The 111,622-nt window shown below is 71.1% G+C and carries 106 protein-coding genes (2 of these 106 cut by a window edge); 35 read left to right on the top strand and 71 right to left on the bottom strand.

The window, feature by feature from the left end:
• From ACFVWW_RS22450 to ACFVWW_RS22440, 3 genes are all read right to left on the bottom strand, one after another.
• A protein-coding gene (locus ACFVWW_RS22450) for a GNAT family N-acetyltransferase (protein ID WP_384185527.1) crosses the window boundary here: on the bottom strand, positions 1-207 show its 5' end (the start). Its footprint begins 297 nt before the window's first position; the window shows 207 of its 504 coding nt (coding positions 1-207); the start codon lies at positions 205-207; the stop codon falls past the left edge of the window.
• A 36-nt stretch (positions 208-243) separates the two neighbouring features.
• Positions 244-846 (bottom strand): sigma-70 family RNA polymerase sigma factor, encoded by a 603-nt coding sequence (locus ACFVWW_RS22445; protein WP_386878757.1) that lies wholly within the window; start codon positions 844-846, stop codon positions 244-246.
• Positions 847-920: 74 nt separating this feature from the next.
• Positions 921-2,075, bottom strand: a complete 1,155-nt coding sequence (locus tag ACFVWW_RS22440; RefSeq protein ID WP_386878756.1) for a glycerophosphodiester phosphodiesterase — start codon at positions 2,073-2,075, stop codon at positions 921-923.
• Positions 2,076-2,255: 180 nt separating this feature from the next.
• Between ACFVWW_RS22440 and ACFVWW_RS22435 the strand changes: the two genes are divergently transcribed.
• Positions 2,256-2,972, top strand: a complete 717-nt coding sequence (locus ACFVWW_RS22435) for a lysophospholipid acyltransferase family protein (protein WP_384185600.1) — start codon at positions 2,256-2,258, stop codon at positions 2,970-2,972.
• 153 nt (positions 2,973-3,125) lie between these two features.
• On the opposite strand, the gene ACFVWW_RS22430 is transcribed toward ACFVWW_RS22435, so the two are convergent.
• Together ACFVWW_RS22430 and ACFVWW_RS22425 are read right to left on the bottom strand one after the other, a co-directional pair.
• On the bottom strand, positions 3,126-4,667 hold the full coding sequence (locus tag ACFVWW_RS22430; protein ID WP_384185519.1) for an MFS transporter: 1,542 nt from the start codon (positions 4,665-4,667) through the stop codon (positions 3,126-3,128).
• A complete protein-coding gene (locus tag ACFVWW_RS22425; protein WP_384185517.1) occupies positions 4,664-5,212 on the bottom strand; it encodes a TetR/AcrR family transcriptional regulator in 549 nt (182 codons plus the stop codon). Before ACFVWW_RS22425 ends, ACFVWW_RS22430 begins: the two co-directional genes overlap by 4 nt.
• A 128-nt stretch (positions 5,213-5,340) precedes the next feature.
• Between ACFVWW_RS22425 and ACFVWW_RS22420 the strand changes: the two genes are divergently transcribed.
• Entirely contained in the window at positions 5,341-5,850 is a 510-nt protein-coding gene (locus tag ACFVWW_RS22420; protein WP_384185514.1) for an HAD domain-containing protein, read from the top strand.
• A gap of 19 nt (positions 5,851-5,869) precedes the next feature.
• On the opposite strand, the gene argH is transcribed toward ACFVWW_RS22420, so the two are convergent.
• The 3 genes from argH to ACFVWW_RS22405 all read right to left on the bottom strand — a co-directional run bounded on the left by argH (position 5,870) and on the right by ACFVWW_RS22405 (position 9,125).
• Complete coding sequence (gene argH / locus ACFVWW_RS22415; protein ID WP_384330119.1) at positions 5,870-7,297, bottom strand: argininosuccinate lyase; 1,428 nt, start codon at positions 7,295-7,297, stop codon at positions 5,870-5,872.
• 134 nt (positions 7,298-7,431) lie between these two features.
• Positions 7,432-8,625, bottom strand: coding sequence for an argininosuccinate synthase (locus ACFVWW_RS22410; RefSeq protein WP_384185508.1), 1,194 nt, complete (start codon positions 8,623-8,625; stop codon positions 7,432-7,434).
• Between the two features lie 62 nt (positions 8,626-8,687).
• On the bottom strand, positions 8,688-9,125 hold the full coding sequence (locus ACFVWW_RS22405; RefSeq protein ID WP_384330116.1) for a DUF488 domain-containing protein: 438 nt from the start codon (positions 9,123-9,125) through the stop codon (positions 8,688-8,690).
• Positions 9,126-9,208: 83 nt separating this feature from the next.
• Between ACFVWW_RS22405 and ACFVWW_RS22400 the strand changes: the two genes are divergently transcribed.
• Positions 9,209-9,811, top strand: coding sequence for a pyridoxamine 5'-phosphate oxidase family protein (locus ACFVWW_RS22400; RefSeq protein WP_384185503.1), 603 nt, complete (start codon positions 9,209-9,211; stop codon positions 9,809-9,811).
• 14 nt (positions 9,812-9,825) lie between these two features.
• Here ACFVWW_RS22400 and ACFVWW_RS22395 read toward each other — a convergent pair whose 3' ends face one another.
• The 6 genes from ACFVWW_RS22395 to ACFVWW_RS22370 all read right to left on the bottom strand — a co-directional run bounded on the left by ACFVWW_RS22395 (position 9,826) and on the right by ACFVWW_RS22370 (position 15,565).
• Positions 9,826-10,362 carry an arginine repressor gene (locus tag ACFVWW_RS22395; RefSeq protein ID WP_384185500.1) on the bottom strand — a complete coding sequence of 179 codons (537 nt, stop codon included), beginning with the start codon at positions 10,360-10,362 and terminating at the stop codon, positions 9,826-9,828.
• Between the two features lie 7 nt (positions 10,363-10,369).
• Positions 10,370-11,527: an acetylornithine transaminase gene (locus ACFVWW_RS22390; protein ID WP_386878833.1), complete on the bottom strand. Its 1,158-nt coding sequence runs from the start codon at positions 11,525-11,527 to the stop codon at positions 10,370-10,372.
• Positions 11,528-11,565: 38 nt separating this feature from the next.
• Positions 11,566-12,519: an acetylglutamate kinase gene (gene argB / locus ACFVWW_RS22385; RefSeq protein ID WP_386878755.1), complete on the bottom strand. Its 954-nt coding sequence runs from the start codon at positions 12,517-12,519 to the stop codon at positions 11,566-11,568.
• Positions 12,516-13,685 (bottom strand): bifunctional glutamate N-acetyltransferase/amino-acid acetyltransferase ArgJ, encoded by a 1,170-nt coding sequence (argJ, locus tag ACFVWW_RS22380; protein WP_386878754.1) that lies wholly within the window; start codon positions 13,683-13,685, stop codon positions 12,516-12,518. The genes argB and argJ overlap by 4 nt, the downstream gene beginning before the upstream one ends.
• Positions 13,682-14,710: an N-acetyl-gamma-glutamyl-phosphate reductase gene (gene argC, locus ACFVWW_RS22375; protein WP_386878753.1), complete on the bottom strand. Its 1,029-nt coding sequence runs from the start codon at positions 14,708-14,710 to the stop codon at positions 13,682-13,684. Before argC ends, argJ begins: the two co-directional genes overlap by 4 nt.
• A 363-nt stretch (positions 14,711-15,073) precedes the next feature.
• Positions 15,074-15,565 (bottom strand): hypothetical protein, encoded by a 492-nt coding sequence (locus ACFVWW_RS22370; RefSeq protein ID WP_386878752.1) that lies wholly within the window; start codon positions 15,563-15,565, stop codon positions 15,074-15,076.
• Positions 15,566-15,705: 140 nt separating this feature from the next.
• On the opposite strand from ACFVWW_RS22370, the gene ACFVWW_RS22365 reads away from it, so the two are divergent.
• The 3 genes from ACFVWW_RS22365 (at position 15,706) to ACFVWW_RS22355 (ending at position 17,781) form a co-directional block, all read left to right on the top strand.
• Positions 15,706-15,963: a hypothetical protein gene (locus ACFVWW_RS22365; protein ID WP_384185481.1), complete on the top strand. Its 258-nt coding sequence runs from the start codon at positions 15,706-15,708 to the stop codon at positions 15,961-15,963.
• Between the two features lie 229 nt (positions 15,964-16,192).
• Positions 16,193-16,576: a hypothetical protein gene (locus tag ACFVWW_RS22360; RefSeq protein ID WP_386878751.1), complete on the top strand. Its 384-nt coding sequence runs from the start codon at positions 16,193-16,195 to the stop codon at positions 16,574-16,576.
• Between the two features lie 107 nt (positions 16,577-16,683).
• The gene (locus tag ACFVWW_RS22355) at positions 16,684-17,781 is read left to right on the top strand and encodes a barstar family protein (RefSeq protein WP_386878750.1); all 1,098 of its coding nucleotides are present in this window, start codon (positions 16,684-16,686) and stop codon (positions 17,779-17,781) included.
• A 22-nt stretch (positions 17,782-17,803) separates the two neighbouring features.
• On the opposite strand, the gene ACFVWW_RS22350 is transcribed toward ACFVWW_RS22355, so the two are convergent.
• The 3 genes from ACFVWW_RS22350 to ACFVWW_RS22340 all read right to left on the bottom strand — a co-directional run bounded on the left by ACFVWW_RS22350 (position 17,804) and on the right by ACFVWW_RS22340 (position 20,212).
• Positions 17,804-18,343: an ATP-binding protein gene (locus tag ACFVWW_RS22350; protein WP_384330094.1), complete on the bottom strand. Its 540-nt coding sequence runs from the start codon at positions 18,341-18,343 to the stop codon at positions 17,804-17,806.
• A 362-nt stretch (positions 18,344-18,705) separates the two neighbouring features.
• Positions 18,706-19,503: a hypothetical protein gene (locus ACFVWW_RS22345; RefSeq protein WP_386878749.1), complete on the bottom strand. Its 798-nt coding sequence runs from the start codon at positions 19,501-19,503 to the stop codon at positions 18,706-18,708.
• A gap of 82 nt (positions 19,504-19,585) precedes the next feature.
• Complete coding sequence (locus ACFVWW_RS22340) at positions 19,586-20,212, bottom strand: TetR/AcrR family transcriptional regulator (protein WP_386878748.1); 627 nt, start codon at positions 20,210-20,212, stop codon at positions 19,586-19,588.
• A gap of 119 nt (positions 20,213-20,331) precedes the next feature.
• Here ACFVWW_RS22340 and ACFVWW_RS22335 point away from each other — a divergent pair, with 119 nt between their 5' ends.
• The 3 genes from ACFVWW_RS22335 to ACFVWW_RS22325 all read left to right on the top strand — a co-directional run bounded on the left by ACFVWW_RS22335 (position 20,332) and on the right by ACFVWW_RS22325 (position 25,115).
• A complete protein-coding gene (locus ACFVWW_RS22335; RefSeq protein ID WP_386878747.1) occupies positions 20,332-21,354 on the top strand; it encodes a hypothetical protein in 1,023 nt (340 codons plus the stop codon).
• A 198-nt stretch (positions 21,355-21,552) separates the two neighbouring features.
• The gene (locus tag ACFVWW_RS22330; protein WP_386878746.1) at positions 21,553-23,169 is read left to right on the top strand and encodes an SMI1/KNR4 family protein; all 1,617 of its coding nucleotides are present in this window, start codon (positions 21,553-21,555) and stop codon (positions 23,167-23,169) included.
• A 122-nt stretch (positions 23,170-23,291) separates the two neighbouring features.
• Entirely contained in the window at positions 23,292-25,115 is a 1,824-nt protein-coding gene (locus ACFVWW_RS22325; protein WP_386878745.1) for a hypothetical protein, read from the top strand.
• Between the two features lie 47 nt (positions 25,116-25,162).
• Here ACFVWW_RS22325 and ACFVWW_RS22320 read toward each other — a convergent pair whose 3' ends face one another.
• On the bottom strand, positions 25,163-25,774 hold the full coding sequence (locus ACFVWW_RS22320; RefSeq protein WP_386878744.1) for a TetR/AcrR family transcriptional regulator: 612 nt from the start codon (positions 25,772-25,774) through the stop codon (positions 25,163-25,165).
• Between the two features lie 89 nt (positions 25,775-25,863).
• Here ACFVWW_RS22320 and ACFVWW_RS22315 point away from each other — a divergent pair, with 89 nt between their 5' ends.
• The 3 genes from ACFVWW_RS22315 (at position 25,864) to ACFVWW_RS22305 (ending at position 29,396) form a co-directional block, all read left to right on the top strand.
• A complete protein-coding gene (locus ACFVWW_RS22315) occupies positions 25,864-26,664 on the top strand; it encodes an SDR family NAD(P)-dependent oxidoreductase (RefSeq protein ID WP_386878743.1) in 801 nt (266 codons plus the stop codon).
• Positions 26,665-27,073: 409 nt separating this feature from the next.
• On the top strand, positions 27,074-27,937 hold the full coding sequence (locus ACFVWW_RS22310; RefSeq protein WP_386878742.1) for a class I SAM-dependent methyltransferase: 864 nt from the start codon (positions 27,074-27,076) through the stop codon (positions 27,935-27,937).
• A gap of 199 nt (positions 27,938-28,136) precedes the next feature.
• Positions 28,137-29,396 (top strand): serine hydrolase domain-containing protein, encoded by a 1,260-nt coding sequence (locus ACFVWW_RS22305; RefSeq protein WP_386878741.1) that lies wholly within the window; start codon positions 28,137-28,139, stop codon positions 29,394-29,396.
• A 27-nt stretch (positions 29,397-29,423) separates the two neighbouring features.
• Here the strand turns inward: ACFVWW_RS22305 and ACFVWW_RS22300 are convergent, their stop codons facing one another.
• Genes ACFVWW_RS22300 through ACFVWW_RS22285 form a run of 4 tightly spaced genes read right to left on the bottom strand, consistent with a single transcriptional unit; the run spans position 29,424 to position 33,603 of the window.
• Positions 29,424-30,095 carry a response regulator gene (locus ACFVWW_RS22300; protein WP_384330067.1) on the bottom strand — a complete coding sequence of 224 codons (672 nt, stop codon included), beginning with the start codon at positions 30,093-30,095 and terminating at the stop codon, positions 29,424-29,426.
• Positions 30,092-31,468: a sensor histidine kinase gene (locus ACFVWW_RS22295; protein ID WP_386878740.1), complete on the bottom strand. Its 1,377-nt coding sequence runs from the start codon at positions 31,466-31,468 to the stop codon at positions 30,092-30,094. The genes ACFVWW_RS22300 and ACFVWW_RS22295 overlap by 4 nt, the downstream gene beginning before the upstream one ends.
• A gap of 10 nt (positions 31,469-31,478) precedes the next feature.
• On the bottom strand, positions 31,479-32,642 hold the full coding sequence (locus ACFVWW_RS22290) for an acyltransferase (RefSeq protein ID WP_384330061.1): 1,164 nt from the start codon (positions 32,640-32,642) through the stop codon (positions 31,479-31,481).
• On the bottom strand, positions 32,635-33,603 hold the full coding sequence (locus ACFVWW_RS22285; RefSeq protein ID WP_386878739.1) for an alpha/beta hydrolase: 969 nt from the start codon (positions 33,601-33,603) through the stop codon (positions 32,635-32,637). The genes ACFVWW_RS22290 and ACFVWW_RS22285 overlap by 8 nt, the downstream gene beginning before the upstream one ends.
• A 293-nt stretch (positions 33,604-33,896) precedes the next feature.
• On the opposite strand from ACFVWW_RS22285, the gene ACFVWW_RS22280 reads away from it, so the two are divergent.
• From ACFVWW_RS22280 to ACFVWW_RS22270, 3 genes are all read left to right on the top strand, one after another.
• A complete protein-coding gene (locus ACFVWW_RS22280; RefSeq protein ID WP_384185441.1) occupies positions 33,897-34,088 on the top strand; it encodes a DUF1059 domain-containing protein in 192 nt (63 codons plus the stop codon).
• Positions 34,089-34,193: 105 nt separating this feature from the next.
• Positions 34,194-36,080 (top strand): DNA helicase RecQ, encoded by a 1,887-nt coding sequence (recQ, locus tag ACFVWW_RS22275; RefSeq protein ID WP_386878738.1) that lies wholly within the window; start codon positions 34,194-34,196, stop codon positions 36,078-36,080.
• 80 nt (positions 36,081-36,160) lie between these two features.
• Positions 36,161-37,060 (top strand): hypothetical protein, encoded by a 900-nt coding sequence (locus ACFVWW_RS22270; protein WP_386878737.1) that lies wholly within the window; start codon positions 36,161-36,163, stop codon positions 37,058-37,060.
• Positions 37,061-37,085: 25 nt separating this feature from the next.
• On the opposite strand, the gene ACFVWW_RS22265 is transcribed toward ACFVWW_RS22270, so the two are convergent.
• On the bottom strand, positions 37,086-37,661 hold the full coding sequence (locus ACFVWW_RS22265) for a histidine phosphatase family protein (RefSeq protein ID WP_386878736.1): 576 nt from the start codon (positions 37,659-37,661) through the stop codon (positions 37,086-37,088).
• Between the two features lie 110 nt (positions 37,662-37,771).
• Entirely contained in the window at positions 37,772-39,208 is a 1,437-nt protein-coding gene (locus ACFVWW_RS22260) for a PLP-dependent aminotransferase family protein (RefSeq protein WP_386878735.1), read from the bottom strand.
• Between ACFVWW_RS22260 and ACFVWW_RS22255 the strand changes: the two genes are divergently transcribed.
• Positions 39,207-40,112: a DMT family transporter gene (locus tag ACFVWW_RS22255; protein WP_384330049.1), complete on the top strand. Its 906-nt coding sequence runs from the start codon at positions 39,207-39,209 to the stop codon at positions 40,110-40,112. The two genes, ACFVWW_RS22260 and ACFVWW_RS22255, sit on opposite strands and share 2 nt — an antisense overlap.
• Positions 40,113-40,140: 28 nt before the next feature.
• On the opposite strand, the gene ACFVWW_RS22250 is transcribed toward ACFVWW_RS22255, so the two are convergent.
• Entirely contained in the window at positions 40,141-41,382 is a 1,242-nt protein-coding gene (locus ACFVWW_RS22250; protein ID WP_386878734.1) for a glycoside hydrolase family 10 protein, read from the bottom strand.
• A 213-nt stretch (positions 41,383-41,595) separates the two neighbouring features.
• Between ACFVWW_RS22250 and ACFVWW_RS22245 the strand changes: the two genes are divergently transcribed.
• Positions 41,596-42,456, top strand: coding sequence for a 3-hydroxybutyryl-CoA dehydrogenase (locus ACFVWW_RS22245; RefSeq protein WP_384185594.1), 861 nt, complete (start codon positions 41,596-41,598; stop codon positions 42,454-42,456).
• A 59-nt stretch (positions 42,457-42,515) separates the two neighbouring features.
• Here the strand turns inward: ACFVWW_RS22245 and ACFVWW_RS22240 are convergent, their stop codons facing one another.
• The 10 genes from ACFVWW_RS22240 to infC form a co-directional block, all read right to left on the bottom strand.
• Entirely contained in the window at positions 42,516-43,058 is a 543-nt protein-coding gene (locus ACFVWW_RS22240; RefSeq protein WP_384185423.1) for an NUDIX hydrolase, read from the bottom strand.
• 63 nt (positions 43,059-43,121) lie between these two features.
• Positions 43,122-44,462 (bottom strand): transcriptional regulator, encoded by a 1,341-nt coding sequence (locus tag ACFVWW_RS22235; protein ID WP_386878733.1) that lies wholly within the window; start codon positions 44,460-44,462, stop codon positions 43,122-43,124.
• A 282-nt stretch (positions 44,463-44,744) separates the two neighbouring features.
• Positions 44,745-45,761, bottom strand: coding sequence for a PP2C family protein-serine/threonine phosphatase (locus ACFVWW_RS22230; RefSeq protein WP_386878832.1), 1,017 nt, complete (start codon positions 45,759-45,761; stop codon positions 44,745-44,747).
• A gap of 264 nt (positions 45,762-46,025) precedes the next feature.
• On the bottom strand, positions 46,026-48,554 hold the full coding sequence (gene pheT, locus ACFVWW_RS22225; protein WP_386878732.1) for a phenylalanine--tRNA ligase subunit beta: 2,529 nt from the start codon (positions 48,552-48,554) through the stop codon (positions 46,026-46,028).
• Complete coding sequence (pheS, locus tag ACFVWW_RS22220) at positions 48,554-49,681, bottom strand: phenylalanine--tRNA ligase subunit alpha (RefSeq protein WP_384185414.1); 1,128 nt, start codon at positions 49,679-49,681, stop codon at positions 48,554-48,556. Before pheS ends, pheT begins: the two co-directional genes overlap by 1 nt.
• Positions 49,682-49,824: 143 nt before the next feature.
• Positions 49,825-50,937, bottom strand: coding sequence for an ATP-binding protein (locus ACFVWW_RS22215; protein ID WP_384185411.1), 1,113 nt, complete (start codon positions 50,935-50,937; stop codon positions 49,825-49,827).
• Positions 50,938-51,020: 83 nt separating this feature from the next.
• Positions 51,021-51,860, bottom strand: coding sequence for a TrmH family RNA methyltransferase (locus ACFVWW_RS22210; protein ID WP_384185408.1), 840 nt, complete (start codon positions 51,858-51,860; stop codon positions 51,021-51,023).
• A 171-nt stretch (positions 51,861-52,031) separates the two neighbouring features.
• Positions 52,032-52,418: a 50S ribosomal protein L20 gene (gene rplT / locus ACFVWW_RS22205; protein WP_114626556.1), complete on the bottom strand. Its 387-nt coding sequence runs from the start codon at positions 52,416-52,418 to the stop codon at positions 52,032-52,034.
• A gap of 104 nt (positions 52,419-52,522) precedes the next feature.
• Positions 52,523-52,717, bottom strand: a complete 195-nt coding sequence (gene rpmI, locus ACFVWW_RS22200) for a 50S ribosomal protein L35 (protein ID WP_046504486.1) — start codon at positions 52,715-52,717, stop codon at positions 52,523-52,525.
• A gap of 124 nt (positions 52,718-52,841) precedes the next feature.
• Entirely contained in the window at positions 52,842-53,528 is a 687-nt protein-coding gene (gene infC / locus ACFVWW_RS22195; RefSeq protein WP_384185404.1) for a translation initiation factor IF-3, read from the bottom strand.
• 351 nt (positions 53,529-53,879) lie between these two features.
• Here infC and ACFVWW_RS22190 point away from each other — a divergent pair, with 351 nt between their 5' ends.
• Positions 53,880-54,242, top strand: a complete 363-nt coding sequence (locus tag ACFVWW_RS22190; protein WP_384185402.1) for a DUF1844 domain-containing protein — start codon at positions 53,880-53,882, stop codon at positions 54,240-54,242.
• 42 nt (positions 54,243-54,284) lie between these two features.
• Here ACFVWW_RS22190 and ACFVWW_RS22185 read toward each other — a convergent pair whose 3' ends face one another.
• A complete protein-coding gene (locus ACFVWW_RS22185; protein WP_386878731.1) occupies positions 54,285-55,016 on the bottom strand; it encodes an SseB family protein in 732 nt (243 codons plus the stop codon).
• 92 nt (positions 55,017-55,108) lie between these two features.
• On the opposite strand from ACFVWW_RS22185, the gene ACFVWW_RS22180 reads away from it, so the two are divergent.
• The gene (locus ACFVWW_RS22180; RefSeq protein WP_386878730.1) at positions 55,109-55,744 is read left to right on the top strand and encodes a serine hydrolase; all 636 of its coding nucleotides are present in this window, start codon (positions 55,109-55,111) and stop codon (positions 55,742-55,744) included.
• On the opposite strand, the gene mycP is transcribed toward ACFVWW_RS22180, so the two are convergent.
• Both mycP and ACFVWW_RS22170 read right to left on the bottom strand, forming a co-directional pair.
• Complete coding sequence (mycP, locus tag ACFVWW_RS22175; RefSeq protein WP_386878729.1) at positions 55,719-56,951, bottom strand: type VII secretion-associated serine protease mycosin; 1,233 nt, start codon at positions 56,949-56,951, stop codon at positions 55,719-55,721. The two genes, ACFVWW_RS22180 and mycP, sit on opposite strands and share 26 nt — an antisense overlap.
• A 14-nt stretch (positions 56,952-56,965) precedes the next feature.
• The gene (locus ACFVWW_RS22170; protein ID WP_386878728.1) at positions 56,966-57,775 is read right to left on the bottom strand and encodes a hypothetical protein; all 810 of its coding nucleotides are present in this window, start codon (positions 57,773-57,775) and stop codon (positions 56,966-56,968) included.
• A 676-nt stretch (positions 57,776-58,451) separates the two neighbouring features.
• Between ACFVWW_RS22170 and ACFVWW_RS22165 the strand changes: the two genes are divergently transcribed.
• Positions 58,452-59,654 (top strand): amino acid deaminase/aldolase, encoded by a 1,203-nt coding sequence (locus ACFVWW_RS22165; RefSeq protein ID WP_384185388.1) that lies wholly within the window; start codon positions 58,452-58,454, stop codon positions 59,652-59,654.
• 33 nt (positions 59,655-59,687) lie between these two features.
• On the opposite strand, the gene ACFVWW_RS22160 is transcribed toward ACFVWW_RS22165, so the two are convergent.
• Genes ACFVWW_RS22160 through ACFVWW_RS22145 form a run of 4 tightly spaced genes read right to left on the bottom strand, consistent with a single transcriptional unit; the run spans position 59,688 to position 64,132 of the window.
• Positions 59,688-60,551 (bottom strand): DUF2510 domain-containing protein, encoded by an 864-nt coding sequence (locus tag ACFVWW_RS22160; protein WP_386878727.1) that lies wholly within the window; start codon positions 60,549-60,551, stop codon positions 59,688-59,690.
• Between the two features lie 30 nt (positions 60,552-60,581).
• Positions 60,582-61,376, bottom strand: a complete 795-nt coding sequence (locus tag ACFVWW_RS22155; protein ID WP_384185384.1) for a 3-oxoacyl-ACP reductase — start codon at positions 61,374-61,376, stop codon at positions 60,582-60,584.
• A 6-nt stretch (positions 61,377-61,382) separates the two neighbouring features.
• Positions 61,383-62,759: an aldehyde dehydrogenase family protein gene (locus tag ACFVWW_RS22150; protein ID WP_384185382.1), complete on the bottom strand. Its 1,377-nt coding sequence runs from the start codon at positions 62,757-62,759 to the stop codon at positions 61,383-61,385.
• An 8-nt stretch (positions 62,760-62,767) separates the two neighbouring features.
• Positions 62,768-64,132: a glutamine synthetase family protein gene (locus tag ACFVWW_RS22145; protein WP_386878726.1), complete on the bottom strand. Its 1,365-nt coding sequence runs from the start codon at positions 64,130-64,132 to the stop codon at positions 62,768-62,770.
• A 78-nt stretch (positions 64,133-64,210) separates the two neighbouring features.
• Between ACFVWW_RS22145 and ACFVWW_RS22140 the strand changes: the two genes are divergently transcribed.
• The 3 genes from ACFVWW_RS22140 to ACFVWW_RS22130 all read left to right on the top strand — a co-directional run bounded on the left by ACFVWW_RS22140 (position 64,211) and on the right by ACFVWW_RS22130 (position 67,307).
• Positions 64,211-64,948 (top strand): FadR/GntR family transcriptional regulator, encoded by a 738-nt coding sequence (locus ACFVWW_RS22140; protein ID WP_384330021.1) that lies wholly within the window; start codon positions 64,211-64,213, stop codon positions 64,946-64,948.
• 140 nt (positions 64,949-65,088) lie between these two features.
• Complete coding sequence (gene eat / locus ACFVWW_RS22135; protein ID WP_384185374.1) at positions 65,089-66,558, top strand: ethanolamine permease; 1,470 nt, start codon at positions 65,089-65,091, stop codon at positions 66,556-66,558.
• Between the two features lie 41 nt (positions 66,559-66,599).
• Entirely contained in the window at positions 66,600-67,307 is a 708-nt protein-coding gene (locus ACFVWW_RS22130) for a gamma-glutamyl-gamma-aminobutyrate hydrolase family protein (protein ID WP_386878725.1), read from the top strand.
• Positions 67,308-67,394: 87 nt separating this feature from the next.
• Here the strand turns inward: ACFVWW_RS22130 and ACFVWW_RS22125 are convergent, their stop codons facing one another.
• Positions 67,395-68,327: a LysR family transcriptional regulator gene (locus ACFVWW_RS22125; protein WP_386878724.1), complete on the bottom strand. Its 933-nt coding sequence runs from the start codon at positions 68,325-68,327 to the stop codon at positions 67,395-67,397.
• 70 nt (positions 68,328-68,397) lie between these two features.
• Between ACFVWW_RS22125 and ACFVWW_RS22120 the strand changes: the two genes are divergently transcribed.
• A complete protein-coding gene (locus ACFVWW_RS22120; RefSeq protein WP_386878723.1) occupies positions 68,398-69,561 on the top strand; it encodes a TDT family transporter in 1,164 nt (387 codons plus the stop codon).
• Between the two features lie 47 nt (positions 69,562-69,608).
• On the opposite strand, the gene ACFVWW_RS22115 is transcribed toward ACFVWW_RS22120, so the two are convergent.
• The 3 genes from ACFVWW_RS22115 to ACFVWW_RS22105 form a co-directional block, all read right to left on the bottom strand.
• Positions 69,609-70,157: a helix-turn-helix domain-containing protein gene (locus ACFVWW_RS22115; protein WP_384185364.1), complete on the bottom strand. Its 549-nt coding sequence runs from the start codon at positions 70,155-70,157 to the stop codon at positions 69,609-69,611.
• A gap of 225 nt (positions 70,158-70,382) precedes the next feature.
• Positions 70,383-73,010 (bottom strand): ABC transporter permease/substrate binding protein, encoded by a 2,628-nt coding sequence (locus ACFVWW_RS22110; protein WP_386878722.1) that lies wholly within the window; start codon positions 73,008-73,010, stop codon positions 70,383-70,385.
• On the bottom strand, positions 73,003-74,139 hold the full coding sequence (locus tag ACFVWW_RS22105) for a glycine betaine/L-proline ABC transporter ATP-binding protein (RefSeq protein WP_384185358.1): 1,137 nt from the start codon (positions 74,137-74,139) through the stop codon (positions 73,003-73,005). Before ACFVWW_RS22105 ends, ACFVWW_RS22110 begins: the two co-directional genes overlap by 8 nt.
• A gap of 282 nt (positions 74,140-74,421) precedes the next feature.
• On the opposite strand from ACFVWW_RS22105, the gene ACFVWW_RS22100 reads away from it, so the two are divergent.
• The 5 genes from ACFVWW_RS22100 (at position 74,422) to ACFVWW_RS22080 (ending at position 79,175) form a co-directional block, all read left to right on the top strand.
• Complete coding sequence (locus ACFVWW_RS22100) at positions 74,422-75,327, top strand: 5'-3' exonuclease H3TH domain-containing protein (protein WP_384185589.1); 906 nt, start codon at positions 74,422-74,424, stop codon at positions 75,325-75,327.
• A 50-nt stretch (positions 75,328-75,377) separates the two neighbouring features.
• Positions 75,378-76,220, top strand: a complete 843-nt coding sequence (locus ACFVWW_RS22095; protein WP_384330009.1) for a siderophore-interacting protein — start codon at positions 75,378-75,380, stop codon at positions 76,218-76,220.
• Positions 76,221-76,451: 231 nt separating this feature from the next.
• A complete protein-coding gene (locus ACFVWW_RS22090) occupies positions 76,452-77,036 on the top strand; it encodes a sigma-70 family RNA polymerase sigma factor (protein WP_386878721.1) in 585 nt (194 codons plus the stop codon).
• Entirely contained in the window at positions 77,033-77,788 is a 756-nt protein-coding gene (locus tag ACFVWW_RS22085; protein WP_386878720.1) for an anti-sigma factor domain-containing protein, read from the top strand. Before ACFVWW_RS22090 ends, ACFVWW_RS22085 begins: the two co-directional genes overlap by 4 nt.
• Before the next feature lie 10 nt (positions 77,789-77,798).
• Entirely contained in the window at positions 77,799-79,175 is a 1,377-nt protein-coding gene (locus ACFVWW_RS22080) for a cryptochrome/photolyase family protein (protein ID WP_386878719.1), read from the top strand.
• Positions 79,176-79,197: 22 nt separating this feature from the next.
• Here the strand turns inward: ACFVWW_RS22080 and ACFVWW_RS22075 are convergent, their stop codons facing one another.
• From ACFVWW_RS22075 to ACFVWW_RS22060, 4 genes are all read right to left on the bottom strand, one after another.
• Positions 79,198-80,001, bottom strand: coding sequence for a DUF1295 domain-containing protein (locus tag ACFVWW_RS22075; protein ID WP_386878831.1), 804 nt, complete (start codon positions 79,999-80,001; stop codon positions 79,198-79,200).
• A gap of 14 nt (positions 80,002-80,015) precedes the next feature.
• Positions 80,016-81,242 carry a class I SAM-dependent methyltransferase gene (locus ACFVWW_RS22070; protein WP_386878830.1) on the bottom strand — a complete coding sequence of 409 codons (1,227 nt, stop codon included), beginning with the start codon at positions 81,240-81,242 and terminating at the stop codon, positions 80,016-80,018.
• A gap of 80 nt (positions 81,243-81,322) precedes the next feature.
• Positions 81,323-82,051, bottom strand: a complete 729-nt coding sequence (locus ACFVWW_RS22065) for a DUF1365 domain-containing protein (protein ID WP_386878829.1) — start codon at positions 82,049-82,051, stop codon at positions 81,323-81,325.
• Positions 82,052-82,092: 41 nt separating this feature from the next.
• Entirely contained in the window at positions 82,093-83,367 is a 1,275-nt protein-coding gene (locus ACFVWW_RS22060) for an NAD(P)/FAD-dependent oxidoreductase (protein WP_386878718.1), read from the bottom strand.
• Positions 83,368-83,593: 226 nt separating this feature from the next.
• On the opposite strand from ACFVWW_RS22060, the gene ACFVWW_RS22055 reads away from it, so the two are divergent.
• Both ACFVWW_RS22055 and ACFVWW_RS22050 read left to right on the top strand, forming a co-directional pair.
• Positions 83,594-85,141, top strand: a complete 1,548-nt coding sequence (locus ACFVWW_RS22055; RefSeq protein ID WP_389679954.1) for a molybdopterin-dependent oxidoreductase — start codon at positions 83,594-83,596, stop codon at positions 85,139-85,141.
• Between the two features lie 110 nt (positions 85,142-85,251).
• The gene (locus tag ACFVWW_RS22050) at positions 85,252-85,899 is read left to right on the top strand and encodes a fasciclin domain-containing protein (RefSeq protein WP_386878716.1); all 648 of its coding nucleotides are present in this window, start codon (positions 85,252-85,254) and stop codon (positions 85,897-85,899) included.
• 63 nt (positions 85,900-85,962) lie between these two features.
• Here the strand turns inward: ACFVWW_RS22050 and ACFVWW_RS22045 are convergent, their stop codons facing one another.
• The 12 genes from ACFVWW_RS22045 to ACFVWW_RS21990 all read right to left on the bottom strand — a co-directional run bounded on the left by ACFVWW_RS22045 (position 85,963) and on the right by ACFVWW_RS21990 (position 97,983).
• Positions 85,963-88,791 (bottom strand): DEAD/DEAH box helicase, encoded by a 2,829-nt coding sequence (locus ACFVWW_RS22045; protein ID WP_384337260.1) that lies wholly within the window; start codon positions 88,789-88,791, stop codon positions 85,963-85,965.
• Between the two features lie 45 nt (positions 88,792-88,836).
• The gene (locus tag ACFVWW_RS22040; RefSeq protein WP_386878715.1) at positions 88,837-89,733 is read right to left on the bottom strand and encodes a diacylglycerol kinase; all 897 of its coding nucleotides are present in this window, start codon (positions 89,731-89,733) and stop codon (positions 88,837-88,839) included.
• A gap of 18 nt (positions 89,734-89,751) precedes the next feature.
• The gene (gene tatC, locus ACFVWW_RS22035) at positions 89,752-90,702 is read right to left on the bottom strand and encodes a twin-arginine translocase subunit TatC (protein WP_384190534.1); all 951 of its coding nucleotides are present in this window, start codon (positions 90,700-90,702) and stop codon (positions 89,752-89,754) included.
• 43 nt (positions 90,703-90,745) lie between these two features.
• The gene (gene tatA, locus ACFVWW_RS22030) at positions 90,746-91,039 is read right to left on the bottom strand and encodes a Sec-independent protein translocase subunit TatA (RefSeq protein WP_384190536.1); all 294 of its coding nucleotides are present in this window, start codon (positions 91,037-91,039) and stop codon (positions 90,746-90,748) included.
• Positions 91,040-91,274: 235 nt separating this feature from the next.
• Complete coding sequence (locus ACFVWW_RS22025; protein ID WP_384190539.1) at positions 91,275-91,472, bottom strand: hypothetical protein; 198 nt, start codon at positions 91,470-91,472, stop codon at positions 91,275-91,277.
• A gap of 36 nt (positions 91,473-91,508) precedes the next feature.
• Positions 91,509-91,769, bottom strand: coding sequence for a hypothetical protein (locus tag ACFVWW_RS22020; RefSeq protein ID WP_384190541.1), 261 nt, complete (start codon positions 91,767-91,769; stop codon positions 91,509-91,511).
• A 75-nt stretch (positions 91,770-91,844) separates the two neighbouring features.
• Positions 91,845-92,795, bottom strand: coding sequence for a helix-turn-helix transcriptional regulator (locus tag ACFVWW_RS22015; RefSeq protein WP_384337256.1), 951 nt, complete (start codon positions 92,793-92,795; stop codon positions 91,845-91,847).
• Positions 92,796-92,812: 17 nt separating this feature from the next.
• Complete coding sequence (locus tag ACFVWW_RS22010; RefSeq protein WP_384190547.1) at positions 92,813-93,769, bottom strand: helix-turn-helix transcriptional regulator; 957 nt, start codon at positions 93,767-93,769, stop codon at positions 92,813-92,815.
• 120 nt (positions 93,770-93,889) lie between these two features.
• On the bottom strand, positions 93,890-94,264 hold the full coding sequence (locus ACFVWW_RS22005) for an FKBP-type peptidyl-prolyl cis-trans isomerase (RefSeq protein WP_384190550.1): 375 nt from the start codon (positions 94,262-94,264) through the stop codon (positions 93,890-93,892).
• A 43-nt stretch (positions 94,265-94,307) separates the two neighbouring features.
• Positions 94,308-95,243, bottom strand: coding sequence for an FKBP-type peptidyl-prolyl cis-trans isomerase (locus ACFVWW_RS22000; protein ID WP_384190552.1), 936 nt, complete (start codon positions 95,241-95,243; stop codon positions 94,308-94,310).
• A gap of 109 nt (positions 95,244-95,352) precedes the next feature.
• Positions 95,353-96,714, bottom strand: a complete 1,362-nt coding sequence (gene pafA / locus ACFVWW_RS21995) for a Pup--protein ligase (protein WP_384190554.1) — start codon at positions 96,712-96,714, stop codon at positions 95,353-95,355.
• Positions 96,715-96,723: 9 nt separating this feature from the next.
• Positions 96,724-97,983: an MFS transporter gene (locus ACFVWW_RS21990; RefSeq protein ID WP_386878714.1), complete on the bottom strand. Its 1,260-nt coding sequence runs from the start codon at positions 97,981-97,983 to the stop codon at positions 96,724-96,726.
• A gap of 141 nt (positions 97,984-98,124) precedes the next feature.
• Here ACFVWW_RS21990 and ACFVWW_RS21985 point away from each other — a divergent pair, with 141 nt between their 5' ends.
• The gene (locus ACFVWW_RS21985) at positions 98,125-99,159 is read left to right on the top strand and encodes a LacI family DNA-binding transcriptional regulator (protein WP_384190559.1); all 1,035 of its coding nucleotides are present in this window, start codon (positions 98,125-98,127) and stop codon (positions 99,157-99,159) included.
• A 255-nt stretch (positions 99,160-99,414) separates the two neighbouring features.
• Here the strand turns inward: ACFVWW_RS21985 and prcA are convergent, their stop codons facing one another.
• The 5 genes from prcA to arc all read right to left on the bottom strand — a co-directional run bounded on the left by prcA (position 99,415) and on the right by arc (position 105,087).
• A complete protein-coding gene (prcA, locus tag ACFVWW_RS21980; protein ID WP_384190562.1) occupies positions 99,415-100,179 on the bottom strand; it encodes a proteasome subunit alpha in 765 nt (254 codons plus the stop codon).
• Positions 100,180-100,231: 52 nt separating this feature from the next.
• A complete protein-coding gene (prcB, locus tag ACFVWW_RS21975; protein ID WP_384190565.1) occupies positions 100,232-101,077 on the bottom strand; it encodes a proteasome subunit beta in 846 nt (281 codons plus the stop codon).
• 144 nt (positions 101,078-101,221) lie between these two features.
• Positions 101,222-101,440 (bottom strand): ubiquitin-like protein Pup, encoded by a 219-nt coding sequence (locus tag ACFVWW_RS21970; protein WP_030782898.1) that lies wholly within the window; start codon positions 101,438-101,440, stop codon positions 101,222-101,224.
• 134 nt (positions 101,441-101,574) lie between these two features.
• Positions 101,575-103,086, bottom strand: a complete 1,512-nt coding sequence (dop, locus tag ACFVWW_RS21965; RefSeq protein ID WP_384190568.1) for a depupylase/deamidase Dop — start codon at positions 103,084-103,086, stop codon at positions 101,575-101,577.
• Positions 103,087-103,320: 234 nt separating this feature from the next.
• Complete coding sequence (gene arc / locus ACFVWW_RS21960) at positions 103,321-105,087, bottom strand: proteasome ATPase (RefSeq protein ID WP_384190571.1); 1,767 nt, start codon at positions 105,085-105,087, stop codon at positions 103,321-103,323.
• A gap of 253 nt (positions 105,088-105,340) precedes the next feature.
• Here arc and ACFVWW_RS21955 point away from each other — a divergent pair, with 253 nt between their 5' ends.
• The gene (locus tag ACFVWW_RS21955) at positions 105,341-105,661 is read left to right on the top strand and encodes a ferredoxin (protein ID WP_384190574.1); all 321 of its coding nucleotides are present in this window, start codon (positions 105,341-105,343) and stop codon (positions 105,659-105,661) included.
• Between the two features lie 34 nt (positions 105,662-105,695).
• Here ACFVWW_RS21955 and ACFVWW_RS21950 read toward each other — a convergent pair whose 3' ends face one another.
• The 3 genes from ACFVWW_RS21950 to ACFVWW_RS21940 all read right to left on the bottom strand — a co-directional run bounded on the left by ACFVWW_RS21950 (position 105,696) and on the right by ACFVWW_RS21940 (position 109,063).
• On the bottom strand, positions 105,696-106,283 hold the full coding sequence (locus ACFVWW_RS21950) for a hypothetical protein (protein ID WP_384190577.1): 588 nt from the start codon (positions 106,281-106,283) through the stop codon (positions 105,696-105,698).
• Positions 106,284-106,470: 187 nt separating this feature from the next.
• On the bottom strand, positions 106,471-107,367 hold the full coding sequence (locus ACFVWW_RS21945) for a tRNA (adenine-N1)-methyltransferase (RefSeq protein WP_384190580.1): 897 nt from the start codon (positions 107,365-107,367) through the stop codon (positions 106,471-106,473).
• A gap of 454 nt (positions 107,368-107,821) precedes the next feature.
• The gene (locus ACFVWW_RS21940; RefSeq protein WP_384337250.1) at positions 107,822-109,063 is read right to left on the bottom strand and encodes a site-2 protease family protein; all 1,242 of its coding nucleotides are present in this window, start codon (positions 109,061-109,063) and stop codon (positions 107,822-107,824) included.
• Positions 109,064-109,127: 64 nt separating this feature from the next.
• Between ACFVWW_RS21940 and ACFVWW_RS21935 the strand changes: the two genes are divergently transcribed.
• Both ACFVWW_RS21935 and ACFVWW_RS21930 read left to right on the top strand, forming a co-directional pair.
• On the top strand, positions 109,128-110,018 hold the full coding sequence (locus ACFVWW_RS21935; RefSeq protein ID WP_386879022.1) for a RecB family exonuclease: 891 nt from the start codon (positions 109,128-109,130) through the stop codon (positions 110,016-110,018).
• A 91-nt stretch (positions 110,019-110,109) separates the two neighbouring features.
• Complete coding sequence (locus ACFVWW_RS21930) at positions 110,110-110,781, top strand: response regulator (protein ID WP_384190588.1); 672 nt, start codon at positions 110,110-110,112, stop codon at positions 110,779-110,781.
• 83 nt (positions 110,782-110,864) lie between these two features.
• Here the strand turns inward: ACFVWW_RS21930 and ACFVWW_RS21925 are convergent, their stop codons facing one another.
• A protein-coding gene (locus ACFVWW_RS21925) for an ABC transporter substrate-binding protein (protein WP_384190591.1) crosses the window boundary here: on the bottom strand, positions 110,865-111,622 show its end. Its footprint extends 850 nt past the window's final position; the window shows 758 of its 1,608 coding nt (coding positions 851-1,608); the start codon falls outside the window, past its right edge; it ends in the stop codon at positions 110,865-110,867.

The raw sequence follows: 111,622 nt of genomic DNA, 5'->3' as shown, positions 1-111,622 counted from the left end.
CGAGGCCACCACTTCGTCGCCGAGGCGCGCCACCAGGCCGTGGCCATGGTCGAGTTCGGCCCGCAGGTCGTCGAGGGTCTGGGTGAGGGGCTCGATGGTGTAGTCGCCGTAGAGCTCGGCCTCGTTCTGGTAACACAGGTACTGCAGCTTCAGGATGTGCTCCGCGTCCTGCGCACTCGCCGCTGAGATGGTCACGCTCATGCCCATGTGTGCATGCCTCCCGCTCACCTGCTCGCCAATGGTCTACCGCTCCTTTCCCCCGAGTTCTGGAGCGGCAACCTCCGCTGCGAGCATTCTGCGCAGGTATCCCAGGCATCTGGCACGCAATGGTCCCAAACTGCCCTGTGACATACCCAACTCCCCCGCGATCTCGCGATAGGTGGGGTCCTTCGGCGACAGCATCGCGGTGAGCACCCGGGGGCAGCGGCCGGGCGTGCGGCGGACCGCCGCGCGGAGCGTGCGCCGCCGTTCGGCGCGCAGCGCGGCTCGTTCGGGGTCGGCCCCGGGGCCGGACTCCGGGCCCGCGGCGGGCTCGTCGCGGTACGGGTGTTCACGGGCGGCGGTGCGCCGGGCGCGGCGCGCTTGGGCCCGGACGACGCCCCGCACCCAGCGCGCGGCGTCGTCCGGCGGCCCCTCGCCGTCCATGCGCTCCAACAGCCTTAGCCATACGGCCTGTTCGAGGTCGCCCGGCTCCGCCCCGGCCGCCGGCGCCTCCGCGGCCGCCTCCGCGCGCACGAGCGGGAGCAGCGCCTGTACGAGATCCTCCCGGCCGGGGCGAGCGCGCCGCGGTGCCGGGGCGGACGGGCGCGGTGCGCGGCGGGACGGGGTGGCTTCGGCGAGGGTCATGTCCGGCGGGACGTTCCGGCGGCGACGGCCGGTTGCTCCCCGGCCGGGCAGTCACCCGACCGGGGCACCCGTCGTCAGCGGCTGACGAAGTCGGCTCGCGCCAGCAGACCCGTGTCCGGGTTGTCGGTGAAGATCCCGTCGATGCCCTGCTCGAAGTAGACCTTGAACGCGCCGAACGCGTCGCCGTACGCGTTCGGGTCCGTACCGCGCCGGAAGTCCGCGGGCAGGAAGCTGTTCTCGTCGCGCAGCGTGAACGGGTGGAGGATCAGGCCCTTCGCGTGGGCGTCCCGTACCAGCGTCGTGGGCGTGCCCAGCTTGCCCGAGGTGTCCTTCGGGATGATCAGGTCGAGCGTCGGCCCGATGCCCTGCGCGAAGGACGCGATCCACTTCAGGCCCTCGGGCTTGACCAGATCGGCGACCGTGCGCGGGTCGCCCGCCACCCTGAAGTCCCACGGCCGGGTGCCCGCCGCGTCGAGCAGGACGACGCGCGGCGAGGAGACCAGCTTCGCCATCCGCTGCATGCTGCTCGGCTCGAAGGACTGGAGGAAGATCGCGGAGTCCTTGCGGTCGCGCCCGTACCGGCGCAGCAGCTTCGCCAGCCGCTCCTCCAGGCCGAGGCCGAGGCCGCGGAAGTAGGTGGGGTGCTTGGTCTCGGTGTACAGCCAGACCGGGCGGCCCCGGCGGCGGCCCTCGTCGTCGGCCCAGCGCAGGACCTCCTCGAAGGTGGGGATCTCCCAGCGGCCGTCGTACAGGGTGTTGCGCTGGCGGGTGCCCGGGATGCGCTCCTTGGCGCGGAGCGTCTTCAGCTCGGCGAGCGTGAAGTCCTCGGTGAACCAGCCGGTGAGGCTGACCCCGTCGACGGTCTTGGTGGTCTTGCGGCCGGCGAACTCCGGGTGGTCCGCGACATCCGTCGTCGCGGTGATGTCGTTCTCGTGACGGCACACCAGATGTCCGTCCTTGGTGGGCACCAGGTCCTGCTCGATCACATGCGCGCCGAGGTCGAGGGCGAGCTGGTACGAGCCGAGGGTGTGCTCGGGGCGGTAGCCGCTGGCCCCGCGGTGGCCGACGATCGTGGGCACGGGCAGGCGGGTGTGCGACGGTCCGTGGCCACCGCCCCGCTCCTGCTCCGCGGCCTGCGCCGTGGCGGGCAGTGCCATGGCCGCCGAGCCGAGCACCGCCGCTCCCAGTACGGTCCGCCGTCCGGGCGTGTTCCGCGCACCCTGTGTCATGAACGCTCCTTGATGTGATGTCCCGCACCTGTCAAGCGAGGCCCGAGCGTAGGCGGCTATGCCTGCCAGGTGGGAGACCCTGGGAGAACGTGACGGAAACACACGTCAACACCGTGTATCCAGCGGGTGAACCCGATGTGCGATCCCCTTGGGCCGCGAGTATCGTCCTCACCTGCAAGGATTTCGCCGGCCATCCACGACCGTCCCACGACACCGGAGGACCCGTTGTCCCGCTTCGCGCTCATCAAGGCAGTGCTCGGACCGCTCGTGCGCCTGATGTTCCGCACCCGAGTGGAAGGCGCCGAGCATATTCCGGGGAGCGGACCGGTCATCCTCGCCGGCAACCATCTGACCTTCATCGACTCGATGATCCTGCCCCTGGTCTGTGACCGTCAGGTCTTCTTCATCGGCAAGGACGAGTACGTCACGGGCAAGGGCCTCAAGGGCCGGCTGATGGCCTGGTTCTTCACCGGCGTCGGGATGATCCCGGTGGACCGCGACGGTGGGCGCGGCGGGGTCGCGGCGCTGATGACGGGCCGTCGGGTGCTGGAGGAGGGCAATGTCTTCGGCATCTACCCGGAGGGCACCCGTTCACCCGACGGCCGCCTGTACCGGGGGCGCACCGGCATCGCGCGGCTGACGATGATGACGGGGGCGCCGGTGGTGCCCTTCGCGATGATCGGTACGGACAAGCTCCAGCCGAACGGCTCCGGCATGCCGCGCAGCGGCAAGGTGACGGTGCGCTTCGGCAAGCCGATGGAGTTCTCGCGGTACGAGGGTATGGACCGCGACCGCTATGTGCTGCGGGCGGTGACGGACTCGGTGATGGCCGAGGTCATGCGGCTGTCCGGCCAGGAGTACGTGGACATGTACGCCACGAAGGCGAAGGCCGCGTAGGCCCTGTCCGGCGGGTCTTCGCGGGCCCGCGACGCCTGACGGCGCGGCGGCCGGGCCCGGAACCGGCCGCCCGGCCCCCTGCCGACTGCGGTGTCCTGCGCCGACCGCCGCGCCCTCCCGGCGTACCGCAGCGCCCCCGCCGGCCGCTGTTCCTCAGTGCTCCACGGTGTCTTCCAGCTTCTGGCCGCGCAGCAGGAACCACGCCGCCACCGCCGTCGCCAGCAGGACCGCCGCGCCCACGCCCGACGCGAGGCGCAGGCCGTCCACGAAGGCGTCCTGGGCCGCGGTGACCAGGGCCGTACCGGCGTGTCCCGATAGGCCGGACGCCACGTCGACCGCGCCGCCCAGGGACTCGTGGGCGGCCGAGGCCGCTCCCACGGGGACACCGGGCGGGGTGGGGAAGTCCCGGTAGACGCCGGTGACGATCGAGCCCAGTACGGCGATGCCGAGCGCAGCGCCCAGTTCGTAGGCCGTCTCCGACACCGCGGAGGCCGAGCCCGCCTGCTCCTTGGGGACGTTGGAGAGGATCACGTCCGCGGTCACGGTGAAGGAGAAGCCCGCGCCGACCCCGACGACGAGCAGCACCGCGCCCAGCAGCGGATAGCCGGTGGACTGGCTGAGTCCGGTCAGCACCGCGAGGGCCAGGCCGATCGCCGCGAGACCGCCGGCCACCACCGACCGTACGGTGAAGCGGCGGGCGGTGGCCCCGGCGATCAGGCCCGCCGTCACCGCGCCCACGGCCGCCGGAAGTTCGGCCAGACCCGCCTCCAGCGGGCGCATTCCCTGGACCAGTTGCAGGAACTGCGACAGGAAGAAGACCAGTCCCGACAGGCCGAGGATGGTCAGCAGGTCGGCCAGCACGGCGCCGGAGAAGCCCCGGCTGTGGAACAGCCGCATGTCCAGCAGCGGGGCGGGCAGCGTGAGCTGTCTGCGGACGAACCGGTACAGTGCGACCGCGCCGACCACTCCCACCACGGCGGCGTCCCAGCGCGGCCCGTGCGCCGCCATCTCCTTGACGGCGTATACGACCCCGACGATGCCGATGAGCGACAGCAGCACGCTCGGCACGTCCCAGGGGCCGGGCGCGGGGTTCTTCGACTCGGGCAGCGTCCTGACACCCACGATCACCAGCACCGCCATTACGGGCAGATTGATCAGGAAGACCGAGCCCCACCAGAAGTGCTCCAGCAGGAAGCCGCCGACGACCGGGCCGACCGCCGCGCCCGCGGAGGCCATCGCGCCCCAGATGCCGATGGCGAGGCTGCGCTCCTTGGGGTCGTGGAAGATATTGCGGATCAGGGCGAGGGTGGCCGGCATCAGGGTCGCGCCGGCGACACCCAGCAGCGCCCGGGCCAGGATCATCATGTCCGGGGTGGTGGCGTAGGCGTTGAGTACGGAGATCCCGCCGAAGGCGACCGCGCCCGTCAGCAGGAGCTTCTTACGGCCGATCCGGTCACCGAGGCTGCCCATGGAGACCAGCAGGCCGGCGATGACGAAGGAGTAGATGTCGCCGATCCAGAGGAGCTGGGTGCCGGACGGCTTGAGGTCCTCGCTGAGGAACGGGGTGGCGAGGCCCAGCACGGTCGCGTCGACGGCCACCAGCAGCACGGCCAGGACGAGCACGGCCAGCGCGATCCACCGCCCGGGGCGGGGGTTGAGCTCGCTCTTCGCCACGGTCCTGTAGGTGCTGGTCATGTCCTCACGCTCCGTCGTGCTCCGCCGAGCAGCAACTCGACGATCATGTATTGGAAGTCCTTGGTGGCGACCCGGCCGTCCTGGACCGCCCAGGCGCAGGAGCCGATGAGCCCGTAGAGGGCCTCGGTCAGCCACGCGGCGCTGAGGTCGATCCGGAACTCGCCCCGTTCCTGCCCGCGCCGGAAGAGCGCGGAGAAGCGGGCGTCGATCCGGTTCCAGCCCTCGTTGACCTCGCCCTCGAAGAGCTCGTTCTCGGTGACGAGGAAGGCGAGGAGCCCGGCGGCGGGCTCGATCTCCGCGACGACCCGGCGCAGCGCCTCGCCCGCGGGGCCCTCGTCGAGCCGGGCGGCGTCGAGCGCCGTCTCCAGCTCCTGGATGCCCAGCTCCTCCAGCGCCCTGATCAGCGCGCCGCGCCCGGCGAAGTGCCGGTGGAGCGTCGCCCGCCCGATGCCCGCGGCCCTGGCGACCTCGTCCATGGTGGCGGTCGCCTTGCGGGTGAGGAGGGCGGCGGCGGTGCGCAGCACCTGATCACGATTAACAGCCATGAGACAACCATAACCCACATGAGACACAGATGTCTCATTCTGCGGACGGCGGGCCGCCTGGGCCGGTCGCCTCGGCCTGTCGCACCACGGATACGTACGCGCCCACCGCGCTGGAAAGGAACACCCATATGAAGCCACTGCTGCTGATCGACGTCGACGGTCCGCTCAATCCGTACCTCGCCCTGTCGGAACCAGGGGCGCCGGACGGTTACGTCAGGTACCGCATGCGGCCCTCGGCCTGGACGGAGGTGCAGTCCCTGCCCGTGCTGCTCAATCCCGGGCACGGCGAGGAACTGCTCGCGCTCACCGACCGGTACGAGCTGGTCTGGGCCACCACCTGGAAGGGTGACGCGAATGAGTGGATCGGCCCGCGTCTCGGGCTGCCGGAGCTGCCGTACATCGACTGGCCCCAGATGCACGGAAAGGCCCCTCGCGGGACCTTCTGGAAGACGCGGTACATCCTGGAGTACGCGGCCGGGCGGCCGTTCGCCTGGGTCGACGACGACATAGCGTTGTACGACCACGAATGGGTGGAGCAGCGACACCTCGCCGCCGCCCTGCTGCTGCGCATCGATCCGGGGACCGGACTGACCCGGCCGGACTTCGACGCGCTCGCGGACTGGGCGGCGGCGCTGTAGACCACGGTCGCCGCGGCGGCTACTTCCTGGCGGTGGCCCAGGCGCGCTGGATCACCAGGTCGGCCTTGACCTCGGAGAGCTGGACGGCCACCGCCGAGGGAGCCGTACCGCCCCGGCCGTTACGGGAGGCCAGCGAGCCCGGCACATTGAGCACCGACCGCACCTCCGGGGTGAGGTGCGCGGAGATCTTCGCGAACTGCTCGTCGGTCAGCTCGTCCAGCTCGATGCCCAGCGTCTCGCACTCCTTGACGCACTCCCCCGCGACCTCGTGCGCCACCCGGAACGGCACACCCTGCCTGACCAGCCATTCCGCGATGTCCGTGGCGAGCGAGAAGCCGGCCGGGGCCAGCTCCTCCATCCGCTCCCGGTGGACGGTCAGCGTCGCCATCATGCCGGTGAAGGCCGGCAGCAGGACCTCCAGCTGGTCGCAGGAGTCGAAGACCGGCTCCTTGTCCTCCTGGAGGTCGCGGTTGTACGCGAGCGGCAGGGCCTTCAGCGTGGCCAGCAGCCCGGTCAGATTGCCGATGAGCCGGCCCGACTTGCCGCGCGCCAGCTCCGCGATGTCCGGGTTCTTCTTCTGCGGCATGATCGACGAGCCGGTGGAGAAGGCGTCGTGCAGGGTGACGAAGGAGAACTCCTTCGTGTTCCAGAGGATGACCTCCTCGGCGATCCGGGACAGGTTGACGCCGATCATCGCGGTGATGAACGCGAACTCGGCGACGAAGTCGCGCGAGGCCGTGCCGTCGATCGAGTTCCCCACCGAGCCCCGCTCGAAGCCGAGGTCCGCGGCGACCGCCTCGGGGTCGAGCCCGAGCGAGGAACCGGCCAGCGCGCCGGAGCCGTACGGGGAGACCGCCGTGCGCTTGTCCCACTGCCGCAGCCGCTCCGCGTCCCGGGACAGCGACTGCACATGGGCCAGCACATGGTGGGCGAAGAGGACGGGCTGCGCGTGCTGGAGATGCGTACGGCCCGGCATCGCGACGTCCGCGTGCGCCTCGGCGAGACCGACCAGCGCGTCCTGGAGCCCGGCGATGAGCCCGCCGATGATCCGGGCGTGGTCGCGGAGGTACATCCGGAAGAGCGTGGCGACCTGGTCGTTACGGGAGCGGCCCGCGCGCAGCTTGCCGCCGAGGTCGGCGCCGAGACGCTCCAGGAGACCGCGCTCCAGGGCGGTGTGGACGTCCTCGTCGGCGATGGTGCCGGTGAACGAGCCGTCGGCCACATCGGCTTCGAGCTGGTCGAGACCGGCCAGCATGCGGGTCAGTTCGTCGGCGGTGAGCAGCCCGGCCTTGTGGAGCGCGCGGGCGTGGGCCCGGGAACCGGCGATGTCGTACGGCGCGAGCCGCCAGTCGAAGTGGACGGACGCGGACAGGGCCGCCAGCGCGTCGGAAGGACCGTCGGCGAAACGGCCGCCCCAGAGCCGGACATCACCGTTGTTGCTGCTCACTACTGCTCCTCAGAGGGGTCGGGAAGTGCGACCGCCTCCCCGGCGCGGAGGAACGGGGAGGCGGCAGTCGTACGGGGGACCAGGCAGAGCCTGACGTGAGGCCGGGCCAGGTCCTGAGGCCGGGCCAGGCCGGGTCAGGCCAGATCGCGCCGTGCGGCGATCTTCGACGACAGGCCGAAGATCTCGATGAAGCCCTGCGCCTTGGACTGGTCGAAGGTGTCGCCCGAGTCGTAGGTGGCGAGGTTGAAGTCGTACAGCGACTCGTCCGACTTACGGCCGGTGACCACGGCCCGGCCGCCGCTCAGGGTCATCCGGATGTCGCCGGTGACATGCTGGTTGGCCTCGTTGATGAAGCCGTCCAGGGCGCGCTTGAGCGGGGAGAACCACAGGCCGTCGTAGACCATCTCGCCCCAGCGCTGCTCGACCTGCCGCTTGTAGCGGGCCAGCTCGCGCTCGACGGTGACGTTCTCCAGCTCCTGGTGCGCGGTGATCAGCGCGATGGCGCCCGGGGCCTCGTACACCTCACGGGACTTGATGCCCACGAGCCGGTCCTCGACCATGTCGATCCGGCCGATGCCCTGGGCGCCGGCGCGCTCGTTGAGCTGCTGGATGGCCTGGAGGACGGTCACGGGCCTGCCGTCGATGGCGACCGGGACGCCTTCCTTGAAGGAGATGACGACCTCGTCGGCCTCGCGGGCGACGGCGGGGTTCTGCGTGTACTCGTAGATGTCCTCGATCGGCGCGTTCCAGATGTCCTCCAGGAAGCCCGTCTCGACGGCGCGTCCGAAGACGTTCTGGTCGATGGAGTACGGGGACTTCTTGGTGGTCGCGATCGGGAGGTTCTTCTCCTCGCAGAAGGCAATCGCCTTGTCACGGGTCATCGCGTAGTCGCGGACCGGGGCGATGCACTTCAGGTCGGGGCCGAGCGCGGAGATACCGGCCTCGAACCGCACCTGGTCGTTGCCCTTGCCGGTGCAGCCGTGGGCGACGATGCCCGCGTTGTGCTTGTTCGCGGCGGCGACCAGGTGCTTGACGATCGTCGGCCGGGAGAGGGCGGAGACCAGCGGGTAGCGGTCCATGTAGAGGGCGTTGGCCTTGATCGCCGGGAGGCAGTACTCCTCGGCGAACTCGTCCTTCGCGTCCGCGACCTCGGCCTCGACGGCGCCGCAGGCGAGCGCGCGCTTGCGGATGACGTCCAGGTCCTCGCCACCCTGGCCGACGTCCACGGCGACGGCGATGACCTCGGCGCCCGTCTCCTCGGCGATCCAGCCGATGGCGACGGAGGTGTCCAGGCCTCCCGAGTAGGCGAGTACGACGCGCTCGGTCACGGGTATCTCCTTACGGTGCATTCACTGATGGGTATAACTATGCAGTGCACCGTATGGTTTTGTCAACGCGCCCTCTTGCGCACCTCCGCCGCCAGCAGCGGAGCGTGGCTGTAGCGCAGCTCCTTGGTGGCCGTGAGCAGGGTGAGGGTGTCCTCGCCCGCCAGTTCACCCAGCCGGGCGAGGTCGTGCTCGGGGCCGGGTCCGGCCAGTTCGGCTGCGTACCGCCGGGAGAACTCCTCGAACCGCTCCGGATCGTGTCCGTACCACTTCCGCAGCTCGTCCGAGGGCGCGGCGCCCTTCAGCCACTCGTCCAGCGCGGCCGCGCTCTTCGCCAGGCCGCGCGGCCAGAGCCGGTCCACCAGCACCCGGGCCCCGTCGGCCGGCTCCGGCGCTTCGTACACCCGGCGGACCCGCACCTCGTGCGCCGGCCGCGCCTTCTGTGTCTGCTGCGGCCTCTGGGTCTGCTGCGGCTTCTGTGTCTGCTGCGCCTTCTTCGTCATCGCTCCATGGTGCGACCGCCGGGACCGTCCCACCTGCCGAAAACCGCCTTCCCGTCCGATCGCCGGCGCGGATAATTCATGGCATGGGAAAGCTCTACGAACGGATCGACGGCCGGATTCGCACCTTCATCGAGGAACAGCCCGTCTTCTTCACCGCCACCGCGCCACTCGCGGACGACGGCCATCTCAATCTCTCGCCCAAGGGGCGGGCGGGAACCCTCGTCGTGCTCGACGAGATGAACCTGGCCTATCTCGACTTCGGCGGCAGCGGCGCCGAGACCATCGCGCATCTGCGCGAGAACGGCCGCATCACCCTGATGTGGTGCGCGTTCACCGGACCGCCCAAGGTGCTGCGGGTGCACGGCCGGGGCGAGCCGGTCTTCCGTGACGACCCCCGCTGGGCGCAGTACATCACTCACTTCAAGGAGACGGATGGGCCCTCCGCCCGCGCCATCATCCTGATCCGCGCCCAGCGCGTCAGTGACGCCTGCGGGTTCGCCGTCCCCTTCCTGGACTACCGCGAGGAGCGCACGCAGCACGCCGAACACTTCGGCCGGAAGTCGGACGAGGAGTTCGCCGCGTACTGCGAGAAGAAGGATCACGTCGGGGTGAGCCTGGACGGCCTGCCGGCGCTGCCCCTCCCGCTTCCGCCGCGCACCGACCTGGCCCCCGCCGCGAACGTCTAGGCCCCGCCGGACGGTCAGCGGTCGTTCTGGGCCAGCTTCAGCAGATGGTCCGCGAGCGCCTGGCCGCCCGCCGGGTCGCGGCTGATCAGCATCAGGGTGTCGTCGCCCGCGATGGTCCCGAGGACGTCGTTCAGTTCGGCCTGGTCGATGGCCGAGGCGAGGAACTGGGCCGCGCCCGGGGGCGTGCGCAGGACGACGAGATTGGCCGAGGCCTCGGCGGAGATCAGCAGTTCGCCGGAGAGCCTGCGCATCCGCTCCTCCTTCGCCGACTCCCCCAGCGGGGCGTGCGGCGTGCGGTAGCCGCCCTCGCTGGGGACCGCGTAGATCAGCTCGCCGCCGGTGTTTCGGATCTTCACCGCGCCCAGTTCGTCCAGGTCCCGGGAGAGCGTCGCCTGGGTGACGCTCAGCCCGTCGTCCGCGAGGAGTTTCGCCAGCTGGCTCTGGGAGCGCACCGGCTGCCGGTTGAGGATGTCGACGATCCGGCGGTGGCGGGCGGTTCTGGTCTGCGGCACGGACGGCCCGCCGTGCTCGGTTTCCTGGGCCTCGGTCATCGTCGTCTCATTCCCCGGATCGTCCGTCCCCGTGTGCGCTGCCGAGGATGCCGGGCAGCGCCCTCAGCAGCGTGTCCACCTCGTCGTCGCCGATGATCAGCGGGGGCATGAGCCGTACGACGTCGGGGGCGGGCACGTTCACCAGGAATCCGGCACCCTGAGCCGCCTGTTGCACCTGAGGCGCGAGCGGCTCGGTGAGCACGATACCCAGGAGCAGGCCCGAGCCACGGACGTGGGAGACCAATGGGTGGCCGAGGGCCTCGATGCCGTCCCGCAGCTTCTCGCCGAGACGCTTCACCTGGTCGAGGAGTCCCTCGGCCGCGAGCGTGTCGAGGACGGCGAGTCCGGCGGCGCAGGCGACCGGATTGCCGCCGAACGTCGTGCCGTGCTGGCCCGGCAGGAGCAGATCGGCGGCCTCGCCGAAAGCGATGGCCGCGCCCAGCGGCAGCCCGCCGCCGAGCCCCTTGGCGAGGGTGACGACATCGGGCTCGACGCCCTGGTGGGCCTGGTGCTCGAACCAGTGGCCGGTCCTGCCGACGCCCGTCTGGACCTCGTCGAGGACGAGCAGGGTGCCGGTGGCGCGGGTGATCTCCCTGGCCGCCTCCAGATAGCCCTTGGGCGGGACGACCACGCCGTTCTCACCCTGGATCGGCTCGATGATCACGAAGGCCGTCTCTTCGGTGACCGCGGCCCGCAGCGCCTCGGCGTCCCCGTACGGGACATGGGTGACCTCCCCGGGCAGCGGCAGGAAGGACTGCCGCTTCGGGGGCTGGCCGGTGAGGGCGAGCGCGCCCATGGTGCGGCCGTGGAAGCCGCCGTCGGTGGCGACCATGTGCGAACGGCCGGTCAGCCGGCCGATCTTGAACGCGGCCTCGTTGGCCTCGGCGCCCGAGTTGCAGAAGAACACCCGGCCGGGACGGCCGAAGAGCTGGATCAGCCGTTCGGCGAGGGCGACGGGCGGCTCGGCGACGAAGAGGTTGGAGACATGGCCGAGGGAGGCGATCTGCCGGGAGACGGCCTCGACGACGGCGGGATGTGCGTGGCCGAGCGCGTTCACCGCGATACCGCCGACGAAGTCGGTGTACGGATTGCCGTCCGCGTCCCAGACGGTGGCGCCGGCGCCACGGACGAGGGAGAGCTGCGGCGTGCCGTAGTTGTCCGTCATCACGCCCTGCCAGCGCTGTACGAGCTCCTGGTTGCCGGTCACTGTGCTGCTCCCCCTTCGGATGGGTGCGGTGCCTGCGGTGCGTCCGGTACGCCCGGGTCACCGGGGGCGTCGGGCACGACCATCGTGCCGATGCCCTCGTCGGTGAAGATCTCCAGCAGGATCGAGTGCGGAACCCGGCCGTCGATCACGCGGGCGGTGATGACCCCGTTGCGTACGGCGAACAGGCAGCCCTCCATCTTCGGCACCATGCCGCTGGACAGCTCGGGCAGCAGCTTCTCCAGCTCGGTGGCGGTCAGCCGGCTGATCACGTCGTCGCTGTTGGGCCAGTCCTCGTACAGTCCCTCGACGTCGGTGAGGACCATCAGCGTCTCGGCGCCCAGCGCCGCGGCGAGGGCGGCGGCCGCCGTGTCGGCGTTGACGTTGTAGACATGCCCGTCGTCGGTGCTGCGCGCGATGGAGGAGATGACCGGGATCCGGCCGTCCCCCAGCAGCGCTTCGATGGCGCCCGTGTCGATCGCGGTGATCTCGCCGACCCGGCCGATGTCGACCAGCTCTCCGTCGATCAGCGGCCGGTGCTGGGTCGCGGAGATGGTGTGCGCGTCCTCGCCGGTCATGCCGACGGCGAGCGGGCCGTGCTGGTTGAGCAGCCCGACCAGCTCGCGCTGGACCTGTCCGGCCAGCACCATCCGTACGACGTCCATCGCCTCGGGCGTGGTGACGCGCAGCCCGGCCTTGAACTCGCTGACCAGGCCGTGCCGGTCGAGCTGGGCGCTGATCTGCGGGCCGCCGCCGTGCACGACGACCGGTTTGAGGCCGGCCTGCCGCAGGAAGACGACATCCTGGGCGAAGGCGGCCTTGAGCTCCTCGTCCACCATGGCGTTGCCGCCGAACTTGATGACGACGGTCTTGCCGTTGTGCCGGGTGAGCCAGGGCAGCGCCTCGATGAGGATCTGCGCTTTGGGCAGCGCGGTGTGCTTCCGGGCGCTCACGAGCTGTACGCGCTGTTCTCGTGGACGTACTCGGCGGTGAGGTCGTTGGCCCAGATGACGGCGGTGTCCGTACCGGCGGCCAGGTCGGCGGTGATACGCACCTCGCGGTAGCGCATGTCGATGAGGTCGCGGTCCTCGCCGACGGAGCCGTTCTTGCAGACCCAGACGTCGTTGATGGCGACATTGAGCTGGTCGGGCTCGAAGGCGGCGTGCGTCGTACCGATCGCGGAGAGCACCCGGCCCCAGTTGGGGTCCTCGCCGTGGATGGCGCACTTGAGGAGGTTGTTCCGGGCGATGGAACGGCCCACCTCGACGGCGTCGTCCTCGGTCGCGGCGTTGATCACTTCGATACGGATGTCCTTGGAGGCGCCCTCGGCGTCCCCGATCAGCTGACGTGCGAGGTCGGCGCAGACCGTACGGACGGCCTCGGCGAACGCGTCGTACGCGGGCGTCACGCCGGACGCGCCGGAGGCGAGCAGCAGCACGGTGTCGTTGGTGGACATGCAGCCGTCGGAGTCGACCCGGTCGAAGGTGGTACGGGTTGCGGCGCGCAGCGCGGTGTCCAGCGCCGGTGCCTCGATGTCGGCGTCGGTGGTGAGGACGACGAGCATGGTGGCGAGGCCGGGTGCGAGCATGCCCGCGCCCTTGGCCATGCCGCCGACGGTCCAGCGCTCGCCGGCGCTGTTCTCGCCGCCCGCGACGGCGGTCTTGTGGACGGTGTCGGTGGTCTTGATGGCCAGGGCGGCCTTCTCGCCGCCGTGCGCGGAGAGTTCGGCCGCGGCCTTCTCGATTCCCGGCAGCAGCTTGTCCATCGGGAGCAGCAGGCCGATCAGCCCGGTCGAGGCGACCGCGATCTCGCCCGCGCTGTGTCCTTCGAGGACCTCGGCGGTCTTCTCGGCGGTGGCGTGGGTGTCCTGGAAGCCTCGCGGGCCGGTACAGGCGTTGGCGCCGCCGGAGTTGAGGACGACGGCCGTGACCTCACCGCCCTTGAGGACCTGCTCGGACCAGAGGACGGGCGCGGCCTTGACACGGTTGGAGGTGAAGACGCCCGCGGCGGCTCGGCGCGGCCCGTTGTTGACCACGAGGGCCAGGTCCGGGTTGCCGTTCTCCTTGATCCCGGCGGCGATGCCCGCCGCCGTGAATCCCTTGGCTGCCGTGACACTCACGGTGCGACTCCGATCGTGGAAAGTCCGGTGTCCTCGGGGAGTCCGAGGGCGATGTTCATGCTCTGCACCGCGCCGCCTGCGGTGCCCTTGGTGAGGTTGTCGATGGCGCTGATCGCGATGACGCGCCCTGCGGCCTCGTCGTACGCGACCTGGATCTGCGCGGCGTTCGAGCCGTAGACGGACGCGGTCGCGGGCCACCGGCCCTCGGGAAGGAGATGGACGAACGGCTCGTCGGCGAAGGCCTTCTCGTACGCGGCCCGTACGTCCTGGGCCGTGGTGCCGGGCTTCGCCTTGGCGGAGCAGGTGGCGAGGATGCCGCGCGGCATCGGGGCGAGGGTCGGGGTGAAGGAGACGGTGACCCGCTCCCCGGCCGCCTCGCTGAGGTTCTGGATCATCTCGGGGGTGTGCCGGTGGCCGCCGCCGACGCCGTACGGCGTCATGGAGCCCATGACCTCGGAGCCGAGCAGATGCGGCTTGGCCGCCTTGCCCGCCCCGGAGCTCCCGGACGCCGCGGTGATCACCGCCTCGGGCTCGGCCAGGCCCGCCGCGTACGCCGGGAAGAGTGCGAGCGAGACGGCCGTGGGATAGCAGCCGGGCACCGCGACACGCTTGGACCCCTCCAGCGCGGCGCGGGCACCCGGCAGCTCGGGGAGGCCGTACGGCCAGGTCCCGGCGTGTGCGGAGCCGTAGAACCGCTCCCAGTCGGCCGCGTCCTTCAGCCGGAAGTCGGCGCCCATGTCGATGACGAGCACCTCGTCCCCGAGCTGCTCGGCCACGGCCGCGGACTGCCCGTGCGGCAGCGCGAGAAACACGACGTCATGCCCGGCAAGCACCTCGGCCGTGGTCTCCCCCAGAACCCGCTCGGCCAACGGCAGCAAATGCGGCTGCAACCCACCGAGCCGCTGCCCCGCGTTCGAGTTCCCGGTCAGGGCGCCGATGTCGATGCGGGGGTGGGCGAGGAGCAGCCGGAGCACTTCCCCGCCCGCATATCCACTCGCCCCTGCCACTGCCGCACGTACAGCCATCGAAACCCTCCTCGGTAATGGCATGACTATACGTCCCCCCGCAGCTTTATGCAATGAGCTCACGACTCCATGATCGCGACGTGAGACTGATGTGACTGAGCGGCTGAGTTGGCCCTTTAGCGCTTGAGTTGGCGGCGGTTGGTGAGTAGCGCTCTGTAGCCGCAGCTTCCCGCAGACCGGCGGGAAGCTGCGGCCCTTCGACCTGCACCGATGGCTAACCAGGTACGACCGGGGCGGTCGCCCGCACCCCCGCGAGCACGACGCTGCCGCGGCGGCGCTTCACGCGGTAGAGCCCCACGGCCCGGGGGCGGGGCGGAGCCAGGCCGCCGGTCTAGTCATTGCCATCTAACACCTGACGAGCCGTCACTTTCCCGGGTAGTCGTCGATCACGTAGGTGGCCTTGTCGCCGTATGCATACAGGTTGAAAACCCTGCTGGTCGCTCCGACCTTGAAGTCCACGTAGTCCCAGGACTTGCGGTTGGCCCGGAAGTTGAGTTGCTGGGGCGTGTCGTCGCACCAGAAGCTCTTGTACTCCCAGGCACCGTGGTTGGAACCGTATCCGAGGGAGACGGACTGGCGGGTTGCGGCGCCCGAGGCGCAAGAAGCGTCCAGCTCGCCCCGGACGATGTAGCCGCTGCCGCCATCCGGGCTGACCGTGCCTCTGAACTCGACGTGGTACTGCGCGTTCCCGAGGTCGTCGCTGTCGTAGTAGAAGACATGCACGTCCTTTGTCGCAGCCTGCGCCGGGCCGGCGGTGGCCAAGGGGAGGGCGAGGGCGCCGAACGCGGCAGCCGCCACGGCCAGGCGCCGGACGAGGGAGCGGCAGGTCGGCCTGACGGCCTGTTCAGTGATCATGCGAGTCTCACATTCTGTGCTTGCTTGGTCGCTTTGAGTGACGAGACTGCAGTATGTCATTCCGGAGTGGATGGCATTTCCCGCGCTCAGCGGGGCCAACTCAAGCGCTAAAAGGCCAACTCAACCGCTCAGTCACAACGGTGAGACTGAGCGCCTGGTCGGCCTATGTCGAATCCGAGTACTTCGGCGGAACGGGCGAGGAGAACACCGCCGTCTGGCGGGACGGACGCCTGGCCCTTGGCCCGTTGCATCTCCTTGAAGGAGATCCCGTCTCCGCCCAGGGGTCACCGGTCGCGCGGGCGCTTCGCGAGCTCGGCATCCAGCCCGCCGGTTCAAGCGACGAGTTCGCCGTAGCTGGACTTGACCAGCACCGTGAGAGCGAGAGCTGGCTCTCCTGAACATCGTGCCAACGGCTTCATCCGAGCCGCCTGCCACCGCGAATCGCCCGGCAGACTGCCCGCCGCTTTCGCGGAGACTGAGCGGCTGAGTTGGCCCTTTGGCGCTTGAGTTGGTCCGTGAGCGGGGGGTTGGACTGTTGGGTCTCTGTACTCCGCGCTTTTCGCGCAGCAGGTTTTCCGCTCGCGATATGCCGTAGCTGTCGGGCGGCCCGGCGGGCAGACTGCGCACATGCAGCTCCCCGCCGAAGCCGTTGCCGCCACCGATCTGATCGAGGTCGTCAGGATCTCCGGCCTGCCGGCCAAGCGGGGCGTTCCCTACCCCGGCAGGGCGGTCGCCCACTGGATCGGGAGCGAGGCCACCGACGTCCTGACCTTGATCGAGAACCTGCCCGGCAGCGAACAGCACCGCTGCGGCTTCTCGCCGGGCTGGGGCGTCCGGGCGTACGAGGACTCTCTCGATCTGGCGCTGTTCGAGGCAGCGTTCTGTTTCAGCTGCCACGAGGTCCGCATGCACGGAACGGCCGTGCCACCCGCGCTGGCCACGCAGTTCTTCGACGTGGACACCACGCCGGCCCAGACCCTTTTGGCCCTCTTCCGAGCGGCGGCCCCGTAGCCCGCCGACACCGAGCAAGCGCCGCCGGCCAAGGGCAGCCCCTGACTGTGTGCCCGGCGGGAGCGCCCGGCTTCGGCGTCGGAGCGTGGTCGAAGCGTGGTCGGAGCATGATTCGCACCGTGTATGAGGATGAGAACCATGGCGGGCACACGCGGTACACGCTGACCGAGACAGAGCACGGCCATGCCTGGGGCATCTGCGTCGAGGCGGAGGGTCTGTTCGGGAACCCCCGGCGTGGGACGTACGAGATGCTCGGCTGGGTGCCGGACAGAGCTGAGGTGCACGGCTGGGTCGGCAGCCGGGTGTGGCTGGTGCCGGACGACGAGGCACTTGAGCCCTGGCTGCTGGAGGACGCGGAGAGCCTGGGGCAGCTCGCCGGGGCGGACAGTCTCGTGCTCACCGGCCTGGACGACTACGAAGGCCAGCCGGAGGGACACACGGGCCCCGTCCGCGTACACGACGGGCACCGGTGGCTGGGCTCGTGCCAGGAATTCGCCCGTGTCCTGCCGCACGAGCAGGCGGCGCCTCCGCTCGTCCTGCGAGGACTCGCCCCGGGTGATCAGCTGCGGGCGGCGCTGATGAAGGGCACCCGGCGGGCGCTGGATCTGGCGGAGGCCGCCCTTGAGATACGGGATGACCAGGGCGAGCCGCTCACCCAATGCCTGCTGTGGAGCCGAGTCAGCGCCTGGCGCCCCTCCTCCTACGGGACGGATCTGATCGACCTGGAGCTCGACGGAGAGCTCTTCACGCCCGTTCCCGAATACGCCCGGCCCGTCTGGGAGCGATGGCTCGCCGGGCCGCCGGACACCCTGGGCGCCTGGAGCAGCCTCGACACCCGACTCCGCAGGGCCTGGCTCGAACTCGTACGGGAGCGGGCCTGCCGACGCGCCCACCATGCCCGGCCGGCCGGGCACGCATACGAACTCGACGGCCGCCGCATCACCGATGAGGCGGGCCTTTACCTGGCGCTCGGCGAGGCGGTGAACGGGCCCGGCGGCTACTTCGGCGGTTGCCTGGCCGCCCTGGACGACTGCCTGCGCGGCACATTCGGCTACACCGCCCCCGCCACCCTGCTCTGGCGGAACGCCGCCACCGCACGCGAGCACCTGTCCCAGACCCTGAAAGCGGACGGCCGGCCCTACGACCTGTTCTCCGAGGTCCTCGACGTCCTGGCCGAGGGCGGCATGCACGTCACCTTGGCATGACTTCGCCCCGCCCGCCCGGTACCTACGACTCCCCGCCCCTCTCCGTCTTGACGGCCTCCGCGATCTGCAGGGCGGCCTGGGCGGGCGTGAGGTGCGTGGTGTCGACGACCTCTGCCTCGCCGTGCAGCCACGTGCGGGCCGCCTCGGCGTAGGGCTCAAGGTATGTGAGGCGGAATGGGGAGGGGCCAAGAACAGCGTCCCCCTCGATGCGCCCGCGAAGGGTGTCCTGGTCAGCGTGGAGGACGAAGTGCCTTACCGGGATGGCATGTTGGGCGAGGCCCGTGCTGATCTCGCGCCAGTACTGCTCGACCAGGACAGTCATGGGCATCACCAGGGTGCCGCCGGTGTAGTCGAGTACGCGGCGGGCGGTCTCTACGACCAGCTGCCGCCACGGCGGCCAGTCCTGGAAGTTGCCCGTCCAGGGCAGCCCCGGCGTGACGTCCATGAGCGTCTCGCCGACCTTCTCGGCGTCGAACACCCGTGAATCCGGGATCAGCTGCTGCACGAGTGCACTGGTCGTCGTCTTGCCTGCGCCGTGGGTGCCGTTGAGCCATACGATCATGGGCCCGACGCTAGCGGTGTGCGGACCGCGGGCCGGTGCCCATCACGTCACAGAACAGGCACGGCAGAAGACCGTACGGCCTCGGCGTCTCATCGGCGCCGGTCACCGGACGTTGGGTGGACCGTGTCGTCGGGATCGACGACGTCCGAGTCGACGTCGCGATGACGCGGACCCCGGAGCCGGTGCCGGTGGCCCGCAGGCCGAGGTCGACGTGGGCGGTGAAGGGGTGTGCCGCGAGCCGTTCCGCGTGGAGGCTGCGCCCGTAGCGGTCGTAGGTCTCGACCGGGCGGGGCCGCTCGGCCGGCAGGCTCGCGCGCCGTCAGCGGGCCGGGTCGGCCTGTGCGATGAGGAGTGCCGCAGGATCAGAGCGGGAGTACCGGCCGGGTGGAGAAGTCCTCGTAGAGGCCTTCACCGTCCGGGCCGTAGGCGAACTCGGCCATATAAGGGTTGCGGTTGGCGGTGGCCAGGGGCAGCCACGCCAGCATGTAGCCATATCCCCCGCACACCGACTCGCCGCCGTCACCACCGTGGACCGCGGTGACGTCGCTCGTCAGCTCCGTCCGGTAGGTGTCGTAGGCGATGTGCAGGCCGAACCCGCTTGGCTGCTCATGCGGGCCGGTGCGGTCCCCGTAGGGGATGCGGTCGAGGGGACAGTCGTTGCCCCACCGGAACAGAGTGTCCGCGCCCGCTCCACAGGCGTGCTCCCACTCGTCCGAGCTCGGCATCCGCAGGCCACGAGCCGCAAGGACGGCCGGCATGTCGGCAGGCGGTTCGGTGAGGTTCTCGTCCTCCACAGCCATGAGCACAGTGGCCAGGACGGCACTCCGGCGGGGGCTGAGTAGCTGCGCGAGGTGGGCCCGGAGATCGGAGCCGTAGCCAAAGCCCTGATCCAGGCTCTCCGCATAGTCGGCGACCTGCCCGGGCGTCGGCTGCCAGGCGTCTAGGTCGAATCCGAGCGTCACCGCGCCGCCGGGTATCAGGGCGAATTCCTGCCCGTCCCGCTCGATCCGAACGCGGTGCAGCGGAGCGCCGAGGTGCTCAACCGTCTCCACGACGGTCACGCGGCCATCCACCAGGCGGGCCACCTCCTGGGCGACGCGACGTGCGGCAGACAGCTCGAAGGACCGCCACTGGTCGAGACTGAGATCAGCGAAAGACATGGGCCGCAGTGTCGCACTCAGGTCTGACACAGAGCACCAACGATCGGCCTTCGTCACACCCCCGCGAGTGCCCGCAGGGGGCTCAGTCCGGTGTCGTGGCGCGTTGGCGGATCAGCGGTAGGTAGACCTCGTCGACGATCTCGATGAGGACCTCGTCGGGTGCGGTGGGGACTCCGCGTACGACGAACTCGTTGCGGAGCAGAACCATGGCCACCGTGGCGACCCGGGGATGGAGCGCTTCAGGGGGGGCCTCGCCGCGGGCGACCGCGCGTCCCAGGATGGTCAGCCAGGTGGCGGCTACGGCGTCGGTGGACTGCTCGGGCAGCTGCGCCACGAACTCCGACGCGCCGCCGGCCGCGGACATGAGGTCGCGCAGGACCTTGCCGAGCGGGGAACTCCAGTGACGGTTCGCCCGGCGGAGCAGTTCGAGGACGTCGCCGCGCAGATCGCCGGTGTCGGGGGGGTGGACCGTCGTGGCCAGTCGCCGGTAGGCGGCGATTCCGAGCGCGAGGCGGTTGGGCCAGCGGCGGTAGATCGCGTTCTTGTTGGTGCCGGCGCGTCGGGCGACCCGGTCCATGGTCAGCCCGGCGTATCCGGACTCGGTGAGTTCGTCGGCTGCGGCGCGCAGGATTGCCTCTTCCAGGGCGGCGCCGCGGCGCCGCGTCTGTCCGGCGCCTGGCTGCTTCGTCGGATCGTCATCGTCCGCCATGGCCTCTCCCCTGCACTGCGGTACCGAAGGTTCCTCCTCACTTTGGGCTTGATCCCAGACCACACGCAAGTAAGGTACTACTCGTACCTAATCCGGTCCGATGGAAAGGGGCATGACACGTGCGTGCCAAAGGCATCACCTACGACACCGGCTTCGTCCGCTACGGCGTGAACTCCCGCGAGCGTTTCGACCCGAAGCTGGTCGAGCGTGAGCTACGCGTCATCCGTGACGACCTGCACTGCAACACGGTCCGCGTCACCGGCGGTGACCCCGAACGGTTGGAGCTGATCGCGGGATTCGCCGCCGACCTGGGCCTGGAGGTCTGGTTCTCGCCGTACCCGCTCGAGCTGACCACCGACGAAATGCTGTCGCTGTTCGCCGACTGCGCCGAGCGGGCCGAACGGCTCCGACAGCGCGGCGGCGAGGTCGTGTTCGTCACCGGTGCCGAGCTGAGCCTGATGAACAAAGGGTTCCTGCCCGGCGACACCCTCGACGAGCGGGTCGAACGGCTGACCGGGCCGGACCGCCTGCGCGAGCAGATCGCCGAGGTCGGTGCGCGTGTCAACGACTTCCTCGGCACGGCCGCGGCCCTCGTCCGCGAGCGGTTCGGCGGCAAGATCACCTACGCCGCCGTACCGCTGGAGCGTGTCGACTGGGCCCCCTTCGACATCGTCTCCCTGGATCTCTACCGGACGGCCGGGACCGCCGGCCAGTTCGCCGAGGGCGTCCGCGGCCTCGTCGCGCAGGGGAAGCCGGTCGCGATCACCGAGTTCGGCGCCGCCAGCTACCGCGGCGCGGGCGATGTGGGCGCTCGCGGTCTGGAGATCGTCGAGTACGACAAGGACGCCGGACCGGTCCGCCTGAACGGCGCGTACGACCGCGACGAGCCCGGACAGGCCGCGTATCTGCGCGAGTTGCTCGAGGTCTTCGACACCGAAGGCGTCGACAGTGCGTTCGTGTTCATCTTCGCGCTCTACGACCATGTGCACCGGCCCGGCGGCGATCCCCGCGACGACCTGGACCTGGCCAGCTACGGCATCGTCAAGGTCTTCGACAACGGCCACGGCGACACCTACCCCGACATGCCGTGGGAGCCCAAGGCCGCGTTCACCGCACTTGCCGAGTACTACCGAGAGCACTGAGGCGTCGTGGGCGTCTCGGCCTCGACGAGCGGAGCGCGCGGCCGCACCGCCGAGCAGATCAACGCCGGCGGCAGGCCCACGCTCGCCGGCCCGCCGGGCCATCCACAACGCTCAGCTATACCGCTCGGCTTCATCTGGACGGCTCTGCGATCATGACCGGTTCGCAGGCAGGACAGGAGCGAGACATGGGGGCGGGACATGGTTGAGCAGGCTGCGCGGCGGATCGTCGAGGAGACCGTCGCGAGTGCGCCGGCGGGCTGGACGCGGGCGCTACTGGCCAGCACCGCGGGCCGGGGCAGCATCTCGGTGGCCGGCGGCTACGCCGTCCCCGGCGCGCCCCTGTGGCGCAACCGGGTACCCAGCCTCTTCGAGGAACTGGGCAGGCTGGCGGACGCGTTGCGGAAGGTACGGGGCTGGGAGCGCACCAGCCTGGAGATCGAGTGCCGGCCGTCCGGAGCGTACGGACTGGTCGCGACCACGGACGCGATCAGCAGCCTGCGCGGACGGGACGGCGGTTTCCAGGCCGTCCTGGACCCCGGCTACCGGCTGCCCCAGCCCGGTGTTGAGCAGGAGGAGGGGACAGCCGCACCGGGAGGCGACCCGGCGTTGGCGGTGGCGCGGTTCCGTACGTACATGGAGCGGCGCGCCGCGATCCTGGGGCGGCCCGAGCGACTGCCGCCGCCCGTGTCCGCCGCCGCACTCGACGAGGCCGAACGCCGCATCGGCCGGCCCCTGCCCGCCGATCTGCGGGCGCTGTACCTGATCGCTGACGGCGACGGCGTCGACCACGACCACCTCTACCTGCTCGGGGGCAACGTCTGGATGGCGCTGGAACGTCTGGTCGCCGTCCACAGCGACCAGCGCGAACCGGCCTGGCACAGCTGGGAACTGGGCTGGCACTCGGTCGTCTTCGACGCCGAACCGCACGAGAGCGTCCGGCGTTGCGACGGGCACCCGGCGTGGCTGCCCTTCGCCACCGGCGAGGACGGCAACTACCTCGCGGTGGACCTGTCCCCGGCCCGCAACGGCCGCCCCGGCCAGGTGATCGCCATCGGCCGCGACTACGGCGACGGCCCCGCCTACGTCGCCGACTCGATAACCTCTCTGCTCGGCCACCACCTGGATCAGCTGGAGCAGGGAGCCTACGAGCTGGAGCAAGGAGCCTACGAGAAGGACGGCGACCACCTCTTTCTGCTGGAGGCCGCCGGCAGCCCCGGCACCCGGAGGATCATCGGCGGGATCCCCGACGAGGTCCCGGCCACCCTTCAGGCCATCCACATCAACGACGCCGCCGGCCCGGTCGATCTCGCCCCGCTCACCGCCGGCCCGCACCTGCGGCTGCTGCACCTCAACCGCTGCGCCACCGCCTCCCTGGCACCGATTCGTACGATGCCGGTCGAGGCTGTGCGCGTCACCCTGGACGGCGGCGACCTGACCCCGTTGGAAGGGCACCGCACCCTCACCTCCCTGGACCTGGGGACCACCGCCACCTCCCTGGACCTGGGGACCACCGCTCCGATCGACATCACCCCGCTGCGCACCGTCCCGAACCTGCGCGGCCTGGACCTCTCCCGGGCCACCGTCCGCGACCTGACCGTCCTGACCGACGTGCCCGACCTGCGCTACCTGGCCCTCACCGCTCAGCAGTGGACCACCCTGCTGGACGCGGGCGCGGCACCGCCCACCCTCGCCGCGGCCCGCCTGGCCGACGACGACGTCACCCTCGACGATGCCCTGACCTGGGCGGCCCGCCTCGGCCCGCACAGCCGGGACACGGTCCGCGTCACCGGCACCCTCGGATCTGACGGCGGGTGAGCCCCGGCTGTCCTCTTGACCGGTCACCTTCGTCGTCGCAGACGCGCAATTCCTTCGACAGAGCGCGAACCGGGCTGGCAGGCTACGCACATGACCTACGGAATCGAGTCCCATCGCGCCCGGTGAGCGCCCAGGAAGAGCGCGACGCGCTCACCCTCCCGCCCAGCCTGTACGAGCACGCTCTGCACCTGCTGCGCGAGGCCCCCGACGGGATCCCGCCCCGGCGCGGCTACCCCCTCCCCCAGAAACCCGAACCGGGCGAGGCCCCGCTGTCCCACGAAGAGGCGGCGAACGCCATCCGCGACGCGCTGAACCCGCTGCCGGACAACTCCGCGACCCTGCACCGCCGCTTCGCCCGCCGCGGCATCCGGGACAGCCACACCCACCTGATCCGGTCCGCCGTCGCCGGGCTGCCGCTGCCGGCCGGGCAGCGGGACGCGGCCCGCTCCCTGGGCCGGCAGCTGACCCGGACCGGCACCACCGCGCCCGCCGTCACCGCGGGTCTCGCTCTGCTCATCCGCCTCGGCGAGCCCGAGGACGTCCCGTATCTCTCCGTTCTCGGCCTGTTCCGGGAGTTCGTACGCCCGGCCGTCGACGCCCTCGACACCCTCGACCGCCCGTGCGCCGCCGCCGTCTGGCTCGCCACCCACACCCGCCGCGATGAGCTGCGGCCGCTCGTCCGCGCCCTGTGGACGGGAGACCGACAGGCCGTCCGTACGGAGCTGGTCACGTTCCCCGCCACGCCGCGGTTTGTCAGTACCACGGTCGCCCGCCGGATCGCGGAGGCCGCCCGGCTGCCCGAGCTGCTCGGCCAACACCCCTCCGACACGGCCCTGCTCGCCCGGGCGGGCAGGCTCCTCGTCCGGATGGGATCCACGCGCGACTACCGGACCGACCTCCTCACCTACGACGACGCGCTCATCCTGTACGAGAGCGTCGTCACCCGGGCCGGCCAGCTGCCGCCCACCCTCGACCACCACGCCACCCTGCTCTCGCTCGCCCTGGACCTGAGCAGCGGCACCGGCGTACTGCTGGACTGGCCTCCGGGCCGGCGCGCGACGCTGCTGGAATCACTCGGGCGGCAGCTGGCCGGGCCCCGATGGGCCTCGTCGGCGGACACCGACGGAGGTGAGGCGGACCAGCGGCTGCGGGCCGGCTGGATCCGGCGCACCGGGCGGCGGCCCTTCACGCGTCAGGCCGCCCCCGGCAGGCTGCGCGTAGAGGTGGTGGCGGGCGACCTCGTGGATCGTGAACCCGTCGAGACCCGCATCCTCCTCGACGGGCGTCCCGTGGTCCCGGAGTTCTTCGCCCTCGGTCCCGCCCGCAGCCCCGACTACCTGCTGGACGACGGCCGGCTCCGGGCCGGGCCCGAGCCCCGGGAGGTACAACTCGCGGAGGCATACTGCACCGAGGGGTGCTGTGGCGCGCTCTACGTCACCATCCGTCGCGACGGAGACCAAGTGGTGTGGGAGGACTGGCGGCGGCCGCAGGTCCTGCCAGGTTCCCGGGAGCCCGCGCCCGAGCTGCCCACTTACAGGTTCGACGCCGCCGCCTACGACGCGGAGATCACCCGGGCGGAGAGCGACACCTCCTGGTCGTGGCCGGCCCGCACCGTGGCCCGCCTGATCAAAACGGGGCTGATGGAACGGCCGGACCTGCTGAGCCGATGGGATGCGCGCCGGGGCTGGATCAGCAGCGGCTTCGAGGACCCGGACACCACCGTGGTGACCTTCTCGTACGCGCCGGGACTCGCCGCCGGGAAGCAGGACGGCATCCCCCTCCAGTTCCGCTGGGTCGTACCGGACGATAGCACCCCGCCCGAGGCACAGGCCGGCGCCGCGCTGCGCCGACTGGCCGAGGAGGACCCGAAAACGTACGCACAGGTATGCGGCGGCAGCCGCGAACGCGCCGAGGAACTCGGCTTCCCCTGGCCCGACAACGCCTGAGCCGCGGAAATCGGTCGCGACGGAACCACCCGCCGGCCCGGAAACGGTCACGAGGCAGACGGCCCACCATGACTGGCTCCCGCGAAGATCGCGACCATGCCGGTGACTTCATCGGCGACGCTGCGATGCCATACGTAGCGGCCCTGGCGGCGGCGGCCCGCGACAATGCCGTGGAGAGCAGTCCACAACTGCTCGGCCCGCTCCAGGGCACCCGCCTTGTCGTCGACCGCACCGGCGGCCAGCAAGTCGTCCGCCATGGCCGCGACGTGCTCCTCCAGTGACGCACGGACCGCATCGGTTCCCTTGAGCCAGTCGATGCTCTCGAAAAGCAGCTGGTACGGGCCCTGGTGTGCGAGTCCCCAGTTCACAAAGGCCAGCGCGAACGCGTCGAGCCGCTCGCGCGACGGCCCGGCGGCGGCCGTCGCGGCCTCGATCTGGGTACGGGCATCGGTGAAGTGCTGTTCGAGTACGGCCTCGATGAGTGCGGTCCACGAGTCGAAGTGCAGGTACACGGCGGTCGCCGAGACGTTGCACGCGCGGGCCACGGCACGCAGCGAAGGGGCGGGAGCCCGGGGGGTCTCCTGGAGCATCGCCGAAGCGGCGTCGATCAGGGCCTGGCGCAGATCGCGGCGGCCTCCGCCCGATGTGTCAGCGGTCATGCGCCGCCCTCCCCTAACTGCTGCCCGGTTGCCGGTTAACAGGTGTCAATGTAGCGTAGTTAACACCCGTCAACTTGATGAGGAGTCTCATGACACGGACCACAGTCGTCACCGGAGCGAGTTCGGGGATAGGCAAGGAGTTCGCGCGCCGCTTCGCGCAGCGCGGCGATGACGTGGTGCTCGTGGCCCGGCGCCTGGAGCGGCTCGAAAGCCTGAGTGTGGAGCTGCGCGAGCGCTACGCGGTGACGGTGACACCCGTCCCGCTCGACCTCACCGCACCCCGCCCGGGTGCGGAGCTGCACGCTCGGCTCGCGGAACACGGAATCGTCGCGAGCGCGCTGGTGAACTGCGCGGGATTCGGCAGAACCGAACTGTTCTCGGACGCCGATGACAGCGACATCGCGGACCAGCTCGCGGTCGGCGTCACCGCCCTGGTCGATCTGACGAAAGCCTTCTACGCCGACCTGCAGGACGCCGAGGCGGGTCTCCTCATCAACGTGGCCAGCATGACGGGCTACGCGCCCATCCCCGGGATGGCCGTCTACGCGGCGGCGAAGGCATTCGTGATCTCCTTCACCGAAGCCTTGTGGGTCGAGGCCCGCGGCAGCCGGCTGCGCGTCCTGTGCCTCTCACCGGGAGCAACCAGCAGCGAGTTCTACACCACCTCGGGCACCTCCACCGAAGGCATCCGTTTCCAGACCCCCCGTCAGGTCGTCGACACGGCCTTCCACGCACTGGACACCAGCCGGCGCCCCACCATCGTGTCGGGCCGGGCCAACGCCCTCCTCGCCGGCCTCATGCGCACGCTGCCCAAGAGGCTCGTCCTCACCCTCGCAGCACGCCAGGCACCCAAGCCCGCCGCCGTCGCCGCAGCCCGAACGCGCCACTAGAAGCGGGGCGCGGGTGGGCCGTACGACAACAGGCCGCTACTCCGGCTGTGTCACAGTCAGCGCCCACCGAATCGTCTCTGCCGAGGCGTCAACAGTCACAGAGAAAGAACCCGGACGGACCACGCCGGGATCCATGGCGACCGAGCCCAACCCCACAGCCCCGGCAGGGCAGTCGACCGGGAACGCGGCCACTTCGTCCTGCGGTGGGGAGTACATCGTCACCAGCACGCTGCCGCCTCCCTCGCACGCGCCGCCCGACACGACACCGCCGTCGGCGTATCTGGCGGAGCCCGGCCGGACCGGTCGAGCGCGTGGTCACGGTGGCTCGCCATGGAATGATCGGCCTGGCGCGCACGGCGCGTACGGTGCGTCCGCGCGAGAAGAAGCGGAAGAAGGAGCGGAAGTCGGCATGCCCGAGGGCTGGGAGTGGGACGAAACGCTGTTTCTGGGTTCGGCCCGCTACTACCGGCGCGGGAGGCTTCCGTACGCTCCGGGCCTTCCGGACGTACTGGCCGAGGCTCTCCCGCTCGACGGCCGGGGACGCCTGCTCGACGTGGGGTGCGGACCGGGCACCCTGGCGCTGAGCCTGACGCACTTGTTCGGCGACATCGTCGGCGTGGACGCGGACACCGGGATGATCGCCGAGGCCGAGCGCCGGGCCACCGAGGCAGGCGTATCCGGCAGAACCCGCTGGGTCCGGGCCCGAGCCGAGGACCTGCCCGCGGACCTCGGGACGTTCACCGTCGCGACCTTCGGCCAGTCCTTCCACTGGATGGACCGTGACGCGGTGGCGGCGACCGTGAAGGGCATGCTCGGGCCCGGCGGGGCCTTCGTACACATCTCGGATCTGCAAACGGAGACCCTGTCCGTCGAGGGTCTCCCGTATCCGGCGGTGCCCTACGCGGCCATCAAGGAGCTGACCGAGCGGTACCTCGGACCGGTCCGCCGGGCCGGCCGTGGGGTGCTGCTCCACGGCACACCCGGTGGTGAGGCCGCCGTGCTCGCTCGCGCCGGGTTCGTCGGTTTTGAGCGGCATGCCGTGCCCGGCGGGCAGGCTCTGGAACGTTCTTGCGCGGATGTCGTCGCATGGGTGTTCTCGACGTCGTTCTCCGCACCGCACCTGTTCGGCGGGCGTCGCGACGACTTCGAGGCAGACCTCGGCCGGCTGCTCCGGGAGGTCTCCCCTGCGGGCCGGTTCTCCGAACGTCAGCCGAGCACCGAGGTCTTCGTCTGGCGCAAGCCCGCGTTGGCGCCCGTGCGGCCCGCGGCGTAAGCACGGCCGGCGGGGCGACCCCAGAGGGCGACCCTAGGGGGCAACCCTGACAACTCGCCGTTCGAGCAGCCCAGTTGGCCGGGGACTCACCGGGGTCGGCGCCGTCCTTTGCGATGATCCGGGGCGTCGGTGCGCTCGGCAGGATGAACCGCGTACGGAACTCCGTACGGACAAGCCGGTTCACACCACGGAGTATCTCTTGAGGATCCGCACACATACCGCCCTGGCCGCCGCGCTCGCGCTGGGCCTCGGTGTGGGCACGTCGGCCGCGGCGCCCGCCGTGGCCGCAGAACCCGGCGCCCGGGTGGCAGCCGCCCAGGTGGCAGTGAGTCCGTCGCACGGCCCGGACCGGGAGGCTTTGCAGGCAGCCCTTCTCGGGCTCCCCGACACGAACGCGACCGCGGCCCTCGTACGCGTCGGCGGCCACGGAAGCTGGCGCGGAAGCGCGGGGGTGCACCATCTGGGGGGAGACCGCAAGGCTGTCGAAGGGGCTCGCTTCCGGGCGGGATCCACCACCAAAGTGGTCACCTCGGCCATCGTGCTGCAACTCGCCGCGGAGCGAAGAGTAGATCTCGACGGCACCGTCCAGAGGTATCTGCCGGATCTGTTGTCGGACGCCTTCGAACCGATCACCGTACGGCAGTTGCTCACGTTCACCAGTGGGCTCCAGCCGGGTGCTTCCCTCGGCCCGGAGAACGCCGAGGGGTACGAGAACCGCTTCGCGACCCTGACCCCCGAGGACGTTGTCGCGGCGTCCGTCGCCAAGGGCCCCTACCGGGGACCGGGCGAGGGCCCGGGCAAGAAGCAGCGTTATGCGAATATCGACTACACCGTCCTCGGCCTGCTGATCGAGAAGATCACCGGCGACTCTTACGAGCACCAGGCGCAGGCGCGTATCTTCCGGCCGGCCGGCATGCGGGACACGTCGTTCCCCGGCGGCCCCGACCCGCGCATCCACGGCCCGCACAATCGGGGCTACCAGAAACTGGCGGACGGCAGGGTCGTGGACGCGACGGAGTGGAACATGTCGGACCGATGGGCGGCGGGTGACATGATCTCCACCACCGCCGACCTGGAGAAGTTCCTCTTCGCGCTGTTCAAGGGAGAGCTCGTCCCTCAACCACTCCTGGAGAGGGAGATGTTCACCCTGCCGGATGTCGAGGGCGCCGAGATGAGCGCGGGACTGCAGTGCTTCGACGCGGGCGACGGACAGATTCTCTGGCTCAAGTCAGGATCCCGGCCGGGCTACAGCACCCTCCTCGCGGCGACCAGGGACCTGTCGAGGACCCTGGTCTACTCGGTCAACGCGCTCGATGCCAAGGCCGAAACCATGAATCCGGTCGGCGAGCGCATCGTACGGGCCACCTTCATGCCCACCGGTGGTGGCCCGTGCGTGTCCCAGAAGTCCCGTGTCCAGAAGTCCCGCCCCGCGCTCGACGCCTTCCGGACGTTTCAGTAACCGGCCGGGCTCAGTCGCCGGCCGGGCTCAGTAGCCGGCCGGGCGGACCAGGCCCGATTCGTAGGCGAAGACCGCGACCTGGGTGCGGTCGCGGAGGCCCAGCTTCACCAGGATCCGGCTCACATGGGTCTTCACGGTCTGTTCCGCCACCACCAGACGCACGGCGATCTCCGCGTTCGACAGGCCCTGCGCGATCAGTGAGAGGACCTCGGTCTCGCGTTCCGTCAGGTCGCCGACACGGTCCTTGAGCGGCGGCCGGGGGGCTCCGGTCATACGGGAGAACTCGGCAATGAGGCGCTTGGTGATGTTCGGGGCGAGCAGGGCGTCGCCGGCCGCCACCACCCGTACCGCCTGGGCGAGTTCGGCGGCCGAGGCGTCCTTCAGCAGAAACCCGGACGCGCCCGCGCGCAGCGCCTCGTACACGTACTCGTCGAGATCGAAGGTGGTCAGGACGAGGACCTTGACGGTGGCGCCGGGCGGTTGGGTGATGCGGCGCGTCGCCTCGATACCGCCGAGTTCGGGCATCCGTATGTCCATCAGGACGACGTCGGGGGCGAGTTCGGCGACCTTGGCGAGGGCGTCGAGGCCGTCCACGGCCTGGCCGACGACCTCGATGCCCGGTTCGGCGTTGAGCAGCACCGTAAAGCCCTGGCGGACCATCATCTGGTCGTCGGCGATCAGCACGCGGATGGTCGTCATGGGGTGTCCTCAACAGAAGCGGCAGGGGCGGCGGGCACATCTGGCACGGCAAAGGGCTTCGTGGGCAGCATCGCGGTCACCTCGTAGCCGCCGTCCCGTGTGGCCCCGGTAGCCAGCTCGCCCCCCAGCATCGCAGTGCGCTCGCGCATGCCGAGCAGACCGTGGCCGGCGCCCGGCGAGGGCGCGGCGGGGCGGTCCGGCGCGGTGTTGGTGACCCGGACCGTGACCCCGGACGCGTGGTAGCCGATCTCCACCCGCACCTCCGCTCCCGGCGCGTGCCGCATCGCGTTGCTGAGCGCCTCCTGAACGATACGGAACGCCGAGAGATCGAGGCCCGGCGGCAGCGCGTGCGGCTCCCCGGCGATCTCGGTGGTGACCCTGAGTCCCGCCCCGCGCACATTGCCGACCAGCTCGTCCAGCCGGCCGAGGGTGGGCTGCGGGGCGTGCCGAGCGCCCTCCGCCATGGCGTCCTCCGAGCGCAGGACGCCGAGCACCCGGCGCAGTTCGGTGAGCGCCTCGACGGCGTTCTCCCGTATGCCCGCGAGGTTCTCCTTCAGCTCCTCGGACGGATTCTCGACCAGGTGCGGGGCGACCTGCGCCTGGATGGAGATCACCGACATGTGGTGGGCGACCACGTCGTGCAGCTCGCGGGCGATCCGGTTGCGCTCCTCCAGGAGAGTGCGCCGGGCCCGCTCCTCGGTGGTGATCTCTTCCTGTACGACCAGTTTCGTACGGGCCACCTGGACGCCGCGCAGTGAGGCGCCGACCACCACGGTGATCGCGAGGACCGCGATGGCCAGGTAGGCACCGTTGTCGCGGCCGGAGAAGAGAGGGCCGGAGAAGAGGGGGCCGGCGACGCGGGGGCCTGCGACGAGCGCGCCGCAGACCTGGCCCGTCAGCACGCTGATCACCAGCACCTCGGCCGCGACCCGGGGGCGGGCCCGCAGCGCGACCAGGAACAGGACCCAGGCCAGCACGGCGAGTTCACCGCCGGTCCAGGGGAACACCGTGCCGACGGCGGCGTCCGCGTCCACGGACAGCGCGATCACGGCCAGCACGACCGTCGACGCCCACCAGGCCAGGATCGGGCGGAACAGTGCGACGACGACCGCCGCCGACTGGATCCCGGCAAGCAGCAGGGCGACCCGTACGTCCAACCCGAAGTCACCCACGTACTGATCCGCGTTGGCGACGACCAGGAACGCCGCGCACAGCACCAGCGGCACCACGAACGCCGGCAGCCAGTCCAGCCAGCGCGGCCGCCCCACGCGCGGCAGCGGATCGGCAGCCGCCGTCCACAGGTCCTCGCGCAGGGTGCGCGGCACCACCCGCGCGACCTCCACCAGCCGCTTCACCACACCGTGCCCCTTCACACGCTGCACCTTAGGCACGCCGCACCGCCGTCTCCAGGGCAGGACGTCCCTCGCGCACGATCCGGCCGTTCTTTCGCGGCCGCCCCTGTTCGTACGTACGGAACGCGGCCCAGCAGATCAACAGCGCCACGGCGAAGACGGGCAGCCAGGCCAGCCGGCCGAGCACCCAGCCCACGGAGTCGGGCACGGTGTGCAGTCCTGGCAGAGCCTCGCCCGCGAGCAGGCCGGTCGCGGTGACCGCCATCATCGCGGTCTGGTGCCAGAGGAAAATGGTCATCGCGGAGAGGTTGACCAGTGCCACCGCCGCCCAGGCGGCGGGCCGCGCGAGCACCCGCCGCAGCGGGCCGAGCAGCAGCAGGGCCGCTCCGCACTGGGCGAGGCCGAAGGTGACCGCCGCGAGGGTGGGCGGGTTGAGGTTGGAGATCCCGGCGCCGGGCACCCCGACCATGGCGGCGGGGTAGCCGGCCCACAGGACCAGCCCGGCGGTGGCGGCCGCGCCGCCCAGCAGCAGCGCCCATCCGGCGGTTCGGCCCGGCAGGCCGCCCCGGGCCCAGACCGCGCCCAGGCAGTACGGCACCAGCCAGCCGGCCGCCACATTGATCCAGCCGAGCCAGGAGGGGCCGCCGAGGCCGAACCGGAACAGGTCCACGTGCAGGACCACCGCGAGCGCCCACAGCGGGTGCACCCTCGTGACCAGCGGGGTCGCCGCCGTCAGCGCCGCGAAGACCAGCAGGAACCAGAGCGGCGAGAGGACCAGCTTGCCGAGGGTGTGTACGGTCTCGAAGCCGGCCCCCGACGCCAGCATCGCGCCCGCCGTCACGGTCCACACCACCAGCACCGCGGCGACCGGCCTGAACAGCCGGGCCATCCTGGCGCCGAGCCACTGCCCGTACGTCGTACCCCGGGCGCGGGCCGACGCGTAACTCTTGGCGCCCATGTGCCCGCCCACCAGGAAGAAGACGGCGAGGGTCTGTAACACCCACGATATGAAGGCCAGTTGGGGCAGGTACTGGAGCGGGCTCGCCGCGCGCACCGTGCCGCTGTCCGCGACCAGGGCGGTCACCAGCCAGTGACCGAGCACCACGCCGAGGATGGCAAAGGCGCGCAGGGCGTCGACGGCACGGTCCCGGTCGGGCGGGGTGGCGGACTCGATCCGCCGGACGAGCTCACGCATGACGGCCCTCCTCGGAACCTGTCTCTCCGAAGACGATCAGGGCGATGTTCCGCAGGGATACGGAACCGGGCTTCAGGTAGTCGCTGTGGCCGCCTGCGCCCGCGTCGAAGACGCGGGCACCGAACCCCTTCGACACCGGGTCGGCCCCGAACCCGAGCGTGGCGAAGGGCAGTTGGAGCCGCACATGCGGCACGTCCGCGATCCAGTCGTCGGCGCCCCGGCCCGCCCAGACGGTGGCCCGGGTGTGAAACCGGCCGACGTGGTCGACACCGGTGCCGGGGCTGCCGTACAGGACGATGTCGGCGACCCGCAGGCCCGGGGCGGCCCGGGCGCAGACGACCGAGCCGTAGGAGTGGCAGAGCAGCGAGGTCCGGGCAGCGGGCTTGGCCGCACTCAACTCACGTACGAACGTGCGGAGTCGAGGGGCCGCATCGTCGGCGAGCGCGGGCGTCAGCACCTCGGGGCTCACCGTGCCCGGTGTCGGGTAACCGAGCCAGGCGACGACGGCGGCCCCGCCGCCCAGCGCCTGCTGGAGCGCCCTGGCGCCGGTCCTGAACCGCTCGTACCGGTCGAGGCCGGTGTCCGAGCCCGGCACCAGCACGGCGATCCGCTCGGCCTGCGACAGGTCACCGAAGACCTCGGCGGTGCGGCCGCCGTCGCGGCCGTCGAAGGCCAGGAAGTGGCGTGCCGGGTCCGCCATGGCGCGCAGCACGGCGGCCCGCCTCCGGTCGCCGTGGCCCGCCGCCATCCGCTCGGCCGCCCGGATGCCGTCGCGGCGGGCGGCGTACCGCTCGTCGAGGGCGGCGGGGGTCGTGGCCCGCAGCGGGGCGAGCACGGCGGGGGCGGGCGCCGGGACAGCGGCCGGGCGGGCAGCGCCCGACACCGGTACGGCCACCGAGGCGGTGACGAGCGTGGCGAGCAGGGTGCGGCGAAGGCGGCTGTCGTGCGGGCGGGACACCATGGAGGGTGGTCCTTCCGTACCGGAGGTGTGCGGGGTTTCCGGTACCGAAGGTATGAATCACGTCGTGTGGTCGGCGTCCCCCCGGGGAGTGCACCTTCGCCATAGCTCCGAAGTACTACGGGTAGCGGTCCGGACTGCGGGTAGCGGTCCGGACTGCGGGTAGCGGTCCGGACTGCGGGTAGCGGTCCGGACTCCGGGTAGCGGTCCGGACTCCGGGTAGCGGTCCGGACTCCGGGTTCTCCGTATGGCGCCGAGCAGACATACGGGTTGACACTGGTATGAGGAGGTGCATCATGCGCAAAACAGCCGACTGCCGGGATTTTCCCAGTGAAACGAATTGCACCCTTGCCATATCCGGTGAGGAGGACGAAGTCGTCCAGGCCGCCAGTGAACATGCCGTGTCCATGCACGGGCACACGGACAGCCCGGAGCTTCGGCAGCAGCTCAGGTCCGCGCTGAAGGACGAGATGCCGCAGCACGCCTGAGAGCCCGAGTCGCGGCGGCGCGGTGCGGCGCGGGTTCCGGCGCCCGCGGGTTCCGCATTCCGGATCGAACGGATCGGGGCGGCGGGAGCCTCGTAGAATCGCCGGATGAGCGCTTCCGATCAAGACACCCGCCCGGAGACACCTCCCGAGAGCCATCCCGAGGGCCGTCCCGAGGCGAGTGAGGCGCAGCGCGTGCTGCACCGCGTCTTCGGATACGACTCCTTCCGCGGGAGCCAGCAGGAGATCATCGATCATGTGGTCGCCGGTGGCGATGCCCTGGTACTCATGCCGACCGGCGGGGGCAAGTCGCTCTGCTACCAGATCCCCGCGCTGGTACGGAAGGGCGTCGGGGTCGTCGTATCGCCGCTGATCGCGCTCATGCAGGACCAGGTCGACGCGCTGCGGGCGCTCGGCGTGCGCGCCGGGTTCCTCAACTCCACGCAGGATCTGGACGAACGGCGCCTGGTGGAGGCCGAGTTCCTCGCGGGTGAGCTGGATCTGCTCTATCTGGCGCCGGAGCGGCTGCGCGTCGAGTCGACGGTACGGCTGCTGGAGCGCGGCACGGTCTCCCTCTTCGCCATCGACGAGGCGCACTGCGTGGCCCAGTGGGGCCACGACTTCCGGCCGGACTACCTGGCCCTGTCCGCGCTGCACGAGCGCTGGCCCGATGTGCCGCGTATCGCGCTGACCGCGACGGCCACCGAGGCCACGCACACGGAGATCGCCTCCCGGCTCAAGCTCCAGGACGCCCGGCACTTCGTGGCGAGCTTCGACCGGCCCAACATCCAGTACCGCATCGCGCCGAAGAACGACCCCAAGCGGCAGCTGCTGCAGCTGCTGCGCGCCGAGCATCCCGGCGACGCGGGCATCGTCTACTGCCTCTCCCGCGCCTCCGTGGAGAAGACCGCCGAATTCCTCGTGAAGAACGGGGTCGACGCGCTCCCGTACCACGCGGGGCTCGACGCCCGGATGAGGGCCGACCACCAGGCGCGCTTCCTGCGGGAGGACGGGATGGTCATGGTCGCGACGATCGCGTTCGGGATGGGCATCGACAAGCCCGACGTGCGGTTCGTCGCCCATCTGGATCTGCCGAAGTCCGTCGAGGGGTACTACCAGGAGACCGGGCGCGCCGGGCGTGACGGGCAGCCGTCCACGGCCTGGCTGGCGTACGGACTGCAGGACGTCGTACAGCAGCGGAAGATGATCGAGACCTCGGAGGGCGACGACGCGCACCGGCGGCGGCTGAGCGCGCATGTCGACGCGATGCTCGCGCTGTGCGAGACGGTCGAGTGCCGTCGCGTCCGGCTGCTCGCGTACTTCGGCCAGGACAGCACCGCGTGCGGCAACTGCGATACGTGTCTGACACCCGCGGAGTCCTGGGACGGCACGGTCCCCGCGCAGAAGCTGCTGTCGACCGTGGTCAGGCTGAAGCGCGAGCGCAACCAGAAGTTCGGGGCGGGGCAGATCACCGACATCCTGCTGGGCAAGAAGACGGCCAAGGTCATCCAGTTCGACCATGACGCGCTCAGCGTGTTCGGTATCGGTACGGAGCTGCGCGAGGCGGAGTGGCGCAGCGTGGCACGGCAACTGCTGGCTCAGGGCCTGATCGCCGTCGAGGGCGACTACGGGACGCTGGTCCTCACGGACGACAGCGGCGAGGTGCTGGGCGGGCGGCGTCCGGTCATGCTGCGGCGCGAGCCCGAGCAGGCGGCCAGGCCGGCGCGGGCGGAGAAGACGGCCAAGCAGCGTTCGGCGCCCGTCGATCTGCCGGAAGCGGCGGTGCCGGTGTTCGAGACGCTGCGCGCCTGGCGTGGCGCCACGGCGAAGGAGCAGGGCGTGCCCGCGTATGTCGTCTTCCATGACGCGACGCTGCGCGAGATCGCGGTCCTGGCCCCGTCGACGCTGGCGGAGCTCGGCACGGTGAACGGCGTCGGCGAGAACAAGCTGGCGAAGTACGGGGAGCAGATCCTGGAGACGCTCGGTACGGCGTGATCGCGGGACCGCCCTCGCGGAAGCGTGATGGCGGAAGCGTGATGGCGGGGCACGGTGGCACACGCGTGAGAATGACCGGCATGCCGCCGCGCCCCGCACCGACGCCCGCGTCCCCGCTGCCCGAGTCCCCGCTGCCCCATGTCCTGTGGATCGGCGGCCCGCCCGGCGCCGGCAAGACGACCGTGGCCCGGCTGCTCGCCCGGCGGCACGGACTGCGCTGGTACAACGCCGACGCCCACACCTGGGAGCACCGCGACCGGGCCATCGCCGCCGGTCATCCGGGTGCGGTCCGGTGGGAGGCGCTGCCGCGCGAGGAACGCTGGTCCGCTCCCCCGGCGGAGCTGCTCGCCATGTCCCTGCACCACGAGCGCGGGCGGATGATCGTCGACGATCTCCGTATGCTGCCCGCGACCCCGCTGACCGTCGCGGAGGGCACCCCGGTCACCCCGGCGGTGGTCGACGCGGTCGCGGGCGCGGATACGGGCACCGGCGGCCGCGCCGTATGGCTGCTGCCGTCGGTCGAGGTCCAGCGGGCCCGGCTCCATGAACGCGACCTCGGCCTGCCGCCGGGCACGCACACGCTCTACCGGTCGCTGGCCGGGGAGATCGCGTCGGAGGTGGCGGAGTACGGCGCCAGGAAGCTCGTCCTCGACGGGCGAAGCAGCGTGGCGCGGACGGTCGCGGCGGTCGAGGAGATCTTCGCCGACGCGCTGAGGGCGGGCCCGGTGGCGGCCACGGCGACCGAGCGCGGCCGTCTGCTGCGGTACGCCAACCGGGCCACGGTCTCGCAGTACGAGGCGTTCTTCGCCCGCCCGTGGTCCCCGGACGACGCCGGGACGACCGCCCTCGCCTTCGCCTGCGAATGCGGAAAGGCCGGCTGCGAGGAAGACGTCAGACTCACCGTCGCGGGCTTCCCGCCCCCACCCGACACCGCCACATCCCCACCACTCCTCGCCCCAGGACACCTCCCCGAAGGCTGAGCCCCCGGCGCTCCCGGGCGCTCGCTCAGGATCTGGCGTCCAGGCGGAGGGTCCAGCGGCCGGGGGCGCCGCTCAGGGTGACGGTGGAGAGGGGGCGGATGTCCACGGACCAGTAGGCGCGGGGCGGGGCCTTCAGCGCGTAGATCAGGGCGGCTCGTACGACGGCCGGTTCGGCGACCGCGACGATGGCGGCGATGTCCTCGGCGGGGCGGGTGTCCAGCCAGCCACCTATCCGGGAGATGAAGGCGAGCAGGGGCTCTCCGCCGTGCGGGGCCGAGCGCGGGTCGGCCAGCCAGGCGTCGAGGGCGGCAGGTTCGCGGGCCGCCACCTCGGCGAGGGTGAAGCCGCGCCAGCGGCCCATGTCGCAGTCCCGCAGGGCGGGCTGGACGAGCGGCGCGTAGCCCAGGGCATCGCCGGTGGCGCGGCTGCGCAGCGTCGGCGAGCAGTAGCGGAGATCGGCGGCGGCCAGCGGGATCAGCGCGTGGGCGACGAGCTGCATCTCGTGCCAGCCGGCCTGGTCGAGGGGGCGGTCGTCGTCGAAGCGCTCGTCGAACAGGTCCGAGCTGCGCGCGGCGGCGACCAACGTGACCCGAACACTCATGGGCGTGATCGTGGGGCCGGAAGGCCGGTGGGTCAAGAGGCACTCGGCCCTGGCGGTGAAACGGTTCAGCATGCTCCGGCCGTTCCGGGGCCGCAGCAGCCGCCGGGTGTTCAGCCGAGCGCCTCGTCGCAGGCGGTACGCAACCGCCGTACGCCTTCGGTGATCTCGGCCGGGCCCGCCACCGCCGCGAAGCTCAGCCGCAGCTGGGCGGCCGGCGGTTCGGCGCTGAAATACGGGCGGCCGGGGGCGACCGCGACGCCGGCGCGCAGGGCGGCGGAGACGACAGCCTGTTCGTCGGTGCCGTCCGGGAGACGGGCCCAGAGGTGGTAGCCGCCGGACGGGATGTGCGGGAGCGCCAGCTCCGGCAGGTCGGTGCGCAGCGCGGCGGTCAGGGTGTCCCTGCGGGTCTTCAGCTCCGTGGAGACGGAGCGCAGATGGCGGTTCCAGGCGGCGGATCCCACCAGCTCCAGGGCCGCTTCCTGGAGCGGGCGCGGCACGAAGAAGGTGTCGACGACATGGATGGCGCGCAGCCGTTCGAGCACCGGGCCGCGCGCCGCGAGCACCCCGACCCGCAGGCTCGGTGAGGTGGCCTTGGTGAGGGAGCAGACATGGACGACGACGCCGTCCGGGTCGTCGGCGGCGAGCGGTGCGGGCAGCGGGCCCGCGTCCGCGTGCACCATCCGCCGCGCGAAGTCGTCCTCGACGACGAAGGCGCCGGCCTCCCGGGCGATCCGCAGCACCTCGGGCCTGCGGGCCGGGGACAGTACGGCGCCGGTGGGGTTCTGGAAGAGCGGCTGACAGACGAAGACCCGGGCTCCGGTGGCCCGGAAGGCGGCGGCGAGCAGGTCGGGGCGTACGCCGTCGGGGTCCACCGGCACCGGCACCGGCCGCAGTCCGGCGGCGCGGGCGATGGCCAGCATTCCCGGATAGGTGGGTGATTCGACGAGGACGGGCGCACCGGGCGGCGCGAGCGCCCGCAGCGCGGTGGTCAGCGCGCTCTGGCCGCCGGCCGTGACCAGGACTTCCGCGGCCGTGCAGGTGTCGGCGATGCCCCGGGCGAACCATTCGCGCAGTTCGGGGAGTCCTTCCGTGGGCGGCCGGCCCCAGGCACCCGGCCGGCGGCCCGCCCGTGCCAGGGCGGCGGCCATCGCTTGTTCCGGCTGGAGCGAGGGGTGCAGATAGCCGCCGTTGAACTCGATGACGCCGGGCGGCGGGGCGGCGAGGGTGACCAGGACGCCGGAGGCGTCGACCGCGCGCGGTACGAGCTCGGTGGCGGCGTCGGCGCTGAGGGTGACCTCCTGCCAGGAGGTGTCGCCGGGCGGCGGCGTCCCGGCCCTGGCGGCGGCGCGGAAGGCTCCCGCGCCGGGGCGGGTGACGACAAGACCTTCGGAGGCGAGCCGGGCGAGCGCGCGGGAGACGGTCACCGGGGAGACCCGGTAGCGCTCGACCAGCGCCCTGCTCGATGGCAGTTTCTCACCGGGTGAGTAGCGGTGCAGCTCACTCTTCAGGGAATTCGCCAGCTCTGCCACACTGCTACGCTCATGCATGACAGTACAGGATAGCGCTACTCCCACCCCTGCGATAGCGGTCAGCGGCGCCGGCGGCGGCACCCTGCTCGCCTCGCTGGGCGTCGTCGCCTTCTCGCTCACCTTCCCCTCCACCGTGTGGGGCCTGGAGAGCTTCGGCCCCTGGTCCCTGGTCGCCGTACGGAGCGGGCTCGCCGCGCTCATCGCGGGGTGCTTTCTGCTGACGCTGCGCGTCCCGGTCCCCGACCGCCGGCACTGGGGCGCGCTCGCGGTGGTGGGCGGCGGGGTCGTGGTGGGCTTCCCGCTGCTGACGACGCTGGCTCTGGAGACCTCCACCACCTCGCACGCGGCCGTGGTGGTCGGGCTGCTGCCGCTCACCACGGCCGCGTTCGCCGCCGTCCGTACGGGCCGCCGGCCCTCCCGTACCTTCTGGTGCGCCGCGCTCGCCGGCGCGGCCGTGGTGATCGGTTTCGCGGTGCAGCAGAGCGGCGGGGCGCTCTCCGCCGGCGATCTGTATCTCTTCGGCGCGCTGCTGGTGTGCGCGGCGGGCTATACGGAGGGCGGCAGGCTGGCCCGGGTGATGCCCGGCTGGCAGGTGATCGGCTGGGCGCTGATCGGGTGCCTGCCGCTCTCGGTGGCGGGCGCGGCGCTGGCCCTGCCCTTCGAACCGGTGCGCCTGACGGCCCACGGGATGATCGGGCTCCTGTGGGTCGCGGCGGGCTCGACCTTCTTCGGCCTGTACGTCTGGTACCGCGGCATGGCGTCCATCGGTATCGCCAGGGCGAGTCAGCTCCAGCTCGCCCAGCCGGTGCTGACCCTCGTCTGGTCCGTGCTCCTGCTGGGCGAGCACCTCACGCCGGCCGCTCCGGTGGCGGCCGTGGCCGTGCTGGTCTGTATCGCGGTCACTCAGCGGTCCAGCGCCTGACAGCTTCCGCGGGGCGAGCCCGCGTGACTCACCCCCGCAGCCGCGCCCGGGTGCCGTAGTGGTCGGCCACCACCCTGGTCATCGCCCCGATCGGGTCCGCGCCGACCTCCTTCGCCGAGAAGAAGCAGTGGCCACGCACCCCCGCGTACTCCTTGGCCAGGGTGAGATGCCGGGACAGCTCGGCCGGGTCCTGCCAGGGGGCGGGCTGCGCCGGGTCGGCCACCTTGTAGAGGGCCTCACCGATGTACAGATCGACGCCCGTCCCCCGTACGACCCCGTCCCACCAGTGCACCAGCTTCGCGTAGTCGGCCACGGCGAAGCCGATGTTCCAGTACAGCTGCGGGACGATGTAGTCGATCCAGCCCTGCCTGACCCACTTGAGGGTGTCGGCGTGCAGATGGTCGTAGGTCTGCACGCCGGCCTGGGTGTCGGAGCCGCGCGGATCGGTGGCGACGTTGCGCCACACCCCGAACGGGCTGATCCCGAAGCGCACGTGCTTCTTGACCTTCTTGATCTTCGCGGACATCTCCCGCACCAGCCGGTCGGTGTTGTCCCGCCGCCAGGCCGCCTTGTCCGGGAAGCCCGCGCCGTAGCGCGCGTAGGTCTCGTCGTCCTCGAAGACCTGACCGGCGACCGGATACGGATAGAAGTAGTCGTCCCAGTGCACGGCGTCGATGTCGTAGCGCCGGACGGCGTCCAGCATCGCGTCCTGGACAAAGCTCCTGACCTCGGGCAGCCCCGGGTTGTAGTAGAGCTTCCCGCCGTACGGAAGGATCCAGTCCGGGTGGAGCCTGGCGGGGTGCCGCTCCGACAGCCGCGACGGGTCGGTGTGGTTCGCGACGCGGTACGGGTTGAACCAGGCGTGCAGTTCCAGACCGCGCGCGTGGGCCTCACGCACCGCCGTACCCAGCGGATCCCAGCCCGGGTCCTTGCCCTGGACGCCGGTCAGACACTCGGCCCATGGCTCGTACGGCGACGGCCACAGGGCGTCCGCGGTCGGTCTGACCTGGAAGATGACGGCGTTCAGCTTGCGGGCCACGGCCGTGTCCAGATGCCCGATCAGCTCGGCCCGTTGCTGATCCGCCGTCAGCCCCGGTACCGAAGGCCAGTCACGGTTGGCGACGCTCGCGAGCCACATCCCCCGCAACTGCGCGCGCGGAGTGTGATGGCGCCCCACCGCTTCCGTGGCGACCGCGTCCCCCGAGGCCAGGACCGAGGCCACCAGTCCTGTCGCGGCCGCCACGAACGCTCTTCTGCCGATCTGTCCCATGCGATGTCCCTTGTCCGGTCCGTGCGGACCGCTGGACGATCACGGTCCGCCGTTCCCGCTGAGCATGCCCGCCCCGGCCCCGTGGCGCACCACCCCGGCGGAGTAACGTGCTGTCACCCTGGCGGAGTAACGTCCTGTCCCAGGCGGGCGCCGGAACCACACGGGGGACCTGCCGGGAAACGGACCAGCGAAAGGCACGATGTGACCGACTCCCTGACCGATATCACCCGCGTCGGTGTGGTGGGCTGCGGCCAGATGGGCGCAGGCATCGCCGAGGTCGCCGCACGCAGCGGCCTGGAGGTGAGGGTCGCCGAGACCACCGGCGAGGCCCTGGAGATCGGCCGTACCCGCCTCCACAACTCGCTGTCGAAGGCCGCGGAGCGCGGCAAGATCACCGAGGCGGAGCGCGACGCGGCGCTCGGCCGGCTCAGCTTCACCACCGACCTCGGGGAGTTCGCCGACCGCGACCTGGTCATCGAGGCCGTCGTGGAGAACGAGCAGGTCAAGACGGAGATCTTCCAGGTGCTCGACCAGGTGGTGACCCGCCCCGACGCGATCCTGGCCTCCAACACCTCCTCCATTCCGCTGGTCAAGCTGGCCGTCGCGACCTCCCGCCCCGACCAGGTCATCGGCATCCACTTCTTCAACCCGGCCCCCGTGCAGCAGCTCGTCGAGCTGATCCCCGCGCTGACGACCTCCGACGAGACGGTCAGGCGGGCCGAGACCGTGGTCGAGAAGGTGCTCGGCAAGCACGCGATCCGGGCTCAGGACCGCTCGGGCTTCGTGGTGAACGCCCTGCTCATCCCGTATCTGCTCTCCGCGATCCGGATGTTCGAGTCGGGCATAGCGAGCCGCGAGGACATCGACAACGGCATGGAGCTGGGCTGCGCCCATCCGATGGGCCCGCTCAAGCTCTCCGACCTGATCGGCCTGGACACCGTGGCCTCGGTGGCCGACTCGATGTACATGGAGTTCAAGGAGCCGCTGTACGCCGCTCCCCCGCTGCTCCAGCGAATGGTGGACGCGGGCCGCCTCGGCCGTAAGTCGGGGGCGGGCTTCTACCCGTACTCCTGACGCACCCGGACCGGCGGGCAGGGCCGTGGCACCGGACCCGCCCCCGGCGCGGACACCGCCTACGGGGTGTCCTGGCCCAGCCGTAGGTGATGCAGCATCAGCAGCCCCGCCGCCATGCCGGCGGCCGGGACCTCACCCCGGGCGACCAGGTCGGGCACCAGCTTGAGCGGGATCCACTCGCGGCGCGAGGACTCGAAGTCGTCCTCGGGAGGCCCGGTGTACGTGGCGTCCTGCGCCCAGTAGAGATGGTGCCGGGCGTCGGTCAGGCCGTTGGACGGCTCAACCGTGAGCAGATGGCGGAGGGGGCCGGGGCGCCACCCGGTCTCCTCCTCCATCTCCCGCGCGGCCGCGCTCTCGATGTCCTCGCCGTCCTCGACGACGCCCGCGGCCAGCTCCCAGCCCCAGCTGTCGGTGATGAAGCGGTGCCGCCAGAGCATCAGCACCTCGTTGGCGGCGTTGACCGCGGTCGCGACGGCGACCGGGCGGAGCCGGATGAGGTAGTGGTCCAGGTGCCGGCCGTCGGGGAGTTCGACATCCGCCAGATTGACGCGGAGCCAGCGGTTTTCATACACAGGCTGTTCGCTTAACTTCGTCCACTGCACGTTTTTGCCACCTTCCGACAAGTTGATGGCAATATCGCAGCAGCACCTCACTCGGCGGGAGCCTCACAGGGGGACGCGCAGCGCCCCCTCGATGACATCGGCAGCTTCCCCGGCAACGGTGGATCCGCTGGCCACCAGCTGCTCACGCACCGCCCGCAGCCGGTCCCGCAGCCGCTGGGACTCCATGCCCCTCGCCCGCTCGGCCATCTCCCGCGCCGTCACCGCGGCCCGGTCGGGCTCGCCCTGCCGGAGCTCGATATGGCAGAGCATGGCGAGCCGGTGGACCCTGCCGCGGTCGTGCGCCGGGGTGTTGACGGCCGCCGCCGCGTGCACCCGCGCGGCCGCCGGATCACCGAGGCTGAGCAGCGCCTCCGCCACCTGTACGTTCACCAGGCCGGGCTGGACATAGCCCGTCTCGTCCGGCTCCCGTCCGGGCCGGATGCGCTCCGCCTCCGTCTCCGCGCGCCGGATACAGCCGAGCGCGCCGCCGCCGTCGCCGAGATGGGCGTACGACTTGGCCTGCATCGCGTACAGGTCCGCGGCCAGCGCCGGGGTGATCCGGCGGCCGGCGGTCCGCAGCGCCGCCTCGGCGAAGGCGACGGCGAGGCGGTACTCCCCCATGAACAGCGACTGGTTGACCAGCAGCGCGATCACATAGGCGCCGAGCCCCCGGTCACCGCTGGCCTTGGCCAGGCGCAGCGCCTGATGGAAGTAGCGCTGGGCGAGTCCCTGGGCGTCGGAGTCGTACGCGCAGATGCCGGCCACCGCGACCAGACCGCCCGTGGCGCGGTGCAGCTGGCGGCCCAGGGCGTCGCTGTACCCGCCGCGCAGCAGCGGGGCGGTCTCGGCGTTGAGGAAGCCGACGATCCGGGCGCGGGTGGCGACCCCGCCCGTTCTCCGGTACATCAGTTCGTAGTGTGACCTGGCCGCCCGGAGCAGCTCGATGTCGGCGGGCCCGACCCTGGTGCGGCCGCCGCGCGAGACATCGGAGTCCTCCGGGGGGTTCTCCCACTCCCACACGGGCATCACGGCCGGGGTGCCGGTGAGGGCGGGGGCGCCCACTATGTGCGGCCGCTGCTGTTCGTCGTGGCGCCACAGGGCGGTGGCCCGCTCGACGAAACCGGAGAGCGGTGTACAGCCGGGCACGAACGGCTCCCCGGGCACACCGAGCCCGATGTCGTCCAGGGTGAGTGAGCGGCGCAGCCGGTCGCTCAGGACTCCGCAGATCAGGTCGGGCACCTGGCCGCGCGGCCGCTGGCCCTTCAGCCACCGTGACACGGCGGTGTGTTCGTATCGCAGGGCGAGGCCCCTGGCCCGGCCCGCCTGGTTGACCCGCGCGGCGAGGCCGGCATGGGAGATCCCCGCCTCGTCGAGCAGGGAATCGAGCAGGGTGTTGGGCTGCATGTGCCCCTCCGGTGGCTCGGCACGCCAGGACCAGTAAAGCGGCAAACGCACGGGGTGTGAACGGAATGCCCGTATCCGCACCTTGTGCACTCTCCCGCCGGGACCGCGGGGCCGATTGACTGAAGCGCCTCGCAAAAGAGGCGGCCGGGCCGCCGGCTCCCCCTCGTACAGTGCGGTGGCCCCCAACCGCGTCGTCCGTCCCGTCGACCTGCCCGACACTCCGCGGCGGGACGGGCGACGCGTGCAGCGCGGGCCCGGGGCCGGGGGTACGCGCGCGGCCGGTCAGCCGCACTGCGCCGCCACCCGCGGGCGGTCGTTGCGCAGGACCAGCAGCGCCATGTCGTCGGTGATCCGCCCGCCGGTGTGCCGCAGCAGCGCCGTGTGCACCTGCCGCACCACGGCCGCGGGCGGCAGCGGCGTACCGGACACGACGTCCACGAGCGCTTCCCGCAGGCCGAAGTACCGTCCCGCGGAGTCCCTGGCGTCCGTCGCCCCGTCGGTGTGCAGGAACAGGGCCTCGCCGGGCAGCAGCGGACCGCAGCGGCGCGGCGGCAGGTCGGCCGGCAGCGGAAAGGCGCCCAGCGGCGGCAGCGGCTCCCCGGTGGCCAGTGGCACCGCGCCCTCCCCGAGCCGGTAGGGCCACGGATGGCCGCAGTTGAGGGCCCGTACGTCCGCGTCGGCCCCGATCTCCAGCAGCAGTACGGTGACGAACTCCTCCGCCGAGGGGCAGTCCGCCGACGCCCCCACCCGCTGCCGCAGATGGCGCTGGTGCGCCCGGTCCAGCCTGCGCAGGACGCCGTCGAGCCCGGCCTCGTCATGGGCGGCTTCCCGGAAGCTGCCGAGGACCGCGGCCACCGCCCCGACGGCGGGCAGGCCGTGGCCGCGCACATCACCGATGACGACACGGACGCCGTGCTCGGTGGCCACCGCCTCGTACAGATCTCCGCCGATGTCGGCGCCCCGGGAGGCGGAGAGCTGGCGGGCGGAGAGCGTCAGCCCGTCGAGCAACGGCGGCAGCGGCCGGATCAGCGCCTCCTGGGCGGCCCGCGCCACCGCGCGGACGCGCCGTAGCTCCCGGAGGGGACCGCGCTGTACGCCGGCGAGCAGATACGCCACCACCAGGAGGAAGGCCACGCAGGTCGCGATGCGCGCCGCCACGCTGTCGTGCACGGCCAGCGGGCAGGTCAGCTCCCAGGTGACCACCATCGTGAGCCAGGTCCCCGGGACCGCGAATTCGACGACGGACCGCGAGGACAGCGAGTCCACGGGCGCGTCTTCCTCTGCCCTGCTACGGATCATGCGGTCGGCCCCTCTCGGCCGCCTGGCCGCCTGGCGTACGTCGACCGTCATGGCCGTATCGATGGTGTCGATGACCGTTGTGGCCGGATCGATTGTGTCGATGACCGCCATGGCCGGATCGATTGTGTCGATCACTTGGGTCAGTTGGCGTATCCCGCCCGTACTTGCCACTCGAACGAGTGAGGGGCGCGTCCGGAGATCCGGACACGCCCCTCAGTGGTCGACCATCTGTCCGACCGCGCTGCTCACATAACCGGACAGCCCTTATGCGCCGCGCAGGACGGCTCCGGTCCGCTCGGCGGCGAGGGCGACCGCGGCGTCACGCGCGGCCGTGGCCTCCTCGACCGTCAGCGTGCGGTCCGCCGCGCGGAAGCGCAGGGCGTACGCGAGCGACTTGTGCCCCTCGCCGATCTGCTCACCGGCGAAGACGTCGAACAGCCGCAGGGACTCCAGCAGTTCACCCGCGCCCTCGTGCAGCGCCCGCTCCACCTCGGCGGCCGGCACGTCGCGCGGGACGACCAGCGCGACATCCTGGGTGGCCACCGGATAGGTGGAGATCCGCGGGGCCTGGAGCGCGCCGGCCCCCGCCTGCTCCAGGAGGTCGAGCTCGATCTCCATGGCGCAGGTGCGGTCCGGCAGTCCGAGCGCCTTGACGACGCGCGGGTGCAGCTCTCCCGCGTGGCCGACGAGCGTCTCCTCGCCGTTCACCGTGGCGAGCAGCGCCGCGCAGCGGCCGGGGTGCCACGGCTCGTGCCGGCCGGCCCGTACGACGAGCTCGACGCCCGCCTCCCGGGCGACGGTACGGGCCGCCTCGACGGCGTCCGCCCACTCGGCCGGGCGGCCCTTGCCCCACCAGCCGGCCTGTTCGCGCGCGCCGGCCAGGACGACCGCGGCGCGGCGCGGCTGGCGCGGCAGCGCGGTGTCGAGCCGGGCCACCTCCTCGTCGGTGGGCCGCCGGTCGACGGGCAGCCGTACCGGCACGGTCTCGTCGCCCGTGGGCCGGAAGACCAGGCCGGTCTCGAAGAGCGCCAGATCGTGCGAGCCGCGGCCGTCGTTGCGGCGCAGCGCCGTGAGGAGGCCGGGCAGCAGCGTGGTGCGCAGCGCCGGCTCCTCGTCGGAGAGCGGGTTGACGAGCGTGACCGTACGGCGGCGGGCGTCGTCGGCCGGCAGCCCGAAGGCGTCGAGCACGGCGTCGCCGATGAACGGGTAGTTCAGCGCCTCGACATAGCCGGCGCCGGCCAGGGCGCGGCCGACCCGGCGGTGCAGCCGCTGCCGCTCGGTGAGACCGCGGCCGGACGGCGGGGTGGGCAGCGTGGAGGGGAGGTTCTCGTACCCCTCCAGACGGATGACCTCCTCGGCGAGGTCGTTGGGCGCGTCGAGGTCGGGCCGCCAGGACGGGACGGTGACGAGCAGCTCGTCCACTCCCGAGACGTCGCAGCCGATCTCCTGGAGCCGCCGTACGACGGTCTCCCGGCCGTAACCGACACCCGCGACCCGGTCGGGGTGGTCGGCGGGCATGGTGATGGTCCGCGGCGCGGAGGGCGCGACGATCTCCGTGACGCCGGCCCCGGCGGAACCGCCCGCGAGCAGCACCAGCAGATCGACGGTCCGCTGCGCGGCGGCGGCCGCGGCCCGCGGGTCGACTCCGCGCTCGAAGCGCTTGGACGCCTCGGAGGCCAGCTTGTGGCGGCGTGCGGTACGGGCGATGGAGATCGCGTCGAAGTGCGCGGCCTCGATGACCACCTCGGTGGTGCCGTGCACCTCCCCCGTCCCGGGGTGCGTGGTGACATCGGCGATCTCGGTGTTCGCGCCGCCCATCACGCCCGCGAGGCCGATGGGCCCGCGGTCGTCGGTGATGACCAGGTCCTGGGCGTCCAGGACCCGCTTGGCACCGTCGAGCGTGGTGATCTTCTCGCCGGCCGTGGCGCGGCGGACGCCGATCGGCCCCTCCAGCCGGGAGCGGTCGTAGGCGTGCAGCGGCTGGCCCAGCTCCAGCATCACGTAGTTGGTGATGTCGACGGCGAGCGAGATGGGCCGCATCCCGGCCTTCTGCAGCCGGCGCCGCAGCCAGATGGGGCTGTGGGCCTCGGGGTCGAGGCCGGTGACCGTACGGGCGGTGAAGCGGTCGCACCCGCTCGGGTCGGCGATCTTCACCGGGTAGCCGAAGGAGTTCGGGGCGGGGACGTCGAGGAGGGCCGGGTCGCGCAGCGGCAGGCCGTAGGCGATGGCGGTCTCGCGGGCGACCCCGCGCAGCGAGAGGCAGTAGCCGCGGTCGGGCGTGACGGCGATGTCGAGGACCTCGTCGACCAGTTCCAGCAGCTCGATGGCGTCGGTGCCGGCCTCGTGCTCCGGCGGCAGCACGATGATGCCGCCCGAGCCGTCGTCGCCCATGCCCAGCTCGTCGCCGGAGCAGATCATGCCGTGCGAGGTCCTGCCGTACGTCGTGCGCGCGGAGATCGCGAAGCCGCCGGGGAGGACCGCGCCGGGGAGGACCACGACGACCTTGTCGCCCGCGACGAAGTTCCGCGCGCCGCAGACGACCTCCTGCGGCTCGCCGGTGCCGTTGGCGGTGCCGACGTCGACGGTGCAGAAGCGGATGGGCTTCTTGAAGCCCTCCAGCTCCTCGACGGTGAGTACCTTGCCGACGACGAGGGGGCCCTTGAGGCCGGCGCCGAGCTGCTCGACCGCCTCGACCTCCAGACCCGCGGAGACGAGCTTGGCCTGGACGTCACGGCCGGTCTCCGTCGCCGGCAGGTCGACGTACTCCCGCAGCCAGGAAAGCGGGACGCGCATCAGATCTCCATCCCGAACGGCCGGGTGAACCGGACGTCACCCTCGACCATGTCTCGCATGTCTTCGACGTTGTGGCGGAACATCAGCATCCGTTCGATGCCGAACCCGAAGGCGAATCCGCTGTACTTCTCGGGGTCGACACCACAGGCGACGAGCACCTTGGGGTTGACCATGCCGCAGCCGCCCAGCTCGATCCAGCCCTCGCTGCCGCAGGTACGGCAGGGCCGGTCGGGGTTGCCGACCGAGGCGCCGCGGCACACGTAGCAGACCATGTCCATCTCGGCGGACGGCTCGGTGAAGGGGAAGAAGTTCGGGCGGAGCCGGGTCGTCATGTCCGGGCCGAAGAGCGCCTGGACCATATGGTCGAGCGTGCCCTTGAGGTCGGCCATGGTGAGGCCCTCGTCGACGGCGAGCAGCTCGATCTGGTGGAAGACCGGGGTGTGCGTGGCGTCCAGCTCGTCGGTGCGGTAGACCCGCCCGGGACAGACGACGTAGACGGGCGGCTCGCGGTCGATCAGGGTGCGGGCCTGGACCGGCGAGGTGTGCGTACGGAGCACGACACCGGACTCGTCGCCTTCGGTCCCCGCCGGGCCCTGGACGAAGAAGGTGTCCTGCATCTGGCGTGCCGGGTGGTCGGGCACGAAGTTGAGCGCGTCGAAGTTGAACCACTCCGCCTCGGCCTCGGGGCCTTCCGCGACCTCGTAGCCCATGGCCACGAAGACATCCGCGACCCGCTCCATGAACGTGGTCAGCGGGTGGCGGGCGCCGGCCGGGACGCGGTCGTACGGCAGCGTGACATCCACCGCCTCCTCCACCAGCACCCGGGCGTCACGCTCGGCCTCCAGCTCCGCCTGACGGGCGGCGAGGGCCTTGCTGACGGCGCCGCGGGCCTGGCCCACGCGCTTGCCCGCCTCGGCCTTGGCCTGCGGCGGCAGCGCGCCGATCTCCCGGTTGGCGAGGGCGAGCGGCGAGGTGCCACCGGTGTGTGCGGTCTTCTCGTGGACGAGCGCGTCGAGATCCCCGGCGGCGGCGAAGGCGGCGAGCGCCTCGTCCCGCATCCGCTCGATCTCTTCCGGTTTCAGCGCCTCGACCTCGACTGGGTCGTACGACTTGTTGGGTGCCGACATCTCTTCCCGTACTTCCGATTGGCTGGCGAAACGACCCTGCTCGATCACTTCGGTCACTCACGATCAGTGCGATCACCGAGGACGCAAAGGTGCCAAAGGTCGAGTCTAAAGGTCGTACGGAGGTGAAGTAGCCCGCGGGCCGCTCAGGTCAGATAGGCCGGAGCGCCGACGGGCAGGATAAACCGGAACCGGGCACCGCCGCCGGGTCCGCGGTCCACGGTGATCGTCCCGCCGTGCGCCTCGACGATGCCCTTGACGATATAGAGGCCGAGGCCGGTCCCGCCGCGCTTGCTCCCCCGCCAGAAGCGGGTGAAGACACGGCCCATCGACTCCTCGGGGATGCCGGGGCCTTCGTCGCACACGGTGACGGCCGTTCCCTTCTCGTCGTTCTTGGCGGGGGCGGGTGCCACCTCAATGGTGACGGTTCCCTCTCCGTGGCGCACCGCGTTTTCCAGCAGGTTGCTCAGGATCTGGTCGATCTTGTCGGGGTCCGCCCAGAGATCGGGCAGCGGCCGCCTGATCCGTACGAGGAAACGGTCCGGCGACTGCCCCGAGGCGGTGTGCGACTGGATGTGGCGGCCGACGGCCGTGGCGATGTCGACCGGCTGGCGGCGCACCTCCAGCCGGCCCGAGTCGATCCGGGAGATGTCCAGCAGCTCGGCGATCAGCCGGGTCACGCGGTTGGCGTCGGCGTCGACCGTCTCCAGCATCAGCTTCTTCTGGTCGTCGGTGAACCGCTCCCACTTGGCGAGCAGCGTCGCCGTGAACCCCTTCACCGAGGTCAGCGGGGAGCGCAGCTCATGGGCGACGGTCGCGATCAGCTCCGCGTGACTGCGCTCGGTGCGGCGCCGCGCCTCGGTGCCGCGGATGCAGATGACCAGCCGGCTGACGGGCCCGGTCGGATACGCGCGCACATAACGGGCGGAGACCAGGACCTCACGGCCGCCGGGCAGGAGCAGATTGCGCTCGGGCTGGCCGACCCGGGTGGCGAGCCCGCCGTACGGATCGGTCAGCGTCCACCAGCGGCGGCCCTTCAGGTCCTCCAGCGGCAGCGCCAGGTCGAGCGGCCGGCCGAGGGCGTCGGAGAGCGGTACGGCGGTGATACGGACGGCGGCCGCGTTGAAGCAGATCACCCGGCCGGTCTCGTCGGCGACGACCAGCCCGTCGGGGAGGTCGTCGGGGTCGATCCCGGACTCACCGGAGGCAGCAGGACCGGACCCCTGGACCGCGGCGGGCCTGCTCGTACCGACAGACATCCCCGTATCCCACCTCTTCCGCGTCGCTCAGTGGGCCCCCGAAAGCGCAACACTACTAGCTGAACGTGACGGAGCGGACCCCCTCAGCTCGTAGCGCGGACGCGCTGGGCGCGCGCCGAGGCGTAGAGACATACGGCTGCGGCGGTCGCGAGGTTCAGGCTCTCGGCCTTTCCGTGGATCGGCACCCGCACCACGGCGTCCGCGAGGGCGCGGGTCTCGGCCGGCAGCCCCCATGCCTCGTTGCCGAAGATCCAGGCGGTGGGGCCGCCCATGGTGCCCGCGTCCAGCTCGTCGTCCAGGTCGTTGTCGCCCGCGCCGTCGGCGGCGAGGATACGGACGCCCGCGTCCTGGAGCCCCTGGACGGCCTGTTCGACGGGGACACCGACGGCGACCGGCAGATGGAAGAGCGAACCGACCGACGCCCGGACCGACTTGGGGTTGTAGAGGTCGACGGAGGCATCGGTGAGGACGACGGCGTCGGCGCCCGCGGCGTCCGCGCAGCGCAGCACCGTACCGGCGTTCCCCGGGTCGCGGACATGCGCCAGGACGGCGACGAGCCGGGGGCGGGCCCGCAGGATGTCCTCGAACGGCGAGTCGAGGAAGCGGCAGACGCCCAGCAGTCCCTGAGGGGTGACGGTCTGGGACACCTCGGCGAGCACCGCGTCGGGCGCGAAGTGCACCCGGGCCCCGGTGGCGCGGGCCGCGTCGACGATGCCGGCGTACCGCTCGGCGGCGTCGGCGGTGGTGAACAGCTCGATCAGCGTGGGCTCCCCGTCGTGGCCGCGGTGGGCCACCGCTTCGCGTACGGCCTGCGGACCCTCGGCGATGAACCGGCGTTCCTTGCCGCGGAAGGCACGCTTGGCGAGCCTTCGCGCGGCCGTGACGCGCGGGGAGCGCGGGGAGATCAGCTCGGGGGTGCCCATGGGCTGCGGCTCTCACTTCTCGTACGGGGGAGGAACGGGTGGGACGGGGCGCGGGGCGCGGGGGAACGGGCCGGGCGGGGTGCGGGGCGGGCGGGTGCGGGGCGGAACGCACCGGACCCGCAGGCGTGGTGCCTGCGGGTCCGGCGGGAAAGGATGCGGTCCTGACGGAGGTCAGGCAGCGGCCTTCGGGGCGTTGACGTCGCTGGGGAGGGCCTTCTGGGCGACCTCGACGAGCGCGGCGAACGCGTTCGCGTCATTGACGGCCAGCTCGGCGAGGATCTTGCGGTCCACCTCGACGTTGGCGGCCTTCAGACCCTGGATGAAGCGGTTGTAGGTGATGCCGTTGGCGCGGGCAGCGGCGTTGATCCGCTGGATCCACAGCTGACGGAAGTCGCCCTTGCGCTTCTTGCGGTCGTTGTAGTTGTAAACGAGGGAGTGGGTGACCTGCTCCTTCGCCTTCCGGTACAGGCGCGAGCGCTGGCCGCGGTAACCGCTGGCCGCCTCGAGGATTGCCCGGCGCTTCTTGTGGGCGTTGACTGCCCGCTTGACGCGTGCCACGTGTTAACTCCTTGTAGCGGGGCCGTGGTCTGTACTCACACGGCCCGGAAACGAATATGGTCCCGGTCCTGATGCCGTGCCCCCGGTCACCGGGGGCGCCGACATCACTTGCCGAGAAGCTTCTTGATCTTCTTGGCGTCGCCCGGGGCCATCTCGGCGTTGCCGGTGAGGCGACGCGTCAGCTTGGACGACTTGTGCTCGAGCAGGTGGCGCTTGCCGGCCCGCTCGCGCAGCACCTTGCCGGAGCCGGTGATCTTGAAGCGCTTGCTGGCACCGCTGTGCGTCTTGTTCTTCGGCATAGCGCCGTTCTCTCCTCGTCAGTGGCGCTCCCTGCCGGCGGTGGGGCCGGCGCGCGGGAGCGTCAGATCTCTGGTGTGTGGTTCCGGACCGGAGCCGAGGGCGCCTGGCTGGCACCCCCTCGGATCACGCTTCGGAAGATGCCTCGGCCGGGGCTTCGGCAGCGGCCTCGGCCGGAGCCTCAGCCTCGGTGTCCGCCGACTCCTCGGTCGCGTAACCCTGACGCTCCGCCTTGCGGGCGGCCTGCGCCTCGCGGGCCTCGGCCATGGCTTCGGTCTTCTTCTTGTGCGGGCCAAGAACCATGATCATGTTCCGGCCGTCCTGCTTCGGGTTCGACTCGATGAAGCCGAGCTCCTCGACATCCGAAGCGAGACGCTGGAGCAGTCGGAAGCCGAGTTCGGGGCGGGACTGCTCACGACCACGGAACATGATCGTGATCTTGACCTTGTCGCCCTGCTTGAGGAACCGGACGACATGACCCTTCTTGGTGTCATAGTCGTGCGGGTCGATCTTCGGCCGGAGCTTCATCTCCTTGATGACCGTGTGCGCCTGGTTCTTACGCGCCTCACGGGCCTTCATGGCCGACTCGTACTTGAACTTCCCGTAGTCCATGAGCTTGCACACGGGCGGACGTGCGGTCGCCGCGACCTCGACCAGGTCAAGGTCGTACTCCTGCGCCAACTCCAGGGCCTTCGCAAGCGGCACGATGCCGACCTGCTCGCCGCTGGGGCCGACGAGTCGGACCTCGGGAACGCGAATCCGGTCGTTAATGCGGGGCTCGGCGCTGATGGATCCTCCTCGGTAGCACCACACGACTGTCTGGCAGACAGCCGCGTAACGTCTGTTTTCAGACCAACCGTGGCGGAACAAGAAAAATGCCCCGGACGGAACACAGGCAGGAGCTCCTCGAATACCGGAGCACCGCCGTGTACGTGCCACGGGGCGCATCGGGCGGCTCCATCGTCCGTACGGAACGATGGGGACCACCTGACCGGTGACCCGCCGCCCGAAAGAGGGCAGCCAGGTGGGAGATCGGAGCCTCCACTTGTGGGCCGGACACGCTCATGTCCAGCCGGTCGTCACTCCAGGTTAGCAGCTACCGCCCGAAGGAGCTAACCGACGGCGGGAGCGGGCCCCAGCCACCCGGGGCCTATCGTGTGGGGCATGAGTGACGCGACCTCCCCCCAGGACTCCCCCGACTTCGACTCCATGACCCGTGACATCGCGGAAGTCCCCGCCGTCGAGGTGATCGTCACGGTCGCGGTGAATCTGATGAGCGCGGCCGCCGTGAAGCTCGGCCTGACCGAGGACGGCGACGACCACAAGGACCTGGACGAGGCGCGCAAGCTGGTCCAGGCGCTGGCCGGGCTGCTGGACGCGAGCGTGACGGAGATCAGCTCGTTCCACGCGGCGCCGCTGCGCGACGGGCTGAAGTCGCTGCAGCTGGCGTTCCGAGAGGCGTCGGTCGTACCGGACGAGCCGGGGCAGGGTCCTGGCGAGAAGTACACGGGCCCGGTCTACGGCTGACCGCGGCGCACGGCCGTTCCACCGGCGCTTTACTCGCGGACTCTACTCGCGGACGAAAAGGGGCTCGCCGGGCGGCGTGGTCCCGGCCGGCAGCAGCGCCAGGTCGAGTCCGCGCACCAGGCGGGCCCGCAGTACGTCATCGGCCGCGAGCGACCCGGCGAGCCTGCGGGCCGCCTCGGCGGGGCTCGTGTCCGGCGCCAGGACGAGCGCGAGAGTGCCGTCCGCGCTGCCGGGACCGAGATGGGCGCGGCGCACCGCGGGCTCGGCCGCGACGGCGGACCGTACGGCCGCGACGACGGCGGGATCGTCGAGCGGATCGGTGCTGGTGCGGCCCTCGGCGGCGGCGAGCAGAGCGGCCCCGGTGAGCTGGTACGGGACAGGTCCCGCGAGGTCGAGCACGACGGTGTCCGCCTGCTCGTGAGCGGCCGCCTGGAGCGCCTGGTGCAGCGGTACGGCGACGGGGCGGGCCTCGGGATCCCAGCGGGCCAGCGCCGCGACGGACGTGAAGGCGGGCAGCGCGCGCCGGTCGCCGGCCCGGAGGGTCGGCACGGCCATGTCGCTGGTCTTCTCACGGCGCAGACCGTTCTCGTCCTCCTCCGTCTCGCCGAGGACGGCGACGACGGGGACCAGCAGCCGGGCGCCCTTGAGCGCCGCCAGGACCTGCCGCTCGGCCGACCGGTCCTCGGCCCAGGCGGCGAGGGCCGCCGTCAGCTCGGGATCGGCGGTGCCGTCGTCGTCGGAGAAGCCGGAGTCGGGGATGTTCTTGAGGGCCACGGGTCGAGCCTAGGGCCTGTCCTGTACAGAGCGCCGTCCGCCCCTGGGGCGGGGCTCAGACAGGGCCTGGGCTGTGGACGTACGGTCGTGGGGTGGATCTCTCGGTCGCGGCGTGCGACATGACCGGCCGGCGCGAGGTGGCGTACGGCGAGGACCGGACGTATGTCACCGCCAGCATCGTGAAGGTCGCCGTCCTGGCGGCGGTGCTGCTGCGGGCGCGGGACGCCGGACGGTGGCTGACGGCCGAGGAGGAGCGGCTCTCGGCGGCCATGATCGAGCGCAGCGACAACGACGCCGCCACCGCGCTGCGGGCCACGGCAGGCGGCGTGGCGGGGCTGGACGAGGCGCATGCGCGGCTGGGGATGACCCACACGTCGGCGGCGCCCGCCTGGGGGCTGACCCGGACCACCGCGCGCGATCAACTGACCCTGCTGAAGGCGGTGTTCGGCGCGCGTTCCGCGCTGGACGGGCGGGCGCGCCGCTATCTGGCGGGGCTGATGGGGCGGGTGGTGCCGGGGCAGGACTGGGGCGTGTCCGCGGCGGGCGACGGCTGGGCGCTGAAGAACGGATGGCTGCCGAGAGACGGGAGCGGGCTGTGGGTGGTGCATTCGGTGGGGCGGGTGCGTGGCTGTCTGGTCGCGGTGCTGTCCGACGGGCATGCGTCGCGGGAGGAGGGGATCGCGCGGGTCGAGGAGGCCGCGGTCAGCGCCGTACGCCGGATCGTCTGACGCCGCCGCGCCACAGCGCCACCGCGCCCGCCAGCAGCAGGGCGCCGGCCCCGCCCGCCGCCGGGGCGAGCCAGGCGGCCGGTTCCGGCTCCTCGCGCGGGACGTCGGGACCGCTGCCGAAGTACTTCTTGCCGTAGCCGGATCCGGCGGCTTCGCTCGTCGCGTCCGTACGGCGCAGTTTCCCCCCTGCCTCGATCGCGGCGGCCGGGTCGACCAGGCCGTAGCCCTTGGCGTCGTCGTGGCCGTCCTTCGGGGCGTCGCGCGCGGTGTCCGCGAGGAGCTTCTTGATCTGCGCGGGGGTGAGGTCGGGGTGGGCGGAGCGTACGAGGGCGACGGCGCCGGAGACGAACGCGGCGGCGGCGCTGGTCCCCCAGCCCTCGTAGTAGCCGCGGTCGGGGTCGGCGATGACGACATCGACGCCGGGGGCGCTGACGGTGGCGTACCAGCGACGGGTGGAGAAGGCGGCGTGGGTGCCGTAGCGGTCGACGGCCGTCACCGCGATCACCCCGGGGTAGGCCGCGGGGTACGAGATGTGGTCGCCCTTCTCGCCGCCGTTGCCGGCCGAGGCGACGACGACGGCGCCCTTGGCCAGGGCGTACTGGACGGCCGCGTCCTCGCCCGGTTCCGGATGGGCCGACTCGCTGTCGTCGCCGAGGGAGAGATTGATGACGTCGGCGCCGTTGTCGGCGGCCCAGCGGATGCCTTCGGCGAGGGCGCCGCCCCGGGAGGTACGGGCCTTGGAGCGGGCCGGGTCGGTGCCTTCGAGGATGACCCGGACGGGGAGGATCTTCGCCTCGGGCGCGATACCGAGGACTCCCTCGGAGCGGTCGGACCCGTGACCGTGGCCCGCGATGATGCCGGCCATGGCGGTGCCGTGCCGGGCCCAGGCCCGGTCGCCGCCGGCGGCGCCGAAGCCTATGAGGTCCTTGCCGGGCAGCACCTGGCCCGCGAGGTCGGGATGAGTGTCGTCGACGCCGGTGTCGAGGACCGCGACCGTGACGCCGGTGCCCTGCGCGGTGCGCCAGGCCTGTTCGGTGTGCAGGGCTTCGAGGGCCCACTGCTGGGCACGGATCGCGTCGGCGTGCGCGGGGGTGGCGGGCACGAGCAGGAAGGACGTGGCGGCGAGCGCGACGGCGATGCGGTGAGCGCGCCGCGAGGCCCTCGGCGTACTCGGTGCACTCGGTGCACTCGGTGCACTCGGGCTCATGGGGGCCCTCGACGTCATCGCGGCACCACCGTGCGCGCGCTGATGGTCGTGCGCAGCCCTCGCTCGATACGGTCCGCCACGCCCTTCGCGTCATGGCCGAGGCCGGCCTGCGCGGGTGCGGTCGTGGCCCGGGCGGCGGTGGCCTTGCCGACGGGCTGGGGAGTGGTGACGGCACGTCCGTCGGCGAAGCCGGAGACGGCGTACACGACGACGGGCGCCTCGGTGAGGACGTTCACCGTCCAGCTCGCGCGCTGGGCGTCACCGAATCCGGCGGCGACCGTGCCCTTGACGGGAAAGGTGCGGGGCATGAGATCGGCGCGTTCTGCGAGCTTCTCGTCCCGGAAGCGGGTGCGCAGGGCGTCCATCCCGGTGGCGTCGCCCCGGGTGAAGACGAGCCCGACCGTGGTGACGCTGCTGGAGGTGGCGTCGGCGTACGTCGCGCGCAGCACCCGCCCGCAGCCGACCGGGCGCAGCGTGCCCAGCAGCAGGGGGTCGAGGGCGCCGGCGCAGCCGCTGTCGGGCGCCACGCCTATCCGGGTCCATTCACGGTCCGCGCCGCCGGGCCCCGCGCCGTCCCCCGTGAGGGTGCGCGGAAAGAGCGTGTCGACGGGGACGCTGTGCCAGAGGGTGCGTGCCGTGGTGTATCCGTCGCGGACGGCGGGCTCGGCGGCGGAGTTCCCGGTCAGCCAGCTGCCGGTGGCGGCGCCGCCGATCAGGCCGAGTCCGAGTACGGCGCAGGCCAGGGCGGCGACCGTCCTGGCGGGGCGCCGGGCGGGCACGGGCCGCAGCCGGGTGGTGGTCTCCGCGGGGGTCTCGGGAGGCACCCCGCCCCAGGAGTACCCCGGCGCCGGGCGTCCAGGACCGGCCGGATGTACGGGACCGGCCGGGTGTCCAGGGTGGGCCGGTCGTACGGGGGGCGCGGGCGGCAGCACGGGCCCCGGGGGCACGGGCCGCAGCCGCGTGGTGGTCTCGGCGGGCGACGGCTCCGCGGATCGTGCCGGCGGCACGGACGGCCCCGGCGGCACAGGGCGCAGCCGCATGGTGGTCTCGGCCGCCGGTGGAGGACCGGCCGGCGGAGGGCCGGGCGGTGGCGGAGGTATCCGCGGGCGTCCGGGCGAAGGAAGCGGGGGCCCGGTATCGCGGGACGCGGTCGCGCGCGGGGCGCCCGTCGAGGCGTCTCCCGGCCGGTCGGCCGAGGCGTCCTTCGAGGCGTCAGGCCCCGTCGCGGCGGGCACGGAAGGGGGTGTTGTGGGGCGGGGCGGTACGGGAGCGCGTCGTGCTTCGGTGCTCATCCGTCCCCCTGTCCCGCCTGTACAGACCGATCCACGCACGCCGATCCATCGCACGCCGATCCGCCGTACGGGACAGGCCCGTTCGTCGCCGCGTGTGGTCACTCTACGGGCTGGAGCGGGCCCGGCGGGAACGAGACCGGAGGCCCGGGTGGATCTGCCCAGATCATCCCCCCTACCGTTCGGTAATCGTGTCTGGCAGGCTCTGGCCATGACTCCGCGCGCCACTGACCGGGCCCGGTACGACCGGGCCACCGCTCATCTCGACGCCCCGCTCGCCCTCGTCGATCTCGACGCGTTCGACGCCAACGCCGACGATCTCGTCCGGCGGGCCGCGGGCAAACCGGTCCGGGTGGCGAGCAAGTCGGTGCGCTGCCGGACCCTGCTGGAGCGGGTGCTGGCGCGCGAGGGCTTCGCGGGGATCATGTCGTTCACGCTGGCGGAGTCGCTGTGGCTGGCGCGGGCCGGGTTCGACGACGTACTCCTCGCCTATCCGTCGGCGGACCGCGCCGCCTACGCGGAGCTCGCCGCCGACCCCGAGCTCGCCGCCGCCGTCACCGTGATGGCCGACGACCCGGCGCAGCTCGATCTCATCGACGCGTCGCGCGCCGGCGGCCGCGAGGAGATCCGGGTCTGTCTTGAACTCGACACGTCCTTGCGGCTGTTCGGCGGGCGGGTACGGGTCGGCGCCCTGCGCTCCCCGTTGCGCGAGCCCGCCCAGCTGGCCGAGCTGGCCAGGTCGGTCGCCCGGCGCCCCGGCTTCCGGCTGGTCGGGCTGATGGCGTACGAAGGCCATGTGGCGGGTGTCGGGGACGCCCTGGCCGGCCGGCCGCTGCGGTCGCGGGCGATCCGGCTGATGCAGTCCGCCGCCCGCCGGGAGCTGGCCGAGCGGCGAGCGGCGGTGGTGCGGGCGGTACGGGCCGTGGCGCCGGAACTGGAGTTCGTCAACGGCGGCGGTACGGGCAGCGTGCAGCACACGGCCGCCGAGGAGGCGGTGACGGAGATCGCCGCGGGCTCGGGGCTGTATGTGCCGCGGCTGTTCGACAACTACACGTCCTTCACGGGCCGTCCGGCGGCGCTGTTCGCCCAGCCCGTGGTGCGCAGGCCGGGCGTCGGGGTGGTGACGGTGCTCGGGGGCGGCTATCCGGCGTCGGGGGCGGCGGGCCGGGACCGGCTGCCCGTTCCATATCTGCCGGAGGGGCTGCGCTACGACGGGCAGGAGGGCCCCGGCGAGGTGCAGACCCCGCTGCTGGGCTCAGCCGCCGACGATCTGCTGATCGGCGACAAGGTGTGGTTCCGGCATGCCAAGGCCGGTGAGATGTGCGAGCGCTTCGACACCTTGCGGCTGGTGGAGGGCGACCGCGTGGTGGCGTCCGTACCGACCTACCGGGGCGAGGGCCGTACGTTCCTCTGAGGTCCTGGCCCCGCCGGGTCGAGCCCAGCAGGGTCAGGGGCCGATGGAGCTGCCGACGCCGCCCGAGACGTCGCCGATCGGACGGATCCCCTTGGTGATCTTGTCCATCCCGCCGACCGGCGGCCCCGCGGGGCCCGCGTCGAAGGCGAAGCGCACGATGACCAGCGACTCCGTGCCGATGGTCGAGGGAAAGACCAGCGACTGGACATAGCCGCCGGGCCCGACCCCCGTGGTGACCTGCCACCGCACCAGATACCCGGTGCGGCCCGCGACCACGGCTGGCTCGGACCTGAGCTCCTTGTGGGACTCGATGCCGCCGTAGAAGTTGTTGCCGACGCTGTCCTCCTCGTACGCGGCGTCGGCCGCGAGGGAGATGTCCTCCTTGGCCAGCGCCTCGGCGGAGGCCGCGTCGGTCCCGCCGGCGCTACGGGTCGTCACCGTGCCCGCGTGGCAGCGCATCCCGGCGTCGCCCGGGCACTCGTAGGTGTCCGCCACCGACATGGTGACGCCGCCGCCGAAGCCGCCGACCGGCCGCTCCCAGCCGTCCGGGATCGGCAGGGTGATGCCGTTCAGCTGATCGGTGAGGACGGTCGGGTCCTCGCTGGGTTCCGGGTCGGCTGTCGCGCTGTCGCTGTCCTCCGGCGTGGAGGGCAGGGGCGCGCCGCTCTGCCGGGCCGGCGGCCGGGTTCCGGGATCGTCGTCACCGAGCACGACGACTCCGGCGGCTGTCGCCGCGGCGAGGACGACACCGGCGGCGACGACCACGAGCGGACCGCGCCGCCGACGGCGACCGCCCGGCGCCCGGGTGTGCCCGGTCCAGGCGGTCCCGTCCCACCAGCGTTCGGTGGCCGGGGCGCCCGGATCGGGATACCAGCCTGGCGGTGTTGTCATGCTCATCAGCCCACCCTAATGGGCAGGCCAATGCACCTACATGGGGGTGACGTACGCCCCCGAGATGCCGCCGTCGACCAGGAAGTCCGATGCGTTCACGAAGGACGAGTCGTCGCTCGCGAGGAAGGCGACGGCCGCCGCGATCTCGTCCGCCTCGGCGAACCGTCCCACCGGGATGTGCACCAGCCGGCGCGCGGCCCGCTCCGGGTCCTTGGCGAACAGCTCCCGCAGCAGCGGGGTGTTGACCGGCCCCGGGCACAGCGCGTTCACCCGGATCCCCTCCCGGGCGAACTGCACCCCCAGTTCACGGGACATCGCGAGCACCCCGCCCTTGGACGCGGTGTACGAGATCTGCGAGGTCGCCGCCCCCATCCTGGCCACGAAGGACGCGGTGTTGATGATCGAGCCCCGGCCCTGGCGCTGCATGTAGGGGATGGCAGCCTTGCAGCAGAGGTAGACCGAGGTGAGGTTGACCTCCTGGACCCGCTGCCATGCCTCAAGGCCGGTGGTGAGGATCGAGTCGTCGTCGGGCGGTGAGATACCCGCGTTGTTGAAGGCGATGTCGACGCTGCCGTAGGTCTCGTACGCGGTCCTGAACAGCGCGTCGACCTCGTCGGCGTCGGTGACGTCGACGCGTACGAAGGTGCCGCCGGCCTGTTCGGCCGCGGCCTTGCCCGCGGTCTCGTCGATGTCGCCGCAGACGACGTGCGCGCCCTCGGAGGCGAGCCGGCGCGCGGTGGCCAGGCCGATGCCGCTGCCGGCTCCGGTGATGACGGCGGTGCGGCCGGCCAGCCGGCGGCAGACGAAGGGGTCGGTCAGGGGGGCGGTCATGGTCGCTCAGGCCTCCGTGCTGATGAAGACGTTCTTGGTTTCGGTGAAGGCGGCGAGGGCGTCGGGGCCCAGTTCGCGGCCGAGTCCGGACTGTTTGTAGCCGCCGAACGGTGTCCCGTAGCGGACGCTGCTGTGGGAGTTGACGGACAGATTGCCCGCGGCGACGGCGCGCGAGACCCGCAGGGCGCGGCCCACGTCGCGGGTCCAGATCGACCCGGCGAGGCCGTAGTCGGTGGCGTTGGCGAGCCGGACCGCGTCCTCCTCGTCGTCGAAGGGGAGGACGACGGCGACCGGTCCGAAGATCTCCTCGGTGGCGGCCGGGGAGTCGGCGGCGGCGTCGGTGAGGACGGTCGGCGGGAACCAGAAGCCGGGGCCCCGGGGGGCGACGCCGCGGATGCCCTTCGCGCCCTGGGGGACGTAGGACCGTACGCGCTCCAGCTGGACGGCCGAGATCAGCGGGCCCATCTGGGTCCGCTCGTCGGACGGGTCGCCGACGACGACCGACTCGACGGCGGGGGCGAGCAGTTCCAGGAACCGGTCGTGGACCTCCCGCTGGACGAGGATGCGGGTACGGGCGCAGCAGTCCTGGCCGGAGTTGTCGAGGAAGGCCATCGGCGCCGTGGCGGCGGCCTGTTCGAGATCGGAGTCGGCGAAGACAATGTTGGGGCTCTTGCCGCCGAGTTCGAGGGTCACGCGCTTCACCAGCGCGGCGCTCTTCGCCATGATCCGCTTGCCGACCAGGGTGGATCCGGTGAACACGATCTTGGCGACGCCCGGGTGCTCGACCAGGGCGTTGCCCGCCACCTCGCCGGCGCCGGGCAGGACCTGGAAGAGATGCTCGGGAAGCCCTGCCTCCAGGGCGAGTTCGGCCAGTCGGAGGGCGGTGAGCGGGGTGGTCTCCGCGGGCTTGAGGATGACCGCGTTGCCGGCCGCGAGGGCGGGGGCGGTGCCCCAGGCGGCGATCGGCATGGGGAAGTTCCAGGGCGCGATCACCCCGACGACGCCGAGCGGTTCCAGGAGGGTGATGTCGAGTCCGCCGGCGACCGGGATCTGCCGGCCGCTCAGCCGCTCCACTCCCCCGGCGGAGTAGTCCAGGAGATCGCGGACATTGCCGGCCTCCCAGCGGGCGTTGCCGATCGTGTGGCCCGCCTCGCGGACCTCCAGTCCCGCCAGTTCCTCGGTGTGCCCGTCGACCACGGAGGCGAAGCGGCGCAGCAGCCGTGCGCGGTCGGCGGGGGCGGCGGCCGCCCAGCCGCGCTGGGCCGCCGCGGCCCGTACGACCGCGGCGTCGACCTGCTCCGTAGTGGTCGCCGCGATCGTCGCGATGACCTCGCCGGTGGCGGGGTTGAGGATCTGATGTCCGGCTGTGCGGTGCTCGTGCACGTCGTTCCTCACAGGCGTTCGAAGGAGCGGCGAAGCTCCCAGTCGGTCACCGCGGCGTCGAAGGCCTCCACCTCGACGCGCGCCATATTGCGGTAGTGGGCGACGACTTCGTCGCCGAAGGCCGCGCGGGCGATGGGGCTGTTCTCCCAGAGCTCGGCGGCTTCGCGCAGGGTGGTGGGGACCTGCTCGTACCCGGCGCTGTAGGCGTTCCCCGCGCATGCCTCGGGGAGTTCCAGTTCGTTTTCTATGCCGTACAGCCCCGCGGCGACCAGGCCCGCGACGGCGAGGTGCGGATTGACGTCCCCGCCGGGCAGCCGGTTCTCGAAGCGCATGGACCGGCCGTGGCCGACGACCCGCAGCGAGCAGGTGCGGTTGTCGTAGCCCCAGGCGACGGCGGTGGGGGCGAAGGAGCCGGGCTGGAAGCGCTTGTACGAGTTGATGGTGGGCGCGTACAGCAGGGAGAAGTCGCGCAGCGCGGCGAGCTGGCCCGCCAGGAAGTGGCGCATGACGGGGGACATTCCGCCGGGGCCGTCCCCGGCCATGACGTTGGTGCCGTCCTCGTCCTGGAGCGAGAGATGGATGTGGCAGGAGTTGCCCTCCCGCTCGTTGTACTTGGCCATGAAGGTGAGCGAGACCCCCTCCTGGGAGGCGATCTCCTTCGCGCCGGTCTTGTAGACGGCGTGCTGGTCGCAGGTGACGAGCGCTTCGTCGTACTTGAAGGCGATCTCGTGCTGGCCGGGGTTGCACTCGCCCTTGGCGGACTCGACGGTCAGTCCCGCGGCGGCCATCTCGTTGCGGATCCGGCGCAGCAGGGGCTCGATACGGCCGGTGCCGAGGACGGAGTAGTCGACGTTGTACTGGTTGGCGGGGGTCAGGCCGCGGTAGTGGCTGTCCCAGGCCTGCTCGAAGGTGTCCCTGAAGACGATGAACTCCAGCTCCGTGCCCACGTGCGCGGTGTAGCCGTGCTCGGCGAGACGCTCCAGCTGGCGGCGCAGGATCTGGCGGGGCGCCGCGACGACGGGCGAGCCGTCGCTCCACGCGAGGTCGGCGATGAGCAGCGCCGTACCCTCGTTCCAGGGGATCCGGCGCAGGGTGGAGAGGTCGGGGCGCATGGCGAAGTCGCCGTAGCCGCGGTCCCAGGAGGACATCGCGTAGCCGTCGACGGTGTTCATCTCGGTGTCGACGGCGAGGAGGTAGTTGCATCCCTCGCTGCCGTGTTCCAGGACGTCTTCGAGGAAGAAGGGCGCGGCGAACCGCTTGCCCTGGAGCCGGCCCTGCATGTCGGGGAAGGCCAGGACGACCGTGTCGATCTCGCCGCTCTCCACGAGGATGCGAAGTTCCTCGACGCCGAGCGGGGGTGTGCGGTCTGCCACGGGATTACTCCTCCTTCGGTCAGCCGGAGGTCATAAGGTATTCCTGGAGACCTTTGGTTGGGAAGGGGAAACGGCGACATGGTGAAGAAGAACCTGCCGATGGACCCGCTGACTCCGGTGCTTCGGCCCGTGCGGGCGGGAAACGGTTTCGAGGAGGCCCTGGAGCAGATCCTCCAGGTGGTACGGCTCGGTCTGGTGGCCGGTGGCGAACGGCTGCCCGCCGAGCGGGAGTTGTCCGACCGGCTGCGGATCAGCCGGGTGACGCTCCGCGAGGTGCTCAAGGTCCTCCAGGACCAGGGACTGGTGGAGAGCCGGCGCGGCAGATACGGCGGGACGTTCGTACGGCCACGGCCCGGCGCCCCGGCCCAGGGCGCCGGGGAGGAGCTGCGGCGCCGGGTGGCGGGCGTGGACATGGAGGACATCCTGCGCTTCCGGGAGGTGCTGGAGGTCGGCGCGGCGGGGCTGTGCGCGGCGCACGGGCTGACCGGTGAGCAGTCGGAGCGGCTGCGGTCGGCGCTGGCCGCGACGCACGACGCACCGCTGACGGAGTACCGCAGGCTGGACACGCTGCTGCATCTCACGCTCGCCGAGCTGTCCGGCTCCGCGACCCTGGCCGCGCAGTACGCGGCCGTGCGGGCGACGGCGAACGACCTGCTGGACTGCATCCCGCTGCTCGTACGGAATCTGGAGCACTCACAGCGGCAGCACACCGCGCTGGTCGGGGCGGTGCTGGACGGGGACGCGGACGGGGCGCGGGAGATAGCGCGCGAACACTGCGGCGGCACGGCCGCGCTGCTGCGGGGCTTTCTCACCTGAGAGCCGGTCGGATGACCTCTGAGGGCGGGGCGGGCCGCGGCGCCCATCCGTAACAGCCGTTTAACGCAGGGGGCTTGCGCACAGCTGTTCCGGCGGCAATGGTATGGCCTCACTCCATTACCCCGAGGCAGGAGCTGCTCATGTCCGACGGCACCGACTCGCGCGTCCCACCCCCCGCGGCGGCCGAAGGCGCCGCTCCGCCGGACGCCGACTATCTGAAGCGGCGCACGCTGCGCCGTGGCAGCGCCGGCTGGCTGCTGCTCACCGGTCTCGGCGTCGCCTATGTCGTCTCCGGGGACTTCTCGGGCTGGAACATCGGTCTCTCCGAGGGCGGCTTCGGCGGCCTCGCCATCGCCACGCTGCTCATGGGCGTGATGTACGCCTGTCTGGTCTTCTCGCTCGCCGAGCTGTCCGCCATCCTGCCCACCGCGGGCGGTGGTTATGGCTTCGCCCGGCGCGCTCTCGGCACCTGGGGCGGCTTCCTCACCGGTACGGCCATCCTCATCGAGTACATCCTCGCGCCGGCCGCGATCTCCATCTTCATCGGCGACTATGTCGAGTCGCTCAACCTCTTCGGGCTGACGGCCGGCTGGCCGGTCTATCTGGCCTGCTTCGCGATCTTCATCGGGATCCATCTCTGGGGCGTCGGCGAGGCGCTGCGCTTCAGTCTGGTGGTGACGGCCGTCGCGGTGGCGGCACTGCTGATCTTCGCGGTCGGCGCCTTCACCGAGTTCGACGCGAGCGGCCTCAACGACATCCCCGTCGACCAGGACGCGTTCGGCTCGGGCTCCTGGCTGCCGTACGGCGTGCTGGGCATCTGGGCGGCCTTCCCGTTCGGCATGTGGTTCTTCCTCGGTGTGGAGGGTGTGCCGCTGGCCGCCGAGGAGGCCAAGGACCCGGTGCGGTCGATGCCCAGGGCGCTGTCCATCTCCATGGGCGTGCTGGTGCTGCTCGCGCTGATCACCTTCTTCGCGGCGACCGGCGCGCGCGGCTCGGCCGCCGTGCAGGACGCGGGCAATCCGCTGGTGGTCGCGCTCCAGGGGGACGGCGATCCGACACCGCTGAGCCGGTTCGTGAACTACGCGGGTCTGGCCGGTCTCGTCGCCTCCTTCTTCTCCCTCATCTACGCCGGATCCCGGCAGCTGTTCGCGCTCTCCCGCGCCGGCTATCTGCCCCGCTTCCTCTCCCTGACCAGCGGCCGCAAAGCCCCCTATCTGGGTCTGCTGATCCCGGGCGCGATCGGCTTCGCCCTCGCGGCGGGCAGCGGCGACGGCGGACGGATGCTGAATGTCGCGGTGTTCGGCGCCACCATCTCGTACGCCCTGATGGCCCTGTCCCATCTCGTGCTGCGCCGCCGCGAGCCGGGGCTGCCCCGCCCCTACCGCACGCCCGGCGGCATGCTCACCTCCGGCGTGGCGTTCGTGCTGGCCCTGTCCGCGCTGGTCGCGACCTTCCTGGTGGACAAGGACGCGGCATTCATCGCACTCGGCGTCTATGTCGTCGCACTCGCGTACTTCACCTTCTACAGTCGGCACCGGCTGGTCGCGGCCGCCCCCGAGGAGGAGTTCGCGGCGCTGGCCGCGGCCGAGGCCGAACTCGAACGCGACTGACCGAAGCCGAAGCCCGCACGAGAACGACGGAGGACCGATCTGTGAAGCCGCTCATCGGCGTCAGCACCTATCTGGAGGCGTCCGCCGCCTGGGGTGTCTGGAATCTGCCCGCGGCGCTGCTGCCGGCCGGCTATCCCCGGCTGGTCCAGCGGGCCGGCGGGCTGGCCGTGATGCTCCCGCCGGACGACCCGGCCTCGGCGGCCGCGGTGGTGGCGCGGCTCGACGGGGTGGTGATCGCGGGCGGCCCGGACGTGGAGCCCGTACGGTACGGAGCCGAGCCGCACCCCCGCACCGGACCGCCGGCCCGGGAGCGGGACGCCTGGGAACTCGCCCTGATCGAGGCCGCCCTGGCGTCCGGCACCCCGCTGCTGGGGATCTGCCGGGGGATGCAGCTGCTCAATGTGGCGTTGGGCGGGACGCTCCTCCAGCATGTGGAGGGGCACACCTCGCCGGTCACCGGCACCTTCGGCGAGCATCCGGTGAAACCGGTGCCGGGCACCCGCTACGGCGATCTGGTGCCGGAGGAGTCCGCGGTGCCGACGCACCACCATCAGACGGTCGACCGGCTCGGTACGGGGCTGACCGTGTCCGCGTTCGCGGCGGACGGCACGGTCGAGGCGGTCGAACTGCCTGACCCGCGATGGGCGCTGGGCGTCCAGTGGCATCCGGAGATGGGCGAGGACACCCGGGTGATGGCCGCGCTGGTCCGGGCCACGCAGCTCCGGGCCGCTCCGGTCGGCGCCGCGTAGGCGTGTACGGCCCTGAGGTGCATACGGCTCTGAGGTGCGTACGGCCCTGATCCCTGCTGCCCGGGCCGTACGGAGGGCCGGTCGCCGTCAGCCGAGGGCCGCCCCGCGCGTCAGGGCCAGCAGGTCGCGGGCCGGGCCCGCCGGGCGGGTGCCGGCCGGCCAGACCGCGCGCAGGTCGCGGCGCAGCCGTACGCCCTCCACCGGCACCCTGACGAGCCGGCGGGCCGCCAGCTCCTCGCCGACCGCGAGCTCGCTGAGCACACAGGGCCCGGCCCCGCTGACCGCGGCGGCCTTCAGCGCGGTGGTGGAGGCCAGTTCGAGCAGCGGCTCGGCGAGACCGCCGTACGCGGCGAGCCCCGCGTCCAGCACCTGACGCGTGCCGGACCCGGGCTCGCGCAGGATCAGCGGGGTCCTGGCCAGCTCCGCGGGATCGAGCGGCGTGCCACGGCGGGCCCAGGGATGGCCGGGAGCGGCGACGAGGACCAGCCGGTCGTGCCCGATGACGGCGGAGTCGAGTCCGCCGGGCGCGGCCAGGCCCTCGACGAAGCCGAGGTCCGCCTCATGGGTGAGGAGCCGCTCCGCGACGGCGGCGGAGTTGCCCGCCCGCAGCGAGACGGCGGTGCCGGGACGGGCCCGGCGGAGCGCTATCAGCCAGCCGGGCAGCAGGTATTCGGCGATCGTCATGCTGGCCACGACGCGCAGCCGGGAGTCCCTGCGGTCGCGCAGCGCCTGCGCTCCCGCGTCGAACGCCTCGGCGGCCTCCACGACGCGCCGGGCCCAGTCGGTGACCAGGGTTCCGGCCTCGGTGAGCCGGGAGCCGCGGGGCGAGCGGTCCACCAGGGCCACCCCGAGCTGGCGTTCCATGGCCCGGATACGGCTGCTGGCGGCGGGCTGCGTGATGCCGGTCTCCCGGGCGGCCCGGCCGAGGCTGCCGAGGCGGGCGACGGCGAGCAGCAGCTCCAGCGCGCCGAGGTCGGGCACCCGGTGGGCGAGGGGGGCATCGACAGGCACGTCAGTCATAAGCTCAGGTTATGACCTCATAGGAACAATGGGGCTGGTGGGGGTCGTGCGGGGCCACGACAGTGGACGCATGGCCGCCCTCGCGCACTCCTCCGTGGACTCCTTCGCACGCGCTCCGGGCGCCGTCCCCGGGGTACGGCTGCCCCGGCTCCGGCAGCTCGGACCCAACTGGTACGCGACGGTGATGGGGACCGCGATCGTGGCGAGCGCGGGGGCCGGGCTCCCCCTGGACGTCCCCGCGCTGCGGCTGGCCTGGGTGGTGGTGTGGGGCCTGTCGGCGGTGCTGCTCGCCGTCGTGCTGACCGCGCGCGCCGGACACTGGCTGCACCACCGCGACCAGGCGCGCGCCCAGCTGCTCGACCCGGCGGTGGCGCCCTTCTACGGATGTATGGCGATGGCGCTGCTGGCCGTCGGAGCCGCCACCCTCACCGTGGGCCGGGACGTCCTCGGTGTGCGGGCCGCGGTGGCCGTGGACGCGGTGCTGTTCGGCGCGGGAACGCTCCTCGGGCTCGCGGTCGCCGTGACGATTCCGTATCTGATGGTCGTACGCCACCGGCTGGAACCGGCGGACGTGTCGCCGGTCTGGCTGCTGCCGGTGGTGACGCCGATGGTCTCGGCGGCGACAGGACCGCTGCTGGCGCCGCATCTGCCGGCGGGCCAGGGCCGCGCGGCGCTGGTCTTCGGCTGCTATGCGCTGTTCGGGGTGAGCCTGCTCGCCACGCTGATGATGCTGCCGCTGGTCTTCGGCCGGCTGGTGGTGCACGGCCCGCTGCCGCTCGCGCTGACCCCGGCGGTCTTTCTGGTCCTCGGCCCGCTGGGGCAGTCGACCACCGCGGTCAACCAGCTGGCCGACGCGGCGCCCACGGCGGTCGGTGGTCCGTACGCGCCCGCCCTGACGGCCTTCGCCGTGGTGTACGGGGTGCCGGTGATGGGGTTCGCGCTGCTGTGGCTGGCGTTCGCGACGGCCCTGGTGGTGCGTGCCGTCCGGCGAGGGATGCGGTTCACGATGACGTGGTGGGCCTTCACCTTCCCGGTCGGTACCTGCGTCACGGGGGCGGAGACGCTGGGGCGCCACACCGGTCTGGTCGCGCTGGAATGGCTCGCGGTGGGCCTGTTCGTACTACTGGTGACGGCCTGGGCGGTGGCCGGGTGGTGCACGCTGCGCGGACTGTTCGGCGGAGCGCTGCTCCCGGCGCCGCGGGTGCCCCGGCCGGCGATGGCCCGTACCGCCTGAGAAAACGTCCGTGCGGGGTTACGCCGGACGGGCCGCGGGACAGCCGGTCAGCGCCGGGGGTCGACGGTCGCGTCGATGTGTTCGGCGACGGCGACGACCAGGATGCGGGTGCCCGGCTCGGTGGCCCGCCAGCGGTGCCGTACGCCACCGGACAGATACAGGGTGTCGCCGCGCTCCAGGCGGTACGCCCGCCCCTCGGCCTCCACCTCCACGGCGCCGTCGGCGATGTACATCACCTCGTCGTTGCGGTGCTGGTACTCCCGGCCGGTGTCCTGCTCGCCGGTGAACTCCTTGGCGTTCAGCTGATGCCCGCCGCGCACCACCCGGCGGACCCCGGGACCGGCGTCGTCGGCCCGTACGACATCGACGGTGCGCGCCGAGTCGGCGGCCGCGTGCAGCGTGGCGGGGGTGGTTTCCAGGGCGTCGGCCACCCGCTCCAGCGAGCGGACGCTCGGCCGGGCCCGTTCGTTCTCGATCTGGCTGAGGAAGGGCACGGACAGTCCGCTGCGGGCGGCGACCGCCGCCAGGGTCAGGCCCAGGGACCTGCGCCGTCTGCGGACGGCCGCGCCCACCCTGAGCGCTTCCTTGTCGTCCATGACTGGGCTCCCTCCCGACCGGATCGTCATCTTCTCAGAGTTGACGCCGGTACAAGAGCTGTCCTGCCTCACCCGGTGCCGAACCCTCCGTCGGTACGAACACACGGTCGAGGAGGGCGGTGCGGCCCTCGGGTCAATGATGCGCGCCGCGGCGCCGGAGCGGAACGCGTGGAAGGGGTGGGCCTCGCCGCCGGCGACGCCCACCCCTTCCAGGGACGCTTCCCGCTACTGCGGGGCCATCGTGTCCGCGATGCCCGGATTCTCGTCCATCCAGGCCTTCACGGCCTCTTCCTCATGGCCCGCGCCGCGCTTCTGGATCTCGTTCTCCAGCCCGGCGAGCTGTTCCTCGCTCAGTGTGAAGTTCTTGAACCATTCGGTCAGCCGCGGGTAGTTCTCCGGGAAGTCCTTGTGCGCGACGGTGGTGATCCTGTCGCCCTCCCCGAAGCCCTTCTTGGGGTCCTTCAGCTTGGTCAGGTCGTACTCGCTGTAGGCCCAGTGCGGGGTCCACAGCATGACCGCGATCGGTTCCTTCTTCGCGTACGCCCGCTTCAGCTCGGCGAGCATGCCGGGTGTGGAGCTGTCGACGGCCTTGTACTCCTTGTCGAGCCCGTAGCCCGGCAGGACCGTGTCCTTGAGGATGTTCATGGTCTCGGTGCCGGGCTCGATCCCGACCACGCGGCCCTTGAACTCGTCCCCGCGCCCCTTAAGGTCGTCGAGGGAGTCGACGCCCTTCACGTACGAGGGGACGGCGATCTCCAGCGAGGTCGGGCCGTACCAGGACCCGAGATCGGTCAGGCTGTCGCGGTAGCGGTCCCAGTACCGCTTCTGGGTATTGGGCAGCCAGCCGTCGAACTGGACATCGATCTGACCACGGGACATCGCGGCGTACATCGGACCGACCTCGAACTGCTTGAGGTTCATCGTGTACCCGCGCTCCTCCAGGACGGCCTTCCACAGATAGGTGGCGGCGATGTCCTCCTCCCACGGGAACCACGCGACCTCGATCGGCCGCTCGCGCTCGTCCTTGCCGTTCGCGGCCTTGCCGGCCTTGGCGACCGGGGTCCACTTCTCGGCGACGCCGGGGTTCTTCTTGAGCCAGGCGCGGACCGCCTCCTGCTCCTTGCCCTTGCCGGACGTCTGGATCGTGGCCTCAAGGCTGGTGAGCTGCTTCTCGGTCATTTTGAAGTTCTTGAGCCACGAGGCGACCTGCGGGTTGTCTGAGGAGAAGCCCTTGCGGGCCAGCGTGTGGACGCCGTCGCTCTCCGCGCCGAAGGACTTCTTGGGGTCCGCCAGCTTCGTCAGGTCGTAATCGTTGTAGGCCCAGTGCGGCGACCAGAGCACGACGGCGATGGGTTCCTTCTTCGCGTACGCGCGCTTCAGCTCGGCGAGCATGCCGGACGTGGAGCCGTCGATGAGCTTGTACTCACTGTCGAGGCCGTACGCCTTGAGGACCTTGTCCTTGAGGAGGCCCATCTCGCCCGCGCTGGGCTCGATACCGACGATCCGGCCCTTGAAAGTGGAGCTCTTGCCCTTCAGGTCGGCCAGGGACTTGACGCCCTTCACGTACGAGGGCACGGAGATCTCCAGGGAGGTCTTGTCGTACCAGGCCCCCATGTCCTCCAGCTTGTCCTTGTACTTGGCCCAGTACGTGGCGTGGGTGACCGGCAGCCAGGAGTCGGTCTGGAGGTCGATCTGGCCGCTCGCCTGTCCGGTGTAGAGCGAGCCGGCCTCGTACTGCCTGGCGTCGACCTCGTAGCCGCGCCGCTCCAGCAGCTCCTTCCAGAGGAAGGTGGAGGCGATGCCCTCGTCCCAGGGGATGTATCCCATGCTGATCTTCTTGCCCTGGCCGACATTGCCGGAGCCGGAGGCGGTGTTGCCGGCCGGGGAGCCGCCGAACAGGCCGAGGCCTCCCGCGACGAGCGCGAGGACGACCACACCGGCGACGGCGACGACGGGCTGCGGACGGTGGTTCCAGATCTTCAGTCCGCCGGTCAGTTCCTTCGCCTTGGCCAGTGCGCGGCGGCCGACCGGGGACACCTGAAGGCTGAGCGCACCGGTGATCCGGTCCAGGTACACCGCCAGGATGACGACGGAGAGGCCCGCCTCGAAGCCGAGGCCGATGTCGATGTTGCCGAGCGCGCGGTAGACGGCGCCGCCGAGGCCGCCGCCGCCGACCATGCCGGCGATGACCACCATGGAGAGACCCAGCATGATGACCTGGTTGATACCGGCCATGATCGTCTGGAGGGCCAGCGGCAGCTGGACCCGCAGCAGGGTGTTGCGGGGGCTCGTACCGAACGCCTCGGCGGCCTCGACGAGCTCGCCGTCGACCTGGCGGATGCCGAGCTCGGTCATCCGGACCCCGGGCGGCAGGGCGAAGATGATCGTGGCGATGATGCCGGGCACGGCGCCGATACCGAAGAAGACGACGCCCGGGATCAGATAGACCATGGCGGGCATGGTCTGCATCAGGTCGAGCACCGGCCGGATGAGGGAGCTGACTGTCTTGGAGCGCGCGGCCCAGATGCCGAGCGGTATCGCGATGACCAGCACCACGATGGTCGCGACCAGCACCAGCGAGAGGGTCTCCATCGACTCGTCCCACAACTCGATGGAGTCGATCAGGGCGAAGCCGACGAAGGTGAGCACACCCGCGGAGAGGCCGCGCAGCCACCAGGCGAGAACGGCGAGGATACCGGCGAGGAGCAGCGGCTCAGGAGCGGAGAGCACCGCGTTGATGCCGTCGTACATGCCGGAGACGATCGAGCCGATCGCGTCGAACAGCCAGGCGAGATGGTTCTGGAGGAAGTCGACGGCACTGTCGACCCAGTCACCGAGCGGGAGCCTAGGCACGGGCCACCGCCTTGTCGACGGAGACCGGCGGCCTGACCGGGGCGTCGGCCACGGCCGCGGGCTTCATCGGCTCACCGAGGACGGCCAGCAGCCTGGCCCGTGGTACGACTCCGACGAGCTCGCCGTCGGAGTCGGTGACGGCGACGGGAACCCCGCTGGTGGAGCAGGGGGTGAACAGCTCGATGATCGGGGTGGACTCGGCCACGCTGGCGGGCGCGGCGGCGAGCACGTCCGCGGCGGTACGCAGCTCCTGGCCGTTGTCCGTCCGGGCGCCGAAGGCGGTCTCCGGGTCGGCCATGATCGCACCGGCGGTGAGCACCCGGGAGCGGTCGACGTCCTGGGTGAAGGAGGCGACGTAGTCGTTGGCCGGGGTGACGAGAATATCCTCGGCGCTGCCCATCTGGACGATCTCGCCGTCGCGCATGACCGCGATCCGGTCACCGAGGCGCATGGCCTCGTTGAGGTCGTGGGTGATGAACACGATGGTCTTCTTGAGCCGCTTCTGCAGCTGGAGCAGCTGATCCTGCATATCGCGGCGGATCAGCGGGTCGAGCGCGCTGAAGGACTCGTCCATCAGCAGCAGGTCGGCGTCGGTGGCGAGCGCGCGGGCCAGGCCGACACGCTGCTGCATGCCGCCCGAGAGCTCGTCGGGCCAGGACGCCTCCCAGCCGCCCAGGCCGGTCAGCTCCAGCGCCTCCGCAGCGCGCTTCTCCCGCTCCTGGCGGGGCACACCCTGGACCTCGAGCCCGTACCCGGCGTTCTCCAGAACGCTGCGGTGCGGGAAGAGGGCGAAGTGCTGGAACACCATGCTGATCTTGGTGGAGCGGACGTCGCGGAGCGCCTGCGGGCTCAGGGCGGTCAGGTCCTCGCCGTCGAAGAGCACCCGTCCCGAGGTCGGTTCGAGCAGCCCGTTGAGCATGCGCAGCAGGGTGGACTTGCCGGATCCCGACAGGCCCATCACGACGAATATCTGGCCGGGCTCGACCGAGAAGGTGGCGTCGATCACCGCCGCGGTTGTACCGTCGGTGCGGAGCTCGTCACGGTCGGTACCGCTTTCGAGCTTCGTCACGGCTTCATCGGGTCGTCTGCCGAATACCTTGTACAGGTGTTCGGCTTGCAGCCTGGACACATACACCTCGCGCGTTGAACGGAAAACGTCCCGCCACCCCCGCGGGCGGGCCGTGGAGCGGGACGGGTTCGGCCCGCTCGCCGGGCAGCGATGTAGAACACCGCGGCCCGGTCCGCTCCGGGTGCGCGCCTGCCCTCACTTGCACATGCCAAACAAATAAGTGATCCAGGCCACAGTGGGCGCGGCTTCGCCCTCGCGGGAGACCGCTCGCGCGGGCCGGCCGGTGGCGGTCGGCGACTGTCAGTGGGCTGCGGCATCATCGGGGATGTGACGCGACGCCTGATGCTCCTCGACACCGCTTCCCTCTACTTCCGCGCCTATTTCGGGGTTCCCGATTCCGTACGGGCCCCGGACGGCACCCCGGTCAACGCGGTGCGGGGCCTCCTCGACTTCATCGCACGACTGGTGCAGGACCACCACCCGGACGAGCTGGTGGCGTGCATGGACGCCGACTGGCGGCCGCAGTGGCGGGTGGACCTGATTCCCTCCTACAAGGCCCACCGGGTGGCGCAGGCGCGTGCGGAGGGGCCGGACGAGGAGGAGACGCCGGACACGCTGGCGCCGCAGGTCCCGGTCATCGAGGCGGTACTCGACGCGCTCGGCATCGCCCGGGTCGGTGTCGCGGGGTACGAGGCGGACGACGTGATCGGCACGCTGGCCGGCCGGGCGACGGGCCCGGTGGACATCGTCACCGGCGACCGCGATCTCTATCAGCTGGTCGACGACGCCCGGGGCGTGCGGGTGCTGTATCCGCTCAAGGGGGTCGGGACGCTCCAGCTCACGGACGAGGCGGCGCTGCGCGAGAAGTACGGCGTGGACGGCCCCGGCTATGTCGATCTGGCCCTGCTGCGCGGCGACCCGAGCGACGGGCTGCCCGGCGTGCCCGGGATCGGCGAGAAGACCGCGGCCAAGCTGCTCGACGCCTTCGGCGACCTGGCGGGGATCATGGCGGCGGTGGACGATCCGCGCTCGAAGCTCACCCCCTCGCAGCGCAAGCGGCTCGACGAGGCCCGGGCCTATGTGGCGGTCGCGCCGACGGTGGTGCGGGTCGCCGGTGACGTACCCCTGCCGGATTTCGACCCGGCGCTGCCGGCCGCACCGCGTGATCCCGCCGCCCTCGACGCCCTCGCCGAGCGGTGGGGACTCGGTGGGGCACTGCAACGGCTCCTCGTCACCCTCCAGCGCTGAAGTGCTAGGTTAGGCAAGCCTAAGCAGCGCGAGAGTCAGGGGAGACCATCGTGGCAGAACAGCCGGCCCGCAAGGCACCGCAGGCACGTGAGGCGCAGGTCGTGCGCACCGAGTGGATCACCCCGCACATGGTGCGTCTCGTCCTGGGCGGTGAAGGGCCGGCGGAGCTGGGAGCCGGTGAGTTCACCGATCACTACATCAAGGTGCTGTTCGCGCCCGAGGGTGTGACCTACCCCGAACCGTTCGACATGGAGCGGATCCGCGCGGAGTTCTCTCGCGACCAGTGGCCCACCACCCGTACGTACACCGTGCGGGCCTGGGATCCGGCGGCCGGGGAGATGACCGTCGATTTCGTGGTGCACGGCGACGAGGGCCTGGCCGGACCGTGGGCGGCGCGCGCGAAGCCGGGCGACACGATGCGCTTCCTCGGCCCCGGCGGCGGATACGCGCCGGACCCGGCCGCCGACTGGCATCTGCTGGTCGGTGACGAGAGCGCGCTGCCCGCCATCGCCGCGTCGCTGGAGCGGGCCCCGGCGGGCGCCGTCGTGCGTGCCTTCGTCGAGATCCCCGGCCCCGCGGAGGAGCAGAAGATCACGACTCCGGACGGGATCGAGATCACCTGGCTGCACCGCGGCAGCCGTCCGGTGGGCGAGGCCCTGGTCGCCGCCGTGCGCGGACTGGACTTCCCCGACGGTGACGTGCACGCCTTCGTGCACGGCGAGGCCGGTTTCGTGAAGGAGCTGCGCCGTCATCTGCGGATGGAGCGGAGCATCCCGCGCGAGCGGCTGTCGATCTCGGGCTACTGGCGGCTCGGCCAGACCGACGAGGCATGGCGGGCCGTCAAGCGCGAGTGGAACGAGCAGGTGGAGCGCGAGCAGGAGAGCGCGGCCTGAACTGACGGCCCGACGACGACGGAACCCCGGCGCGGACAGCAGGTCCGCGCCGGGGTTCCGTCGTTTCTCCGACCTCCCCCGGCCGGAACCGGCCGGGACGGGCCGGCATCGCGGAACTCCCGGAAAATAGCCGGCCCCCACGACCAATCCATCGGGGCCGCGGCTCCGAATCCCTGGTGGAGTCTGCTCGGATTGCTCGAAGGACGCGTTCGTACCGTGGAGGAAAGCCGCGTGAAAGAAGCCGTACACATCGGCGGACCCGCTTCGGCGGGGCCCGATCTGCAGGAACTGATGGGCGAGGTCGCCCGGGGCGACCAGGAGGCCTTCGCGCGCGTGTACGACGTGGTCTGCGGCCCCGTCCTGGGACTGGTGCGCTCCGTCCTGCGCGACCCGGCCCAGTCGGAGGAGGTGGCCCAGGAGGTGCTGCTGGAGGTCTGGCGTACCGCCACCCGCTTCCAGCCCACCCGTGGCAGCGCCATGACCTGGGTGCTCACCCTCGCCCACCGCCGGGCGGTGGACCGGGTGCGTTCGGCCCAGGCCTCCAGCGACCGGGAGCACAGAGCCGCGCTGCTGGACCGGACCCCGGCCTTCGACGAGGTCACCGAACAGGTGGAGGCACGCCTCGAACGGGAGCAGGTGCGGCGCTGTCTGCGTACCCTCACCGAGCTTCAGCGCCAGTCCGTGACGATGGCGTACTACCAGGGGCTGGCCTACCGGGAAGTGGCCGAGCTGCTCTCGGTCCCGCTGGGCACGGTCAAAACTCGCCTGCGCGACGGTCTGATCCGGCTGCGCGACTGCTTGGGGGTGACCGCATGATCACCGCGGATCTGCACACGCTGACCGGCGCGTACGCACTGCACGCGCTGGCGCCGCAGGAGCGCGCCGACTTCGAACGGCATCTGGAGGCATGCCCGGCCTGTTCCCAGGAGGTACGCGAACTGGCCGCCACCGCGGCCCGGCTGGGGCAGGCCGTGACCGTGACACCGCCTCCCGCCCTGAAGGAGGTGGTGCTCCGCCGGATCGCCACCGAGCGGCAGGACCCGCCGAGGGTCACCCCGCAGTCCCGCCCCGGCGGCGGCGCGGCCCGGGGACGCGCGCTGTCCCGCCTCGCCCTGGCCGCGTGCCTGGCAGCGGCGGCCGCGTTCGGCGGGGTCGCGGTGTGGCAGCACCAGGAGGCGCGGGACGCGCAGCGGCAGGCACAGGCGTCGCAGCAGCGGGCCGAGGCGCTGGCCACGGTGCTCGCCGCGCCGGACGCCAAGATCACCACCGGAAAGCTGACGGACGGCGCGACCGGTACGGTCGTGGTCTCGCGTGACCGGGACAAGGCCGCGTTCATCGCGTCGGGGATGCCGAAACCGCCCAGCGGCAAGGTCTATCAGCTCTGGTACAACGACGGCGGGAAGATGCGCGCCGCGGGCCTGATGGACCCCGCGAACGGCTCGGATGCCGTACTGATGGCCGGCCCCGTTGGCGCGGCCTCGGGTATGGGCATCACGGTGGAACCGGCGGGCGGCTCGGCGCAGCCCACCTCCGACCCGCTGGCCCTGATGAACTTCCCGACCGCGTAAGGACAGGTCCATGAGCGTTGCGGTGGTGCTCTTCACCTCGGATCTGCGGGTCCACGACCAGCCGGTGCTGCGCGCCGCCCTGCGCGCCGCCGATGAGGTGGTACCGCTGTTCGTGCGCGACCGGGGGATCGGGGCGGCGGGCTTCGACGCCCCCAACCGCCTGGCCTTCCTGGCCGACTGCCTGGCCTCGCTGGACGCCGGGCTGCGGGCGCGCGGCGGCCGGCTGGTGGTCCGTACGGGTGAGGTCGTCGAACAGGTCTGCCGGATGGTGCGCGAGAGCGGAGCGGGTCAGGTCCATGTGGCGGGCGGGGTGAGCGGGTACGCGGTGCGCAGGGAGGAACGGCTGCGTACGGAGCTGGGGAGCGCGGGGGTCCGGCTGGTGGTGCACGACGCGGTGATCACCGCTGTGCCCCCGGGGCAGATCGTCCCCTCGGGCAAGGACCACTTCGCGGTCTTCACCCCGTACTTCCGCCGCTGGGAGGGGACCAGGACGCGCGAGGTGCTGGACGCGCCCCGGACGGTACGGGTGCCCCCCGCGATCTGCGGCGGCCCGCTGCCGGAGTGGGGCGCGGTCGAGGGGGTGTCACCCGGCCTCGCCCAGGGCGGCGAGGAGGTGGGCCGCACGCTGCTGACGTCGTGGCTCGCCGGCGGGATCGGGTCGTACGAGGACCGGCACGACGACCTTCCGGGCGATGCCACCTCCCGGCTCTCCCCCTACCTCCACTTCGGCTGTCTCTCGCCGGTGGAGCTGGTCCACCGGGCGCGGCGCAGGCGTAGTGCGGGGGCGGCGGCGTTCGAGCGCCAGCTGGCCTGGCGGGACTTCCATCACCAGGTGCTGGCGGCCCGCCCGCAGGCGGCGTGGGCGGACTACCGGGAGCGCGGCGACCGCTGGCGTACGGACGAGAAGGAGGCCTCCGCCTGGCGGGCGGGGCGTACCGGATACCCCGTCGTCGACGCGGCCATGCGCCAGCTGCTGTACGAGGGCTGGATGCACAACCGCGGCCGGCTGCTGGTGGCGAGCTTCCTCACCAAGACGCTGTACGTGGACTGGCGCGTCGGCGCGCGCCACTTCCTGGATCTGCTGGTGGACGGGGACCTCGCCAACAACCAGCTCAACTGGCAGTGGGTGGCGGGCACCGGCACGGACACCCGGCCCAACCGCGTCCTGAATCCGCTCACCCAGGCCAAGCGGTTCGACCCCCTGGGCGACTACGTACGGCGCTGGGTGCCGGAACTGGCCGGCCTGGAGGGGCCGGCCGTCCACCAGCCATGGCTCCTGGCGGGCCAGGACCGGGCCAGGATCGACTATCCGGACCCGATCGTGGCTCTCGCCGAGGGACGGGACCGGTTCGCGCGGGCCCGCGGCCCCGGCGACGACACCGTCTAGGTCCTGTCCGGTCGGACAGGACCTAGCTTTCGCGTGGCGGGCGCGGGAAGAAGCCGCTGGTGCGGGCGGTGTACTCGGCGAAGCCGGGGCGGTCCGCCATATGCCGTTCCAGCAGGCGCTTCCCGCTGCCGTTGATCAGCAGGTAACTCATCACCAGCGGGCTCACCACGGTCGCCGCGGCCACCACCGGGGCGTCGCAGACGATGAGGAACAGCCCCCACCAGATACAGAAGTCACCGAAGTAGTTGGGGTGCCGGGTCCAGCTCCACAGCCCGCGGTCCATGAGGCGGCCCTTGTTCGCGGGATCCGCCCTGAAGCGGGCGAGCTGCCAATCCCCCACCGCCTCGAAGAACAGTCCGGTCAGCCAGAGCGCGCAGCCGGCGTACGCGACGGGGCCGGTCCTTCCGGGGATGTACTGCGCCGCCTGTACGGGCAGCGAGACCAGCAGCACCAGCAGGCCCTGGAGCAGATAGACCATGCGCAGGGCGTAGAGATTCCGGTGGCCCGGCGCCTTGGCGAGCATCGCCTCGTACCGCGGATCCTCGCCGTGCCCACGCCCCCGCGCGGCGATATGGCCCGCCAGACGCAGCCCCCACACCGCTGTCAGCACGGTGACCAGGAGCCGCCGTCCGTCGTCCCCCTGTCCCGCCGAGGCGCCGTACGAGACGAGCGCGACCGCCGTGAACCCGAGGCCCCAGGCGATGTCGACGATCCGGTGCGGCCCCCTGACGACGGCGACGGCGAAGGTGATGAGCATGACGGCGAGGGCGGCGGCCGCGGCGGGGCCGACCCCCTGCCCGAACGCCGCCCACGGGTAGCCGCTCAGCGTCTGAGGGCCCGTCATCGGGAGGTCTCCTCCTTGGTCAGCAGCATCTGCTGCACATCCAGGTAGCCGGAGCGGAAACCCGCCTCGGAGTAGGCGAGATAGAAGGTCCACAGGCGCCGGAAGGTCTCGTCGAAGCCGAGGGCGTCGACCCGCGGAGCCTGTTCGGTGAAGCGTTCGCGCCACAGGCGGAGCGTTTCGGCGTAGTGCGGTCCGAAGCCGTCACGGCCGGCCATCCGCAGCGTGGTGCGCTCGGCGGTGATCCGCTCGATCGCCTCGGTCGACGGCAGCAGCCCGCCGGGGAAGACGTACTTCTGGATCCAGGTGAAGGTGTCCTTGGAGGCGAGCATGCGGTCGTGCGGCATGGTGATCGCCTGGAGGGCGATCCGGCCGCCGGGCACGAGGAGCCGGTCCAGCGTCAGGAAGTACTCCGGCCAGAACTCCGCGCCGACGGCCTCGATCATCTCGACGCTGACGATGGCGTCGAAGGTGCCCTCCACCCGGCGGTAGTCGCGCAGTTCGACGGTGACGCGGCCCTCGGCTCCCGCCGCGCGGACACGTTCGCGCGCCAGCTCCCGCTGCTCCTGGGAGAGCGTCACGGTGAGCACCCGCGCGCCGCGCGCCGCCGCGCGGATGGCCAGTTCGCCCCAGCCGGTGCCGATCTCCAGCAGCCGGGTGCCCGGCCCGACCCGTGCCTCGTCGAGCAGCCGGTCGATCTTGCGGTGCTGGGCGGCGGCCAGCAGGGACCGGTCGGCGGGGAAGCCGCGGAAGAGGGCCGAGGAGTACGACAGCGTCTCGTCGAGGAACAGCGCGAACAGCTCGTTGGAGAGGTCGTAGTGGCGGCTGATGTTGTCGCGCGAGCCCTCGGGGGTGTTGCGCTGGGCGGCCGGCTGCTTCGGCGCCCATACCGCGCGCAGGGTCTGCAGCGGCGCCGGGACCAGGTGCGCGGCCCGCTCGGCCAGCACGGTCAGGACGCCGACCAGGTCCGGGGCCTGCCACTCACCGGCCATGTAGGACTCGCCGAAGCCGATCAGCCCGCCGGCCCCGATCCGGCGGAAGAACGCCTTCGGCTCCCGTACCTCCAGCAGCGGTCCGCCGAGCCCGAGCGTCTCGGCGCCGCCGAGCCTGACCCGCAGCGGAAGCCTGCCGAGCGCGTGCCGCACGACCCGCTCGGCTATGGCCGTACGGAGCCAGGAGGCGCGCGGCTGTCGCGCCACATCGGGCCAGCGCAGCTCGTCGACCACGGCGGGCCGCGCCGGTGCCTGGGACGCGGGCGGCGGGGCGGCCCCCGGGGATCCGGGCGACGCCGGGGATACGGACACGCTCACTTGACACCTTCCTGGGGGCGATGACGGGGACGGGGCCGCACGGGAAGTCCGCGCAGCCAGAGCCGGATGCCGTGCAGCCGGATGGAGGCGGAGACGACGGCGGTGGACCACGGGTGGCGCAGAGCGGTGCGCACCAGGGTCCGGGTCGTGGCGGGGCGCCGCTCGCCCCGTACGGTCGCGGTGAACGAACGGCCGCCGGGCCGCTCCAGATGGACCGTCAGGCTGAGCCGCTCGTCCGCTTCCGGCAGCCGCATGGTGTAGCCGCCGTCGACCGGGAAGAACGGCGAGACGTAGAACTCCTTGTCCACCGTGGCCCGGCCGGCGCCGTCGGGCTTCAGCAGATAGCAGTGCCGTTCGCCGTACGTGTTGTGGACCTCCGCGACGACGCAGAGCGGCTCGCCGTCGGGTCCGTGGCACCAGTAGAGGGTCAGCGGATTGAACACATGGCCGAACACCCGGGCGTGGGCGAGCATCGTCACCCGGCCGCCGGCCAGCTCGATCCCCCGGGCGGCGAGGAAGGATTCCAGGCCCGCCCGGATCGTCGGCTGTGCGCCGCCGAAGTGGTCGCGGGCGTCGAAGCGGGCGAGCGGGCGCAGCGGCCGGGGCAGCCGTGGCGGCCGGTCGGGGTCGATCAGCCACATATAGGTGCGGTGGCGCAGGGCGTAGCGGCGGGGCGCGGTCCGCACATGGCTGACCGTGCAGGTGTAGAGGGCCGGGACGGTGATCACGGACGGGGTGGTGCTCCGCGCGGACGGGACGGTGGTGCTCACCACGTCACTCCCAGGGCCGCGGCCGCCTCGACGCCCGAGCGGCAGCCGTCCTCGTGGAACCCCCAGCCGTGATACGCCCCCGCGTAGGCGGTGACCGGGCCGCTGAGCGCGGGCAGCCCCTCCTGGGCGGCGACCGATTCCGGGGTGTAGACGGGGTGTTCGTACACCATGCGGGCGAGGACCCGCTCCTCGTCGACGCGGTCGGCGCCGTTCAGGGTGACCACATAGGTCTCCGGGGCGTCGAGCCGCTGGAGCCTGCTCATGTCGTAGCTGACCCGTACGGCCTCGGCGCCCGCGTCGCAGGAGGGCATCAGATAGTTCCAGGAGGCGCGGGCGCCCGCGCTGCGCGGCAGCAGACGCGTGTCGGTGTGCAGCTGGGTGGGGTTGCGGGAGTACCGGAACGCGCCGAGCACCCGCCGCTCCTCCTCGGTGGCGTCGGCCAGCAGCCGCAGTGCCTGGTCGGGATGGACCGCGATGACCACGGAGTCGTACCGCTGGGCGGTGCCGTCGGCGGCGACGATCTCCACACCGTCCGCGTGCCGGTGCACGGCCCGTACGGCGGTAGAGGTGTGCACGGCGTCCAGGCGCTTGGCGACCTGCTCCACATAGGAGCGCGAGCCGCCGCTGACGGTCCGCCAGACGGGCGAGCCGCTGATCGCCAGCATGCCGTGGTGCGCCATGAAGCGGAACAGATAGCGGGCGGGGTAGCGCAGCGCCGTCCGCGCGTCGCAGGACCAGACAGCCGAGACCAGTGGGGTCATGAAGTGGGAGGTGAAGTACGGCGAGAAGCGGCCCTCGGCGATGAACTCCCCCACGGTCCGCTCCGGCTCCCTGCCGTCGTCGGACGCCAGCAGCGCGCGGGCCCGCCGGTGGAAGACCGGAACCTCGGTGAGCATGCGCAGATAGCGGGGGCGCAGCGCGTTGCGCGGCTGGGCGAACAGGCCGGCCGCGCCGCGCGCTCCCGCGTATTCGAGTCCGCAGCCCTCGCACCGCACGGACATGCTCATCTCCGACTCCTGGGTGGCGACTCCCAGTTCCTCGAAGAGCCTCAGCAGGCGCGGATAGGTTCGCTCGTTGTGCACGATGAATCCGGAGTCGACGCGGTGCACGCGGCCGTCGGCCGACGCCATGTCGTGGGTGTGCGCGTGGCCGCCGAGCCGTTCCTCCGCCTCGTACAGCGCCACTTCGTGCGAGCGCCGCAGTACGTACGCGGCGGTCAGCCCCGCGACTCCCCCGCCCACCACGGCCGTACGCCGGCGTCCGCCACTCATCGCGCTCCCTCACGTCCTGCTCCGGGCTGTGCCTCTCGGTGGGTATTCGAGGCGGCGGGGACCGGGGATTGGTGTCCGGAGCGATCTTTCTTCCGGCGGTGCGACTTTTAATTCCTTCGGGTGAACGACCAATCCGCCTCGCTTCCCGTGCCGAATGGCCGGTGTGAGTGAAGATCAGAAAGTCTCAACGCCGGAGGCCGGGCGTCCCGTCCGGACGCCGCGCCCGGTGCGGGCTCCGCTCGCCGCGCTGAGCGGGCTGATCACGGGGCTCTCGGCCCTGGCCGTGGCGGAACTGGTCGCGGCCGCGGTGCGGCCCGAGGCCGGTCCGGTCACCGCGGTCGGCGGGGCGGTCGTCGACCGGACCCCTCCGTGGCTGAAGGACTTCGCCGTACGGAACTTCGGGACCAACGACAAGCTCGTGCTGCAGCTCGGCATCCTGGCCCTCCTGGCGGTCTTCGCCATGGCGGTCGGAGTGGTCGCGGCCCGGCACCGGCTGGTCGGTTCTGCGGCGGTTCTGGTCTTCGGCGTGGTCGGGGCGGTGGCGGCGGTCGGGCGGCCCGACGGCAGCCCGACCGACGCCTGGCCCTCGGCCGTGGGCGCCCTGGTGGCCTGCGGTGTGCTGTATCTGCTGGCCGGCCGGCTCGCCTTCCGTCCGTCCCCCGCGGCCGGCGGGACGGACGGAAGCTTCGACCGGCGCGGCTTCGTGATCGCCGCGACAGCCGCGGTCGCGGCATCGGCGGGAGCGGGGGTCCTGGGGCGCCGGCTCAACGCGTCCGGGGCGGCCGAGATCGCCGCGACCCGCGAGGACATCGTCCTGCCGGCGCCGGCCTCACCGGCCCGTCCGGTGCCGGCCGGGGCGGACCTGCGCATCCGCGGTCTCGGCCCGTTCACGACGCCCAACAAGGACTTCTACCGGGTGGACACCGCGCTGGTGGTGCCGCGGATCGACGCCACGAGCTGGCGGCTGAAGATCCATGGCAAGGGCGTCTCCCGGCCGCTGACGGTGAGCTTCGACGATCTGCTCCAACGGGAGCTGATCGAGCGGGACATCACCCTGACGTGCGTGTCGAACGAGGTCGGCGGCCCGTATGTGGGCAACGCCCGCTGGATCGGTGTGCGGCTGGCGGATCTGCTGCGCGAGGCCGGGGTGAGGCCCCCCTCGAAGGGCGGACCCGCCGACCAGATCGTGGCCCGCTCGGTGGACGGTATGACCATCGGCTCACCGGTCGAGACGGTCATGGACGGCCGCGACGCCCTGCTGGCGCTGGGCATGAACGGCGAGCCGCTCCCGTTCGACCACGGCTTCCCGGTCCGGATGCTGGTGCCGGGACTGTACGGCTATGTATCGGCCTGCAAGTGGCTCCAGGACCTCGAACTCACCACGTTCGCCGACTACGACGCGTACTGGGTGAAGCGGTCCTGGTCCCCGCGGGCACCCATCAAGACCCAGTCGCGGATCGACACCCCGCGCCCGTTCGCGAGCCCCAAGGCGGGCGCGGTTCAGGTCGCCGGGGTCGCCTGGGCCCAGCACCGCGGTATCGCCAGGGTCGAGGTACGGGTCGACGGCGGCGCCTGGCAGACGGCCCGGCTGGCGGCCGAGGACACCCACGACACCTGGCGCCAGTGGATGTGGGAGTGGCCGGCCACCAGCGGCAGCCACACGCTCGAGGTCCGGGCCACCGACCGGGACGGCTCCACGCAGACGGACGAGCGCGTCGGGACCGTGCCCAACGGCGCCACCGGCCGGCACTCGGTGGTGGTCGCCGTGACCTGACCGGCCATCAGCCACCGCCGCCGCCTCGCCTCATGAGCGAGCGCCACACCAGCCATCAGCACCCCCCCTGTGCACGACTTTCCGTGCATGACCCTTCAAGGAGATTCCGCATGAACGCCACCCGTTTCCACCGTGCCGCTGTCGCCGTCGTCGGCGCCGCTGTCCTGCCGCTCGCCCTCAGCGCCTGCTCCAGTGACGACGGCAAGGACACCAAGGACTCGGCGTCCTCGGTCGCGCCGCAGGAGTCCGAGAGCATGGCGGACGACGCGGCCGGCTCGTCGGACCAGCCGTTCGGCTCGGCGTGCGCGTCGGTGCCCAAGAGCGGCGCCGGCAGCTTCGACGGCATGTCCAAGGACCCGGTCGCGACCGCCGCGTCCAACAACCCCGACCTCTCCACGCTGGTCACCGCGGTGAAGAAGGCCGGTCTGGTCGACACCCTCAACAACGCCCAGAACATCACGGTCTTCGCGCCGACCAACGACGCCTTCGCCAAGATCCCGAAGGCCGACCTGGACAAGGTCCTCAACGACAAGGCCATGCTGACCAAGATCCTCACCTACCACGTGGTCGGTGAGAAGCTGGCCCCCGCGCAGCTGGAGAGCGGCACCTTCCCGACCCTGGAGAAGAGCACGCTGGCCACGAAGGGCTCGGGCGAGGCGTTCACGGTCAACGACTCCGCGAAGGTCGTCTGCGGCAACGTCCCCACCGCCAACGCCACGGTCTACATCATCGACTCCGTCCTGATGCCGAAGATGTAACCCCGGGTCATGACAGCTATCGGCCCCCGCCGGAGCGTCCGGCGGGGGCCGATCGTCGCGTCGTCAGCCGACCGAGCTGTACGCCACCACTCCGCGCAGCACCGCCTCGACCGCCTTGCGGGCGTTCTTCGCGACCGTGCTGCCCTCGCGGGGCGCGGCCGCGGCGATCTGGCCGAGGACATCGATGACCTGCTTGCACCAGCGTACGAAGTCACCCGCCGGCATCTCCGCCTCGCGCAGCACCTCGTCGAGCCCCTTGCCCGAGGCCCACATGTAGACCGCCCAGGCGAAGCCGAGATCGGGCTCGCGCTGGCCGACCCCCTCCGTCTGACTGATCTTCAGGTCCTCCTCCAGGGCGTCGAGCCGGCCCCAGATACGGACCATCTCGCCCAGCGCGGCCTTCGCCGTGCCCGAGGGGACCTTGGGCGCCACCGCGTCGTCGGACTGCCGGGCCTCGTACACCAGGGCCGAGACGCAGGCGGCCAGCTCGGCCGGGGAGAGTCCTTCCCACACCCCGTCGCGCAGGCACTCGCTGGCGAGCAGATCCAGCTCGCCGTAGAGACGGGCCAGCCGCCTGCCGTGCTCGGTGACCTCGTCGCCGCGCAGATAGTCCAGCTCGGTGAGGAGCGCGACAATCCGGTCGAAGGTACGGGCGATGGTGTTCGTCCGGCCCTCGATCCGCCGCTCCAGCTGCCGGGTGTCCCGCTGCAGCCGGTGGTAGCGCTCGGCCCAGCGGGCGTGGTCCTCGCGCTCGTCGCAGCCGTGGCAGGGGTGGGCCCGCAGATCCGCCCGCAGCCGGGCGATCTCCCGGTCGTCGGCGGCGGGCGCCCGCTCCTTGCGGTGCCGCTCGGGCACGATGTGGCCGGCCTTCGTGCGCAGGGCGGAGGCCAGATCGCGGCGCGACTGCGGCGAGCGCGCGTTGAAGGACTTGGGGATCCGCATCCGCTCCAGCGCCTCGACCGGCACCGGGAAGTCCATCGAGGCCAGCCGCTTGACCTGCCGCTCGGCGGTCAGCACGAGCGGGCGCGGCCCGTCCTGATACTCGAATCCGCGGTGTCCGTTGGCACGTCCGGCCGGCAGGCCCGGGTCGAGGACCAGCGCGAGACCGGCGAACTTCCCGGTCGGCACATGGATGACATCGCCCGGCTTGAGCTTCTCCAGCGAGGAGGCGGCGGCGGACCTGCGCTGCGCCACCCCCTGTTTGGCCAGGTCGGTCTCGCGGTCCTTGAGGTCGCGGCGCAGTCGCGCGTACTCCTCGAAGTCCCCCAGATGGCAGGTCATGCCCTCGCGGTAGCCGTCGAGCCCCTCTTCGTTCTTCTGCACCTGCCGGGAGATCCCGACGACCGACTTGTCGGCCTGGAACTGGGCGAAGGAGGTCTCCAGCAGCTCGCGCGAGCGGTGCCGGCCGAACTGCTGCACGAGATTGACGGCCATGTTGTACGACGGCCGGAAGCTGGAGCGCAGCGGATACGTCCGGGTTCCGGCGAGCCCGGCAAGGGCGCCCGGGTCCATGCCGCGCTGCCAGAGCACCACCGCGTGGCCCTCGACATCGATGCCCCGGCGTCCCGCCCGGCCGGTCAGCTGGGTGTACTCACCGGGGGTGATGTCGGCGTGCTGCTCGCCGTTCCACTTGACGAGCTTCTCCAGCACCACGGACCTGGCCGGCATGTTGATGCCGAGCGCCAGGGTCTCCGTGGCGAAGACCGCCTTGACCAGACCGCGGACGAACAGCTCCTCGACGACCTCCTTGAAGGTCGGCAGCATCCCGGCGTGGTGCGCGGCGATGCCCCGCTCCAGGCCTTCCAGCCATTCGTAGTAGCCGAGGACATGGAGGTCCTCGCCGGGGATGGAGGCCGTACGCTCCTCGACGATCTCGCGGACCCGCCGGCGCGCGTCGTCGTCGTTGAGCCGCAGTCCCGCGTACATGCACTGCTGGACGGCCGCCTCGCAGGCGGCCCGGCTGAAGATGAAGGTGATCGCGGGCAGCAGGCCCTCGGAGTCGAGACGCTCGATGACCTCGGGCCGGGAGGGCGTCCAGATCCGGCTGCGCTGCCGGCGCTCGCGCTCCCGGTCCGCCTCGCGGACCATCTTCCCGCGCCGGCGCTCGCGCGGGTTGTACGTGCGCTGGTTCTCCATCCGGGCCAGCCGGACGAGATCGGGGTTGACCTCCCTCTTGGCGACGCCGCGGCCGCCGTGGTCGGTCTCCTCCTCGAAGAGGTCGTACATCCGGCGTCCGGCCATCACATGCTGCCAGAGCGGCACGGGCCGGTGCTCGGAGACGATCACTTCGGTGTCGCCACGGACGGTGTCCAGCCAGTCACCGAACTCCTCGGCGTTGGAGACGGTCGCCGAGAGCGAGACGAGCGTGACCGACTCGGGGAGATGGATGATCACCTCTTCCCAGACGGCGCCCCGGAAGCGGTCGGAGAGGTAGTGCACCTCGTCCATCACCACATAGCCGAGCCCGAGCAGCGACCGGGAGCCCGCGTAGAGCATGTTCCGCAGGACTTCGGTGGTCATGACCACCACCGGAGCGTCGGAGTTGACGCTGTTGTCGCCGGTGAGCAGGCCGACCTTGTCGGCGCCGTAGCGCTTGGCCAGGTCGGCGTACTTCTGGTTGGACAGCGCCTTGATGGGCGTGGTGTAGAAGCACTTGCGGCCCTCGGCCAGGGCCAGGTGCACGGCGAATTCGCCGACGATCGTCTTGCCGGAGCCGGTGGGCGCCGCGACCAGCACGCCCTTTCCGGCTTCCAGGGCCTGGCAGGCCTCGATCTGGAAGGGGTCCAGGCCGAAGTCGTACATCTCGCGGAAGGGGGCGAGGGCGGTGGCCTGCTCGGCGGCGCGGATCCGGGCAGCGGCGTATCGCTCGGCTGGGGAGAGGTCCTCTGTCATCTTGCAGTCGAGCCTACCCGTCACCTCTGACAGTCAGCCCGATCTTTAATCCGCGGTACGGAGCACCCGCACGGCGGCCGGTACGCACACGGCGGTGAGCGGCAGCGGGCCCAGCGGCTCGCCGTCGGCGTAGCCGGTGAGGCCCGGTGCGGCCAGGGTGATCCTGGACGCGCGATGGACCGTCACCGCCGGATGGCTCAGATGCGTTCCCCGGTAGACCTTCGGGAAGACCTTCAGCAGCTCCGTACGGGAACACTCCCCCACGACGGTCACATCGAAGAGCCCGTCGTCCAGCGCGGCGCCCGCGCAGATCCGCATCCCGCCGCCGTACGAGGATCCGTTGCCGACCGCGACGAGGGTCGCCTCGATCTCCCGCTCGGTGCCGTCGTCGAGGGTCATCCGGTACGGGACGGGCTTGAAGGCGGCCAGTTCCGCCACCATCGCCAGGTCGTACTTGAAACGCCCGGAGGGCCAGCGCATCCGGTTGCCCCGGTCATTGACGCGCGAGTCGAATCCGGAGGCCAGGACGGTCCCGAACCAGGTCCCGCCGACCCGGCCCAGGTCCACCGGGCGGATGCCGTCACCCTTGAGCGCCCGGGCGGCGAGCCGTCCGGCGGCGGCCGGGTCGCGGACGGGCAGGCCGAGCGCGCGGGCGAAGTCGTTGCCGGTCCCTGCGGCTATGACGCCCAGCGGGGTCGAGGTGCCGGCGACCGCCTGCAGGGCGAGGGAGATCATGCCGTCCCCGCCCACGGCGATCAGCGCGCCGGTGCCGCCGTCGACCGCCTCGCGGGCCCGGCGCAGCGCGTCGCCCGCGTCGGAGCCGAGGACCGTACGGACGGAGAATCCCGCGTCCCGCAGGGCGGCGGCGGCCGGCTGCGCGGCGTGCGCGCCCCGGCCGCGCCCCGCGGTGGGATTCACGAAGAGGGTGATCTCGCTGGTCACCCGGCGGACCCTACAAGGTCAGGTGATGTCGTCGTAACCGTTCAGCCGGTTCGCGCGGCTGCCGTCGGACTGCTCGGGAAGAGAGCCCGACGAGGAGACGGGCTCGATCTCCCCGACGCCCTCGGGGGTCAGATCCAGCTCCGAGGCCTCGTCGTCGTCGAGCCCGGCGTCCGGGTCATTGCGCCTGCGCCGCCGGTCGTTCAGCAGACAGACACCCAGCGCCAGGAAGTAGAGGACGACGATGGGGGCCGCCAGCGACAGCATGGTGAGCGGATCGCCGGTCGGGGTGGCGAACGCGGAGAAGAGCGTGATGCCCAGCACCATGATGCGCCACCAGGAGCCGAGGCGCTTCGCCGACAGCACTCCGGTGAAGTTGAGCAGGACGAGCAGCAGCGGCAGCTCGAAGGCCATACCGAAGACGATCACCATGCGCACCACGAGGTCGAGGTACTCGTCGACCGGCAGCAGGTTGCGGGCGTTCTCCGGAGTGAAGTCGAGCAGGATCGTGGCCGTCTGGGGAAGGATCTTGTACGCGAGGACGGCGCCACCGAGGAAGAGCGGTACACCGACGGCCACGAACGACAGCGCGTACTTCTTCTCATGGCTGTGCAGGCCCGGTGCCAGGAAACCCCAGAGCTGGTACAGCCAGACCGGCGTGGAGAGCACCACACCCGATACGAGGGAGACCTTCAGCGCGATGGAGAAGGGCGCGATCAGACCGTTCACGGTCATGTCCGCGCACGGTGCGCCGTTCTTCTGCTTCACGGCGCCGTCGACACAGCCCACCGAGTCGAGGATCGGCTTCAGCATGAAGTCGATCAGATCCTTGTAGTAGAACGCGGCGATGATCGTGATGACCATGATCGCCAGGACCGATTTCAGCAGGCGGTTTCGCAACTCTCGCAGGTGCTCCGCGAGGGGCATGCGCCCCTCGACGTCTTTCTCCTGCTTGCGGGCAGACTTGAGCAACCCACGTCCCTCGTCTCGTTACAGCGACCGTCGGTGGAGAGCGTCAGCTCTGGGTGGTGCGGTTCGGCTCGCTGACCGGACGGGAGCTGGTGACATCGCCGGGCGCGGCCTGGATCGTCCGCGGAGCGGCCTGCTGCGGGGCGGTGGCGTCGGCGACCGGGTCGGCAGCGGGCGCCGTCGGCTCGTCGTCCTTCTTCATGGCCTTGGCCTCGCTCTTGAGGATGCGGGCCGACTTGCCGAGCGAACGCGCCATGTCGGGAAGCTTCTTGGCACCGAACAGCAACAGGACGACAGCGATGATCAGAACGATCTCGAGGGGCTTCAGATTGCCGATCATGTACGACTTCCTTCTCACTGAGGCGGCTGGCGTCGGGGCTGCCCGTACAACCGAACCGGTGTCCGGCCGTGGTGCTGGCAGCGATCGTAACCCGCTGGAGTAAACGAGGGGCAATGCCTGCGCATACTCCCGACGGCGGCCCGCGCCTCTGTGTCGGGGCCGCGATCATCAGCGTACCGTCCGGGCGGTTGAAGCAGGAGGGTGCGTCGGCGGCCGTATTCGCCGCGGTGCGCAGCTACCGGAGCGCGTCGCCCGTCGCGGCCAGTCGGGTGGCCGCCCGCTCCAGATCCTCGGCGGCCCGGTTGATCGTCTCCGTGGTGGCGGCGACCTGGCGCCCGAGCCGCTGGGCTTCGAGAAAGACACGGATCGCCAGGACACCGAGCACCGCGATACCGCAGAAGCCCAGGGCGATGGCGAGCATGGGCCAGAACATGGGCAGCGCCTCGACCGTTCTAGAGAGGGGAGTGGTCTAGAGAGTGGAGTGGAGGCGCAGCGTCCGCACCCCGCCGCCCGTGAGGAGTTCGACGATGCGCTCACCGGCCGGCTTGCGCACCATGGCCTCGCACTCAGGGCAGGTGAAGGAGTAGAAGGTGGTGCGCCGGCTGGCCCCGATCGCCAGCCGCAGCGCGCCCGCGGACAGCTCGAAGCGGGCACGGCACTCCGGACAGGCCGCCTTGAAGAGGACCGGGACCACGGTCGAGAATCCAGACAGCCCAGACATCGTCGACATATTCCTTGGTTCTCCTTGTCCTCTGCTGGTCATCTTCTGTGCCTTGCCGGCCGTTCGTCGCCGGCCGCTCCCCGCTCAGCCGTCGTAGGCCGCGAGGGCCTCACTCGCCGCCAGCCGCGCGCTGTCGGCCAGATCCCGGGGGGAGACGATCCGCCCGTCCCCGCCGAGTCTCAGCGCCAGCCGTCTGAGCGACGCGGGCGCCGGCGTGCGCAGCGTAATACGCAGCCCGCCGTCGGGAAGTTCGTCCGCGCTGTCGTGCGGGTAGTACTCCGCGACCCACCGGCCGCCGGGACCGACCTCGACCACCACCTCGGGATCCTCCGCGGACGGCTGCACCAGCCCTTCCGACAGATCCCGCAGCTCCAGCTCCGGCGGTGCGGCCGGTGCGTCCAGCAGCCTGACCTCGGCCACCCGGTCGAGCCGGAACGTACGCCGCGCCTCGGAGAGCCGGCACCAGGCCTCCATATAGGTGTGGCCCACGGCGAACAGCCGGATCGGGTCGACCTCGCGCTCGGTCAGCTCGTCCCGTGCCGGGGAGTAGTAGCGCAGCCACAGCCTGCGACGCTCGGAGATGGCCCGGTCGACCTCGGCGAAGACCCCGCCCTCGGACTCGAAGGTCACCGACAGCCGGGAGCTGGCCCCCGCGGCCTCCCCGGCCGCGGTCTCCAGCTTGGCGGTGGCGCGCAGCAGCGCCTGCCGGTCGCCCTCACGCAGCCCCGGCAGGGTGGCGACCGCGCGGGCCGCGACGAGCAGCGCCGTCGCCTCGTCGGCGGCGAGCCGCAGCGGCTCGGCGACATCGTCCGCGTTGTGCCACCAGATGCGGTCGCCGTCGGTGTCGATGTCGAGCAGATCGCCGCCGCGGAAGCTGGTCCCGCACATGGGAAGGACATCGAGGTCGGAGATCAGCTCGTCCTCGGTGATGCCGAAGGCCCGGGCGACATCGCTGACGTGCGCGCCGGGGCGCTCCCGCAGATAGGTCACCAGGGAGAGCATCCGCCGGGTCTGGTCGATGGCGTTGGCAGCCATGGTTGTACGAGTCCCCCTCAGCCCTTGGCCACGGCGCGCAGCCGCTCCAGGACATCGGCCCGCAGATCCGCGGGCTCCAGTACGACCACGTCCGGGCCGAACTCCACCAGCCAGGCGTCGAGGCCGTGCCCGTACGGGATCTCCAGCTCGTCCCAGCCGTCGCCCAGCTCCCTCGACGACAGCGCCCTGGAGCGCAGCGGATAGCCGCTCCCCGAGCGCAGTTTGATCAGCGCGGAGCGGGTCGCGGTCTCCCCCGCCCAGCTCTCCACGGTCTCCCGCACCGTGACCACATCGGGCACGGGGGCGCTGAAGGCCCCGGCGCGGGAGCGGACCCTGCCGGTGATCCGGGAGAGCCGGAAGACCCGCTCGGCCCCGCGGTCGCGGTCCCAGCCGGCCAGATACCAGTGGCCGCGCCAGCACTCCAGTGTCCAGGGCTCGACCTGGCGCTGCTCGGGGCGGGCGGCGTTGGCCTTGCGGTAGTCGAAGATGACGGGGCGCCGGTCGCGGCAGGCGAGCATCAGCGGTTCGAAGGCGGCCTCGTGGACGGGGATGCGGGGTTCGAGGGCGCTGTGGTGGGCTTCGTAGCTGTCCTCCGCCTCCGGCATCCCGGCGGCACGCAGCTTCTGCAGGGCACCGCTCGCCGCGCCGGCCAGCCGGGCCTGCTGCCAGACCTTGGCGGCGAGGCCGAGAGCGGCGGCCTCCTCGGCGTCGAGCGTGATGGCGGGCAGCCGGTTGCTGTCGCGGCGGGCGAGATAGCCGGTCTCGCCGTCGAGGTTCTCCACCGTCTCGATGACCAGGCCGAGTTCGCGCAGATCGTCCTTGTCCCGCTCGAACATCCGGTTGAACGAGTCGTCGGAGCCCGCTTCCAGATACGCCTCGATGGAGCCGCGCAGCTCACGCTTGCTGAGCGGCCGCCGGGTACCGAGCAGGCACAGCGCCAGATTCATCAATCGCTCGGCCTTGGCAATCGCCATCGACGCCCTACCCCTTTGATCGTGCCGGGTCCGCTCGTTGACCGTACCGCCCCGGGGTGTCGCGGCCAAAGCCGAGGGCCCACGCCGGACAGCATGGGCCCTCGGGGTGTCCTGATGTGATCAGACAGCGACCAGATCGCAGACGAAGATCAGCGTCTCGCCCGGCGCGATGGCGCCGCCACCGGCGCCGCGCTCGCCGTACGCGAGGTGCGAGGGGATGGTCAGCTGACGGCGGCCGCCGACCTTCATGCCCTGAACGCCCTGGTCCCAGCCGGAGATGACCTGGCCGACACCGAGCTGGAACTGAAGCGGGGTGCCACGGTTCCAGGAGGCGTCGAACTCCTCGCCGGTGGAGAAGGCCACACCCACGTAGTGGACCTTGACGGTGTCGCCCGCCTTGGCCACCTCGCCGTCACCTTCCCAGATTTCCTTGATCTCCAGATCGGCCGGCGGCTCGCCACCCGGGAAATCGATCTCGGGCTTCTCGATGCTCACTGAACTGCTCCTCTAAATGATGAACGGGGCAACCGGGACAGTCTTACACCTTCGCCAGGACGTCCACGGCGAACACCAGGGTGGAGTTCTTGGGGATGCCCTGCTGCTCCTGGGCGCCGAATGCCTGGTCCGGCGGGATCACGATCAGGATCCGGCTGCCCACCTTCTTGCCGACGATGCCTGTCTTGAGGCCCTTCAGCGTGAGCTGCGGCAGCGGGAAGGTCTGGGTCTTGCCGGTCTTGTACGTGCTGTCGAACTGCTTCTGGCCCTTCCAGAGGTACGCGGCGTAGTTCAGCACGACCGTGTCCGAGTCCTTGATGACCTCGCCGTCGCTCTCCAGCACATAGGAGGAGACCAGCTTCTTGGGCGGGTCGGTCTTCGGAATCGTGACCTTCGGTTCCTTGCCGTCCTCGTTGGTCCCCACCTTGGGCAGGGCGATGTTGTCCTGCGCGACCTTGGTGCCCTTGGCCGTGGTGGGGACCTGGGTCGCCTTCAGGATGTCGACGACGAAGACCAGCGTGGAGTTGGGCTTGATGTCGCCCTGGCCCTGGGCGCCGTATCCGAGCTCCGGCGGGATGCCCAGCTCGACGCGGCTGCCGACCTTCTGGCCTTCGAGGCCCTTGTCCCAGCCCTGGATGACCATGCCGGCACCGAGGGTCAGATCGAACGGCTGCTTCCGGTCAAAACTGTTGTCGAACGGCTTGTCCGAATCCCAGCTCTGCCCCAGGTAGTTGACCTGGATCGCGTCGCCCTTTTTGACTGTCGCGCCGTCACCCTCGCTGAGGACGTCGACCTTCAGCTCCTTGGGCGGGGTGCCCTTACCCTTTTCAAGGGTCGGCTTCTGACCGAACTTGACACCCGCGCTGATCGCGGGAAGTCCGTTCTTGGACGGGGTTGAGTCGGAGCCTCCGTCGTTGCCGCACGCCGCTGTCGACAGCAGCAGCAAGGGGACGACGATCAGGCCGGCAAGTCGGCGCACGTGTTCCTCAGATCTCAGACGGCACAGTAGTTGCCCGACACTCTAGGGCGTGCCAAGGGCCCCGTACGAGATACGTACGGGGCCCGGGTGGCGTTCAGTCAGTGCGTGGTCACATACCGGCGATCAGCTTTTCCACTCGGTCGTCGACGGAACGGAACGGGTCCTTGCAGAGCACGGTGCGCTGTGCCTGGTCATTGAGCTTGAGATGCACCCAGTCGACGGTGAAGTCCCTGCGCTGCTCCTGGGCCCGGCGGATGAAATCGCCGCGCAGCCGCGCCCTGGTGGTCTGCGGGGGCACGGATTTGCCCTCGAAGATCTTCAGGTCGTTGCAGATCCGGGCGGCCTGACCCCGCTTCTCCAGCAGGTAGTAGAGGCCGCGACGGCGGTGGATGTCGTGGTAGGCGAGGTCTATCTGGGCGACCCGCGGATGCGACATGGTCATATTGTGCTTGGCCCGGTACCGCTCGATCAGCTTGTACTTCATGACCCAGTCGATCTCGGTGCCGATCCGGTCGAGGTCCTCCGCGTCGATCGCGTCGAGCGTACGGCCCCAGAGCTCCAGGACCTGATCGACGACGCCGGTGCGGATGCCCCGGCGCTCCACGAAGTCCACGGCCTTCTCGTAGTACTCCCGCTGGACCTCCAGGGCGGAGGCCTCACGGCCGCTCGCCAGGCGCACCTTGCGCTGGCCGGTGAGGTCATGGCTGACCTCGCGGATCGCCCGGATGGGGTTCTCCAGGGTGAGATCGCGCATCACCGTGCCCGCTTCGATCATGCGCAGTACGAGGTCGGTGGCACCGACCTTGAGCAGCATGGTCGTCTCGGACATGTTCGAGTCGCCGACGATGACATGGAGACGGCGGTAGCGCTCCGCGTCGGCGTGCGGCTCGTCACGGGTGTTGATGATCGGACGGGATCGGGTGGTGGCGGAGCTGACGCCTTCCCAGATGTGCTCGGCGCGCTGGCTGACGCAGTAGACCGCGCCTCGCGGGGTCTGCAGCACCTTGCCGGCGCCACAGAGCAGCTGCCGGGTGACGAGGAAGGGGATGAGGATGTCCGCGAGCCGGGAGAACTCTCCATGGCGGGCGACGAGATAGTTCTCGTGGCAGCCGTAGGAGTTTCCCGCCGAGTCGGTGTTGTTCTTGAAGAGATAGACGTCGCCCGCGATTCCCTCCTCGTGCAGGCGGCGTTCGGCGTCGACGAGCAGGCCTTCGAGAATGCGCTCGCCCGCCTTGTCGTGCGTGACCAGTTCGGTCACGTTGTCGCATTCGGGAGTTGCGTATTCCGGATGCGAACCCACGTCGAGGTAGAGACGGGCGCCGTTCCGCAGGAAGACATTGCTGCTGCGGCCCCATGAGACAACACGGCGGAAGAGGTAGCGCGCCACTTCGTCAGGTGACAGTCGGCGCTGTCCCCTGAACGTGCACGTGACGCCGTACTCGTTCTCCAGCCCGAAAATGCGGCGGTCCATGTCTGAACATTACGCCTGATGACCAGAGCTGAAACCGGGTTCGGCCGTAGCGCTTGGATCATTTTCCGTCCGGATGGTGGCATCCGGAGGAGCGCCGGGAACTGCGAGGACCCGCTGAGTGACCACCAGCACCAGCAGCGCGGCGATCCCGCCGGCCCCCGCGACACCGAAGCTCGCCGCGGTGGAGCCGATCTCGACGGCCGGGCCCGCCACGGCCGTTCCCAGCGCGGCGCCGACGCCGAAGGTGGTGACGAGCCAGGAGAACGCCTCGGTGACGGTGCCTCGGGGGGCGTGCCGGTCGACGACGATGAAGGCGCAGGCGATGGCGGGCGCCAGGAAGATTCCGGCGACGGCGCAGAGCGCGGTCATCGCGACCACACCCGGAGTGAGCGTCAGCGGCAGGTAACAGAGAGCCAGCAGGGCGACAATGCCCCGGAGCCTGCGCTCGGGGGCGCCGGCCCACTGTCTGGCCCCGTAGACCACGCCGCCGATCAGCGCGCCGAGGCCGAGGGCCGCCATCAGCCAGCCGTACACGGACTCGCGGCCGTGGTCGTCCGCGTAGGCGACCCCCGCGACGGTGATCGAGCCGAGGGCCATACCGATGAACAGGAACGCGGCCAGCAGGGCGAGCAGCCCGGGTGAGCGCAGGGCGCCGAGCCAGTGCGCCTCGCGGGGTGCGGAGCGCCAGGCGCGGGAGGGCCCGGACAGGACGACGGAGAGCGCGCCGAGCACACCGATCGCGTTGATGACGAGGAGCGCGGCGGCCGGCGACCAGAGCGAGACCAGCAGGGTGACGAACAGCGGGCCGACCGTGAACATGACTTCCTGGGCCACGGCGTCCATGGCGTACGCCCGGTGCACCCGGTCCTCACCGCCCAGGACGCTCGGCCACAGCGCCCGCAGTCCGCCTTCCAGCGGCGGGGTGAAGAGGCCCGCGACCGCCACGGCGCCGTAGGCGGGGAGCAGGAAGCCCGTTCCGACCGCCGCGAAGACCACCATGCCGAGGGCGGAGACAAGGGCGGCGGGGAGCTGCACCCGGGGCTGTCCGAACAGGTCCACGGCCCGGCCGAGCAGCGGCTGGCCGACGGCCGTGGCGATGCCGTAGACCGCCGCCAGCGCGCCGGCGAGCGTGTAGCTGCCGCCCTCGGCGCGGGTGAACAGGACGATCGCGATATGGCCGGTGGCGCTCGGCAGCCGGCCCACGAGCGTGCCGGCGAGCAGCCGTGCGGCGTGCGGTGCCTTGAGAATGTCCGCGTACCCGGCGGCCATGTCCCGCCCCCCATCTTCGTGAGCTCTTCCCCCGGCCCGAGCGGGTTGGGGTTTTACGTATAACGTCCGACGTCATACGTACCATGAGCCCAGTCCGCGGGTCCACCGCGATCTCTCACCGCGCGACGGAGAACGGCAGCCATGACTGAGCAGTCCGCCAGGCCCACCAGCAAGGACGTGGCACGGGCCGCGGGCGTGTCCCAGGCCACGGTCTCCCTCGTCCTCGGCGACAAATGGCGCGGACGGGTCTCGGAGCGGACGGCCGGGCTCGTACGGGACGCGGCGCGGGACCTCGGCTACCGGCCCAATCTCGCGGCCCGCAATCTGCGCCTCGGCACGACCAGGACGGCCCTCCTGGTCGTGCCCGCGCTCACCAACGAGTTCTTCGCCCGGGTCTACACGGGCGCGGCCGAGGTGGCCGCCCGGCACGGCTTCGGGGTGGTCATCTACCCCTCCCCCGCCGGGGTGGGGCCCGCCAGGGATCCCTTCGCCTCGGCGCGGGCCGCGCTGGACGGGGTGATCGCCTCCTCGATGGCGGCCGACGCGCTGGACGAGATCCGCGGGGTGGACGGCGCGGATCTGCCCCTGGTGATGCTCGACAGCGATCCCGCGGCGCCGGGCGCCGCCGCCCGGGTGAATCTCGACATCGCCGACGGAATGCGGCAGGTGACCGGGCATCTGCTGGGCCTCGGCCACCGGCGCCTCGTCCATCTCGCCTGCGCCATCGACTCCTGGACCTTCGCCGTACGGGCCGAGGCGCTGGCCGAGACGGTACGGGGAGTGCCGGACGCGGTCGTCACAACGGTGTCGGCGCCGCTGGACGTGGACGCGGCGCGGGAGGCCGCGGAGCGCGCCCTGACCGGCCCGGGGCCCCGGCCCACGGCGCTGGTCTGCGACGACGACATCCTGGCCGCGGGGGCCTGCAAGGCGGTACGGCGGCTCGGCCTGCGGGTGCCCGAGGACGTCTCCGTCAGCGGCTTCGACGATCTGGCGCTGGCCACGGCGGTGGAGCCGGAACTGACCACGGTGCGGCTGCCGGCCGAGCGGGTGGGCGAGCGCGGCATGTCGGCGCTGCTGGCGGTCCTGGACGGCCGCCACCCCGAGGAAGGCGACCTCCCGGTATCCCTGGTGGCCCGGGGCTCCACGGCGCCGGTGTCCCTCTCCGGGGGCCGCTAGTGCTGTGGCCGGAAAGGTTTGCCGGGGGCTCGCGGCGGCCGGTGCGGTACATCGCAAGGCGGAGGATCGCGCTCGTACTGGACGTACTTGCGCGACTCCGACAACGCGGCGAGGTGCCGTGCCGGGCGTCGCGAGCCGGTGAACCTTTCCGGTCACAGCACTAGCACCCTGGGGCCGCCGAGCGCCTCGGCGGCCCCACACATCGCTGTGCCCCGGCTCGCGGAGGCGGGCCGGGGCACGGGCGGAGATCACCGGTCAGTCGTCGGTGTCCTCCGCCTCCTCGATGTCCGAGGGGGCGTCCGTCGGGGTGGAGGCGGCGCCGTCCGCCTCCAGCAGGCGGGCAAGCTGGCGGTTGACGATCCGCTTGAATTTGCGCTGCTGCGGCCGCGTACGGTCCAGGACGGCCACTTCGAGCCGCTCCGCGGGAATCTCCCGCTCGCCGCCGTTGGTGTCCCTGGACAGCGCCTGGACGGCCAGCTTCAGCGCCTCGGCGAGCGACATGCCCTCGCGGTGCTGCTGGTCGAGGAAGGTGCTGATCTGCTCCGACTGGCCGCCGACCGCGACCGAGCCGTGCTCGTCCACGATCGAGCCGTCGTGGGGCAGCCGGTAGATCTGGTCGCCGTCCGGGGTGGCGCCCACTTCCGCGACGACCAGCTCCACCTCGTAGGGCTTCTCACCGGCGCTGGAGAAAATGGTGCCGAGGGTCTGGGCATAGACATTGGCGAGGCCGCGGGCGGTCACGTCGTCGCGGTCGTAGGTATATCCGCGCAGATCGGCATAGCGGACACCGCCGATCCGCAGATTCTCGTACTCGTTGTACTTGCCGGCGGCCGCGAAACCGATCCGGTCGTAGATCTCGCTGAACTTGTGCAGCGCGCGGGACGGGTTCTCGCCGACGAAGACAATGCCGTCGGCGTACTGCAGCACAACCAGGCTGCGACCGCGGGCGATGCCCTTGCGGGCGTATTCCGCCCGGTCGGCCATGGCCTGCTGGGGTGAGACATAGAACGGCGTCGACACCGGCTATCCGTCCCTTTCTGTCAGTGGCATGTCGGTTCGGACGGGAAAGGCGTCAGAGCAGCGCGGCGCGCGGGCCGTCGGGCTGTTCCAGCCGGCGCTCGAGGATCGAGCGGGCGATCTCCGAGGATTCGGGCTCGGTCAGCCGCCGGAAGCCGTCCTCGGTGATGACGGTGACGATCGGATAGATACGGCGGGCCACATCGGGGCCGCCCGTCGCCGAGTCGTCGTCCGCGGCGTCGTACAGCGCCTGGATGACCAGGGTGGTGGCCTGCTGCTCCGTCAGGTCCTCGCGGTAGAGCTTCTTCATCGCGCCACGGGCGAAGATCGAGCCGGAACCGGTGGACGCGTAGCCGAGCTCCTCGGAGCGGCCGCCCGTCACGTCGTACGAGAAGATGCGGCCCCTCCCGCGGTCCACGTCCCAGCCCGCGAAGAGCGGGACGACGGCCAGGCCCTGCATGGCCATGGCCAGATTGCTGCGGATCATCGTGGAGAGCCGGTTGGCCTTGCCCTCCAGGGAGAGCTGCGCTCCTTCGACCTTCTCGAAGTGCTCCAGCTCCAGCTGGAAGAGCTTGACCATCTCCACGGCGAGTCCCGCGGTGCCGGCGATGCCCACGGCCGAGTACTCGTCGGCGGGGAAGACCTTCTCGATGTCGCGCTGCGCGATCATGTTGCCCATGGTCGCGCGCCGGTCACCGGCGAGCACCACGCCGCCGGGGAACGTCACCGCGACGATCGTCGTGCCGTGCGGTGCCTCGATCGCGCCCTGGAGGGGCGGCAGCGAACGCTTGCCGGGCAGCATGTCCGGCGACTGGTGCGCCAGGAAATCCATGAACGAGGACGAGCCAGGCGTCAGGAAGGCTGCCGGCAGACGCCCGGTGCTACGAGGGTTGGCTTCCACACGTTTCCTTCCGGATGGGCGGCGGCCCGCCGCTCGGGCCGGGCCGGTCTTTAGAGCTGTGCACGGACCTTACCCGCGCCGTCGCCGGTCATCCGCCCCGGTGCGACCGGCTTTCACCGGTGGCCCCGGGACGGACAACGGCTGCTACTGGCCGCCCTTTTGGACGAAGGACCGCACGAAGTCCTCGGCATTCTCCTCGAGCACGTCGTCGATCTCGTCCAGGACGGAGTCGACATCGTCGGACAGCTTCTCCTGGCGCTCCTTGAGGTCCTCGGATGCCTGCGCGTCCTGCGCCTGCTCCTCGGTCTCCTCCGTGGAACGCGTTGCCTTCTGCTGTCCGCCGCCGGTGTCCTTGGTCGCCATATCCCTCACCCCGCTCGGTTCGCCCCGCTCGATGTGACCTTCAAGATCAGACCCTACAAGCAGGGTCCGACATCGGCCCCGCACTTCGTACAACGTCCGGGGGCCATCTCCATGATTCCCGGACGGGGACCATTTCAGCCTCCGGACAGCACCCGGACCAGCTCCTCCGCGGTGCGGCACCGGTCGAGCAGCTCCTTGACGTGGTTACGGGTGCCCCGCAGCGGCTCCAGGGTGGGCACCCGCTGCAGCGAGTCACGGCCCGGCAGATCGAAGATGACCGAATCCCACGAGGCGGCGGCCACATCGTCGGCGTACTGCTCCAGACAGCGGCCCCGGAAGTACGCCCTGGTGTCCTCCGGAGGCTTCGTCCTGGCCCGCTCGACGTCCTGCTCGTCCAGCAGCCGCCGCATCTTGCCGCGGGCCACCAGACGGTTGTAGAGGCCCTTGTCGGGCCGTACGTCGGCGTACTGCAGGTCCACGAGGTGCAGCCGGGCGGCGTCCCAGTCCAGGCCGTCCCTGCGGCGGTAGCCCTCCAGGACCTCCCGCTTGGTGATCCAGTCGAGCTCGCCCGACAGGCTCATCGGATCGTTCTCCAGCCGGTTGAGCGTGTCCTCCCAGCGGCCCAGGACATCCCTGGTCTGCTCGTCGGCGTCGGCGCCGTACCGCTCCTCGACATACTTTCTCGCCAGCTCGAAGTACTCCATCTGGAGCTGGACAGCGGTGAGTGTCCGGCCGCTGCGGAGCGTGACCAGACGGGCGAGGGTCGGGTCGTGCGAGACCTGGTGGAGCGTACGGACCGGCTGGTCGACGGCCAGGTCGACATTGATGAAGCCGTCCTCGATCATGGACAGGACGAGCGAGGTCGTACCGAGCTTGAGATAGGTGGAGATCTCCGACAGATTCGCGTCGCCGATGATCACATGCAGCCGGCGGTACTTCTCCGCGTCCGAATGCGGTTCGTCGCGGGTGTTGATGATGGGGCGCTTGAGAGTGGTCTCAAGACCCACCTCGACCTCGAAATAGTCCGCGCGCTGGCTGATCTGGAAGCCGTGCTCATGCCCGTCCTGGCCGATACCGACCCGGCCCGCACCGGTGACGACCTGGCGCGAGACGAAGAACGGCGTCAGATGGCGCACGATGTCCGAGAAGGGGGTCTCCCGCTTCATCAGGTAGTTCTCGTGCGTGCCGTAGGACGCGCCCTTGTTGTCGGTGTTGTTCTTGTACAGATGGATCGGCTGGGCGCCGGGAAGCTGGGCGGCGCGCTCGGCCGCCTCGGCCATGATGCGCTCGCCGGCCTTGTCCCAGAGGACGGCGTCGCGCGGGTTGGTGATCTCGGGAGAGCTGTACTCGGGGTGGGCGTGGTCGACGTACAGCCGCGCACCGTTCGTGAGGATCACATTGGCCAGGCCGATGTCCTCGTCGGTGAGCTGGCTGGAGTCGGCCGTCTCTCGGGCGAGGTCGAAGCCACGGGCGTCCCGCAGCGGATTCTCCTCCTCGAAGTCCCAGCGGGCGCGGCGCGCCCGGTGCATCGCCGCCGCGTAGGCGTTGACGATCTGGGACGAGGTGAGCATGGCATTGGCGTTCGGGTGACCCGGGACGGAGATGCCGTACTCCGTCTCGATGCCCATTACTCGCCGTACGGTCATGCGGCCCTCCTTGCCCGGCGGCGCTCCCCTCGGGAGCGGCGCTCAAGTACCGCTGTCTCTCCGGTGCGTGTGCGGTGCCCGTCCCCGCACTGCGCGACGTGGCGGTACGAAAGAGCCTAAACGCCTCTGCGCCGGTGGGGAGATCATTTCCATCATTGCCTGGTGTGGTGGACGGTGCGGGGGAAAACAACCGGCTGCGGATGCCCTTCCGGGCATCCGCAGCCGGTCTGCGATCTACAGGTACTGACCGGTGTTCGCCACCGTGTCGATGGAGCGTCCGGTGTCCGCGCCCTGCTTTCCGGTCACCAGGGTGCGGATGAACACGATCCGCTCGCCCTTCTTACCGGAGATCCTGGCCCAGTCGTCCGGGTTGGTGGTGTTCGGCAGGTCCTCGTTCTCCTTGAACTCGTCCACACACGCCTGGAGGAGATGGGAGACCCTGAGGCCCTTCTGGTTGTGGTCGAGGAAGGCCTTGATGGCCATCTTCTTGGCCCGGTCGACGATGTTCTGGATCATCGCGCCGGAGTTGAAGTCCTTGAAATACAGGACTTCCTTGTCGCCGTTGGCGTACGTGACCTCGAGGAAGCGGTTCTCCTCGGACTCCGCGTACATCTGCTCCACGACGGACTGGATCATTCCGTGCGCCGCGGCTTCCTTCGAGCCCTTGTGCTCGGAGACGTCGTCCACGTGCAGCGGCAGGGTCGCCGTCAGGTACTTCGCGAAGATGTCCTTCGCTGCCTCCGCGTCCGGACGCTCGATCTTGATCTTCACATCGAGCCGGCCGGGCCGCAGGATCGCGGGGTCGATCATGTCCTCGCGGTTGGAGGCGCCGATGACGATGACGTTCTCCAGGCCCTCCACCCCGTCGATCTCGGCGAGCAGCTGGGGGACGATGGTGTTCTCCACGTCCGAGCTGACACCGGATCCGCGGGTGCGGAAGAGGGATTCCATCTCGTCGAAGAAGACGATGACGGGGGTACCCTCGCTCGCCTTCTCCCGGGCACGCTGGAAGACCAGGCGGATATGCCGCTCGGTCTCACCGACGTACTTGTTGAGGAGCTCGGGGCCCTTGATGTTGAGGAAGTAGCTCTTCCCCGCGGGCTGGCCGGTCACCTCGGCGACCTTCTTGGCAAGCGAATTCGCCACGGCCTTGGCGATCAGTGTCTTGCCGCAGCCGGGCGGGCCGTAGAGCAGGATGCCCTTCGGCGGCCGCAGTTCGTGCTCCTTGAAGAGGTCCGGGTGGAGGTACGGAAGCTCGACCGCGTCGCGGATCATCTCGATCTGGCCGCCCAGACCGCCGATCTTCTCGTAGTCGACGTCCGGGACCTCTTCGAGGACCAGCTCCTCGACCTCGCTCTTGGGAACCACTTCGTAGACATAGCCGGAGCGGGGTTCGAGCAGGAGGGCGTCGCCGGGGCGGATGGTGATGTCCAGCAGCGGCTCGGCGAGCCGCACCACCCGTTCCTCGTCGGTGTGCCCGACCACCAGGGCGCGCTCGCCGTCCTCAAGGATCTCCTTGAGGGTGACGATGTCCCCGGCGCGCTCGTACTCCATGGCCTCGACCACATTGAGCGCCTCATTGAGCATGACTTCCTGGCCACGCCTGAGCTCTTCGAGCTCGACGCCGGGGCTGACATTCACCCGGAGCTTGCGGCCCCCGGTGAAAATATCGGCCGTACCGTCCTCATTCGACTGCAGAAACACACCGAAGCCGGCCGGCGGCTGCGCGAGCCGGTCGACCTCTTCCTTGAGGGCCACGATCTGGTCGCGGGCCTCACGCAGCGTATTGGCGAGCCGCTCATTCTGTGCGGACACGCCTGCCAGGCTCGTCTGCAACTCGACGATCCGCTCTTCGAGAATCCTCGTGTGCCGCGGAGAGTCGGCGAGCTTACGTCGCAGGACGGCGATCTCCTGCTCGAGATAGGCAACCTGGCCGGCTGGGTCTTCAGACCCCCGCCCCGGCCGGATGCCGCGGTTGATGTCGTCGTCGTGGGCTGCCACGGTCCTCACCTCCTCCAAGGGGAGCTGGACGCTTCCTGACCCTACCTGGGTGGGTGATGATTGAAACCCCTAGATCACAAAGACTGTCGGGCTGTGACCGATCTTCACCCTTGCGCTCTCCCTTACGCCAGGGGAATACCCACCGATCAACATCGGAAAGCGGCCGGTTGTATCGTCGAACTGTTCAACACCCGTCAGGGCTGGCGCGACTTACGCCAGATCGCGCCATCCGGCGCAGCAAACGGCAGGAGAGATGACCGTGCAGCAGGAGGCCCCCACCGAGGGCGTCACCGGGACCGGTGAACCGCTGGAGGTCTGGATCGACCAGGACCTCTGCACCGGCGACGGGATCTGTGCCCAGTATGCCCCCGACGTCTTCGAGCTGGACATCGACGGACTGGCCTATGTGAAGAGCTCCGACGACGAGCTGCTCCAGGCCCCCGGCGCGACGACGCGGGTACCGCTGCCGCTGCTGCGGGACGTCGTCGATTCGGCCAAGGAGTGCCCTGGCGACTGCATCCACGTACGTCGTGTTTCGGACAGGGTCGAGGTGTACGGGCCGGACGCGGAATAGAGCCACCTGGCCGTGAGCCACCCGGAGTGACGGGTCACACACTCCGTGCTTCGGGCTGCTCACTGCGTGCGAACGCGCCGTTCTTCCACTGCCAGGAGACCCGCTCCTCCTGGTCAGGACAGCAGCTCGGCACCTCGGGACCGGAGTAGCCGAGCAGGGTCGCCAGGACCACCCCGTCCCGTATCGCGAAGTCGCCGGTCACGCTCTGCTTGTCCTCCGGGTCCACCAGCGTCGCCACGATCCGTGGCTCGGATTCGCCCGTCCTGGTCAGCACATACACGCCGGTCGGCGGGGTGCCCGAGTTCGTCCGGCACCTGACCGCCGCCACGGTCTCGGGGCTGCCGTCCCCGTCCAGGTCGCCGGAGGCCTTCCGCGTGACAACCGTGCCCGCTCCCGCGCACTCCAGCGGAAAGTCCACAGCGGCAGGATCGGGAGCGGGAAGCGGGGCCCGGTCGGGGCTCCCGGCCGCCTCGCGGCCCGAGCCCGACTGGGACGCGGTGGCGGCGCCGGGCTGCAACAGACCCGCCAGGGCCACCACGGACGCCATCGCGGTGGCTGTCGCGAGCCAGTGCACCGGGCGGGGCCGGGTATGCGCGAGGTCCGGGACGTCGGAGATCTGCACGCGGAGTGTCTCCTGTGACGAATTAGCCAATGGGGGGAGGGAGTCAGCATCGTGCCACAGGTCACAGCAAGGCGGAACAGCGGGGTCCGTAAGTCCAACATAAAGACACCGCCGCCGACTTCCCGTGGGTGAACGGGAACTCGGCGGCGGTGCCGTCGTGTTGATGGGCGGTCTGGACAGGGCCGGCTCAGCCGCGTGAACCGCTTCCGGGGCCGTCGTAGTCGTCGCCGTACGCGCCCTTGGCGGGCCGACGACGGCGCAGCGGCGGCTCGACACCGTCCGCGAGACGACGAGCGGTCACCAGGAAGCCGGTGTGACCGATCATCCGGTGGTCCGGACGCACGGCCAGGCCCTCGACATGCCAGTTACGGATCATCGACTCCCAGGCGGCCGGCTCGTTGAACGTGCCGAACTCCCTGATCGTCTCCACGGTACGGGCCAGCTGAGTGGTCGTCGCGACGTAGGCACAGAGGATGCCGCCGGGGACGAGCGCCTTGGAAACGGCCTCGATGCACTCCCAGGGGGCGAGCATGTCCAGGATCACGCGGTCGACGTCCGTGTCCGACAGATTGTCCTGAAGGTCACCGACCGTCAGCTGCCAGGCGGGATGCGGTTCGCCGAAATAGCGCTCCACATTCTGCTGTGCGATATCGGCGAAGTCCTGGCGGCGCTCGTAGGAGTGCAGCATGCCCTGGTCGCCGATGACACGCAGCAGGAAACTGCTGAGCGAGCCGGAGCCCACACCCGCCTCGACGACGCGTGCGCCGGGGAAGATGTCGGCGAAGGCCAGGATCTGGCCGGCGTCCTTCGGATAGACCACGGCGGCGCCGCGGGGCATGGACAGGACATAGTCGGGGAGCAGGGGGCGCAGCGCGAGGTAGGCGACGTTTCCCGTGGTACGGACAACACTGCCCTCGGGAGCACCAATCAGCTCGTCGTGCGGGAAGGACCCTTTGTGGGTGTGGAAATTCTTCCCGGCTTCGAGCGTGAAGGTGTAGTGGCGTCCCTTGGGGTCGGTGAGCTGGACCTGGTCCCCGACCTTGAAGGGGCCGCGACGACGGGCGGCACCGGTCGGTTCGGACATGCGACCAGCCTAGCCGCACTTTTTAAGGGCTCGGTTCGCCTCCGGGGCGCTTTATGCCGCTGTCGACGGTCGACCGTGCTCAATTCGCTCGTACCTCGCAAATCTCCGCGCGCTCTCCCTTTCGACAGCGGCGCGCCCCTTCGGCTCACTCGCCGGCGGTCGTGGAGACGGGCGGTCGTCACACGGAGGCAGCGGCCCTCGTGCCGAGCGGGGTGGCGGGCCGGCGGCGGGAGGGGGTCGGGGGTGCAGGAGGCGTGTGTCCGGACGTAGAGCGTGATTTGTGGCGCACACCAAGCCGCACCAAACGTCCGGCCCGCACGGCGCCGTAAATCATGCAGTCCGGACACACACCTCCGGAACCCCCGGCACCCGCACCACGACGAACGGCCCGCACCCCCACCCCCCGCCGGACGGCAAAACGCACCCGCACCACGACGAACAACCCCGCAACCACCTACCGCGGACGCGCCATCGCGGAGACGAAGGCCCGTTCCACGTCCGCCGTGGACAGGACGCCATAGATCTCGCCGGTCTCCTCCAGCACCAGGTACTCCGTCGCCGGGCTCGCCCGGAGGCGGTCCAGGAGGGCCTCTCCCGCCAGGTCCGCGGGGACCTTCATGCCGTCCGTGAGGTCCTGGGCGAGGCCGCTCACCGCGACCCAGGGGCGGCGGTGCTGCGGGACGCCGACGATCGCGGCCTCCCTGACGATCGCCATCGGGTCACCGTGGCCGTCCACCACGACCAGGGCGCGGGCGCCCGCCTCGTTGGCCCGGCGCAGGGCCTCGGAGAGCGGCGTGCTGGACTCGACCGGCACCGCACGCCGGGTGAGCGCCCGGGCCTGCAGCTCGGGGAGGTGTTCGCGGAGCCTCGCCATCCGCAGGCTGTTGCCCGCGCCGGTCCAGATGATCGCCGCGAGGATGGCGGCGAGCAGCGCGTCGGTGACGGTCTCCATGCCGCTGACCTTCGCCGCCGACGTGCCGAGGGCTCCGGTACGGGTGAGCAGCGGCAGACCGATGAGGACGGCGACGGCGAGCGCCCGGCCGACCCAGGCGGCGGCGACGGTGCCGCTCATCGGCTTGCCGGTGATCTTCCAGACCACCGCGCGCAGCATCCGGCCGCCGTCCAGCGGAAGGCCGGGCAGCAGGTTGAAGGCGGCGACGATCAGGTTCGAGACCATCAGGCCGGCGAGCAGGACGCCGGGGACCGTACCGGGCTCCACGGCCAGCAGCCCCAGGTAGAAGACGCCGGAGAGCACCAGCGAGAGCAGCGGGCCCACGAAGGCGAGGATGAACTCGCGGCCCGGGGTCTCGGACTCCTTCTCGATCTCGGAGACCCCGCCGAAGAACTGGAGCTGGATCCGGCGCACCGGCAGCTTGAAGCGCAGGGCGGCGACCGTGTGGGCCAGTTCGTGGACGAGTACGGAGGCGTAGAAGGCGACCGCGAAGAAGAGGGACACCAGATACCGGAGGTTCCCGAGCTCGGGCAGCACCCGGTCGAGCTGGCCGCCGAAGATCCAGGTGATGAGCGCGGCCACCAGGAACCAGCTGGGGGCGACGTAGACCGGCACGCCGAAGGGGCGGCCCATGAGAATGCCGCCGCCGGGGTTGTCGCGCTTCGGCGGCTTCCCGCCGGGGCCCGTGTTCCCCGTGCCGGGCTGCGGCCGCCTGTTCTCGCCGCTCTCGTCGTCCTCTTTCACGGGTTCCCTTCGTTCGCGGCAGCGTCGCTCGCTCGATCATGCGGTGCGAGTGGCTCTGTGGTCGATGGTATTCGGCTCGCTGTCAGTGTCGGGTCGTAGGGTCTGCGTCATGAGTACGAGCGTGCCGCCCTCCTCACTGTCTCCGTCGCGTGCCGGCGACTTCATGCAGTGCCCCCTGCTGTACCGGTTCCGGGTGATCGACAAGCTGCCGGAGAAGCCGAGCGAGGCGGCGACCCGGGGCACGCTGGTGCACGCGGTGCTGGAGCGGCTCTTCGACGCCCCGGCGGCCGAGCGCACAGCGCCGCGGGCGAAGGCGCTGATCCCCGGCCAGTGGGACCGGCTGCTGGAGGCCAGGCCCGAGCTGGGCGAGCTGTTCGCGCAGGACCCGGAGGGCGAGCGGCTGACGCGCTGGCTGGGTGAGGCGGAGCGGCTGGTGGAGCGGTGGTTCTCGCTGGAGGATCCGACGCGTCTGGAGCCCGCGGAGCGGGAGCTGTTCGTCGAGACGGAGCTCGACTCGGGTCTGCGGCTGCGCGGGGTGATCGACCGCGTCGATGTGGCGCCCACCGGCGAGGTCCGGATCGTCGACTACAAGACGGGCAAGGCCCCCCGCCCCGAGTACGCGGAGGGGGCGCTGTTCCAGATGAAGTTCTACGCCCTGGTGATCTGGCGGCTGAAGCGTGTGGTGCCCCGCCGGCTGCAGCTGGTGTATCTGGGCAGCGGCGAGGTGGTGTCGTACGACCCGGTGGAGGCGGATCTCGAGCGGGTGGAGCGCAAGCTGCTGGCGCTGTGGGAGGCGATCAGGCTCGCCACCGAGTCGGGTGACTGGCGGCCGCGGCCCACCAAGCTGTGCGGCTGGTGCGACCACCAGGCGGTCTGTCCGGAATTCGGCGGCACACCTCCGGTGTATCCGCTGAGCGTCGCACCGGTCGGGCAGAGCGTGCCGGAGACGGCGTAGGGCCGGAGACCGCGTAGGGCCACCGTGCCCGGAGGGATCGGGGCGGGGCGGTCAGGGCAGAATGGGGCGGGTCTAGCGAAGGAGTTTCCCCGTGGCGATCCGCGTCCTACTGGTCGACGACCAGCCGCTGCTGCGCACCGGCTTCCGGATGATCCTGGAGGCGGAGCACGACATCGCGGTCGTCGGCGAGGCCGGGGACGGCCTCCAGGCCATCGACCAGGTCCGCGCGCTGCAGCCCGATGTGGTGCTGATGGACATCCGGATGCCCCGGATGGACGGGGTCGAGGCGACCCGCCAGATCACCGGTCCGGGCCGGGACGGTCCGGCGAAGGTGCTGGTTCTGACCACCTTCGACCTCGACGAGTACGTGGTGGAGGCGCTGCGGGCGGGGGCCAGTGGCTTTCTGCTCAAGGACGCGCCCGCCAATGAGCTGGTGCAGGCCATCCGCGTGGTCGCGGCCGGCGAGGCGATGCTGGCTCCGAGCATCACGCGCCGGCTGCTCGACAAGTACGCGGATCATCTGCCCTCCGGCGACGAGCAGGTGCCCGACACCCTGAACACCCTGACCGAGCGTGAGGTCGAGGTGCTGAAGCTGGTCGCCCGCGGGCTGTCCAACGCGGAGATCGCCGCGGATCTCTTCGTCAGTGAGACCACGGTCAAGACGCATGTGGGCCATGTGCTGACGAAGCTGGGCATTCGCGACCGGGTGCAGGCCGCGGTGTACGCGTACGAGAGCGGGCTGGTGCGCCCCGGGGCCCAGTAACCCGCCACGGCCCGTCAGCGGCGCCGCGCGAGCGGGGTCCGTCTCCGGCCGCGCGGGCAGTGCCCACGCGGCCGGACGGGTCATCAGGGGGCGCCGGTGCCGCGGCGGAGCTCCCACAGGAGCAGTTCCGCGGACGAGTTGACCGCCCACTCCACGCCGGCGATGTCGTCGCGGGAGGCGACGTACTGCTTGCCCTGCCAGAGCGGCAGCACCGGCACGTCCTCGGCGACGATGTCCTGGATCTTGGCGAAGGTCTCCGTGGCGGCGCTGCGGTCGGCCTCGAGGCGCGACTCCGGTATCAGCTTGCTGCGCAGGGTGTTGTTGTCGTACGGGGTGTTGAGGAAGTTGTCCTTGTCGAGGAAGGGCGCGATGTAGTTGTCCGGGTCGGGGAAGTCCGGGAACCAGCCCATTCCGTAGACGGCGTACTCACCCTTGGTCTGGTTCGGCCGGAAGGACTTCCACGGCGTTCCCTTGATGGAGACATCGAAGAGCTCGCTGCCGTTGAGCTGGTCCTTGAGGGTCTCGAACTCCTTCTCCGTGGCCTCGCCGTAGTGGTCCGTGGTGAAGTTCAGCGTGAGCTTCACCGGGGTGCTGATGCCCGCGTCCTGGAGCATCTGGGCGGCCTTGGCCGGATTGGGGTTGCCGTACTTGTTGAAGAACGAGTTGGTGTGCGTGGTGACACTCGACGGGATGAGCGAGTACAGCGGCTCGGCCATGGCCCCGTACACCTTGGTGACGATCTGACCGCGGTCGATGGTGTACGCCATGGCCTGGCGTACCGCCTTCTCCTTGGCGGTCGGGGCGTCGGTGTCGAAGCCGAGGTAGCGGATCTCCAGACCCG

The sequence above is a fragment of the Streptomyces sp. NPDC058198 genome (assembly GCF_042882605.1).
GTDB lineage: Bacteria > Actinomycetota > Actinomycetes > Streptomycetales > Streptomycetaceae > Streptomyces.
This window is presented reverse-complemented; position numbering and strand designations above follow the sequence as displayed.

What these genes read in the sequence shown, in the direction of transcription:
- ACFVWW_RS22250 (WP_386878734.1), bottom strand. Translation starts at nt 41,382, where the DNA reads ATGGGACAGATCGGCAGAAGAGCGTTCGTGGCGGCCGCGACAGGACTG.
- ACFVWW_RS22060 (WP_386878718.1), bottom strand. Translation starts at nt 83,367, where the DNA reads ATGAGTGGCGGACGCCGGCGTACGGCCGTGGTGGGCGGGGGAGTCGCG.
- ACFVWW_RS21935 (WP_386879022.1), top strand. Translation starts at nt 109,128, where the DNA reads ATGGTATTCGGCTCGCTGTCAGTGTCGGGTCGTAGGGTCTGCGTCATG.
- ACFVWW_RS22310 (WP_386878742.1), top strand. Translation starts at nt 27,074, where the DNA reads ATGCCCGAGGGCTGGGAGTGGGACGAAACGCTGTTTCTGGGTTCGGCC.
- ACFVWW_RS22120 (WP_386878723.1), top strand. Translation starts at nt 68,398, where the DNA reads ATGGCCGCCCTCGCGCACTCCTCCGTGGACTCCTTCGCACGCGCTCCG.
- ACFVWW_RS22405 (WP_384330116.1), bottom strand. Translation starts at nt 9,125, where the DNA reads ATGACGAAGAAGGCGCAGCAGACACAGAAGCCGCAGCAGACCCAGAGG.
- ACFVWW_RS22265 (WP_386878736.1), bottom strand. Translation starts at nt 37,661, where the DNA reads ATGAGTGTTCGGGTCACGTTGGTCGCCGCCGCGCGCAGCTCGGACCTG.
- ACFVWW_RS22115 (WP_384185364.1), bottom strand. Translation starts at nt 70,157, where the DNA reads ATGGACGACAAGGAAGCGCTCAGGGTGGGCGCGGCCGTCCGCAGACGG.
- ACFVWW_RS22230 (WP_386878832.1), bottom strand. Translation starts at nt 45,761, where the DNA reads ATGATCCGTAGCAGGGCAGAGGAAGACGCGCCCGTGGACTCGCTGTCC.
- ACFVWW_RS22100 (WP_384185589.1), top strand. Translation starts at nt 74,422, where the DNA reads ATGCTCCTCGACACCGCTTCCCTCTACTTCCGCGCCTATTTCGGGGTT.
- ACFVWW_RS22235 (WP_386878733.1), bottom strand. Translation starts at nt 44,462, where the DNA reads ATGCAGCCCAACACCCTGCTCGATTCCCTGCTCGACGAGGCGGGGATC.
- ACFVWW_RS21985 (WP_384190559.1), top strand. Translation starts at nt 98,125, where the DNA reads ATGACTGAGCAGTCCGCCAGGCCCACCAGCAAGGACGTGGCACGGGCC.
- ACFVWW_RS22260 (WP_386878735.1), bottom strand. Translation starts at nt 39,208, where the DNA reads ATGCATGAGCGTAGCAGTGTGGCAGAGCTGGCGAATTCCCTGAAGAGT.
- ACFVWW_RS21990 (WP_386878714.1), bottom strand. Translation starts at nt 97,983, where the DNA reads ATGGCCGCCGGGTACGCGGACATTCTCAAGGCACCGCACGCCGCACGG.
- ACFVWW_RS22255 (WP_384330049.1), top strand. Translation starts at nt 39,207, where the DNA reads ATGACAGTACAGGATAGCGCTACTCCCACCCCTGCGATAGCGGTCAGC.
- ACFVWW_RS22215 (WP_384185411.1), bottom strand. Translation starts at nt 50,937, where the DNA reads ATGTCTGTCGGTACGAGCAGGCCCGCCGCGGTCCAGGGGTCCGGTCCT.
- ACFVWW_RS22315 (WP_386878743.1), top strand. Translation starts at nt 25,864, where the DNA reads ATGACACGGACCACAGTCGTCACCGGAGCGAGTTCGGGGATAGGCAAG.
- ACFVWW_RS22345 (WP_386878749.1), bottom strand. Translation starts at nt 19,503, where the DNA reads ATGTCTTTCGCTGATCTCAGTCTCGACCAGTGGCGGTCCTTCGAGCTG.
- ACFVWW_RS22420 (WP_384185514.1), top strand. Translation starts at nt 5,341, where the DNA reads ATGAAGCCACTGCTGCTGATCGACGTCGACGGTCCGCTCAATCCGTAC.
- eat (WP_384185374.1), top strand. Translation starts at nt 65,089, where the DNA reads ATGTCCGACGGCACCGACTCGCGCGTCCCACCCCCCGCGGCGGCCGAA.
- dop (WP_384190568.1), bottom strand. Translation starts at nt 103,086, where the DNA reads ATGACCGTACGGCGAGTAATGGGCATCGAGACGGAGTACGGCATCTCC.
- ACFVWW_RS22080 (WP_386878719.1), top strand. Translation starts at nt 77,799, where the DNA reads ATGAGCGTTGCGGTGGTGCTCTTCACCTCGGATCTGCGGGTCCACGAC.
- ACFVWW_RS22290 (WP_384330061.1), bottom strand. Translation starts at nt 32,642, where the DNA reads ATGCGTGAGCTCGTCCGGCGGATCGAGTCCGCCACCCCGCCCGACCGG.
- ACFVWW_RS22440 (WP_386878756.1), bottom strand. Translation starts at nt 2,075, where the DNA reads ATGACACAGGGTGCGCGGAACACGCCCGGACGGCGGACCGTACTGGGA.
- argC (WP_386878753.1), bottom strand. Translation starts at nt 14,710, where the DNA reads ATGGCTGTACGTGCGGCAGTGGCAGGGGCGAGTGGATATGCGGGCGGG.
- ACFVWW_RS22340 (WP_386878748.1), bottom strand. Translation starts at nt 20,212, where the DNA reads ATGGCGGACGATGACGATCCGACGAAGCAGCCAGGCGCCGGACAGACG.
- ACFVWW_RS22085 (WP_386878720.1), top strand. Translation starts at nt 77,033, where the DNA reads ATGATCACCGCGGATCTGCACACGCTGACCGGCGCGTACGCACTGCAC.
- ACFVWW_RS22280 (WP_384185441.1), top strand. Translation starts at nt 33,897, where the DNA reads ATGCGCAAAACAGCCGACTGCCGGGATTTTCCCAGTGAAACGAATTGC.
- ACFVWW_RS22400 (WP_384185503.1), top strand. Translation starts at nt 9,209, where the DNA reads ATGGGAAAGCTCTACGAACGGATCGACGGCCGGATTCGCACCTTCATC.
- ACFVWW_RS22390 (WP_386878833.1), bottom strand. Translation starts at nt 11,527, where the DNA reads ATGACGGACAACTACGGCACGCCGCAGCTCTCCCTCGTCCGTGGCGCC.
- ACFVWW_RS22010 (WP_384190547.1), bottom strand. Translation starts at nt 93,769, where the DNA reads ATGGCGATTGCCAAGGCCGAGCGATTGATGAATCTGGCGCTGTGCCTG.
- ACFVWW_RS22355 (WP_386878750.1), top strand. Translation starts at nt 16,684, where the DNA reads ATGATTCGCACCGTGTATGAGGATGAGAACCATGGCGGGCACACGCGG.
- ACFVWW_RS22330 (WP_386878746.1), top strand. Translation starts at nt 21,553, where the DNA reads ATGGTTGAGCAGGCTGCGCGGCGGATCGTCGAGGAGACCGTCGCGAGT.
- rpmI (WP_046504486.1), bottom strand. Translation starts at nt 52,717, where the DNA reads ATGCCGAAGAACAAGACGCACAGCGGTGCCAGCAAGCGCTTCAAGATC.
- ACFVWW_RS22125 (WP_386878724.1), bottom strand. Translation starts at nt 68,327, where the DNA reads ATGACTGACGTGCCTGTCGATGCCCCCCTCGCCCACCGGGTGCCCGAC.
- tatA (WP_384190536.1), bottom strand. Translation starts at nt 91,039, where the DNA reads ATGATCGGCAATCTGAAGCCCCTCGAGATCGTTCTGATCATCGCTGTC.
- ACFVWW_RS22025 (WP_384190539.1), bottom strand. Translation starts at nt 91,472, where the DNA reads ATGTTCTGGCCCATGCTCGCCATCGCCCTGGGCTTCTGCGGTATCGCG.
- pheS (WP_384185414.1), bottom strand. Translation starts at nt 49,681, where the DNA reads ATGTCGGCACCCAACAAGTCGTACGACCCAGTCGAGGTCGAGGCGCTG.
- ACFVWW_RS22445 (WP_386878757.1), bottom strand. Translation starts at nt 846, where the DNA reads ATGACCCTCGCCGAAGCCACCCCGTCCCGCCGCGCACCGCGCCCGTCC.
- ACFVWW_RS22140 (WP_384330021.1), top strand. Translation starts at nt 64,211, where the DNA reads ATGGTGAAGAAGAACCTGCCGATGGACCCGCTGACTCCGGTGCTTCGG.
- ACFVWW_RS22300 (WP_384330067.1), bottom strand. Translation starts at nt 30,095, where the DNA reads ATGACGACCATCCGCGTGCTGATCGCCGACGACCAGATGATGGTCCGC.
- ACFVWW_RS22015 (WP_384337256.1), bottom strand. Translation starts at nt 92,795, where the DNA reads ATGGCTGCCAACGCCATCGACCAGACCCGGCGGATGCTCTCCCTGGTG.
- ACFVWW_RS22425 (WP_384185517.1), bottom strand. Translation starts at nt 5,212, where the DNA reads ATGGCTGTTAATCGTGATCAGGTGCTGCGCACCGCCGCCGCCCTCCTC.
- ACFVWW_RS22395 (WP_384185500.1), bottom strand. Translation starts at nt 10,362, where the DNA reads ATGACCGAGGCCCAGGAAACCGAGCACGGCGGGCCGTCCGTGCCGCAG.
- ACFVWW_RS22430 (WP_384185519.1), bottom strand. Translation starts at nt 4,667, where the DNA reads ATGACCAGCACCTACAGGACCGTGGCGAAGAGCGAGCTCAACCCCCGC.
- ACFVWW_RS22320 (WP_386878744.1), bottom strand. Translation starts at nt 25,774, where the DNA reads ATGACCGCTGACACATCGGGCGGAGGCCGCCGCGATCTGCGCCAGGCC.
- ACFVWW_RS22350 (WP_384330094.1), bottom strand. Translation starts at nt 18,343, where the DNA reads ATGATCGTATGGCTCAACGGCACCCACGGCGCAGGCAAGACGACGACC.
- ACFVWW_RS21945 (WP_384190580.1), bottom strand. Translation starts at nt 107,367, where the DNA reads ATGTCCGAACCGACCGGTGCCGCCCGTCGTCGCGGCCCCTTCAAGGTC.
- ACFVWW_RS22370 (WP_386878752.1), bottom strand. Translation starts at nt 15,565, where the DNA reads ATGATCACTGAACAGGCCGTCAGGCCGACCTGCCGCTCCCTCGTCCGG.
- mycP (WP_386878729.1), bottom strand. Translation starts at nt 56,951, where the DNA reads ATGAGCCCGAGTGCACCGAGTGCACCGAGTGCACCGAGTACGCCGAGG.
- pheT (WP_386878732.1), bottom strand. Translation starts at nt 48,554, where the DNA reads ATGCGCGTCCCGCTTTCCTGGCTGCGGGAGTACGTCGACCTGCCGGCG.
- ACFVWW_RS22045 (WP_384337260.1), bottom strand. Translation starts at nt 88,791, where the DNA reads ATGACAGAGGACCTCTCCCCAGCCGAGCGATACGCCGCTGCCCGGATC.
- ACFVWW_RS21955 (WP_384190574.1), top strand. Translation starts at nt 105,341, where the DNA reads ATGACCGTGCAGCAGGAGGCCCCCACCGAGGGCGTCACCGGGACCGGT.
- ACFVWW_RS22165 (WP_384185388.1), top strand. Translation starts at nt 58,452, where the DNA reads ATGACTCCGCGCGCCACTGACCGGGCCCGGTACGACCGGGCCACCGCT.
- ACFVWW_RS21970 (WP_030782898.1), bottom strand. Translation starts at nt 101,440, where the DNA reads ATGGCGACCAAGGACACCGGCGGCGGACAGCAGAAGGCAACGCGTTCC.
- ACFVWW_RS22270 (WP_386878737.1), top strand. Translation starts at nt 36,161, where the DNA reads ATGCCGCCGCGCCCCGCACCGACGCCCGCGTCCCCGCTGCCCGAGTCC.
- ACFVWW_RS22160 (WP_386878727.1), bottom strand. Translation starts at nt 60,551, where the DNA reads ATGAGCATGACAACACCGCCAGGCTGGTATCCCGATCCGGGCGCCCCG.
- ACFVWW_RS22190 (WP_384185402.1), top strand. Translation starts at nt 53,880, where the DNA reads ATGAGTGACGCGACCTCCCCCCAGGACTCCCCCGACTTCGACTCCATG.
- ACFVWW_RS22360 (WP_386878751.1), top strand. Translation starts at nt 16,193, where the DNA reads ATGCAGCTCCCCGCCGAAGCCGTTGCCGCCACCGATCTGATCGAGGTC.
- ACFVWW_RS22210 (WP_384185408.1), bottom strand. Translation starts at nt 51,860, where the DNA reads ATGGGCACCCCCGAGCTGATCTCCCCGCGCTCCCCGCGCGTCACGGCC.
- recQ (WP_386878738.1), top strand. Translation starts at nt 34,194, where the DNA reads ATGAGCGCTTCCGATCAAGACACCCGCCCGGAGACACCTCCCGAGAGC.
- ACFVWW_RS22285 (WP_386878739.1), bottom strand. Translation starts at nt 33,603, where the DNA reads ATGGTGTCCCGCCCGCACGACAGCCGCCTTCGCCGCACCCTGCTCGCC.
- ACFVWW_RS22050 (WP_386878716.1), top strand. Translation starts at nt 85,252, where the DNA reads ATGAACGCCACCCGTTTCCACCGTGCCGCTGTCGCCGTCGTCGGCGCC.
- ACFVWW_RS22020 (WP_384190541.1), bottom strand. Translation starts at nt 91,769, where the DNA reads ATGTCGACGATGTCTGGGCTGTCTGGATTCTCGACCGTGGTCCCGGTC.
- ACFVWW_RS22155 (WP_384185384.1), bottom strand. Translation starts at nt 61,376, where the DNA reads ATGACCGCCCCCCTGACCGACCCCTTCGTCTGCCGCCGGCTGGCCGGC.
- pafA (WP_384190554.1), bottom strand. Translation starts at nt 96,714, where the DNA reads ATGGACCGCCGCATTTTCGGGCTGGAGAACGAGTACGGCGTCACGTGC.